Consider the following 115,343-nt stretch of genomic DNA (forward strand, 5'->3'; position numbering starts at 1 on the left):
GCTAATAGAAACCACTCGTTCTTCAACTTGATTTACCACTTCAGCTGACGCTGCAATATCGCCAGACAATGCTTGAATCTTAACAATCGTACCTTCTACAAACTCTTGACCAATCTTCGCTTGAGATTGAGCTTGTTCAGTTCCAATTGAAGCATTACGTGCATTCTCAGCCACATTTTGAACCGTTGAGTTCATTTCACTCATCGCTGTTGCTAGCTGGTCAATTTCTGCAAACTCCTCTTGAGCCGCTTCCTTTGTACCTTCCATACTAATAGTCATGATTTCAGTTAAACCCGCTAGCTCTTGAGAAGCTGATAACTGAGTCTCAACAACACTCTTTAGTTGTAATCGTGTTTTATTCAACTCTCTTGCTAAATCACCAAATTCATCTTTACAGTTCATCTCTACAGGCTCTGATAAATTTTGCTCCGCGATCTGCTTCATTGACGTATTCAAATATTTCATTTGTCTCAACATAATGCTTGAAGCACCAAGTAAAATAACCATGAATGACACAATCATTGCCAAGGTTTGCCAGATCACTTGTGTGAGATAATCTTGATAATATTGCTCTGCAACACTGGCTGATTGAGAGGCCACAACAACCCAGTTATGGTCTGGAACTTTAACGGCTGACTCATATCGAGTGTGATCAAGTAATGAATAGGTTTTATTAGAAGCGAGTTGTTCAAATACTTTTTGCAATGACCCACCGTCGTCTAGCGATTGAGTCAAAGATGACATTGATGTCGCTGATTGGTGCCCAAAGACTTTACCACTATCACGATCAATAACATAAATGTAGTTACCGTCTTTCCAGCCCTTAGCTTGAATTGTGATGGCTTCTGCAGCTAACTCTTTTCCTTCAGCGTTATAATTAAGTAGACGATTAACAAGTTCAGCATTCGCCATTGCTGATTCTTGTGCTCGCTCTTTCTGAATAGTAATAACGGATTGATAAAATGTGTTTGCATCCCATAACTGTTTCGTTACCAACAATATAGTACTAAATACCATTAACATGACCAACTTTGGTACCAGTTTAATATCGGTGACTAGCCTTTCCCATGGCTTAAACGTTATTACTGACATAGTTTCTCCCGCAACCTTTCAGAATTAAATTTTTTAGTGCATGATAAAAATGCTTCATGCAGATACACACATCACTTTTGTTTTTAACGGAAATGCATAAATAATTATGATGAATCATAACAAAGTTGACCTTAAACCGATGAGCTTAATGTCACTGATACTTTCCTTTTTATCGCTAATTGTGATCTCTAGCTTACTGTTTGTACCACTAGAACATAGTAGCCGCACAATACTGATCGCACTTGATACTATTATCTGCGCACTCTTTTTATTTCAACTATCTCTAGACTTATTCCGAACAAAACATAAAACACAATATTTAAAAGATCATTGGATAGATTTTGTTGCTAGCATTCCGATTATTGAACCTGTTCGTTATGCTCGTATTTTTCACATTCTGCGTGTTTTCCGCTTACTGCGTTCTAGCCAATCATTACTAAAACAAATCCGTTCAAATCGAAAAGAAGCCACGATTGCTTCTATTTTAGTATTAATGGTTAGCCTTATTTCGTTAGGCTCTGTCTTTATGTTGATGTTTGAAGGCCATAACCCTAACGCTAACATACAAACCGCAGGAGATGCTGTATGGTGGGCCTTTGTGACTATTTCAACGGTCGGATATGGAGATCATTATCCAATAACAGTGGCTGGAAAAATTTTAGCTGTAATGATTATTTTATCTGGTGTTGGCATTTTCGGCATGATCTCAGGCTTAATAACATCAATCATCACAGAGCCTGCGAAACTAGAACAAAGACGACATGAGCAACAAGAAAAGCGAGAAAGAGATGAAAAAATCAATTTACTCTTACAACAGCAAGCTGAAATTCTGAAAAAAATTGAGTTAATTGAAAATAAAAAAGAGAAGTAATCAACCCAATGTAGAGTGATGACTTCTCTTCTTTGTGAATCCTAACTCTTATTAACTAAGAGTTGGATAAATAGCTACCGCTCGCTATTGCCAATAAGGAGGATACTCAAGCCCTGCTCGACGAGTTTGCTCCATAGCATGCAAAATTGATCGCTCTTGACGCAACAACCAACGCTCAAGTTGCTCTTTCTCTTCTTCATCTTCCAGAAGCTGCACTCTTGAACGTAATGGCTCTAAACTCATCAAGTCACCAATACCTTGTAATAAATCTAACCAAGGTAATCGGAATCCTTTTCTTCGCTCTTCATCATAAATAAGAGCAAAACAAGTACCTGTCATTAAATTACGGCGTAAACGCATTTTCTGTTTAAAGTAATCAACAGGTAATAATTGATTTTCAGTAGAGAAAGCAGAATCTAACGCTTCCCAAGTACGATCAAGCAATATACCAGAATGACTATCAATAGATTCTTGTAACACTTGACGTTTTTTATCATCAAGGAAAGGCTGCCAATCACGAGTTAAAATCCAACGGCTTAGATCCAGCAGTAGCCCACAATAACGAGCCGACATCAGCAACTTCATCATTTCATCCGTCGTTGGTAACGCTTCCGCACTCTCTTTTAAGCTAGCAACTAAAAATTTACGTGCATCTAATTTTCTTAACACGTGGCCTTTTTCTTCTATTAAATACTCAAGGTGTTCAGACTCATCAAGCCAATGCAACTCTTCTTCTAACCATTTCAACTCTTGACGCAATAACTCACTGGCTCGCTTTGGTACCATTTCACCAAATACCAAGAAAATTTGTCGCAAGAATGCGATAGCAATGCGAATTTCTTGTAGTGCTAATTTATCCTGAGTATCGATATAAATTTGTTCATGATAATGCCAATGTGACAACGCATGTTCTAAAGAATTAACAAAACACGTTTCTACACTATCGCTTGATTCGGTTCTTACTAAGGTTAACGGTTTTACGCTATCCGCAGGCGTATCCATCGCTAAGCGATACCCTTTTGCCGCTTTACTTTGGTTACCCAATCGCATTCCACCAGAGCTACACAAATCACGAGCTAGAGTAAATAGAGCATCCGTTTGACCCGATTTCAGTTCTAATTCCACTTCACAAATCGGTGTAGTTTTATCACCCGAAATCACCTCACCTTGGTCAAATGCCAATTCAATTTCACTGCCATCAGGCATAGCAACTAACCATTGTTGACGAACAAAATTGGTAGAAAAAAGAGGAGAAAGTTGCTGCTGAAGATCTTCTAAAGCAATGTCATCAGGCCATGCATCGGAAGGATGTAAATAGACATTTGGAATATCAGAATCGTGATCTGCATTGTATTCTGGTCGTTGATGCAAACCAGCAACAACTCTTCCCGCTGTCTTTAATGTTTGGATGCGTTCATCATTAAATCGTCGGATTCTAAGTCCAGTATCATGCTTACGAAGATGCTGTTCAGGAGTATCAAAATAGATGTTTCCTAGGTTGAGACAGCTTTGTTCTATGACTTTCGCGCCTGAAATTTTGTCTATAATAGTGTCTACAAACTCAGGAAATACAAAAAATTTCAATTCTATTTCAGTTTCCATAATGACCTCATAACCGTTGTCTTTCCAAGGATATGGCTTAAACTGTTCGGTATCAAGCAAGAAATAATGCCCAAACCATGATCTAAAGTAGTTTTATTGAGTCTAGGATTGGGTTAACATTCGCGCCTTTATGGCCATCGTCTAACAAATCACCATTAGGTGCTTGTTTTATAGGTTAAGAAACCATGCCAGTAAATACTATTATGGGGTTATTCGCAAAGTCCCCTATGAAACCTTTGCAGCGTCACGTTGTTTGTGTCAATGAATGCTGCTCACTGCTTGTTCCGTTTTTCGAAACGTGTACAAAAGGTGATTGGGAAAAAGCGAATGAAATTCGTACGCAGATTTCTCATTTAGAGAAAGAAGCGGATGTATTAAAACGTGAAATCCGTTTGAAGCTTCCACGCGGTTTATTCATGCCAGTTGATCGTACCGATATGCTTGGTCTTTTAACTCAGCAAGATAAACTTGCTAACTTAGCTAAAGATATTGCTGGCCGCGTTGTTGGTCGCCAACTTGAAATTCCAAGCTCCATGCAGGATGCATTTTTAGCTTATGTTCAACGCTGTTTAGATGCTGCTAGTCAAGCACAAGAAGTAATCAGCGAATTGGACGAGCTATTGGAAACAGGCTTTAAAGGACGTGAAGTCACTTTGGTTGCAGAGATGATCAATAAATTAGATATCATTGAAGATGATACTGATGAATTGCAAATTAAACTGCGCCAACAACTCATGAGCATCGAACACAAGTACAATCCGATCGATGTTATGTTCCTTTATAAAATCCTTGAGTGGGTTGGCGGCATTGCCGACCAAGCACAACGTGTTGGTTCTCGTTTAGAACTAATGCTATCTCGCTCATAAGTTTGTGATTCAGTAACAGGTAATACAATGGATATTCTTGCTAACTACGGCACGACCCTTATTTTAATCGCAGCCTTCTTTGGCTTCCTTATGGCTATTGGTATTGGTGCAAATGATGTTGCCAATGCAATGGGCACATCTGTAGGGTCTAAAGCACTAACAGTAAAACAAGCAATCATCATTGCTATGATCTTCGAATTTGCAGGGGCATACCTTGCAGGTGGTGAGGTTACAGATACAATCCGCAAAGGGGTAATTGATACCTCTCTATTCGCTAGCCAACCTGAAGTTTTAGTTTACGGTATGATGTCAGCACTACTTGCTGCTGGTACTTGGCTATTACTTGCTTCTTACATGGGCTGGCCAGTATCAACAACTCACTCAATCATTGGTGCTATCATTGGTTTCGCGTGTGTTGCTGTTGGTACTGAAGCGGTTGATTGGAGCTCAGTTCAAGGTATCGTTGGTAGTTGGTTAATTACCCCGCTTATCTCTGGTATCTTTGCTTATATGATATTTATCAGTGCTCAACGACTGATATTCGATACAGATAAGCCACTGATGAATGCGAAACGTTTTGTTCCTGTTTACATGTTCATTACGACTATGGTTATTGCTCTTGTTACGATCAAAAAAGGTCTAAAACATGTTGGCTTACATCTAAGTAATGGTGAGGCATGGGTTGCTTCTGCAGGTATTTCTGCATTAGTAATGGTTGGTGGTTACATTTATATTTCTCGTAAGTTTGCAAACACGGTAAACGATGAGAAAGACAGCCGTGGTTTTACTGGCGTAGAAAGTATCTTCAGTACGCTTATGGTTATCACTGCGTGTGCGATGGCTTTCGCTCACGGTTCAAACGATGTTGCTAATGCGATCGGTCCTCTATCTGCTGTTGTTTCAACAGTTGAACACATGGGTGAAATCACAGCGAAAAGTACAATTGCTTGGTGGATCCTTCCTCTAGGTGGTATTGGTATCGTTGTTGGTCTTGCAACATTAGGTCACAAAGTGATGGCAACAGTTGGTACTGGTATTACAGAACTGACTCCTAGCCGTGGTTTTGCTGCTCAACTAGCAACAGCCTCAACGGTTGTATTAGCATCAGGTACTGGTCTTCCAATCTCTACAACCCAAACACTTGTTGGTGCGGTTCTAGGTGTTGGTTTTGCTCGTGGTATTGGCGCACTAAACTTAGGTGTTGTTCGTAACATTGTGGCATCTTGGGTTGTTACCCTACCTGCTGGTGCGTTATTAGCCGTTGTTTTCTACTACGGAATGCAAGCGCTCTTCGGTATCGGCGCATAAGCGTAATCAATTTTGCAACAATGGCACAAAGAGGAGAGTAATATCTCCTCTTTTCTTGCATCTGGGCCTAATTATTTTTAGTATCTATACCTTCGTTTGAATCAATCAGATATCAACACTTGATGATCTGAAAATGATTCAGGGCCCATTTTTCAAAGGAATATTATTGTGAAGCATTTTATTAGCCTGATTCTACTTGCTTGGGCTATTGCTGCGCCAGCACAAGCTCAAACTCGTTATATTTCTGATAACCTGTTTACTTACATGCATTCAGGTCCAAGTAACCAATATAAAATTATTGGTAGTGTTAATGCCGGTGATCGCATCACTCAATTAGCAAGTAACAGAAGTACTGGCTTTACGCAAATCGTAGACACTAAAGGTCGTAAAGGCTGGGTTGAAAGTAAGTTTGTTTCTCGTCAACCTGGTTTAGGTGAACGTCTACCGAAAGTTGAAGAAGAATTAGCTTCAGTTAAAACGCAACTTGCTAACGCACGTAAAGCAGCTAACAATGAAAAAGCTGGATTAGCAGATAGCTTAGAGCAACGTAATAAGCAAATTCAAGATTTAGAGCAAAGCTACAGCGATGTAAATAATCAGCTAATCAGCTCTCAAACAGAAGTTCGTGAACTACGAGCTAAGCTTGATACGCAAAAAGAAGACTTACTACTAAAATACTTTATGTACGGCGGTGGTGTAGCTGGTATTGGTCTACTGTTTGGCTTACTGCTACCACACATGATCCCAAGTCGTAAGAAGAAACCAAATGGTTGGTCTTAATCGATAAGTTTTATGACATAAAAAAGCTCAGATTATTCTGAGCTTTTTTGTATGTGTTACAAATTACCCTTTCCATTCATACAGAGCAGGAATTTCAATTTTCTGTCCTTTAAATTCAACAACCACGTTTCTTGGATTAATTTCTAACAAAGAAGTATTCGATGTAATGTGTCCACCAATATTCACTTCTTTCCCATTAACTTTTACCCAACGACGGCTTGGTTTCGATGTGTAGTTATGAGTTTGAAAATTCATTGCAGGTAGACGACCTATAAATTGACCTGCATTTTTATCTAATGCGACCACGCCAGACTTAATCTCGGACTCTTCTGTTTCTGGTTCAATATATTCCTGTTCCGGATCGCTCAATATCGATTCAAACCGAGCAGCTAATTCCGGAGACAACTCAGACAAGTCCAATTCATTCACATTGAAATCACCAGAATCCCCCATGCTTTTATTTTTTGCTACCACCTTTGTTTCGGGTTCTGAAACCAAAGGAGGTGAAGTCGTATTACCTTTATTTTTCGCTGACGACACTAATGCGAGCTTCGTTGCTTGAATAGGTAATTTTTGAGTATCTACCTCTGGAAATGAAAGCTCTGTATAGGTAGAAGGTGGAATAATGATCTCTTGCTGCTGAGCTTGATAATAAGGCCAAGCTATATAAGCACTAAGCGATAACGGAGGTAGAATAATAATCACACCAATGAGTACGGGAGATATCGATTTCGACAACATATTAATCTTCTCCTTGTAATAACGGAGCATTTGCATTGGTAACACTATCCAACCACATCAAAGTACTAGAACCAGCAATGCCGTCCTCTTTCAAACCAAAAATTTCCTGAAACTGCTTCACTTGTTGTTCCGTTTTTTCATCGAAGAAATCTGACTCAATCATAGGCTGCTCTAGCGCGGTTGAAAGTAGGTGATTTAATGCAAAAATAGCTTCACCTTCGTCTCCTTTTCGCATCGCACGCTCTGTAATTATTGGCTTTTGCCATAATTGCACGTATGCCCCATTCCAGTGGCGACTAAACCATTGGTGTGATACTTCCACACGCTTAGAAGGAAGCAACAACTCAATACCTTTAGAGCTCACACGATATACAATAGCTAGCAGACCTTCGCCAGAATATTCTTGTAACCAAACAACCGCAGGACGATTCACAGCAAGCAAATCATTTAACGTTCCGTTGTCATCTAAACAATATAATTGCGCACGTTTTGCATTGGTACAGTTAGCTTGGAATGAATTGACAGAGTAGCCCCATACGGAAAGTAACTGTTTAAATGCATCAGATTGATCATGAAACCCCACTAAAGGCGCTTCAACAACTGGTTCTTGTATTGGAAAATGCTTATCTAAATAACTAGGCAGCATAGAATAAATGCCAAAGCACAACAAAGCCGATACACGATAGCGGCTAACGGAATAAAGCGACGCGCTTGAATATTTATAGATGAATGTTCAGTAGTAGAAGCAACCTGCCAGTCAAGAACCAACTCACTTGCTTTTTTAAGCGCCGCTTGATCTATTTTTTGATTGCCATTTTGATAGCTCACCCACAATGCTTTATCACATAATAAGTTAACTAAACGAGGTATCCCATTTGAATACTGAGCAATTTTTTTAATTAATGATGAAGAAAATAACGAAGTATCTCCACCAGCTACGCCTAAACGGTGGACAATATAATGTTCAATCTCTTGTGGCGTTAATGGTAATAAGTGGTATCTCGCAGTAATTCGCTGCGCTAATTGTCGTAAATTTGTTTGCTGCAATTTTTGCTGCAGTTCAGGCTGACCAATTAATAAGACTTTTAATAGCTTATCGCTATCGGTTTCAAAGTTTGTTAATAAGCGCAGCTGCTCAAGAACATCAGGGCCAAGATGCTGAGCTTCATCGATAGCTACAATGGTCTGGTAGCCTTTTTCGTTTTCACTCTGTAAGTAGTGAACAATGTTATCGGTTAGCTGCTTTAATGAAGCAAGAGAAGAATACGCAATTTCAAATTCATCACAAATCGCTTCTAATAACTCTTGAGCACTAAACATAGGGTTTAAAATTAAAGCTAAATTCACCTTTTCATCTAACTGAGAAAATAACGCTCTTGAAACCGTTGTTTTACCTGTCCCTACTTCCCCTGTTAATAATGCAAAACCACCACCTTGCCCTAAACCAGATAATAGGTAATTCAATGCTTCTTTATGACGATCACTTAAATAAAGAAATCGTGCATTTGGTGTCATTGAAAATGGCAGCTCATCAAAGCCAAAAAAATCTTGGTACATAAGGTTAAATCTATCCTAATCGGCTCAACAAAAACAAAGCATGGGAATAAAAAGTCGAAAAACTCTACTTGCACGGTATCATTGGATGTAAGAAAGTAAAGAAAGTTCTCTTTATCTTGGCAGCGATTAGGACAAAACGTGAAAATTTATTTAGTTGGCGGTGCAGTTCGAGATTCACTTCTCAATATTGATGTAAAAGACAAAGACTGGGTTGTTGTTGGTTCGACTCCACAAAAAATGGATTCTCTCGGTTATCAAACCGTTGGACAAGATTTCCCTGTATTTCTACACCCGAAAACTAAAGAAGAATACGCACTCGCCCGAACGGAACGAAAAAGCGGTCAAGGTTATAAAGGATTTACTTGCTATGCAGAGCCAGATGTCACATTAGAAGAAGATTTATTACGCCGAGACCTAACAATTAATGCCATCGCTCAAGCTGATAATGGTGAGCTCATCGACCCTTATAATGGCCAACAAGACATTATAAACCGCACACTTCGCCATGTATCTGATGCATTTACTGAAGATCCCTTGCGAGTTCTGCGTGTCGCTCGTTTTGCTGCTCGTTTTCATCATTTAGGCTTTACGGTTGCCCCTGAAACCATGCATCTAATGAAAGTATTAGTGGATAGTGGTGAACTATCTCATTTAACTGCTGAGCGAGTGTGGCAAGAGTGGCAAAAATCATTATCTAGCCAGCATCCTGAAATCTTTCTTTCTACGCTAAAAGAATGTGGTGCTCTTGCTATTGTGCTACCTGAACTCAATGCTTTATTTGGTGTACCACAACCAGAAAAGTGGCACCCTGAAATTGATACAGGGATCCACACCCTAATGGTTGCTCAGCAAGCTGCTCTATTAAGCCAAGACTTACCGACTCGCTTTGCAGCACAAGTACATGACCTTGGGAAAGGTGTCACGCCAGAATCAGAATGGCCAAGCCATAAACTGCATTGCCATACAGGCATAAAACTGATTAAAAGATTGTGTGATCGTGTTCGTGTACCAAATGACTATCGAGATCTTGCTCTATTAGTATGTGAACATCACTCTAATATCCACAGAGCAGCAGAATTACGAGCACAAACCTTCATTAAAATATTCGATAAAATGGATGTGTGGCGTAAACCAGAACGCTTAGCTCCTATACTACTTTGCTGCCAAGCTGATCATGCAGGAAGATTGGGGTTAGAAACTCAACCTTACCCACAAAAAAAACGTTTTGAAGCGGCATTTGATGCTGCAAAAAATGTGGAAGTGAAAGATGTGGTTGCAGCAGGATTTAAAGGGCCGGAGATCAGAGAAGAGTTAAGCAAAAGACGAATTGAAGCGGTAAAGGATAAGTTGAATATCAAATAAGCTATACGCTACGCTGACTAGAAACTAGAACGCTTCGCTCTAGAGACGATAAAAGCCAAGGTTTCAGGTTTCAGGTTTCAGGTTTCAGGAAAATCAAATCGAATACACCCGAAACCTGCAAGCAAGTATCCTGAAGCCTAGAACATTGTCATTCCAGAAATACTTGCTCTTATCGTTTCTAGTTAGCGAAGCGTATAGTCTCTAGTCTCTAGTCTCTAGTCTCTAGTCTCTAGTCTCTAGTCTCTAGTCTCTAGTCTCTAGTCTCTAGTCTCTAGTCTCTAGTCTCTAGTCTCTAGTCTCTAGTGCAAAGCTAACCATACCAATAGGCTTGAACCTAATAAGATACGGTAGATAACAAACGGCATCATCCCCATACTTGAAATCAGCTTCAAAAAGAAATGAATACAGATATAGGCACTAATAAAAGAGACAATCACACCAGTACTTAATAAGCCTAAGTGAATTGAAATATCACTCATCGCTAATTTAAGACCAAGATAAGATCCAGCGAGTGTAATAATTGGAATGGACATTAGGAAAGAAAAACGTGCCGCTGCCTCACGAGTAAATCCAAGATACAACGCTGCAGTAATTGTGATTCCTGAACGAGAAGTACCAGGGATCATCGCCATTGCCTGAGCTATACCTAAAAATAACGCTTTTTTCCACGTCATTTGGTATTCATCTTTTGCTAACGTTGCATTTTTATCTACCCACCAAAGCAATAAACCAAAAACAATCGTTGTTGCAGCAATAACCCATGCACTACGTAAATATATTTCAATAAAATCTTTAAATAGTAAGCCAAATAAAGCCGCTGGAATCGTAGCTAACACGATTAACCAAGCCAAATTTGATTCCTTGTTATGCTCTTTTTTTACAATAGAACCGACCCAAGCTGTTAATAATGTCACCACTTCTTTTCTAAAGTAGATAACCACCGCAGCTAATGTTCCAACGTGAACGGCGACATCGAAAGCTAAACCTTGATCTGACCAGCCTAAAATTGCAGAGGGTAAAATTAAATGAGCTGAACTTGAGATAGGTAAAAACTCTGTGAATCCTTGCAGAAGAGCAAGAAAGAAAGCTTCAAAGTACGTCATGATATTCCATTAAAACCTTAAGTTAATTAACGCGGGTTTGAGTGATTGATTGTGAGTGAAATGATTCCATATCTCACTAATGGTTGTTTTTGTACCAGGTACAATTAAATCGGGGTTAAGCTCAACAAGAGGCAAAATAGCAAATGCAAACTTAAATAGATCCTCTCTTGGTAATTTAGGATCATTATTTGAGATCACATCACCATACAACAAGATATCCAGATCTAACGTACGATCTTGATTCTTTTGTGCATCAGGTAACCTTCCCCATTTTAGTTCAATCGCACGTAATTGAGCTGCAAGTTCACTTAATGAACACGTAACTTCTAATTCAGCGACTAAATTAAAAAAATTATTACTTGAAAAGCCTACAGGCTCAGCCTCATATACAGTTGATATTTGAGTAATGCTTCCTAACAGCTTTAACTCATCTATCGCAGCCTTTACATGCTTTTCTGGTTCAATATTGGAGCCAATGCCAATATAAGTTGTGATCATTTACTTCCTCGCTCAATCACAACACCGACGCTATGCGCATTTACAACTGCACCAGGTTTAGATAAATGAATTCGAACCCAAGGAACAGAAAAACGAGTCATGATTAGCTCGGCAATTTCTTCAGCTACACGTTCAACTAATAAAAATCGACCATTTTGAATATACTCTGTTACTGCTTCGCTCACTTCTGCATAATTTAAACAATGCTCAACATCGTCGGATTTTGCTGCTGGTTTGTTATCGTGAGCCATATCAATATCTAATACGAGCTTTTGTTTAATTCCCTGTTCCCATTCATAAACACCAATGGTGGTAATTACTTCAAGCTGTTTTATAAATACTAAATCCATCTTTGATCACACTTTTTATTAAGAGGTCGGATACCCATCAAAAGAAAAACAACGTAATATTGATATTACTTTGCTCAATGTGTCGAGCAATATACTATAAAAATGATTTCTGATCGCTCTCGATCGTTTAAATTAAGGCTCATTCATGACCCCTCTTGCACTAATTATGATCATCATCGCCTATCTGCTAGGATCGATCTCTAGTGCGGTTTTAATCTGCCGATTAAAAGGGTTACCTGATCCTCGAACTTCTGGCTCTCATAATCCAGGTGCCACTAATGTATTTAGAATTGGTGGAAGAAGTGCTGCAGGGTTAGTCCTCTTATGCGATATCCTAAAAGGAATGTTACCTGTATGGGGTGGTTATTTTCTTGAAATAAATCCTTTTATGCTTGGTATCATTGCGATCTCTGCTTGCTTAGGTCACATGTACCCGCTCTTTTTCCATTTTAAGGGTGGTAAAGGTGTTGCGACCGCTCTTGGAGCATTAGCCCCGATAGGATTAGATTTAACAGGTATGTTATTTGGTTGCTGGGTCGTCACTGTACTTGTAACTGGATACTCTTCATTAGCTTCAATGATCACCGCTTTACTTGCCCTCTATTTACTTGGCTTGTAAAACCTCAATATACCTTACCTGTTGCTATGCTCTCTTGCTTAATCGTTTTAAAGCATCATGAAAATATAAAACGTTTCTTTGAAGGCAAAGAGACAAAAATATGGCAAAGAAAAAGGGACTAAATAGCCCCTTTATATAGATAACGATCTTTTATGATCCAAACGGATCACTTTTTATTTAATTGGCGCTAACTGATCTATTGGCCAACGAGGTTTAGCTTGAACCGCTAAATCTGTCGTTTCGCCGTTTTTCAAACGTTGCATTCCAGCGTAAGCGATCATGGCACCATTATCGGTACAAAATTCAGTTCGAGGGTAATACACCTCACCACCAATTTTCTTCATCATCACTTCTAGTTCTTGGCGTAAATATTTATTCGCACTTACGCCACCAGCCATCACTAAACGTTTCATGCCTGTTTGCTTTAAAGCTCGGCGACATTTAATCGCTAATGTATCAACTACCGCTTCCTGAAAAGCAAAAGCAATATCAGCTCGTGTTTGTAGATCATCTTCATTGCCACGAATCGTATTTGCAGCAAATGTTTTCAAACCAGAAAAACTAAAATCCAAGCCAGGGCGATCGGTCATAGGGCGTGGGAATTTAAAACGCCCTTTTGTGCCACTCTCTGCTAATTTAGAAAGTAATGGACCACCAGGGTAATCTAATCCCATCAGTTTTGCTGTTTTATCAAATGCTTCACCAGCCGCATCATCCACAGATTCACCAAGGATCTGATATTCACCAATGCCTTTTACTTCAACCATCATGGTGTGACCACCAGAAACAAGTAAAGCAACAAATGGAAATGCTGGTGGCTCATCCTCAAGCATCGGAGCAAGTAAATGCCCTTCCATATGATGAACAGGAATTGCAGGAACATCCCATGCATAAGCAATGCTTCGACCAATAGTTGAACCAACAAGTAAGGCGCCCACTAGACCAGGGCCAGCAGTATACGCAATCCCATCGATATCATCTTTGGTTAAACCAGCATCATTTAGTGCTGCTTTAATCAACGGAATGGTCTTTTTAACATGATCACGAGAAGCCAATTCAGGCACTACACCGCCGTAATCAGCATGCAGTTTTACTTGGCTATACAGCTGATGAGCTAATAACCCTTTTTCATCATCATAAATCGCAACACCCGTTTCATCACACGAGGTTTCAATGCCTAAAATTCGCATATTTTTCTCAGCTACCTGTTAATTTATCGCCATATTACCTACATCCCTGAGCTACCTCAAGCAAGGAGATGCCTTAAGAAGGCAAAATAAACAAAGAAATTACTCAATTCTTAATCAAGAATGCTTTACAAAGAGACTAGATCGGATTAAAATTCGGCACCAATTTGAATAATAGCTGGTTAATTATAACTACCAGCGAATTGACTAACACCTGAGGTGAAAGGCATATGCCAGTAGTTAAAGTACGTGAAAACGAACCGTTCGACGTTGCACTACGTCGTTTCAAGCGCTCTTGCGAAAAAGCAGGTATTCTTTCTGAAGTTCGCCGTCGTGAACATTACGAAAAACCTACTACAGTACGTAAACGCGCTAAAGCAGCAGCTCAAAAGCGTCACGCTAAGAAGCTGTCTCGCGAAAACGCACGTCGCGTTCGCCTGTACTAATAACTTACCTAACTATTTAGGACTAAGTTATGGCTCTAATTGAACAACTCAAAGAAGAGCAAAAGTTAGCGATGAAAGCCAAGGATAAATTACGCCTTGGCACTATTCGTTTAGCTTTATCTGAAATTAAACAGCGTGAAGTTGATGGTCAAACAACTTTGTCTGACGATGAAATCATTGCTGTATTAACTAAGATGGTTAAACAACGTCGCGATTCAGTTTCGCAGTTTACTGCTGCTGGTCGTGATGATCTTGCTGAAAAAGAAAGTGCTGAAATTACAGTACTGGAAGATTTCATGCCACAAGCACTAACCGATGAAGAAGTTGCCGAGTTATTAGACAAAGCAATTGCTGAATCAGGTGCCGCTGGTATGCAGGATATGGGCAAGGTGATGGGCGTGTTAAAACCTCAAATCCAAGGCCGCGCTGACATGGGTAAAGTAAGCCAATTAGTTAAATCTAAACTGGCTTAATAATACTCTATTTATAAAACAAGCCGTGCTATCTTTGATTGCACGGCTTGTTTGTATCTACAGGAAAAGAAAAAATGGCTGGACATATCCCTCGCAGTTTTATTGATGAGCTTTTAAATCGACACGATATTGTCGATATTATTGACGCAAGAGTAAAACTGAAAAAACAAGGGAAAAACTATGGTGCCTGCTGTCCATTCCATAATGAAAAATCCCCTTCTTTCTCTGTAAGCCAAGAAAAACAATTTTATCACTGCTTCGGTTGTGGTGTTCATGGTAACGCCATTGACTTCCTTATGGAGTTTGACCGATTAGAATTCGTCGAAGCTATCGAAGAACTTGCATCTATGCTTGGTCTTGATGTGCCTCGCGAACAACGCAGTGGTTTTAATGCCCCATCATCAGGTCCAACTGCAAATTCAGAACAAAAACGCAGTTTATATGACTTAATGGGCGGCATTAGTCAGTTTTATCGCTCCCAATTAAAATCCGCAGCAAACATTCACGCAATCAACTATCTTAAAGATAGAGGTCTCTCTGGTGAGATTGTCCAAAAATTTGGTATTGGTTATATTGCTGATGAATGGGAGTTAGTTAAAAATAACTTTGGCCGCGATAAAGCATCACAAGATGCCCTTGTTAGCGGCGGGATGTTAATTGAAAGCGATAATGGGCGCCGTTACGATCGTTTCCGTGGCCGAGTCATGTTCCCGATCAGAGATCGTCGTGGTCGCGTTATTGGCTTCGGTGGACGCGTAATTGGTGAAGGTACTCCCAAATATTTAAATTCACCTGAAACGCCTATTTTCCATAAAGGCAAAGAGCTTTATGGTTTATATGAAGCATTACAAGCCTACAAAGACTTACCACAAGCCTTAGTTGTTGAAGGTTATATGGATGTAGTTGCCTTGGCTCAATATGGTGTCGACTATGCCGTTGCCTCTCTAGGAACAGCAACAACAGGCGATCATATGCAGCTTCTTTTCCGCCAAACCAGTACTGTTGTTTGTTGTTATGACGGTGACCGAGCTGGACGCGAAGCGGCATGGCGAGCGATGGAGCAAGCGCTTCCCTATTTAAATGATGGGCGCCAACTTAAATTTATGTTCTTACCTGATGGTGAAGATCCAGATACTTACATCCGTCAATATGGAAAAGAAGCATTCGAACAAGAAGTCGCTAACGCTGAATCACTAATCAACTTCATGTTTAGAACATTGGTTGACCAAATCGATACCAGTACACGTGAAGGGAAAGCAAAATTAACAACGCTTGCAGTGCCACTAATAGATAAAGTACCGGGTGGCACATTACGCCTTTATTTACGTGAGCAACTTGGCAAAACGCTTGGAATTCTCGATGAAAGTCAATTACAGCAACTAATATCTAAACAAGGTGCTGTAGAGCCCAAACGTATCGCACAACCAGAAATAAAACGCACGGCTATGCGAGAAGTAATAACTTTATTATTACAAAACCCTGAACTTGCTCAATTAGTACCAGATTTAGAAAGTGTTAAAGAAATTCCACTTCCTGGATTAAGTTTATTTCTTCAGCTACTTGAAAGTTGTCGACATAATCCCCATATCACCACAGGCCTGTTATTAGAACATTGGCGCGGTGATAAAAATGAAAAACTATTATCACGCTTGGCAGCATGGGAACTTCCTATAGACCAAGACAATATACAAGATGTATTTATGGATTCACTGGACAGTGTTTTAGCCCAGTGCATCAATCAACAAATTGAAAGTTTGCAGACGAAAGAAAGAACACTTGGCTTATCAGTCGAAGAAAAAAGGGAGCTGCTAGCCTTAATGCTAGAATTAAAAGCGTAGAACCCCAATTGTCGTCATCAATGAAAAAATTTGTTATTATTAGTGGTTTGCATATCGCATACTAATTCCGTCACACAGACCAGAAGTAGGATACCGTCTATGGATCAAAATCCGCAGTCACAGCTAAAATTACTTGTAATCAAAGGCAAGGAACAAGGCTACCTGACCTACGCAGAAGTTAACGATCACCTACCAGAAGAGATTGTCGATTCTGAGCAGGTTGAAGATATTATCCAAATGATCAATGACATGGGTATCAAAGTGGTAGAAACCGCTCCTGATGCTGATGACATGTCATTAAATGATGATGATGCCGTAACTGATGAAGATGCAGCAGAAGCCGCTGCAGCAGCACTATCAAGTGTAGAAAGTGAAATTGGCCGTACAACTGACCCAGTACGTATGTACATGCGTGAAATGGGCACAGTTGAACTTCTTACTCGTGAAGGCGAAATTGACATCGCTAAACGTATTGAAGAAGGTATCAACGAAGTTCAGTGTTCTGTTGCTGAATTCCCTGGCGCTATTTCATACTTACTAGAACAGTTTGACAAAGTACAAACTGAAGAAATTCGTTTAACTGACATTATTTCAGGATTTGTTGATCCAAATGATGACGGTTCGTCTGCACCAACAGCAACTCATATCGGTTCTGAATTAAGCGAATCTGAGCTTGATGATGAAGATGATGAAGATGCAGAAGGTGAAACGGAAGAAGAAGAAGATGCAGGTATCGACCCTGAACTTGCTCTAGAGAAATTCACAGAGCTTCGAACTTCTTACCACAACATGCAATTAGCATTTGAAGAATTTGGTCGCGATGATGCAAAATCACGCGAAGCGATTGGTGAATTAACGGATATTTTCCGTGAGTTTAAACTGATCCCTAAACAATTCGACTACCTAGTAAAAGAAATGCGTGATGGTATGGATCGTGTTCGTACACAAGAGCGCCTAATTATGCGTATGTGTGTTGAATACGGCAAAATGCCTAAGAAATCATTCATTGCACTGTTCACAGGTAATGAATCTTCTGATGAGTGGTTCAATGAAATTATGGCTTCAGATAAGCCATATGTTGAACGTCTACAACGTTACGAAGAAGATATTCGTCGCTCTATTGCAAAACTAGATAGCATCGAAAAAGAAACAGGTTTACCTGTAGAGAATATTAAAGACATCAGTCGTCGTATGTCTATCGGTGAAGCAAAAGCTCGCCGTGCGAAAAAAGAGATGGTTGAAGCAAACTTACGTCTTGTAATCTCTATTGCTAAAAAATACACAAACCGTGGTCTTCAATTCCTAGATCTTATCCAAGAAGGTAACATTGGTCTAATGAAGGCAGTAGATAAGTTTGAATACCGCCGTGGTTACAAATTCTCTACTTACGCTACATGGTGGATCCGTCAAGCTATCACTCGTTCGATTGCTGACCAAGCACGTACGATCCGTATTCCAGTACACATGATCGAAACGATCAACAAACTGAATCGTATCTCGCGTCAAATGCTACAAGAAATGGGCCGTGAACCACTACCTGAAGAGCTTGCTGAACGCATGCAAATGCCAGAAGACAAGATCCGTAAGGTTCTGAAGATCGCTAAAGAGCCTATCTCAATGGAAACACCAATCGGTGATGATGAAGATTCGCACCTAGGTGATTTCATCGAGGATAACACCCTTGAACTACCAGTGGACTCAGCTACATCAACTAGCTTGAAGTTCGCTACAAATGACGTTCTTGCAGGTTTGACTCCTCGTGAAGCAAAAGTGCTTCGTATGCGTTTTGGTATCGACATGAATACTGACCATACTCTAGAAGAAGTGGGTAAACAATTTGACGTAACACGTGAGCGTATTCGTCAAATCGAAGCAAAAGCGCTTCGTAAACTGCGTCACCCAAGTCGTTCTGAAGTATTACGTAGCTTCTTAGACGAATAATTAAACACGATTATTTGTTAATAGAATCAAAAAGGTGGGCTTAGGCTCACCTTTTTTCGATCTGAACGCATATTTTCAATCAACTGATTAAAAAGCAGACGCCTTATGTCTAGACACTGTTTTCATCTTCCCCTATAATCGACCACCTACAAAGGCCCCTTAGCTCAGTGGTTAGAGCGCACGACTCATAATCGTTCGGTCCCCAGTTCAAATCTGGGAGGGCCACCAAATTAAAAAAGGCTGATGAGTATTTTTACTTATCAGCCTTTTTACTTTTTATTTTATCTTCTTTTTTTTGACGATGAATAGGTAGCCCATCAAAAGTAAAAATATTGATAGTTCTATCGCCGCTCTCATTAAACCTGAAGTACATACTGCGACAATAATTAATATAGTAACAATCGCCAATAATCCTTTTTATTCATATACTCCATCCTAGAAATAACCAAAAGACTATTATTCAAGATCCTTTCAATAATGAAAAATAGCTAATCGCACTATCAAAGAACCAATTGCACTATCAATAGATCACAAAAAAGCATTAATAATTTGGATATCAAATAAAGCTACCTATACTGATTGATAATTACTTTGATTATGGAGCAATCAATGAAACGGATATTTCTCCCCCTCCTTATCTCAACCCTCTCTTTCCATACGTTTGCCAACGATAGTACGGATGTATCTCAACCTAAAATAAGCGGTTTTTATGCTGGGGTAGGTTTTGGATCATTTGGTTACTCTGAAGAAGATTCTTGGGGGTATAGCAATAACCCCATTTCAGCTGAAGCCGATGGCAACTCAACAAAAGTCTATTTAGGATATCAATTTAATAAGATTGTCGGTATTGAAGGAACCTATACAAACTATGGAGAAACGAAGGCAAAAGTAGGTAACTATTCAATGAAGCCAAGCTCTATTTCTTTAGCTGCAAACTTAGGGTATACCTTTAAAAACGGCATCAGACCCTTTGGACTCGTTGGTATGTCGAATTTAGATTTAAATCAAAGTGAAGAGTTACTCACTGATGATAACGGAGCCGCTTTTAAGTTTGGGTTTGGTGTTGAATACACCCCAAAAGCATTAGGTGGCGTTCAATTCAGAGCGGCTTATGAGATGGACATGTATGCCGTTGAGTACCTTGATTATCAAAGTGGTTCAGGATTAACAACAGAAACGAATTTATATGCCTTAGACTCTTTATATCTTGGTGCTTCTTATAAGTTCTAATCATTAAATAGAGCATTGGTACCTCATATCTTTGCTCTTATTCTTAATATAATCAATAAAATGTTTTTTTCCTCTCTGCTTTTATTTCTTTCTTGATATACACTTCCTTATATTCAATATTAACTAATAACAATAAAGGTTATCTATGTACAATTTAGCCAATAATCTTGAGCGTAATGCAACTTTTCGTCCAAACAACATCGCTTTGATCTTTCAAGAGCAGAAGATTACTTACCAAGAATTAAATCAAAAAGTAAATGCTATTGCAGATCACTTACATCAATTAAATATAAAACCAAATGAAAAAATCGCTCTGTCTTGCCCTAACACCCCTGAATTCGTTATTGCTTATTATGCTATTCAAAAAATAGGTGCGGTTGTTGTTCCTTTAAATGTCATGTTAAAAGGCGAGGAAGTTGCTTATCACTTAAAAGACTCAGATGCAGTCGCTCTAATTTCATATCAAGGTTCTGATGCGATGCCTATCGGTCAATTTGGCTACGAAGGCTACACTAAAGCTGATTTTTGTGAGCATTTTATTCTTATCGAAACCGCTCCTGTATCTAAAAAGCCAGCCGAAGCACACTCTTTTAATCAGTGGTTAGAAACGGGCAGAAAAACCTTCGAAACCGTTTATCGCTCAGCAGAAGATAGCTGCGTAATCCTGTACACATCAGGCACAACAGGTGCAGCAAAAGGAGCAGAGCTTAGCCAAAGTAATATGCTATGTAATGCACAAGCTTGCCAAGCACTAACCAATCAAAAAGGCACTGATGTCAGCATCGCTATACTTCCTCTGTTCCACACCTTTGGTCAATCCCTAATAATGAACACCTCTATCCTTGCAGGTAGTGCTTTAGTTCTGATTTCTCGCTTTGTACCAAAAACAGTAGTTCAACAAATACATGAACATAAGGTAACGCACTTAGCTGGTGTTCCAACTATGTTTATTGGTCTATTAGCGTACGCTGAAAAACACCCTGGCGCTTACCTTAAAGAAATAGCACAAACATTAAAAGTTGCTATCTCTGGTGGTGCTTCTATGCCTGTTGAGGTATTGAAACAATTTGAAGAGAAGCTACAAGTTCCTGTTATTGAAGGCTATGGCTTATCTGAATCATCTCCTGTTGCCGCATTTAACCACTTAGAATTTGAACGTAAACCAGGCAGTATTGGTCAACCGTTACCTGGCGTAACCATGAAAGTGGTAGATAAAAATGGACACGAAGTTCCGACAGGTCAAGAAGGTGAACTCGTCATTCGTGGTCATAACGTAATGAAAGGATATTATAAAAAACCACAAGAGACGGCAAAAACGATAATCAATGGTTGGCTTCATACTGGCGACATTGTTCGCTTTGATGATGAAGGGTATATCTATGTTGTTGACCGTTTAAAAGAGTTAATCATTAGTGGTGGTTACAATATTTATCCACGAGAAGTAGAAGAGGTATATATGAGTCACCCTTCTGTGCATCTTGTCGCGGTCATTGGCGTTGAACATCCTCGTTTTGGTGAAGAAGTGAAAGCTTTTGTCATTCTAAAAGAGGGTCACTCTATTTCAGAAAAAGAATTAATCAAATGGAGTCGTCAACATTTAGCGGATTATAAATGCCCTAAACATCTTGATATTGTTGAAGCTTTACCTATGACAGCGACAGGTAAAATTCTAAAAAGAATGCTGAAATAACCGCTACGACTTAGCAAGTATATTCCCATAATAAAAATAAGGTATATACTTGCTACATTCATTTCATTACTGGGCAAATATTATGTCAAAGAAAACAGATAATGGTATTTGGTTTGCTTATATTGCAAGCCTACTAACTCCAATCACTCTTATGGTTTCAGGAATTATTGCAATTATTTATGCGGGCTACCAAATGAATAAAGGCACTAATGATGAAGTCATCGATAGTCATTACTACGCGATCATTAAAAGCTTTTTCCTTTTTCTTACATTTTTCGTTGTTTTAGCAGTAACGGCTGCAACAATGAGTGGTATGGCTGCGGGTCTCGATTACTGGGTAGATAGCTCTATCCTTGATAAAGTTTATGCTGCTATTCCAGTTGTTGGTGCAGTAATCTCAGTTCTTGCTATTGGTACTTGGTTCGTTAAATTAGCGAAAGGTATGCAAAAACTTAAAGCATATCAACCAATTGAAAATCAATAATATAAAGGCACTCAATGTGCCTTTTTTATTTCGAGTTATAAAATAAATATTTGACGAAGATCATACTAACTAGAAAGTGATCTTCACGGATTTTACTGTTAGAATTTGCGTCAAAATAGATAGAAACTTACGAAAAAGACATGTTCGAAATTATGTCGAGTAATGTAAATTTGTTTTTAATATTGTGATTAAAGTACAAATTGTTTACCTGAATCAATAATCCATTACTCTTTTCGAGCTAAAATACAGGTAATTACTGAATTTCAATGCTTAGCTATCGTGTTATTTGAAGATAAAATTGTTGTAATTTTTCAACACTTCAAACATTAGCTGGGCATTACTGCGTTTATCATTTTAAATATACTCATCTGGAGAGATTTCTCACATGAAAAAGACCAAAATCGTTTGTACGATCGGCCCAAAAACTGAATCAGTTGAAAAACTAACTGAACTAGCAAATGCTGGTATGAACGTTATGCGCCTAAACTTCTCACACGGCGACTTCGCAGAACACGGCCAACGTATTGATAACGTACGTCAAGTAATGAAAAACACTGGCAAACAACTTGCTATTCTTCTTGATACTAAAGGTCCTGAAATCCGTACAATCAAACTAGAAAACGGCGACGATGTTGCTCTAGTTGCAGGTCAAGATTTCACATTCACAACAGATACTTCAGTTGTTGGTAATAAAGACGTTGTTGCTGTTACTTACCCAGGTTTTGCAAACGACCTTGAAGTTGGTAACACTATCCTTGTTGATGACGGCCTAATCGAAATGGAAGTTGTTGCGACAACTGAAACTGAAGTTAAGTGTAAAGTTCTTAACAATGGTGACCTAGGCGAAAACAAAGGTGTTAACCTTCCTGGCGTTTCTGTTCAACTTCCAGCTCTATCTGAAAAAGATAAAGCTGACCTTAAATTTGGTTGTGAGCAAGGCGTTGATTTCGTTGCTGCTTCTTTCATCCGTAAAGAAGAAGACGTTAAAGAAATCCGTGAACTACTTGTTGCTAACGGCGGCGAGAACATTCAAATCATCTCTAAGATTGAAAACCAAGAAGGTGTTGATAACTTCGATTCAATCCTAGAAGCTTCTGACGGTATCATGGTTGCTCGTGGTGACCTTGGTGTTGAAATCCCAGTTGAAGAAGTAATCTTCGCTCAGAAGATGATGATCGAGAAATGTAACCGTGCACGTAAAGTTGTAATCACTGCAACTCAAATGCTTGATTCTATGATCAAAAACCCACGTCCAACTCGTGCTGAAGCGGGTGACGTTGCGAACGCAATCATGGATGGTACTGATGCTGTAATGCTTTCAGGTGAATCTGCTAAAGGTAAATACCCAGTTGAAGCTGTAACTATCATGGCTCAAATCTGTGCTCGTACTGACGCAGCTCTTAAAGCAGAACTAGGTTCTCGTCTAGATAGCCCACGTCTACGTATCACTGAAGCGGTATGTAAAGGTGCAGTAGATACAGCTGAGAAACTAAACGCTCCTGTTATCGTTGTTGCAACTGAAGCTGGTAAATCAGCTCGTTCAATCCGTAAATACTTCCCAACAGCTAAAATCATCGCTGTAACTACTAATACTAAGACTGCTGCACAACTATGTCTTTCTAAAGGTATTACTCCAATGATCGTTGATTCAATCGATAGCACTGACGCATTCTACCTACGTGGTAAAGAGTTAGCTCTTGAATCAGGTATTGGCGCTAAAGGCGATATCGTTGTTATGGTTTCTGGTGCTCTAGTTCCATCTGGTACTACAAACACAGCTTCTGTACACGTTCTATAATTCATTGAATTTATAAACAAGTATAACGAGTTAATAAAAAGAGGGCTTTCGCCTCTTTTTTTATGAAATTTTCTTGCCCAAAACAAACAATACGCTATACTATCAACCAATATTAACCGCACGCCAAATTGTATATAAGATGTCTAGCTTAACTCTCACTGATAAAGTTTCAAAAATGATCCACCAAGATATTCTCTCTGGAAAATTAAAACCTGGTCAGAAACTGGTCGTTGCTGAATTAAAAGAACGCTATAACGTAGGAGCGTCCCCTATTCGTGAAGCTCTGGTTCAATTATCTTGGAATAAATACGTCAAACTTGAACCTCAAAAAGGATGTTGGGTTGCATCTATTTCCCTTAGTGAGCTTAAAGAATTATTTGAAAGTTTACGTACTATAGGCCAAGTTTTATTAGCAAAGGCCATCACTAACGGCAATGAGAATTGGGAATTAAACGTACTAACTAGTTTCCATAAATTAAACAAAATTAATCTACAAGATGCGAAAATAGAAGAGTTAAGAGAATGGGAAAATAGATACACTGATTTCCATAATTCACTTCTAGAAGGGGCTCAATCCCCTATTATGTATCAGTTCTATCAAGATATATCTCATCAAATCACACGCTACCGCCATTTAAATAATAACCCTCAAGTGATCAGTGAAACCTATGCTCAATATTTAGAAGAGCATGAAATTATGATGAAGCTCACTTTGTCACGTGATTCAGAACAAGCCATCAAATATTTAAATAATCATTACTCGAAAGCCAGTGATCTTATATCAACCTACTTTTCGGCTTAAGAGATAAAAAAAACCAGGCAAATGCCTGGTTTTTTTATTGAAAATTCACCACCCAAAAAACTCTTTATTATGGGTACTGATTAACAATACCATTAATAAAAAATAAATTGCGCTTAATTTAAAACCTAAAATGGCTAAACTACCTACCGTGAGTCTTACTAAAAAATCAGTAAACATATCCACCTCACTTCATTTTCAAGCCTTTAATGTTACTTAATCAAGTAATGTCTAATTAGACTTATGTATCGGTAATTGTAAGTATAGACAAGGTTAGACTTTAGTCTAATAACTCTTTTATCCCTCTATGCTAAGTCCTCTAAACTAGAGCAAATAGAGACTTGGTTTCGTCCATTCGTTTTTGATTCATATAGAGCCAGATCTGCACACTTATAAGCGTCTTTTTTTGAATGACCTAAATCGGTTAGGCCACCACTTATTGTTACGTGATATTCCTCTAATTGAGAGACAGCTACTCGCAATCTATTTATCACCATTTCGGCGTCCATCAACGTGGTATGAGGCATTATAATGGCAAACTCTTCCCCACCAATCCTAGCCACAAAATCCGTTTCTCGACTCCCATTATTTAAGATATCAGAAACTAAACGTATAACTTGGTCACCAACGTCATGTCCTTTTGTATCATTAATTCGTTTAAACAGATCAATATCTAATATAGCAAGACAACACTGATGCGCTGGGTAATAACGCTGAGTTAATAAAGTCTGATTTTCTAATTCAAATTCAAATTTTCTACGATTCCAACAACCAGAAAGTACATCTTTTTCGCTTAAATAGCGCAATTCCTTTTCTAGCTCTTTACGCTTAGTAATATCAATGTAAGAAATAATATAATACTGAGTCGCTTTTCTTTTACTTTTAACCGATTGAATACGAACCAATAGACTTAGCTTTCTCTTATTTTTACTCAGTACATCTAGTTCCCCTTGCCAGGCACCAAGCTCTTCAACTTGCTTCCATGTAGTTAAACGTTTATCAATATTTTCGCTCTCAGATAGCAATACATCGAAAGTATTTTTTCCGATGACTTCATTTGCAGAGAAACCACTAATTGAAGTAAATGCTGGGTTCACCTTTAAAATTCTTCTATGTCTATCAGTGATAACAACAGCAGACATACCCTCTAATGCAGATTTAGCTAACTGACTTTCTAAATTAGAGTTATCCCAAAAACTGAGTAGAATCCCAAAAGGAATAACAATAAGACTTAATAATAGAAAAATAATTGCCGCTTCTTCCATTATTTCAACACGAATTAATTCAAATAAAACATTCACTTCATAAGTGGGGTAATAGAGCAAAAAATACATTTTTTTATTTGGAATTTCTTTTTTCATATCAAAACGATAAAAAGAATAAATACCATCATCAAGTGATAAGCTTCCTTCTTTTTGCTTCGACATTACACTCCATAATGCAGGCTTTTGAATTTTTAGTGTTTTACCCACTCGTTCACTAACAAGGTGACCAAGCATGTTCTGATTATCATCCGATAAAAGATAATAGCCATCTTGATTGATCATGGCAGGTGAAATACTCAATGTAGGAGAGAACTTTACTACGTTAATAATGATGGATGCATTCAGCTCTGCAAGAATATATCCCTTTCTCTTCCCTGATATATCAATAGGAATAGCAACCTGCATTAGCGGCTCATAAATCCCAGAAACAGCTAATGCTTCATTTAATCTTACGCCTTCAGAGAAAGCTTGCCCTTTAGGTAATAGAGTTAACTTATCAAGCAAAGAATGATTAACAGAAAGAGAAGTGGGAAGTTGTTTCACTGCTTGCTTATTATCATTTGAATAAACAATAGAAAGTAAATAATTTCCTTCATCATCAATGAGCTCTAATCGGGAAAAAAACTTTTCCAATGCCACCAATTTCAACCATGATGATTCGACAGTATTTGTTACTCTTTCTGAAGGATGTATAAAATAATCATATAAAGGTCGACTATCAGCAAGAAGCTCTAATGTATTAGATATCCGGATCGATAACTCATTAAATTCATTATGTGTATAAGCTAATTGACGTGTTGATTCACTCTGAATTTGTTCAACGGCAACCAATTTCTTTTTTTGATAATCACTATATAGATATAAAAAATAAATAAGGAAAATATCATATATACAGCAGCTGAATAAGTTACAGCTTTCGTTTTTTATAATGCATACTTTACCTTATGATTTCATGAATAATCCACGGTACGAAATTCTATATAATCATTTTATATTACACAAGATAAAATAAAACCCTTCTGAGAAGGGCTTTATTTATAGGATAAAGACTCTTAGTTAAATACAATTATACCTTTAACGCTTTGTCTCCACGCGCAATACCAACCACGCCGCTTCGAGCAACTTCCACCACATCAGTCACTTCTGATACTGCTGAAATAAATGCATCTAACTTTTCAGACGTACCCGCTAATTGAATCGTATAAAGCGAGCTTGTTACATCTACAATTTGGCCTCGGAAAATATCAGCGGTACGTTTAACTTCCGCTCGAGCAAAACCACTTGCTTTTACTTTTACCAGTAATAATTCACGCTCGACATAATCAGCCTCTGTCACTTCTTGAACTTTGATGACATCGATTAATTTATGGAGTTGCTTTTGAATTTGCTCTAACTCCATAGCATCACTGGCTGTTGTAATATTTAATCGTGACAATGTCTGATCTTCAGTTGGAGATACCGTTAAAGATTCAATGTTGTATCCACGCTGAGAAAATAGGCCAACAACACGTGATAAAGAACCCGGCTCATTCTCTAATAATAGTGAAATAATATGTCTCATTAGGTTCTCTCCGTTTTACTTAGCCACATTTTATCCATTGCTTCCCCTTTAATTTGCATTGGGTAAACGTGCTCTGTTTCATCAACATTAATATCCACAAACACAAGGCGATCTTTTAAAGAAAGAGCCTTCTCTAGACCTGACTCCAGCTCATCAGGGTGATTAATACGAATTCCTACATGACCATATGCCTCAGCAATTGCGGCAAAATCAGGAACTGAACTCATATAAGAATTGGAATGGCGACCTTGGTAAATAATATCTTGCCACTGCTTCACCATTCCTAAGAAACGGTTATTCAAATTAATGATTTTCACAGGGATATCGTATTGCAATGCGGTAGATAGCTCCTGAATATTCATCTGAATACTGCCATCACCAGTCACACAAACCACCACTTCATCAGGATGAGTAAATTTAACCCCTAGAGCTGCTGGTAAACCGAACCCCATGGTTCCTAGTCCACCAGAATTAATCCAACGACGTGGCTTATTAAATGGGTAATACAAAGCAGCAAACATCTGATGTTGTCCAACATCGGAAGCGACATAAGCATCACCATTGGTTAATTTATGAAGCGTTTCGATAACCTGCTGTGGTTTAATACGATCAGGAGAGGTTTCATAAGCCAAGCAATTACGCTCTTGCCAAACTCCAATTTCTTCCCACCATGTTGCTAAGGCTGCCTCATCGTTTGTTCCTCCCTGCTCCACTAACAGCTTAAGCATAGAATCAAGAACAATCTCCGCAGAGCCAACAATTGGAACATCAACTCGAACATTCTTTGAAATCGACGAGGGATCAATGTCGATATGCATGATCGTGGCGTTCGGGCAGTATTTTTCTAAGTTATTGGTGGTTCTATCATCAAAACGAACCCCAACACCAAAAATAAGATCTGCGTTATGCATAGCCATATTAGCTTCATACTTACCATGCATACCTAACATGCCAAGTGCATTTTTATGAGTGCCAGGAAAAGCTCCTAATCCCATCAAGGTACTTACAACGGGTAAGTTAAGAGTCTCAGCTAATTTAAGTATTTGTTTTTCTGCAGAAGAAATTATCGCGCCACCGCCAACATACAAAACAGGCTTCTTAGCCTCTAATAATGTTTTTAATCCTTTTTTAATCTGTCCTTTATGACCAGATGTTGTTGGATTATACGAACGCATCTTCATGGATTCAGGGTATTGATATGAAAACTTAATAGCAGGGTTCATTACATCTTTCGGGATATCAATAACCACGGGACCTGGACGGCCAGTAGAAGCAATATAAAAGGCTTTTTTAAGGGTTTCAGGGATATCTTCGGCTTTCTTAACTAAGAAGCTGTGCTTGACTACAGGTCGAGAGACTCCAACCATGTCACACTCTTGGAAAGCATCGTTACCGATCATATTAGTAGGAACGTTACCAGAAAGAACAACCATTGGTATTGAGTCCATATAAGCGGTAGCGATACCCGTAATGGTATTGGTTGCACCAGGACCAGAACACACAAGAACGACACCTGGCTTTCCTGTTGCTCTTGCATAGCCGTCAGCCATATGTGTGGCTGCTTGCTCATGTCTTACAAGTACATGCTGAATCACATCACTTTTCATGTGCAACGCATCATATATATCCAACACAGAGCCACCAGGGTAGCCAAATATGTGTTCAACACCTTCATCAATCAGAGATTGTACGATCATCTCTGAACCAGATAACATTTCCATATCGTTCTCCAGACACTGAAAACCTTAAAGCAGTCGACGTGAATTATCGCTAAATTAACGGTTTTACATAGTTAGGGCTTATTTTTAGCCTAAACTGAAATTAATTAGATTAAATTCCTATGTAGGTGGCAAATATAGGTAACAAAACCACCTTTTACGAAACAACTTTAACCTTTTATTAGCACTCAGGTCTAGAGGAAATTTTAACCAAATAAAAAAAGCCAACTCTTTCGAGTTGGCTTTTATTGATTAAATCATATTTAGAGTTTGATATTACTTATCTTTCTTCTCTTTTTTCTCATCGTACATTTCTTCAATCTCATCTTGATAACGCTCATTGATTACTTTACGACGCAGTTTTTGTGTTGGTGTCAACTCACCTTTATCCATCGAGAACTCTTTGGATAAAAGGGTAAATTTCTTCACTTGCTCAAAACGCGCTAACTCTTTTTGTAGGTTAGCCACACGCTTTTCAAGCATTTCAACAATTTCACTGTGTTTAACCAGTTCCATGCGATCGTGGTAAGCAATATTTAGCTCTTTTGCATACTCTTCTAATGCGTCATAACAAGGAACAATTAACGCAGATACGAATTTACGCGTATCAGCAATAACAGCAATCTGTTCAATAAAGTGATCCTTACCAATTGCCCCTTCAATAACTTGAGGTGCAATGTATTTACCACCAGAGGTTTTCATTAACTCTTTAATACGGTCAGTAATGTATAAGTTGCCATCGGCATCAAACTCACCAGCATCACCGGTTTTTAAGAAACCATCTTCAGTGAAGTTGCTCTCTGTTTCTTCTGGCTTATTGTAATACCCTTTCATCACCATTGGGCCACGAACTAGGATTTCACTATTTTCACCAATCTTAACTTCAGCGCCCGGCATCAGCGTACCAATGGAATCAGGATGAAATTTACCATCTTCCCAACATGAAATCGTAGCGGTGGTTTCTGTCATGCCATAGCCTAACTTTACATTCACTCCAAGAGCATGGAAGAAACGACCAATAGTCACATCCAGCTTAGCGCCACCACATGGCATAAAGTTAATATTACCACCTAAGATCATGCGAAGTTTTGATAGAACTAACTTATCTGCAACCTTATACGATTGCTTCAATATCCATGATGGTTCTCGACCTTCTTGCTGGCAAGCTGACATCTTAGCGCCCATATTGACTGCCCAAGTAAACATCACTTTACGATGTGCAGGAGCTCTAGATACTTTTTCATGAACCGTTGAGAAAATCTTCTCATAGAAGCGTGGAACCGCACACATAACAGTAGGCTTAACCTCTGTTAAGGCTTCCTTAATTAGATTTGTATTTGGTAGGTAGCAGTTAGTTGCTCCTTTATACAAAACATAAAAAGTCCATGCACGTTCAAATACATGTGATAACGGTAAAAAACACAAAGAAACGTCTTTCTCTGTTAACGCTAAGCGAGTGTTATGTCCTTCTAATTGAGAAGCAATGTTTTCATAATCTAACATTACCCCTTTAGGCTCACCCGTGGTTCCTGATGTATAGATTAACGTTATAAGATCATCCATTTTGGCTTCATCAAGACGAGTTAATAGCTCGCTTTGATGCGCTTCATCAGCTTTAGCAATAAAGTCATTCCATGAAATACCTGCTTCATGATCGTTTAAATCGATATCATCACTTAAAGCAACAATATGAGTTAATTGCGGGCACTGTTCGAAAATAACAACAGCAGCATTATATTGTGCTTGTTCACCGACAAACAAAATACGAATATCCGCATCGTTAATAATGTATGCGGCTTGCGTTGGCGTATTTGTTGGATAAATAGGAACGGGTACTGAACGTAATTGCATTGAGGCAAAATCAGCAACTGTCCAACGAGGCATGTTATTAGAGAAAATTCCTACTTTTTCTTGTACTTTCAATCCATGGGCAAGTAAAGCTAATGATAGCTTATCCATTTGCTCACCAAATTCTCCCCACGTAATATCACTCCATGCAGAGCATTGCGTATCAATTAAAATACTGCATTGACGCTCACGCATTGCCGTGTCATTTGACTTATTTGCGATATGTTGGCGGATCTCTTTTACAATATGTAGGTTTTGAATAGTCATCTCGTATCACCTTTAGGCTTACAGGTGTAAGCTATAATCTGCACAAAGTGTACAATTGGTGACAAAAAAGGCAACTGTTTCTCAGTATAAAATGTAAGTATTGTTGTGTGAAACCCATTTCAGAGAACCACAATTAACAACTTTATTATTAATAATCTACATTTTCTTTATATCGAATAATGTGTTTAAAAAAAAAGGTTACGTAAAATACGCAACCTTTTTCCATTATCATGTCTATTTTAAAGGCTTAAAACATCATGCCTTTGCTTGATGCAACCACTTCTTCACCACAAATAAGCATCAATTGATCTCTCATCCAAATATGACCTTTGTCTTTTTGGTAAGAGTCGTGCCAGCTTAAATAGCCACTAATGCCTTTTGACTCAATTGGCAGTGGTAACACCATTAATTGATCACGATTTGGCATTGAGTTCACTAACCATTTTGGCGCTACAGTGATCAGTTCTGATTGAGAAACAACATACAAAATATTACTAATGCTTGCGCCTTTATAAGCTTGCTCATACAAAGAATCCACATACAAGTGATCTGCAAAACCTTTAGTATTTGCGATACGAGCTGGAACCGCATGTTTTTCGCTTGCTAATTGTTCTTTGTTGATACCGTTCTGAAGTCGAGGGTGATTAACAGAAGCAACCACAACTAACTCATCAGTAAATAACTCTGTACTCATAAAACCAGGTTCGTCGAATCGAACGTAATCGATAACAAAATCCACTTCTTGATAACGCAGCTTTTGAGCAATGTCTGGTTCATGTTCACCAGAAAGCTTTAAGCTAATATGCGGCGCTTTATTTTGAATATCTTTCATGATGCGTGGTGCAAAACGAATGTCTGATGGGCTGCAAATAGATAGCTTAAATTGTCTCATCGATGTTTCAGGTGAGAATGTTGAGCTTGGTAATTCGTTCTTAACCAATTGAAGCGCCTGACGCATCGGTGCAAATAGCTGACGAGCACGTTGTGTCGGTTGAATACCACGGCCATGGCGAATGAATAATTCATCATTAAACATTAATTTTAAACGTGATACCGCATTACTTACTGCTGGCTGTGACATACCTAAGTTTTGTGCAGCTCTTGTTATATTTTGTTCTTGCATTACCGCATCAAAAACAGTCAATAAGTTAAGATCAACACCACGTAGTATTTGTTCTGTACGTGCAACAGAAGATAAAGAAGTTTCAGGCGTATTCATGTATTACTCTCTCAGCAATTAATCATTATCATAAAGAAAACGATTACATACATTTTATTTTTGTTATAGATATTGAACAGACGTATGTTAATCGAACTTCAATTATCATTACTGAATAGATTTACAAAATCCATAGCATGTTAATTATTTTAATTTTAATTTATGCTTAATTGTTTTTAAGTGCTACATAAGCTTTTTTATTCAAACAGTTAACTAAAAATATAAATTAATCTAAATATTGAAAATATGCGTATTTCAAGACAGCAGATACAAAAAAGCCATACTATATGTATGGCTTAATAAATATACGTCAGGTTAAGTGATGTTAAAACAACGAAGCAATACGATTTAAATCCGATTGAATCGCTCCTGCAGTCACCTCTCGTCCAGCTCCTGGACCTCGAATCACTAGTGGATTATCTTTATACCATTTGCTCTCTATAGCAAAAATATTATCGCATGGTAATAGATTGGCTAATGCGTGATATTCAGGTAATGCCTCGATTCCAACCGTTGCGCTACCGTCTTTATTTAAACGAGCCACATAGCGTAATACTTTCTGTTCTTTCTGAGCTTTTGTTAATCGTTCAAGCAGTAATTCATTAATCACCTCACCTTGAGACAGAAAATCATCAAGACTGGTTTCTAATAATTCACTAGGAACAAGTGATTCAACTTTTACCTGATTTGGCTCAATATGAAGCCCAGCTTCACGAGCAAGGATCACCAATTTGCGCATGACATCTGAACCATCAAGATCGTGCCTTGGATCCGGTTCAGTCAATCCTTGTTGCCAAGCCAAATCGACTAATTCAGTAAAAGGAACATCGCCATTATATTGCTGAAACAGCCACGATAACGTACCAGAGAAAATGCCCGATAATGCGATGATTTCATCACCACTTTCACGAAGATCTCTTACGGTATGATTAATAGGTAAACCTGCTCCAACGGTTGCATTATATAACCAGTGACGCGATGTTTTAGCAAAGGCATCAATTACCGCTTGATAATCGGCACTTGGCGCTGAACCAGCAACTTTATTCGCAGAGATCAGATGCATTCCTTGTTCTGCAATTTTTGTATATCGATTAGCAAGATCAGCACTTGCCGTTACGTCTAAAACAACAACATCATCATAACCTTGAACGGCACCAACTTTTTCAATCCAATCAAAATCCGTATAATTTGTTGCTTCATCATCGAACTTAGCAACCACTTCAGTACTGTTTAAACCATCAAAATCAAGCCAACAACGCTCTCTATCAACAACACCAATGAGTGAAAACTGCATTCCATGACGCTTTTCAAGTTGACGTTTTTGTTGAGTAAATAGCGATAACCATTGAGAACCAATATTCCCATGTCCACACAGGATCAATCCCACTCGTTTTTGTGCTTGGAATAAACTGTTATGAATAGCATTAATGATCGATGAGGTATCAACTTTACGTAAAATAGCGACAAGGCTTAAACCCGATTCTGATGCGTACACAAATTCAAGAGGGCAATTTTTCAATTGATGATAAAAACCATGACTGTGAATGGCATTCGCGGTAACCCCCGCGCCAACAGCAGCAACCATTGAATAGCCTTCTTTTAGCTTAATTTCAGCATGTACCGCTGAGTTTTGTAGCACTTCTAACGCTTCATTCACGACTTCAGAAGTATAAGCGAGCAATAATGTAAACTGATCAGCTTGAGGCTCTAAGGCCAGTGGTTGCAGTTGAGAACGAGTAAGTAAAGAAAGAACCTCTTGTTGAGCGCGTTCAAAATCTTGTCCACGACCAAAGCCAAGCTGAATCAAATAGACATCTTCTAATGACGTAACAATTTTTGCACCTCGCCCAGAAGCCAATACACGCTCGATTCGAGTTGATCCAGATTCAGGCTGATAACTGCAACGTAAACTCAAATCTAATGCACTTTGAGCTACAGGTTGTAATGTTCTACTGTGCAATACAGGAGCGGCTAAACGAGCTAATTCACTCGCTTCATCCAATCTTAATAATGGCAGTAAGCACGCATCCTCCACTTTTCTAGGATCCGCACTGAACACGCCAGCAACATCACTCCAGATAGTAACGCATGACACCTCTCCAAGAGCACCAATCATGGTTGCCGAATAATCAGAACCATTTCGACCAAGAAGTACGGTTTCTCCTCTTTGATTACGGGCCATAAAACCAGTAATCACAATTCGCCCATGCGGATGCTGAGCGACCTGCTCTTTAAACAAAGGCCAAGACTGCACACGATCCACTTCAGGTTGTGCAGCTCGCTCTGCCCTTAGAAAGGTTCGAGAATCAAGGGAGCTGCTTGTAAATCAATTTGATTTAAATATGCAGAAAGTAACCTTGAAGACCACACTTCACCATGACCTAATACATCAGCTTGCTGTACCTCTGTTAACGGTGCATGCAGTTGCCCTATCGCAATCAATTCTTGGTGTAAAACGGCCAATAAGGGTTCTGCATTCTCAGCAGACAGTAATTCGGTTATCAACCCCTGCTGGTATGTACGTAAAGACTCTAATGTTTCATGAGCTAAGCGCCCATCTTTAGATAGATCATCAATCCATTCTAAAATACGGTTTGTTGTATTACCTGCAGCAGAAACAACAATCAAATCATGTTCATTTGAGTATTCTTTTAAGATGGTGGCAACTCGGCGATAGCATTCTGGGTCAGCCAAGCTGCTACCACCAAATTTATGTAATTGACGTGAACAAGGTATTGTCATTATTTCACCTCTGCAGCAATCGCAAATGCTTGTTGAAGATCAGCAATAAGATCTCGGCTATCTTCTAATCCAACAGATAATCTCAATAACGTTGGTGCTAATCCCGCTTCTTCTTGAGCTTCATCAGACATTGCTCTATGTGTCATGGTTCCTGGATGCGCAATCAAACTTTCAACACCACCTAGAGATTCAGCTAAAGAGAAATATTTCAATTCTTTAACGAATACTTTCAATTGCTCAAGTGAGCCATTTAATTCAAAACTGAGCATGGCACCAAAGCCTGCTTGTTGACGTTTTGCAATTTCATGACCTGGATGCTCAGGTAAACTCGGGTGATAAATCGTACCAACTAATGGCTGCTCTTGAAGACACTTGAGTACTTCTATCGCATTTTCTTCATGCACACGCATACGAGCACCAAGAGTTCGAATACCACGCAGTGTTAAATAACTATCGAAGGCGGTACCCGTCGCTCCAATGCAATTCCCCCACCATGCAAGATCATCCGCATGCGCTTTTGTTTTAGCGATAAGTACACCACCAACAACATCAGAGTGCCCATTAATGTATTTGGTTGTGGAGTGGATAACAAAGTCAGCACCTAAAGAAAGAGGTTGCTGTAATACAGGTGAAAGGAAAGTGTTATCTACTGCGACTAACGCACCAACTTGAGCCGCTTTTTGGCAAATTTCAGCAATATCCACCACACGTACTAATGGATTTGAAGGGGTTTCAAGTAGGATTAATTTTGGCTTTTTAGCAATTGCAGCATCTAAAGCCTCAGTATTAGATTGGTCTACAAATAAAGTTTGGAAGTCTCCTTTATTTGCTCGAGTATTAAACAATCGATAAGTTCCTCCATAACAATCATGAGGAGCAACAATTAAATCGTCAGGACCAAGTAATGCAGATACCATTAAATTAAGAGCGGATGTTCCACAATTAGTGACCACTGCACCAGCCCCACCTTCTAAATCTGAAAGTGTGGTTTCTAATTGAGTTCGAGTTGGATTTCCAGAACGAGCATAATCATACTTAGGTACATCCCCAAACTCTGGGAAACTATAGTTAGTTGATAAGTAGATAGGTGGCACAACAGCGTTATGTTGTGAGTCTGTTTCAATGCCGGTACGAACAGCAATAGTTGCAGGTTTTCTTTCGCTCATAATTTCCCTTCCGAACTGCGGTGCAGTAATGTAATACCAACGATATAAACTATCTAAACAGGCTTACAAGGGAATGTCTTTATCTTCACGTCTTAAATTTCGTAATTACACTAAATTAATTACTTCAATTTATTTTTGATTATAGATAATTTTCCTTCGCAATTTCCCGCTCATATAATTAATATGACTGATATACGTTAATCCATAAGTATATTTATCCTACTTTACCATCACAAAATAAGACGTCAACACTTCTAGACGTCTATATGTCTTTACTTTTAGCGGTAAATATCGCTAAAATCGCCTATTCTACTTATATACATCAATAATTCTGAACGAAGGTGAACAATGGCTGATTGGAATGGTGACTATTTAAGTCCTTATGCCGAACATGGTAAAAAAAGCGAACAAGTAAAAAAAATTACTGTTTCTATTCCAACAAAGGTACTTCAAATCCTTACTGACGAGCGTACTCGTCGCCAAGTAAGCAACCTACGTCATGCGACAAACAGTGAATTATTGTGTGAAGCATTCCTACACGCATACACTGGCCAGCCTTTACCAACAGATGAAGATCTACGTAAAGATCGTCCAGATGATATTCCAGCTGAAGCAAAAGCATTAATGACGGCAATGGGGATCGAATTCGAAGCGTTTGACGAAGAGTAAATACGTTTCATTCCTCCTCCTTTTGTCTCCTCCTTCTTTTAATAAAATTAGGAGGATTACATTCCCTCTTGGCTAATAAATAATCACAGTGCCCTACTTATAAATATAAAGGACTTACTGTGAAAAAACAGATCGCAAAAACGACAATAGCTCTCGCTATTACCTCACTTTTGAGCGCATGTAGCTCAACATCTAATGACGACATCTCTCCCTTAGCTTATCAATGTGATCCGCAAATGACGGCACAAAGCGATAACTTACGGATTTACCAAATCATGGTCGAAAGCTTTGTCGATGGTGATAACACAATCGGACATGGTACAGGCTATGGCCCGAGTCATCATAATGGCGACTTACAAGGAATTATTGATTCATTAGATTACATTCAATCGCTTGGTATAAATGCCATTTGGATGACTCCAGTCTTTGAGTCTGCCCTCTCGACAATCAAGATCATTGGGCAGATAAGCTCGATGCCACCGGATATTTTGCTACCGATTTTTTTAAAATAGATCCACGCTTTGGCACATTAGAGAAAGCCAAAGAATTAGTTGAAGAAGCTCATAAGCGCGGTATTTACGTATTATTTGATGGTGTGTTTGGCCACCATAAAAAAGGACTGATTAAGCCATCGCCAACAGGGTTACTTCCTGCTGGAGAGCACAACCCAGTTAGCTACCCTGAAAGTGAAGCTTTTTATAAAGAAGTCGCAGCCTACTGGATTAAAGAATTAAAAATCGACGGATGGCGATTAGACCAAGCTTACCAAGTGCCAACACAATCTTGGACAAACATTCGTAAAGCTGTTGACGCCGCATCAAAAGAAACCTTTTATACCAATAATAAAGGTGAACAAGTAAATCCACTCGGCTATATGGTTGCCGAAATCTGGAATAACGAAAACTACATAACAGAAACAGGTTATGGCAGCGAACAAAACCCTGCTCTTTGCTCAGCTTTTGACTTTCCTCTGCGTTTTCGCGTTGCTGAAACCTTTGCAGTTAATGAAAGTGGCGTAGGACATAAAGGAGGGGATTGGCTTAATCAAGGTATGCAAATGCACGAGCTTTATCCTCCTCATGCTGTACCTAATTTAATGCTAGGAAATCACGATGTTGTTCGCTTTGGTGACTTACTTCAACGTGGTGATATTGCTAATCCAAACGACAAAAACTATTGGACCCGACACAAAGCAGCCCTCTCTTTTCAAGCCGCTTATACAGGCCCAATAACCCTATACTATGGTGATGAAATTGGTGATCAAGTTGACGGATTTTCCAAAAAAGAGAATAAAGATACTTGTGCCATTAAAGGACTTTGTGATGATCACATTGCTCGATCATCTGCCAAAATTGATGGTCTTACCGCCAAGTTGACTCCAGAGCAAAAGGATTTAAAAAATTACGTTACCACATTAATGCAATTGCGTATTAAGCACCCAGCGCTATCTAAGGGTAAAAGAGTTAATCTAGTAGCTAATAAAGCAGTTTATATCGATCATAAACAATCTGAAAATGATGCAATTGTTTATATGGTAAGTACTCAAGAGGCAGATCAAACGCTCTCCTTAGATGCAAAACAGCTTGGGTCAAAAGGTAACTTAATTGATCTAATCACCGGGCAGATTTTTACTCCAATTAATGGAATATACACCATTCCATTATCCAACTTTGAAAATCGATTTTTAACAATAGAAGAGCCTAATAGTACAGGGCCTATCATAGAGCAAAAAGAAATAGCGCTATATGGCAGTGGTTTTATGGCGCGATGCGATAACCCTACTATCACAAACACCAACCCCCCTTTACAAAATACCTTATATTTAGTTGGCGATTTTTCTGATTCTCGTTGGAGCCATAAAGAAACCAGAGCGTATCAATATAAAGGAAACAGCATTTATCAAGTGGTCATCAATGAAAAACGAGGCCCTTATAAAATGCAATATGCAACAAAAGGTTGGAGCGCTCAATATACCGCTGAAGGACTATCACCCAAATTGGGACAATCAAATAAACTCATTACTGGTGGCTATGGCCAAGATACCGCCATCTATCTTCCTGAAGATGGTAACTACGTTTGGAGCTTAGAGTTCACTTCTCAAGGAGAGCCAAAATCAATGATGGTTTCTAAGTGTAAATAAGCCCTCCTTTACCTTAATTTAATGAATAAAATATGAACTATTTCTAACCAACAATGTCTATTGTTGGTTAGATCACATTTCTGATTATTTCTTAATTTCCCTCTTTTACGATTTTCTTCATTATTTCCAATTTCAAAATATCTTTCGACGTGAGCCTTATCTCATAAATATTTTCAATCACTCCTACTAAGTGTGATTATTATCAAAAGAAGACCTGCCATTCATTCTTCTCATCCTTAGTACTACGCCCTATCATCCTTAAAAAGAGGAGGAGGGCAAAATACCTATTTATTTTTAATCTGTGTCTCGTTCGATAACGACAGATGTTTACTTCACTTCCCTACACTGCCATGAGTTAAGTAAACGTTTTCAAATCAAAATATCCTGAAAAAAGGAAATAGGATTTTAAGATGAAAATGAATAAATACACATTGCTTGCCGCTGCTGTTTCTACAGCTCTATTTTCTGGCGCAACACTTGCTGAAACCGATGTTGCACTGGATGTCATCGCAGGTGACGAAGCTGCACCAAAAGTTGAAAAAGTAAATGGAACTGATGTTATTTCAGATGGTTGGGAAGTACACGGTTACGCGTCAATGAACTTCCGCATGGTAGATGGCGAAACGGTTGATACTGAGTTTGGTAAACCAGACTATAAAACAGCAGGTACTCACGGAAAAAGTACTAACCAAGTTGAATTTGTAATCAAAAAACATACTGAACACGCAAATGGCGTTTGGTCTGACTTTGTCGTTCGTTCTGAATACGGTAATGGTAACTCTTACGCTTACTCATCTCCTGGTAGCCAAAAAGCCAACACAACGGCACAATTTGAAATCAAAGAAACTTATGTTGAAATTGGTGGCTTATCTTACCTAGGTGAAGATACGTCTATCTGGGGTGGTCAACGTTACCTAAACCGTTCTGCAAGTGCACTATCGGGTGAATTCTGGAAACAATCATCAGGCGTTGGTGCAGGTATTCAAACTAAACTTGGTGGCAACACCGCAGGTTTTGCAATTGTTGCTGCAGATACAGACGGTGATATCAATAATGGTCCAGGTGCTGATGGTCGACAAACACTAACCTCACACGATTTATACTACTACGGTGTTGATGTTGGCTTTGGTAGCTTAGATTTTGATTTCAAATACATCACTCAAGCTAATGTTCAAGATGATGACGGTTTCGGCGCATCTATCACATTAAACTCTAGTTACTATGGCCTAGATGGTTGGTCACAAACAGCGATTGCTTACGGTAAAGGCGCAGCGCAAAACCGTGGTGTGAACTTTGGTAGCTGGTCAGGTGGCGATGACAATGCTGAATCTATCTTCTTCACTTCAGGCGGTGTGGTAAACATTTCTGAAAACTGGCAAATGGGTTCTGAGGTAACATACTTTGCTGGGTTGGATGAATTGTTTAGTGCCAAAGATCTAAAACGCTACATCGTTGCAGCGCGTCCATCATACAAAGTAAATGATAACCTTCGTCTTGAAGCGACAGGTTCTTACGCTCATGAAGAAGTTGAAGTTGGCGGAGTATGGGGTAAAAGTGCAGATGCCGCAGAAAGCGATATTGTTAACTTAGAGTTAGCAGCCGCATTTACGGTAAACGCGGACTACTTTGGTCGTCCACAAATCAAACCATACGTAAGTTATATCCTAGCTGATGATGAAGCAAGTGCTAAAGATATTGGCATTAAAAATGGTAAGTCAGAAACAATTATCGGTGTACACACTGAAATCTGGTTCTAACTGAGTTAAAGTGAAAGGCGGCCAAATGGCTGCCTTTTTGCGTTTATTATCACCTTAATAATGGAGTATCGTGATGAACACGAAAAAATTGTTACTTAGCTTATTTATCGGTCTCTCTTTGACTGCGTGTTCTTCAACCGAAGCCATACAACAACAGCCGATAGAACCGCTCGCAAACTCTCAAGTATGCTGTAGTGACTTTTCTCAATATCCTTGGATACAGCTAGCGACAACGGAAGATATCGATTTCAATTAGATAAAGATTCACCTATTGGTCATTTTTCTGATGGAAACAGCTATTTTAATGCCTTCAAATTCGCTGAACGTTCAGGAAAAGTACAACTTCGTCTCTCTAGTTTAATGGTTAATGACTCTGTTGCGGCACCAAAACTCATTGCTCTCGATCATGAGTTTAATGTTGTAAGTACAACAAGTTTAGACCAATTTGATATCAAACCATCCGATGCATTTACTCGAACTCAGTTTCAATTAAATTTCCAACTTGATGCAGCTAAAACCCCTTATTTTATTATCTATTCTTCTAATGAGTATTTAGGTCAGTCTATTAAGGTGAAGCACCCAGCAAGGATCAGAGCGGAAGAATTAGGTGAACCGATGCCAATGGTAACGGATCCAACTTATGCTTATGAGCGTTTTGGTAAACTAAAGCTATCGATAAAAACGCTTTCATTACAAGCACATAAACAAACATCTCAACAACCCAAAGTAGCAATAAAATCTGCACAATCAGAAACGCACACTTTCTATAAAGAAGCTATTGTTAAAGCAGTAAAAACAAACGACATACCTAAAGCATTAGCACTACTAGAAGAAGCAAAAACGTTAGGAATTAAAGATGCTCAAGATACATTTGTTCAAGCTTTAGAAAGTCAAAAATAATTTCTTACCTAAATAAAAAAAGGCTTCTAACTTAATTAGTTAGAAGCCTTTTCTACATAAAAGATAAAGCGAATTACGCTTCCATGTATCCTTCAGGCATTTCTATACGAGCGACACCTGAGTCAACAGCAGCTTGTGCTACCGCTTTAGCAACTCGTGGAAGTAGACGGGGATCCATTGGTTTTGGAATGATATAGTCAGAACCAAATGTCAGTGATTCAACGCCAGCGGCTTTTAATACCTCAACGGGTACTTCTTCTTTAGCTAATTGACGAATAGCCTCAACAGCAGCTAGCTTCATTTCATCATTAATTTCACTTGCACGCACATCTAGCGCACCACGGAAGATAAATGGGAAACAAAGCACATTATTTACTTGGTTTGGATAATCAGAACGGCCTGTACCCATGATTAAGTCAGAACGAACTTCATGAGCCAATTCAGGTTTAATTTCAGGATCTGGATTTGAACATGCAAACACAACTGGTTTATCAGCCATTAGCTTCAGATCTTCTGCATCTAATAAATTTGGACCAGATACACCCAAGAATAAATCGGCACCTTCAATAACATCTTGAAGCGTGCGCTTATCGGTATTGTTTGCAAAACGTTGTTTGTACTCATTAATATCGTCACGACGAGTATGAATCACACCTTTACGATCCAGCATGTAGATCTTCTCACGCATTGCGCCACACTTAATAAGTAGCTCCATACATGCTACCGCTGCAGCACCAGCACCTAAACATACGATTATTGCATCTTCTAGTTTCTTACCTTGCAGCTCAATCGCATTTAACATACCAGCAGCAGTCACGATTGCAGTACCATGTTGATCATCATGGAATACTGGCACATCACAAAGCTCAATAAGGCGACGTTCAATCTCAAAACAATCCGGTGCTTTAATATCTTCTAAGTTAATACCACCAAATGTATCTGCAATATTGGCAACCGTATCAACAAACTCATCAATCGTGCGGTGTTTTACTTCGATATCAATAGAGTCTAAACCTGCAAAACGTTTAAAAAGAAGCGACTTACCTTCCATTACTGGTTTTGATGCAAGAGGACCTAAATTACCTAAACCAAGAATTGCCGTACCATTTGAAATAACCGCAACCATATTGCCTTTTGATGTGTATTTATAAACATCATCAGGGTTCTTTGCAATTTCACGTACAGGCTCAGCCACACCAGGGCTGTAAGCCAAAGCAAGGTCTTCTACTGTGTCAGCAGGTTTAGTCAATGCAACTTCAATTTTACCTGGAGTTGGGTAAGCGTGATAATCTAGAGCTTGCTTGCGAAATTCTTCAGACATGATGGTTTCCTGATTTAAAAGGTAACGTCAAAATAGTAAACCTCTATATTAGTTGATCTAGCTCAAACTTCATAGCCTTTGCTTACAGATCGTACCAACAAAAATGCCGAGCTATCGTACAAATTTGAGTTAGTGATAATTCAACTAAATACAGAAGAAATAAAAGACACAATAAGAATAATCGAATACAAAAATGAAAAAATCGTAAATTGCAGATATAAAAAAAGGAGCCCTATTGGACTCCTCTTTTATCGGAAATTGGTAATTATTTCTTAGAACCAATTGCACCGAAACGTTTGTTGAAGCGATCAACACGGCCGCCTGTATCAACGATACGTTGCTTACCAGTGTAGAACGGGTGACATTTGTCACATACGTCTAGGTGGATTGAATCTTTGCCTAGTGCAGAGTTGAATTCGAACTCGTTGCCGCAAGAACAAGTAGCTTTAACAGCTGTGTATTCTGGGTGGATACCTACTTTCATGGGAAAACCTTAATAGTTTAGGCCGTGTCGCTATCCGATTCTAATGCCGGACACCACACGTAGTTTAACAAAAATAGTAAGCGTAAATGGATTACACTTACTTAAGGTCGCGTATAGTAATGAATCTGGAGCGATCAATCAACTGATCTGTTACTTTTTTCACCGATTTTTTTACCCATTTGCGATATTTCTATCTAAGGGTAGACTATTCTCATTCCAATTTCTTAATGATGTTAACCATGCCCTATTCAATCGCTCATGTTGCACTGCCTGTTCCACTTGATCGCACCTTTGATTATCTTATTAAATCAGAGCAAAAACCTGTGATCGGTGGACGAGTAAAAGTCCCTTTTGGACGTCAGCGTTTAATTGGTGTGGTAACAAAACTCAGCAATGAATCTGAGTTTGCTCGTGAGAAATTAAAAGCTATTGATGTTGTCATTGATGAACAAAGCTTATGGCCTACCAATTTATACAAATTATTAAATTGGAGCAGTACGTATTATCAGTATCCATTAGGAGATACCTTAGCGAATGCAATGCCTTCATGGCTTAGAAAAGGAAGAGAAGCCAATTTTGCTTCGTTAAAAGCTTGGCAAATTACCGAGCTAGGTAAAAATCAAGATTTAAATAAGTTAACCCGAGCGCCAAAACAAGCCAAAGCACTCAATTTAGTAAGGCATCAACAATGCAGCCATGAGCAAATGCTTGAAGAAGAAGTGACTGCAGCCACACTAAAAACGATTTCAGATAAAGGTTGGATTGAAGAGGTATCTCTCGCTCCGACACCAAGCTATTGGTATCGAAATGTTGAAGTCACTCAAGAAAAACCTCAACTCAATGAAGAGCAATCTATCGCTATTGCTACGGTCAATGCGAATCCTGAATTTGGTTGTTATCTATTGGAAGGGGTTACGGGCTCAGGAAAGACTGAAGTCTATTTACAACTTCTAGAACCGATTTTAAAAGCGGGGCGACAAGCGCTTATCTTGGTTCCTGAAATTGGTTTAACGCCACAAACTATTAATCGTTTTAAGCGTCGCTTTAATGTACCTGTTGATGTTATTCACTCAGGACTTAATGACACTGAGCGTTTAAATGCATGGCTAGCAGCAAGAGATAATCACGCCGGTATCATCATTGGTACTCGTTCGGCTCTGTTTACGCCTTTTCATGATTTAGGGATCATCATTGTTGATGAAGAACATGATGCCTCTTATAAGCAACAAGACAGCATGAGATATCATGCGCGCGATTTAGCCGTGATGAGAGCGAACTTAGATAACATCCCTATTATTCTAGGCTCGGCAACGCCAGCGTTAGAAACATTACACAATGCGAATGTTGGAAAATATCATCATCTAACATTAACTAAACGCGCAGGTACTGCCATTCCGGCTCGTCATGGTGTTCTTGATGTAAAAGGCTTATATCTTAATAGTGGTTTATCAGCACCATTAATTGCTCAGATGAGAAAACACTTATCTGAAGGCAATCAGGTGATGCTGTTTTTAAACCGCAGAGGCTTTTCACCAGCACTAATGTGTCATGAATGCGGTTGGATGGCTGAATGTAAACGTTGTGATGCTTTCTATACTTTCCATCAACACTCAAATGAAATTCGTTGTCACCACTGTGGTTCACAACAGCCAATTATCCATCAATGTCAGGGATGCGGATCGACACAACTGATTTCTGTCGGCGTAGGTACAGAACAACTAGAAACACAATTAACCAATCTATTTCCTGAATACAAAACGGTTCGTATTGATAGAGATAGCACCCGTCGTAAAGGTAGCTTAGAAGACTATTTAGAAGCGATTAAGAATAATGAATACCAAATTTTAATTGGTACTCAAATGCTAGCAAAAGGCCACCACTTTCCTAACGTAACTTTGGTTGGGTTAATCGACGTAGACAGCTCTCTGTTTAGTAGTGATTTTCGAGCCCCTGAACGATTAGCTCAATTATTTATTCAGGTCGCAGGACGTGCAGGACGTGCAAGTAAACCAGGTGAGGTAATTCTGCAAACTCACCATCCTGAACACTCTTTATTACAAAGTTTATTACACCATGGTTATGGGCATTTTGCAGAGCACGCTTTAAAAGAGCGTAAATTTGCTCAATTACCACCTTATACCCATTTGTCTCTTTTTAGAGCAGAAGCAAATAATAACGAAAACGTGGAACAATTCTTACGACAAGTGCGCGATATTTTAGAAAGCCACCCACAATTTCATGATGCAACACCAGTACTTGGGCCGATCCCTGCCCCATTAGCTCGTCGCGCCGGTAAATATCGTTGGCAGCTATTGTTCCAGGCTCCAAACCGGACAGTAATGCAATCAATGCTTCGCGGTGCAAAAACCGCCATCGAACTTTTACCCCTAGCAAAAAAAGTTCGATGGACTTTAGATATTGAGCCACAAGATTTAAGTTAATGTCGGTTTTATCAACAATTTTCCTGTTGAAAAAGTGAAACAATCGGCCTTCATGTGAGAGAAATCACAATACAGATGTAATTTTTGTTAAACGAGCCGTATTTAAATCTTTATTTTATGAATAAAATATCTTCTTATTCAAATAGAGCAATCGTTTACTTTAAGATAAAAGTATTAGGGAGAAGATAATTATGGCGACAATGAAGGACGTTGCTTTATCGGCAGGAGTGTCAACAGCAACGGTATCACGAGCACTAATGACACCAGAAAAAGTATCATTATCCACTCGTAAGCGCGTTGAAGATGCAGTATTAGAAACGGGTTACTCACCAACTACGTTAACTCGAACATTACGACGCAATGAGTCAAAAACCATTGTGACGATTGTTCCTGATATTTGCGATCCTTACTTTAGTGACATTATTCGCGGTATTGAAGATGCTGCCGTTGAAAATGGTTATGTCATTTTAGTAGGCGATAGCAGTCAGCAAAAAAAACGTGAACACTCCTTTGTAAACCTTGTGTATACCAAGCAAGTTGATGGCATGGTATTACTTGGTTCAGATCTCCCTTTTAACGTTAGTCGCCAAGAACAAAAAAATTTACCGCCTCTTGTAATGGCGTGTGAATATGCACCAGAATTAGAACTACCAACCGTTCATATCGATAACCTTACAGCCGCCTATGAAGCAGTTAACTACCTAACTAAACTAGGGCATAAAAACATCGCAGAATTATCTGGCCCTGAGAGCTCCGCTCTCTGTCAGTTCAGACATCAAGGTTACCAACAAGCACTTCGCCGAGCGGGTATCACCATGAATGCCTCTTATGTGCAATATGGTGATTTCACTTTCGAAGCAGGGGCAAAAGCAATAACTCAACTTCTTTCTCTTTCAACACCACCGACTGCTGTCTTTTGTCATAACGATATTATGGCAATCGGAGCGATTCAAAAAGCGAAACAAATGGGTTTTAGAGTGCCTCAAGACATTTCTATCATGGGATTTGATGATATTGAATTCTCTCAATATTGTGATCCTGCATTAACCACGATTTCCCAGCCTCGTTATGAAATAGGTCGTCAATCTATGTTAATGCTACTTGACCTATTAAAAGGCCATGATGTTCGTTCTGGTTCACGATTACTCGAATCCTCATTGATTGTTAGAGAGAGTACGGCGTCCCCAAAAAACAAATAAAACGTCTCGATTCATTCTTTAAGCCACGTTAACGCCAAAAAGTCATAACTCTAGACAATCAATTTGTCTAAATAGTGACTTTTTGCGTACTTTTTTACACAAATACTGGTATGAGTTCACACAACTGATTACCATAAACGACCATCAGTGAATTTGTGTAAAGTAAAGATTGTGGCCAATAAAGATTATGTAAAACGCGGACGCTCTCCTAAGAAAGCGACAAAAAAAACAACTAAGAAAAAAGGCGCTAAACAACCTATGTCTAATGGCTCTACGCCATGGAAAGCGGTTGCCGTTGCGGCTCTTTTAGTTATGGTTTTTGGCTACGCACTCTATTTTCTTAATGACTCACCAGAGCCAGAAGTAAAAGCACCAGTAACCGAAGTTGTTCCTGTTAAACCAAAGAAAACAACATCCACAGAAGACATTCCACCACTGCCGGAAGAGCAATGGAGCTACATGGATGAACTGCCAAATAAAGAAATAACAGTTGAACAAAAAGAATTAAAAGTATCTGAGATCCCTTACATTATGCAGTGTGGTGCTTATAAAAACCGCTCACAAGCTGAAGAACGTAAGATGAATATCGCTTTCCAAGGCATAACTTCTACCGTTCGTCATGCTGAAGGAAGTAGCTGGTATAAAGTGGTTCTTGGTCCATATAAATTCAAACGTGATGCAGAGAAAGATCGTCATAAGCTGCAACGCGCAAAAATCGAACCTTGTGCGATTTGGAAAGATCAATAAAACCATCACCCGAAATCAATAACACATCACATATTTAATAAAAGGAGCGCATTGAGTGCTCCTTTTTTCTATCTATTCATCTTGAAAAGCGTCTTACCTTCCCCCATTACAATAGTAATAATCATGAAGATGGTCGTCTTGCTTTCATTTACTGGCGCCATCGAAAAAGAGGTTTTACTCGTGACTACAATTGTTTCTGTACGCCGTGAAGGCAAAGTCGTGGTTGCTGGCGATGGCCAAGCATCTCAAGGCGATATGATCGCAAAAGGCAACGTAAAAAAAGTACGTCGCTTATACAATGACTCAGTATTAGTTGGTTTTGCTGGTAGCACAGCTGATGCATTTATTCTGTTCGACCTGTGTGAACGTAAGCTAGAAATGCATCAAGGTAATCTAACAAAAGCCGCAGTAGAACTAGCAAAAGAATGGCGTAGTGACCGTGCATTACGTCGTCTTGAAGCAATGTTAATTGTTGCAGATAAAACAACGTCATTAATCATCAGTGGTACAGGTGATCTAATCAATGCTGATAATGACTTACTAACTATTGGTTCTGGTGGTTACTTTGCTCGTTCTGCAGCAACAGCGCTGTTAGAAAATACCGATTTAGACGCTCGCGAAATTGCAACTAAAGCACTGACTATTGCTGGCGATATCGATGTATACACCAACCACAACCACACAGTTGAAGAACTGAACGCTTAACCAAGAATAAGGAATTACCATGTCTGAGATGACTCCTCGTGAAATTGTACACGAATTAGATAGCCATATTATTGGTCAAGATAAAGCAAAACGTTCAGTTGCTATTGCTCTTCGTAACCGCTGGCGCCGTATGCAACTTGCTCCTGAGTTGCGCACAGAAGTAACACCAAAAAACATTCTGATGATTGGCCCAACAGGTGTGGGTAAAACTGAAATCGCTCGCCGTTTAGCAAAACTTGCAAACGCACCTTTCATCAAAGTTGAAGCAACTAAATTCACTGAAGTGGGCTACGTTGGTAAAGAAGTAGAAAGCATCATCCGTGATTTGACCGATGTTGCTATCAAAATGACGCATCAACAAGCTGTTGAAAAAGTAAAATTCCGTGCTGAAGAGCACGCAGAAGATCGCATTCTAGATATCTTACTGCCACCTGCTCGCGATGCATGGGGAAATAATGAAGAAGGCAATAACGATTCTGGCACTCGTCAATCTTTCCGTAAAAAACTACGTGAAGGTAAATTAGACGATAAAGAAATCGAAGTTGATGTTGCTGCACCTCAAGTTGGCGTGGAAATCATGGCTCCTCCTGGTATGGAAGAGATGACAAACCAGCTTCAAGGTATGTTCCAAAACCTTTCTGGTGGCAATACAACCAAAAAACGCAAAATGAAAATCGTTGATGCACTTAAAGCACTAACAGAAGAAGAAGGTGCGAAGCTGGTTAATCCTGAAGAGCTAAAAGAACAAGCGATCTTCAATGTAGAAAACCACGGTATCGTGTTTATCGATGAAATTGATAAAATCTGTAAAGGTTCAAACTCTCACTCTGGTGATGTATCTCGTGAAGGTGTTCAACGTGATTTACTTCCATTAGTAGAAGGCAGCACGGTTAGCACTAAACATGGCATGGTGAAAACCGACCATATGCTATTCATCACGTCAGGTGCATTCCAAATGGCAAAACCATCGGACTTGATCCCTGAATTACAAGGTCGTTTACCAATCCGTGTTGAACTTGAAGCACTAACAGCAAATGATTTCAAACGCATTTTAACTGAGCCTAATGCATCATTAACTGAACAATACATTGCTCTATTAGCGACCGAAAATGTAAAAGTTGAGTTTACGGAAGATGGCATCAGTCGTATTGCTGAATCTGCATTCCAAGTAAATGAAACCACTGAAAACATCGGTGCTCGTCGTCTACACACAGTGATGGAACGACTAATGGAAGAGATTTCTTATGATGCTTCTGAAAAAAATGGCGAAAGCTTAATTGTTGATGCTGAGTATGTAAGTTCACGCCTAGGTGAGCTTGTTGCTGATGAAGACCTAAGCCGCTTCATTCTGTAATCTCTCATAACTTAAAAATAAAGCCTCGCAAGCATTAACTTGCGAGGCTTTTTTCTAATCTTTGTTGCCTACAGTTTAAGCTGAAACAATCTCCCATGAGTGCGTCATTTTTATGCCCTCACCAAGCATTAAACACACTGAGCAATATTTCTGTAATGAATCCGCGGTGACTTTCTCGACAATCGTTGAGTCTAGGTTGTTACCTGTTACTTCAAAATGAATATTAATGTAAGTAAACAACTTTGGTGCAGTTTCACGACGCTCACTAGATAGCTTAGCAACACAAGCTGTGACTTCTTGATTTGCCGATTTAAGTCCATCAACAACATCAACAGAACTGCATCCTCCAGCAGCCATTAAGACCATTTCCATCGGGCTTGGTGCTTTTTCTCCTCCATTGCCATCCATAACAATAGAGTGACCTGATTGAGATTGACCTAGAAAAGACAATCCCTCAATCCATTTAACTTCAGCGTTCATAAAAGCCTCTTTACTACTTAAAAGGAAAACTCGTGATCCATTTCACGAAACTGTGCCCTTGGTCGCACAATTCATACGATCAAAGTCAAGAAATCAATTGCGAAACAAGGTATGATTTTGTTAATTATCTCAACGAACATGCAGCCTTGTTCCGATAACCATATTGTATAGGCCAAACTGATATTTGGCTCAGTTATTTTAAAATGGACATCGCCTACTTGGCAAACGCAGAGGAAGTATAAAGTATGGTTCTAGGTAAACCTCAAACAGATCCAACATTAGAGTGGTTCTTGTCTCACTGTCACATTCATAAGTACCCTTCAAAGAGCACGCTAATTCACGCGGGTGAAAAAGCTGAAACTCTTTACTACATTGTAAAAGGTTCTGTTGCTGTACTTATCAAAGATGAAGAAGGTAAAGAAATGATCCTTTCTTACCTAAACCAAGGTGACTTCATTGGTGAGCTTGGCTTATTTGAAGAAGGTCAAGAGCGTTCAGCGTGGGTTCGTGCGAAAAGCCCTTGTGAAGTAGCAGAAATTTCATTCAAGAAATTCCGCCAACTTATCCAAGTTAACCCAGATATCCTAATGCGTCTTTCTGCGCAAATGGCAACTCGTTTACAAATCACTAGCCAAAAAGTAGGTGACTTAGCATTCCTAGACGTAACAGGCCGTATCGCTCAAACGCTACTAAACCTTGCTAAACAACCTGATGCAATGACTCACCCAGACGGCATGCAAATTAAGATCACTCGTCAAGAGATCGGTCAAATTGTTGGTTGTTCACGTGAAACTGTTGGCCGTATCTTGAAGATGCTTGAAGAGCAAAACCTAATTTCAGCGCACGGTAAAACAATTGTAGTTTACGGTACTCGTTAATTTAACGTCGTTACCATAAGCAAATAAAAACGCAGCTCAATGGCTGCGTTTTTTTATGTTCAAAGACAACAGCTTTACCCATCAGTACTTTCAAAGATTTTATCCGCAGAAGCCGCAACAAACCCTGTGTATAGTTCACCATTTGGTAACTCATAGCGTTTAGCAAATTCGTAAAATCCACCGGGGATCTCAAACTCACCATCACTAAATTTAACGATGACTTTATCCGCCATCGTAGATGATTGCTCTAAACAAACCTCTGGAGAGCCTTTTACTTCTCCACCAACCTCATTAATGCTAAATCCAGCATTACGTAAGTGCTGATTAACATCAACCACTTCATCAAAGCCATCAAGTTGATTTACGTAAACGGTAAAATGATTGGCTCCATATCCATGGGCAGCCAACCAAGAAGCGTACTCACTCTCTTTTGCTAACACCTTATATTGCTCAAAACTTAAAGACCACGGTCTGCCTGAAGACAAAAAGTCACGAGTTGCAAAATAATGAGCTGGAACTTGTTCTACTAATGATTTAATTATGGTTTGAGCATCATCAGATAATTTTTCAACCAATAGCTCACTGATAAACACAAGTGGTGCATTAGGATCTGGATGTTCAAAATGTTGCGCTTTCAATTTTTTGGCAATAAATTCATATTCATCACACGGTTTATACCCAATAGCTAAAAAGGGCGCGGCTAGTGTGGATAAACCAACCTTAGGCAAATTAAACGTCCGCAAGGCAATATGATCATTTACAATATCACCACCACTGGATAGCAATTGATGCACTTGGTCTGCCGATGGCGACAAACGTGTAATATAGTCTTGCCATAATGATGAAAAAAGTGTGTTTACATTATTCATTTTCAGCACTCCTACAAAGTTAACCCCGGAGATAATTGCTCAGGAATCTCACATGCATCACCTTCCATTGATGCCATCGGATAAGCACAATAATCTGCCGCATAATAAGCACTTGGTTTTAAGTTGCCTGATGCACCCGGCCCACCAAATGGCGCATCACCACTTGCTCCTGTTAATTGACGATTTCGATTCACAATCCCTGCTCGAATATGCTCAACGAAATAATCCCATTCACTATCATCGGTTGAAACTAATCCCGCAGATAATCCATAACGAGTGTCATTAGCAAGCTCCACAGCTTGCGCTAATGTTGCGTAACGTACCACTTGCAATAGTGGGCCAAAGTATTCTTCATCAGGTAATTCCGCGACATTTGTTGCATCTATTATCCCTGGAGATACAAACGCATGACCCAAACTTCTCGCTTCCAGTAACGATTCACCGCCTAATGCTTGTAACTTTTTCTGAGCATTTAAGATAAATTCAGCCGCAGCAATCGATATTTGTGGCCCCATGAATGGCGTCGTTTCAGAAAAAGGCTGATCAACATGAATATTTTTCGTGACGTCAACTAAACGTGCTAATAAGGCATCACCCTGTTTCCCCTCAGGAACATACAAGCGTCGAGCACAAGTACAACGTTGCCCTGCACTAATAAACGCAGATTGCACTATGGTATATACCGTTGCATCTAAATCACCAAATGCTTTTGATATCACCATTGGGTTATTCCCACCCATTTCAAGAGCCAACATTTTACCCGTATCACCTGCAAATTGGCGGTGTAGGATATGGCCGGTATTCGCGCTGCCAGTAAATAAAAGGCCATCAATACCTTTAGCATTTGCTAGCGCCTCACCCGTTGCTCTCGCTCCCTGAACAAGATTAATGACCCCTTTAGGTAACCCTGCCTTCTGCCAAAGCTTCATGATCACTTCACTTGTCCATGGTGTTTGCTCTGATGGCTTTAATACAACCGTATTGCCCGCAAGTAACGCAGGAACAATATGACCGTTAGGTAGGTGCCCAGGGAAGTTATACGGGCCAAAGACAGCCATAACACCTAATGGACGATGTCTAAGTACAATTTTATTTCCTGCAGCTTCACACTCTTTATAGGGGGTTCTTTCATGGTAGGCTCGAATCGATATCGCTATCTTCCCGACCATTGCACCTGCTTCTGTTTTGGTTTCCCAAAATGGCTTACCCGTTTCTTTTGCTATTACTTCTGCAATCGAATCCGCATTCTCTTTCACTAACTCAGCAAAACGTTCCACAATGGCTTGACGATTTTCAAGTGGCAATTTCTTCCACTCAATAAAAGCATTACGAGCAGCATTCACAGCCGACTCAACCTGAGCCTCAGTAGCACTTTCACCTTTCCACACCACCTCACTGTTATAAGGGCTTAACGATTGTATCGTTTCACCTTCGCCTAAAACCCAATCACCTGCAATCCAATGTGTCATATTCTTTGTCCCCTATTGAGCTAATAAACGTACGTAATCATCAACGTCAACTTGCAATGCTTCTGCTGCTTCTGGTGTTAAATGAACAGTATCAGTGGCTTTATCATAAGCAGCCGTTGTTGCGGTTGCTCTAAAATTTTCAAATGACGTATTTGCAATCAAATACTGTTGTGAACTACTGTGCTCTGTAATAATTACTTTAGCTTTAAACGAATTACGAACTGACTCTATACTGCGTAAATCACATTCAACTGTTGGGCCTGCATCAAAAATATCTACGTAGCCACGACAACGGAACCCTTCATTCTCTAAAAGTTTTAAAGCAGGTTTTGTATTATCATGAACTTTACCGATTACAGCCTGAGCTTCTTTACTTAATAAGCTGACATAAATTGGTAATTTCGGCATTAAATCAGCAATAAATCCCTTGTATCCAATGCCAGTTAAGTAATCAGCTTCAGTAAAATCGATAGAGAAAAAATGCTTTTGTAGCCACTTCCAAAATGGCGATTCACCTTCTTTATCTGAAACACCGCGCATTTCAGCAAAAATGGTATCGGAGAAGCGGTGAGGGTGTTCTGCCATCATCAAAAATCGAGCTTTTGACATTAAACGTCCATTCAGCCCTTCACGATATTCGGGACGAAGAAATAAGGTACATATCTCGGTACTTCCTGTGTAATTGCTGCCAAATGTCAGCACTTTCACGACATTATGCACATCTAATTTGCGAGAAAAATGCACGACTTTACTAATATGATAATTATAGAATGGCGAATCTAAACCGACAGCTGCTTCAATACCGGTTGTGCCAGTCACCTCTCCTGTAACCGAATCTTGACCAACCATGAGGTAGCCTTCAACACCTGGCTCTGTCACGTCTTTCTGAAAGCTATCTATCGAGTGATCGATTCGATTTCTTAATTGTTCTTCATTAACAGGAAGTGAAGTGAACCCATGTCCAGATTCAACTGCACATTGATGAAGGGCTGGATAATCTTCTTGAGTAATAGGACGGATAACAAGCATCAATATTCCCTCCGATGCCAAAAACAAAGGCAACTCGACCATGAGTTGCCTAATATTCTTTAAAGCGTTATTTCGTTAGAGAAGCAAGCGCCTTATCTAAGCGCTCAAAACCTAACTCAACTTCTTCTTTTGTAATCACTAATGATGGGGTAAATCGAACCACATTAACGCCAGCAACCAACACCATCAAACCTTGCTCTCCTGCTGCCACTAATATGTCACGAGCTCGACCTTGCCACTCTTCATTTAGAGCAGCACCAAGCAATAAACCTTTGCCACGGATCTCTGAAAACATATGGTATTTGGCATTTAATGCCTCTAGACCAGAACGGAACCATTGCTCACGCTCTTTAACGCCATTTAAAACTTCAGGTTTTGATACTTCTTCAACCACCGCTTCCGCAATAGCACAAGCAAGTGGATTACCACCATAAGTCGAACCATGGGTTCCTACTTTTAAATGCTGAGCCAGTTCAGTCGTAGTGAGCATAGCTCCGATAGGGAAACCACCACCAAGTGATTTAGCAGTACTGAGAATATCAGGTGTAACACCTAAGCCTTGATAGGCATAAAAATCACCAGTTCGGCCATTACCTGTTTGAACTTCATCAAAAATCAGCAGTGCATTGTACTTTTCACATAATGCTTTTACGCCTTTTACAAATTCAGAAGTAGGCGAAACTATCCCCCCTTCTCCCTGTAATGGCTCCATCATTACCGCACACGTTTTATCAGACATGTGTGCATCAAGTTCAGCAAGGTTATTGTATTCTAAATGAGTAATATCACCCGGTTTAGGACCAAAACCATCAGAATACGCAGCTTGACCGCCAACGGTTACAGTAAAGAAAGTTCGACCATGGAAGCCTTGTTTAAAAGCAATTATTTCACTCTTTTCTTCGCTATGAACATCCACTGCCCAACGACGCGCTAACTTCAACGCCGCTTCATTCGCTTCAGCACCTGAGTTAGCAAAAAATACTTTTTCAGCAAAAGAGACTTCAGTTAACTTTTTAGCGAGTCGAATAGCTGGCTCATTGGTCATAACATTACTTAAATGCCACAACTTTTGTGACTGCTCTTGTAGTGCATTAACCATAATAGGATGACAGTGGCCTAAACAGCTCACTGCAATACCTCCAGCAAAATCAATGTAATCCTTACCCGTTTGGTCCCATACTCGAGCTCCCTCGCCTTTTACAGGGATCACTTCCATTGGGTTATAACAAGGTACCATTACATCATTAAAATCTTTACGTTCAACTTGTGAATTGGTCGTCATCACACTTTCCTTCTGCGTATGCCGTTATCCTGCATAATATTTACAAACCATTAACCTTTTCAATAGCACAAAATTCTTTTTTTGAACTAAAAAAGCATTAACCGATACAATTCAATGACTGATAAATCAGTTTTTTAGAATAGTTATGAACTCAAGCTATCGCAGCTTGCTTGATATGTAAACGATTTTATAAGAACAGAAACGCATCACCCTATGCATAAAGTTGCACAAAAAATAAAAACGTTATAAAAGTAAAGAAAAAGTAAGAAGGGTGAGCTAGATCGCTCATTATTATGAGGTAATAATTATTTTTGATAAAGTTACGTAAGATCTCATGACCTTGTTCAGTCAAAATAGACTCAGGGTGAAACTGTACGCCTTCAATAGGTAAACTTTTATGACAAAATCCCATGATCTCATCCATGCCACCAGATTCAGTTTCTGTCCATGCAGTCACTTCAAAGCACTCTGGTAGCGTCTCTTTTTTCACAATCAATGAGTGGTAACGTGTCACCGTAAGCGGGTTATTTACCCCTTTGAAAACGCTACGACTAGTGTGAGTAATTGCAGAAGTTTTACCGTGCATGACTTTTTTAGCTCGAACCACATCCCCACCAAATACTTGAGCAATGGATTGATGGCCTAAGCATACGCCAAGAATCGGTAATTTACCGGCGAAATACTTAATGGCTTCTAATGAAATACCAGCTTCATTTGGTGTACATGGACCTGGGGAGATAACTAAATGAGAAGGGTTTAGTGCTTCAATACCTACAATATCGATTTCATCATTACGAACGACTTTTACTTCAACACCCAATTCACAGAAATACTGATATAGGTTGTAAGTAAACGAATCATAATTGTCGATCATTAATAGCATAAAAGAACTACTTTATAAGATGGATAAAATAAAAATTGCTCGCAGGTCAGCCTACGAGCAATTGATGGAGCTTAAATACAATAAGGCGCTATGGGCGAGTAACAAAACCTACTGCTTCATACGCTTTTTTCAATGTCACAGCTGCACGCTCAGACGCTTTCTCAGCACCCGCTTTCATTACTGCATCCATATAAGCACGATCTTCACGAATACGCTTGTATTCTTCTTGGATCGGCTCAAGCATAGTAACAATCGCTTCACCCACATCTTTCTTGAAAGGACCATACATTTCAACACCTTGGTATTGTGCTTCGATCTCTTCAAACGTTTTGCCAGTCGCAGCAGAGTACAGGCCCATAAGGTTTGAAATACCCGCCTTATTTTCCCAATCATGAGCAATACGTGGTGGCATTTCTGCATCCGTTTGTGCTTTATTGATCTTCTTAAGAATTGACTTAGGCTCTTCTAACAGCGTGATTACGTTCTTACGGTTATCATCTGATTTAGACATTTTCTTCGTCGCATCTTGTAGGCTCATAACACGAGCATTCACTTGTGGAATGTAAGGTTCTGGCACAGTAAAGATTGGCGCTTCTGGGCTATAAATATTATTAAAGCGTGTTGCGATATCTCGCGCTAATTCTAAGTGTTGTTTCTGATCACTACCTACAGGCACTTGATGTGCACCATAAAGTAGAATATCCGCTGCCATTAGCACTGGGTAATCAAATAAGCCAACATTTACATCATTTGAATGACGTGCTGATTTATCTTTAAATTGAGTCATACGGCTCAACTCACCCATTTGAGTGTAACAGTTAAGAAGCCAACCAAGCTGAGCATGCTCTGGAACGTGTGACTGAACAAATAGCGTGCTCTTCTTTGGATCAACACCAACTGCTAGACAAATTGCCAACGCATCTAGTGTCGCTTCATGCAGTGCTTTAGGATCTTGACGAACCGTAATTGCATGCAAATCTACCACACAGTACTGACAATCATAATCGTCTTGCATCTGTTGCCATTGACGTAGAGCACCCAAGTAGTTACCGATACTTAGTTCACCTGATGGTTGAACGCCACTTAATACGATGGGCTTGCTCATGGTTATGATTCCTTGTTTAACTGTAAAAATTAAATGATCCACTGTGGGATCATTTAATGGTTATTCTATATAGTTTGATAAGCCTGAACATTAATAGTTACTGTACTTATCAATGAATACTATCTTGCCATACTCAACACGGCTAATAAATACTTAAATTCATCGCTAACTACATCAGGTTGGCTATCTGAGATAGGTTCACCATGATTATAGCCATAAGTAAGTGCAAAGCTATGACATCCGGCAGCTTGAGCCGCTTGAATATCATTTTTAGAATCCCCGACCATTAGCATTTGAGGCGCCATTAAACCATGTTTATCAAGCAGCCAATTTAGCGCAAAAGGATTCGGTTTCTTCTCGGCGAACGTATCACCACCAATCACATCACTAAATAAGTGAGTAAGCTGATGCTGCTCAAGAAGTTCAGGTACAAATTGAGACGGTTTGTTCGTCACCAATGCCAAGGTATAACCTTGCTGATGCAATCGTTCTAACGTGTCTTTGACATCAGGATAGAGGTGACTAAGTTGATGACCGCCGTCATGATAATGTTGATCTAATCTTGCACGAGCTTGCTTTATTAATTCAGCATCAAGATCGTCTTTCACGATATAGTTTTGACTTAACGCGCGAGAAACGAGTACATCTGCACCATTACCAATCCAATGAGATGCTTGCTCTAATGTAACGCGAGGGTATCCCATGTCTTGCATTGCAAGATCCACCGCTCGAGCTAAATCAGGAACACTATCAAGTAGCGTCCCATCTAAATCAAAAGCGATCAGTTTGATATCTTCAAACATGAATCTTAGTTACCTTTTACTTTTGCTAATTCAGCACGCATTTCATCAATCACTTCTTTGTAGTTTGGTTGATTAAAGATAGCTGAACCTGCAACAAACATATCTGCACCCGCTTCTGCGATTTCACGGATGTTATCCACTTTTACGCCACCATCAATTTCAAGACGAATATCACGACCTGACTCGTCAATCATTTTGCGTACTGCACGTAGCTTATCAAGTGTATTTGGAATGAAAGATTGACCGCCAAAGCCTGGGTTTACAGACATTAGTAAGATCATATCCACTTTGTCCATGATGTATTCAAGGTATGATAATGGTGTTGCTGGGTTTAAAACTACACCAGCCTGACAACCGTGCTCTTTGATTAATTGAAGTGTACGATCAATATGCTCTGAAGCTTCTACATGGAAAGTGATCATTGTTGCACCCGCTTTTGCAAACTCAGGAACAATACTATCAACAGGCTTAACCATTAAATGAACATCAATAGGAGCTGTGATGCCGTAATCACGTAATGCTTTACAGATTGGAGCACCAAAAGTTAGATTTGGAACATAGTGGTTATCCATTACATCGAAGTGAACCACATCAGCACCTGACGCTAGTACTTTTTCAACGTCTTCGCCTAGACGAGCGAAATCAGCAGAGAGAATAGATGGTGCGATCAAAAAATCTTTCATGTTGAGCCTCAGGTTAGTAATTATTTAGATACCGCTAAATTGATATAGCGCAATCGATTAAATCGACGGCGCAATTCTACCTGATATTTTGGGGGCTGTCTTATGTGAATAAAGGGACACAAATCACATAAATCTGGCGTTCGAAGAAAAAAGAGTCTTAAGTTAACTTATTCTGTGCATTTAGGTGCATGAAACAAAGCCATAAGCTCATCCACTTTATTTCGCCCAGCACCATTTCGACTAATGGTTCTTTTCACTTTAATCGTATTAAGTGTCGCGCCATGATATAAGCGTCGAGTCAGTGTTGTGTCGTGATTTGAAATCAATACTGGGATATCACGCTCAAATGCAGCTTTCTCTGCAATATCAGCTAATGCCGCTTGATCATCCAACGAAAAACCATTTCCTGCATAAGAGGTAAAATTAGCCGTCGTTGATAATGGTGCATAAGGAGGATCACAATAAACAACCGCACCTTTACGAGCACGTTTAAAAGTATCCATATACCCTTCACAAACAAACGTCGCTTTTTTCGCTTTTTCAGCAAAAAACACCATTTCTTTCTCTGGGAAATACGGTTTTTTATACGAACCAAATGGCACATTAAAGCCACCTTTCTTGTTATAACGGCATAAACCATTAAAACCATGACGATTCATGTATAAAAACAATAACGAACGACGATAAGTATCAGTACACTGATTAAACTCAACACGTAACGCTAAATACACTTCTTTTTTATTGTATTCAGGTTGAAATAACGCGCGAGCGTCTTCAATAAAACGCTGCGGTTCATCTTTAAGGTGATTATAAAGATTGATAAGATCTGGATTAATATCCGCTAATAGATAATGATCATAATCTGTATTCAAAAATACAGAACCAGCCCCAACAAAAGGCTCTATCAATTTTCTAGCATCAGGGAGATGACGTTGAATTTCTTCTACTAGGCTATATTTACCGCCAGCCCACTTGAGAAATGCGCGATGCTTTTTCATACGTCTTTTACGCCTTTTTACCTTAATCCAGAAAGCGGGGGATTGTACCCTATTTTTTAGCTAGGATCTGTTTATCTTATGGTTATTTTACAGAATCAATCTCGCGATGGACTTGTACTAACGATTTAGCCCAAGGACCCAAGCTTTGAACTGACGCTGGCAAAGTTTTTACTGCCCCACGAGCGGATGAAATTGATTCATAATCACCATAACTAACAATATACCAAATAGAACCATTTCTTAATGCTTGATAAATACGAGCAGAACCTTCTATTTTATGGTCATCTAAAAATTCTTGCACCGCCTCTTCATTAGTCAAAGCCGCTAATTGCAATATATAACGCTTACTTGAAATCGCTTTTAGCTCTTTATCCGCTAAAGTAAATGTAATTTTAGAGTCCGCTTTGTCAGGCGTTACTGTAGAAACCGATGTTTTTTCATCTTTTTTCTTACTTTCAGATGTTGTTTTTGGTTTATCCGCTTTTTCTTGTGTTGCTGTAGGTACTTTTTCAACCGGTGGTGACTTTTCTTCTGGTTTAACTGGTTCAACGTCCAGTGTTGGTTTCTCTTGTACTTCTTTATCTTCAGTAACTAAAGAGTCAACTAACTCTGAAGGAACAACCACACGCTTACCTTCTTCTTCCGTTGTCTCGGCAATGACCGGAGTATCAATTACATCTGGTGGAATAGAATGCGTATCATCTTCAGGTTGATTTGTTTTATCTACTTCAGAATCAATTGACGTTGGATTTCCATCTAAATCTAATGCAACTCGGGTATCTTGCTCTAATGTGTTATCGACAATAGATGAAATTGGCATCGTTGATGATTGATTTAACCACCAATATGCTCCAGCAGAACCAAGTAATAAAACAGACGCTAGCCCTAAAATACCAACAGGTGATCGAGTCACAGAACGAATAATAACGCGACGCTCTGTTTTCTTCTCCCCAAGAGCAACTAGCTCAGCGGGTAGACGATTACATTTACGAGCCAAAGTACGAAGACGCGATTTTTCGTCTTTATCGACAGCAAAGCGAACCACTAACATTTCAGCAAAGGTAACGGCTTCTTCTTCTGTTAACGGATTAATATCAATATCAACAGGCTTATTATCCTGTACATAAGACATTTGAGATAATGTTTGAGTTAGCTTTCCTTTTTCAGCAAATAATAAAATATTAATTTGCCAATTTGGTGCCGATTGCGCTTTTTGAACCAATAGCCATAACTCACTTAGAAGCTCAGATGAAAGCAAATGCGCATCATCAATCGCTAATACTAAGTTACACTTTTCACCAGCAAGCATTCGACCAACACTATCAACAACAGAATCAGACTCATTAAACAACGGATCTCGAACCACTTGCTTTAAAATAATGCCACGCTGTTGTTGAATAGATTGATTTGGGTGACACATCAATAGCACTTGATCTGCATCATCACACCATTTTTCAAGATAACGCTGAGCTAGCCACGATTTACCAGAGCCTTTGACTCCTTCTATGTGAACTAAATTAGAACCAAAACGAGAAACAAACTGAATGCGGGATAACACATCAATTTGGCTTTCTAATTCCAAAACAGTTAAATCATGACCAATACTCATATCTTTTTCTATGCCTTACATTGCTCAATTACTTCAGCAAGTACGCTCTCAGAAACACCTGTAACTACTTCAGAGCTACCAATGGAAGTTGGTAGAACCAAACGTAATTTACCTGATAAGACCTTCTTATCACGCATCATGTGCTTCATAAACGCATCTACTGTCATTTCTTTTGGTGCTTTTAATGGTAACTTCGCTTTTTCTAAGATAGAACAAATACGCTCTACATCAGACTGGGAAATTAATCCCTCTTTTTGTGCGGTTACCGCTGCCATAACAGTTCCGGCAGAAACAGCTTCACCATGAAGCCAATTACCGTAACCCATTTCAGCTTCAATCGCATGACCAAAAGTATGACCTAGGTTCAAGAGTGCACGCATTCCTGATTCTTTTTCATCTTTAGCAACGACATCCGCTTTGATTTGACAACAACGTGAAATCGCATAAATCAACGCATCATGATCCAACGCGTATAATTTATCCATATTCTCATCAAGCCAATCAAAAAACTCTCTATCAACAATGATGCCATATTTAATCACCTCAGCCATTCCTGCAGCAAATTCACGCTCAGGTAATGTTTTAAGGCAGTTTATATCAATAATAACGGCTTTTGGTTGATAGAAAGCACCAACCATATTCTTACCAAGGGGGTGATTAATGGCCGTCTTGCCGCCAACAGATGAATCAACCTGAGAAAGAAGCGTGGTAGGTATTTGAATAAAGTCGACACCTCGTTGATAGCAAGCAGAAGCAAAACCAACAACATCACCAACAACACCACCACCTAAAGCAACAATCGTCACATCACGACTGTGATTTTCTTCAAGTAAGAAAGTAAGTATTTGGTTAAAAGTATCTAAATTTTTATATTGTTCACCATCGTCTAATTCAAGCAGTGATACTTGGCATTCAAAGGTGTTTAAAGTGTCAATAATTTGTTGGGCATACAGAGGCGCAACCGTCACATTACTGATAACGACAACACGTTTTTTGGCAGGTATTACAGATGAAAAATGCGCCGGGTTGCAAAACAACTCGGCGCCGATAGAGATGGGATAGCTACGTTCTGCTAAATCTACATGAATCGTTTCCATGATTCGTTCCCACTTTATGTCTATTAATTGCTTAAATTAACGCTCTTCAAGCATTTGAATGATTTGGTTTGCAACTACTTTTGCACTTTGATCATCGGTACGAACAACGTAATCAGACACTTCTTCATAAAGTGCGTTACGTTCTTTCGCTAGTGCTTCTAACACTTCACGAGGCTCATCAGTTTGAAGCAGTGGACGTTTTTTATCACGTTGTGTGCGTGCTAACTGCTTCTCAATTGTAGTTTCAAGATATACAACAACACCACGAGCAGATAAACGATTACGACTCTCTTTACTAATTACAGAGCCACCACCCGTCGCAAGAACAATACCTTGCTCTTGAGTAAGATCGTTAATCACACCTTCTTCACGTTTGCGGAAACCTTCTTCACCTTCAACATCGAAAACCCAAGCAATATCTGCGCCTGTGCGTTCTTCGATTACCGTATCAGAATCAAGAAACTCCATATGAAGTTGTTGAGCTAAGTGTCTACCAATTGTGCTTTTGCCGGCGCCCATTGGGCCAACAAGGAAAATATTTCGTTTTTCAGCCATTTTTCAGAAATTATGCAAAGTTCATTAACGACATTGCCAACAGTTGTCTCTTTAATAGACGCTCGCCTGTGGCACCATATTCCTCACAGATATTTCGTGATCAGACCGAAAATTATCTCAGCTAACTAGTAGTGATTGCAATAGCTAGATGAAAAGTTCAGCATAATTATTTTTTTTTACCGCTTTTTTTCCAATAAATCATGCTGAATTTGAATACTATCTCATTACTGTATAACAACTTTTGGCGTAACGAATATCAATAATTCTTTTTTACCTATATTTTCAGAGCTTCGACGAAATAACGCCCCAAGCAGAGGTAAGTCACCAAGAACAGGCACTTTCTCAACGCTATTTGATAACGAGTGTTGATAAATACCACCTAAAACAACCGTTTCCCCATTATCCACCAAAACTTGGGTTCCAATACGTTGTGTATCAATCGCTACGGCTTCACCGGTACCTGTTTTAACCACTTGCCCCGGTCTATCTTGTGTCACCGTTAAGTCTAAAACTAATCGATTATCAGGCGTAATTTGTGGCGTCACCATTAAGCTTAATACCGCTTTTTTAAATGAAACGGATGTTGCCCCACTGGATGAAGCCTCTAAGTAAGGGATCTCTGTACCTTGTTCAATATACGCAGGTTTCTTATTGGTGGTAATCAAACGTGGACTAGAGATAATCTCAGCCTTAGATTCAGCTTGAAGTGCCGAAAGTTCTAAATCAAGCAATAAATCAGAGCCTAATTTCGCTACCTGAAAAGCAATACTTGAAGCGGCAGGATTCGCTAATCCTAGATTCACATTTAAGAAATCATCGACAGGAAGACTATTATTGCCACTCTTCTTATCATCACTTCCACCACCATCATACAACCCCACAGCGGCTAAATTGCTCTCTATAGAACCACCAACCGTTGTACTGCCATTGGTATTCGTTATCCCCAACGAACCCCTAACTCATCTAAGTTACCTTCATTGACCGTTACAATACGAGCTTCAATTTGAACCTGTTTAATTGGAATATCTAACGTATCAATGATGTCTTTAATTACCGTAATGTTCTCTGGAAGATCTCTTAACAATAAAGAGTTTGTACGCTCATCTACCGTGATACTGCCACGGCTAGATAACATGGTAATTTCACCTTCACCAACAAGCAGCTCTGCAATATCTGACGCTTTAGCGTATTTAATAGAAAGGATCTCAGATGATAGCGCAGCCAGCTCAGATGCCATTTGAGCTTGCTCTAATACTTGCTGCTCTTGTGCATCAAGCTCTGTTTTGGGTGCGATCAAAACAACATTACCCTCGACACGTTTATCTAACCCTTTAACTTGAAGAATAATATCAAGCACTTGCTGCCATGGCACACCATCCAGACGTAAGGTTAAATTCCCCGTAACAGAGTCAGCAACAACCAAGTTAAAATCATTATAATCCGCGATCAGCTGCAATACATGACGAACTGGAATATCTTGGAAGTTAATCGAAATAGGCTTACTTTTATCTTCACTATTGGAGCTAATCGGCGATTTTTTCTCACTCTCTGGCAATTGAGATACCACCACTTGTAAGGAAGGTCCTTTCAGGAAGTAGTCATATTGATAGTCACCTTTAACATCAACAGATAAAACGGTACTACTTGGCTCTCTAAATGTTTCAATACGAGAAACAAGAGTGGCAAAATCTTCAACATCTAAGATAACCAATTTATCATCGCTGACTTTGGTGTCATGCAATTCAATAATCAACTTATCTTTTTCTTTACGTAAATCCACCGTCGCAGCAGCAGAAGCTAGCTCTACTGTTATGACACCTTCTTTTTTCTTACTTAGTTGAAAATCTACTTCAACAAGTTGATTCATCACTGACTCTTCAGCAATGGCATTCAAATGAACGAAACTGAACATAATAAATGCACATAACCGAATACAATATGAATTGATGAGTTTATTGCGTCCTAGCGACATGAGAGATTCCTAATCCTTTATTTCAATTAATGTTTCAACGCCAGTTTTACATATCTTTGTTGCCAGCATCCCATTCCATCTGGCAGGGTTTCTTTCAACGTAATTTGTTTTGATTTAATCGCAACCACTTGACCATTGTTGGTCCCCATGTACTGCCCTTTGCGAACTTTAATCACACTCCCTTTAGGTGTTTGTATCAGAGCGGTAATGTCTTGGTCTGCTCCCATCACGCCTTTTAAACGTAACTTACGCAATGAATATCGCTCTAATGCTCCCGTTTTTTTTCTGTATTTCGGCTGCCAACACGTTTTTTTCTTTTTCGGTTGGGTTACCCGCTCAGGTTGCTTAGGAAGAACAAAGGGGGAACGTGCTTCTGATTGGGCATACACTTCCACCTCAAAAGGTACAACGTTAGCTAATACTTCCACCTCTTTATGTCCCGATCGTTTAGCATCAGTATAAAAAGTATCAAGAGAGTCCTTATTCGCTTTACACCCAACCATCAACGTCAAGGTTATGACTGAAACAAACATCCGACTATTCATGATCCCCCCTAAACTGGTAGGTATAAGCCATTACACGAAAGTGCAATGTACTACTCTCCTTACTTACCCTTTGAATATCTATATTTTCCAAACTAACAATACGCGGTAAATCAGCCATGGCTTCAGAGAACGAGCCGATGTCGTGGTATTGCCCTGTCAGCTCAATATTCAGAGGTAACTTATATAAAAAGGTTTTATTTTGCTTCTCTCCCCAGTCAATCCGAGTAAAAGTCAGCTTATTTTGGATACCAACTTGGTTGATACCCGAAAGCATGCTTGCTAACTCTTTTTGAGCGGGTAGCTGCTGCGATAAAAACTCATATCGTAGATTCAATTCATTCAATTGATCTTTCATTTTAGGCATAGCAGCAACTTGGTTATATTTATATTTCACCGTTGTTTTTAAGCTTATTTCATCCAATTTTGACTGCTCGATACTTTCTTGTATTGGTTGTAACCAAAACCAGTATCCAGCCCCTTGAATACATAAACACAACAACAAAATCACTAACAGCTGCGGAATAATCGGCCATTCCGTAATTTCATCTAGATCTAATTCACGCCAATCCATTACGACGGTTCCTTTTTCACTGGAGGAAGTAATTTAAACGAGACTTCAAAACTACTGACATCATGACCAAATATTTTTTGCCCTGAGATAATCGAGTGCATTTCTACTGAAGTAATTTGAGAGGAACGCTCTAATTTATCCAACATGCTTGCTAGCCGAGAGTTACTATCACTGAACCCCTTAATCTCAACTTCCCTTTCATGCATGCGTACTTTATTTAAATAAATACCTTCAGTAATGATGTCGGGTAAAATGTTCAATAACTGAGTGGTTTTGTTTCGGTTCTGCTGTAATTGTTCGACAACATCAAGACGAGTTAATATCGCTTCATGCTCCTTTCCAACTTCGTTAAGATCTTTTAATTCATTGTTTAACCAAGAGATATGTTTTTCTAACGATTGCTTACGTTGTGTCTGAATCGAAACTTGTTGTTCTAAATATTGCGCAATCCCCATTGAATACCGACAGATAGCGTCACCCCAGCACAAAGTAATGCAATAAAACGTTGCTTATATCTTGCTCTCTGCTTTTCTCGCCAAGGTAATAGGTTTATTTGGTAAGCCATTCAATCCCTCTCAATGCCAATCCAAGAGCTGATGCGTATTGATTTTTTTGTTCATGAAACGAACCCACTCTTTTCTTTGGTGTTTGAAACAAAGAAAGTAGATTTAAATCCACCGTTGGTAACGATAGTTCGTAGCTTAACGAATCCGATAACCCTGGTAGCATTGAGCCACCACCAGTAATCCATACGCCTTCAACCTTATGTTGATTAACCGATGAATAAAGAGTCACTTGACGATGAATATGTTCAGATAACTGCTTAATAAAAAGCGTCCCAGCGGACAGATCAATTGAGTTATCTTCGTTAGTTGAATTTGTCTCTTTCTCTTGAGCTACAGCACCAAATGAAATGTGCTTGCTATATAAATGTTGACTCGGAGAAGCAATGCAAAAAACAGTTTGCATATAACCAATATCAATTAGCATCCAATTTTTTTTATCGGGATAAACCGCTATCGCTCTCTGCCATAAGGTTAAAAGTGCATTTGAATGAGCATCTGCCAGCACAGGTTTAAGTCCAGCAGATTCAAAACAACGCTGACGAGAGTTAACTAAATCTTTTCGGGTCGCAAAAACTTGGTAAGTGATCGTCTGTAAACTGCCTGTTCCTCTATGTTCAGAGGCTACATAATCAATATTCAGATCATCTGATGAAAAAGAAGAGTGCTGTTCAAAATTATGAGCAATAGCAAACTCGGTTTCTCGCTCATCGAGTTGACTATCAATTTGCACAACTTTGCTTGTAATACTGCTATCAGGGATAGAGAACGCGACTTGCTTTTGATTTAGCTTTAATTGTTTCTTTATTCGAGATAAGTAAGGCTTTAATTCTTCGACATTTAAATTATTAGTATCCACAAATACAGATTCAGGCAATAAAACTTCGAAAGAACTAACGAGATCTAATTGACCTTTCTTTAACCTTACAGATACGGCTTTAATGCTATGATGCCCTACATCTAAACCTGTAATAGTGGGGTAGATCATCCTGATTTAACTCCAAGTAATAAATAAATATCTCAAAATTAAGCGTTTATTTGCGTTATTTTTTGTTGTGTTATATTTATACTACTCAGTTATGGGTCAGAAACGATAATACAGATTAAAGTAAACGGGAAATATCAGGTGAAGTTCATAAAGGCACTACTAATAGTTACATTGGTTTGCATAATTCTTGGGTCACAACAATTTTTGGTTTCTACCAATATGTGAAGCCAGAATTACCAGATGTGGCAACATTAAAAGATGTTCAACTGCAAACACCAATGCAGGTATATAGCCGCGATGGTAAGTTAATCGCACAGTTTGGTGAAAAGCGCCGTATTCCATTAAAACTGGAAGAAATGCCGCCTCATCTACTTGAAGCCGTCATTGCCACAGAAGATAGCCGCTTTTATAGCCACTATGGTTTTGACCCTATCGGTATCACTCGTGCCGCCTTTGCTGTGTTAGCTTCTGGCTCTGCAAAGCAAGGGCGAGTACCATTACCCAACAACTTGCGCGTAACTTCTTTTTATCTAATGAAAAGAAAATCATGCGTAAAATTAAAGAGATCTTCATTGCCGTTCACATTGAACAGCTATTAACAAAGCAAGAGATCTTAGAACTCTACTTAAATAAAATTTACTTAGGTTATCGTTCTTATGGTGTTGGTGCTGCTGCTCATGTTTACTTTGGTAAAGAAGTGAGTCAACTGACCTTAGGTGAAGTTGCTATTATTGCAGGTTTACCAAAAGCCCCATCAACAATGAACCCAATTTATTCTGTTGATCGTGCAACAACACGTCGTAATGTTGTTCTTGCTCGTATGCTTGATGAAGGCTACATAACAAAACAAGAATTTGATGATGCAAAGGCCGAGGTGGTTATCTCTAAATACCACGGTGCAGAAATCGAATTACAAGCACCATATATTGCTGAAATTGCTCGTGCTTGGATGGTAAACAAATACGGTGAAGAAGCGGCTTATACTTCGGGTATGAACATCTACACAACCGTAGATTCAAAAATGCAAGCGGCTGCTAATAAGGCATCAATTGATAACCTATTAGCTTATGACGAGCGTCATGGTTACCGTGGTGCGGTTAAAACCGTATGGGAACCAAAAGCGACACCTCTTGATGAAGAAGCAATTACGAAGCACCTTAAAAACGAACCTTCATACGGTGAGTTAATGCCTGCTGTTGTTACTTCAATTAAAGGAAAAACAGCAACGGTTGATATTAAAAATAATGGCGTCGCAACTATTCCTTGGGATGGTCTAAAGTGGGCTCGTCGCTTTAAAACAGACAAGCGTCAAGGACCTGCGCCACGTCGTGCTTCTGATATCTTAGCGGTTGGTGAACAAATTTATGTTCGTCCATTAAGCCAAGAAACCAAAGATGATGTAACAACAACCGTATGGAAGCTAAGCCAAGTACCTGCAGCGAATACGGCATTTGTTGCTATGGACCCAAGAGATGGTGCAATCACCTCTTTAGTTGGTGGTTTTAACTTTGTTCATAACAAGTTTAATCGTGCAACTCAATCTGTTCGTCAGGTCGGTTCAAGTATCAAGCCATTCATTTATTCAGCGGCACTTTACCACGGTAAAACATTAGCTAGTTTAATCAACGATGCGCCAATTAATACATGGGATGAGAGTCAAGGTACAGCATGGAGACCTAAAAACTCACCACCAACTTATGTTGGCCCTGCTCGTTTACGCATTGGTTTAGCTCAATCTAAAAACGTAATGGCGGTTCGTGTTTTACGTGATGTAGGTTTAGATGAAACTATCGATTACCTAACACGTTTTGGCTTTAAGAAAGATGAACTTCCACGCTCTGAAACCATCGCTCTTGGTGCTGGTAGTTTAACACCAGTTCAAATGGCACAAGGTTTCGCAGTATTCGCTAACAATGGTTATTACGTAGAACCTTACTATATTGACCACATTACAGGTCCATTTGGTGATGAAGCTTACAAAGCAACACCAAAAACCATTTGCCAGCGTGATTGTTCTCATCAAAATGATGAAGATTCACCTTATGCGAAAAAAGTAATTTCGGCACAAAATGCTTTCTTAACTAAACAAATGATGTATAGCAACATTTGGGGTGGTGGTAGTTGGCGTAAAGGTACAGGTTGGAATGGTACTGGTTGGCGTGCACAAGTATTAAAACGTCGTGATATCGGTGGTAAAACAGGTACAACTAACGACTCTGTTGATGCTTGGTACAATGGCTATGGCCCGAATGTAGTAGCAACAGCATGGGTTGGTTTTGATAACCCGTCGCACCGACTAGGCTACACAACGAAAAACGACAACATGACCAAAGAAGAGATGTCTTTTGGTGGTGAAGCGGGTGGTAAAACGGCTATTTACGCTTGGGTTAATTTCATGAAGGTCGCACTAGAAGGTGTTCCTGAAGAGAAACTACAACTTCCGGCAAACATCATTAAAGTGAAGATAGATCGCGAAACTGGTCTACTAACCAACAAAAATGATGAAACCAGTATGTGGGAATATTTTGCTGGTGGAACTGAACCAAAAGAGTATGTAGAACAAGATTTCCAAGACACTATTTATTCATCACACGATGCAGATGGTGACGGAATGGAAGACGAAAGTCTGTTCTAATCCTTTAAAAGCACTTTAATAAAAAGGCACGCTACATATCTAGCGTGCCTTTTTTATAAGCTTAATTTAGCCACGAATAACATTCGACATTTTATTCTCAATCTCTTTAGCTAGTGACTCATATCGCGCTCTTAGTGGTGAACCAGGGCGATAAGCTAAAACGATCTGACGATGAGGGACAGGATCTTGAGCAGGTAAATAACATACACCATCACGCTCTTTTTCTTTTGGTACCGACAAGTATGGCATTAATGTAATCCCCCCGCCGGCAGCGACCATATTACGTAACGTTTCTAAACTGGTTGCTTTAAAATGATCATCATCTTTAGCCCCTGCAGCAAAACAAAAACCTAAGGCTTGATCTCGTAAGCAGTGACCATCTCCTAACATAAGAACCGATTCACCACTCAACCGAGACATATCAATCGACACTTCTGTTGCCCATTTATGATCTTTAGGTACAGCCAGTACCATAGGCTCATCGTAAACAGGAACCTCGATAAACATATTAGTCTCTTCAACAGAAGCCAAAATCATGCAGTCAATTTTCCCCTCTTCTAGCATCTTCACTAATTGATGTGTCTGCGCTTCATGAAGGTATAAATTTAAATCTGGGAACTGTGCTTTCAATGTTGGAACAATCCATGGCAACATATAAGGTCCGACGGTAGGTATAAACCCTAAATGCAACGGACCTGTCATTTCCTTACCTTGTTGATTGGCAAGTTCAGAAAAGCGTTTTACTTCAAGTAAAATCTTTTTCGCTTGCTCGACTAGCTGTAACCCAGCCTCAGTGAACAAGACTTTGCGACTGGTTCTCTCTAATAAAGCCAAACCAACTTCATCTTCTAACTTCTTGATTTGTCCACTTAATGTAGGCTGACTAACAAAACAAGATTCTGCCGCTTTACGAAAGTGTTTATGCTCAGCAAGTGCGACCAAGTACTCAAAATCTCGGATATTCATGTATTAAACTCCCGTAAGCTTTATCACTTTATTATCAAATATTGATTGATAGATTTTAACGATTGAAACGATAACACCAAACGATTAGAACTATCAAGTCAGCTTTTGCATAATAGCTACATCAAACGGGCAGACCCCGAAAAAGAAATTCAAAATTATTTAAATTAAAGGACATCATTATGTTTACATCTAAAGAAGGTCAATCAGTTCCTCAAGTAACTTTCCCTACTCGTCAAGGTGATGCTTGGGTTAACGTAACAACAGAAGAACTATTTAAAGACAAAACAGTTATCGTATTCAGTCTTCCAGGTGCTTTTACACCAACATGTTCTTCAAGCCACCTACCTCGCTACAACGAGTTACACTCTGTATTTAAAGAGAACGGCGTTGATGACATCCTATGTGTATCAGTAAACGATACTTTCGTAATGAACGCATGGAAAGCAGACCAAGAAGCAGAAAACATCACTTTCATCCCTGATGGTAATGGTGAATTCACAGACGGCATGGGTATGCTAGTTGAGAAAAACGACCTTGGTTTTGGTAAACGTTCATGGCGTTACAGCATGCTAGTTAAAAATGGCGTAGTTGAAAAAATGTTCATCGAAGAAGACGTACCAGGCGACCCGTTCAAAGTATCTGATGCAGATACTATGCTGAACTACCTTGCTCCTGAACATAAAGAACAAGAGTCAATTACAGTATTCACAAAACCAGGTTGTCCTTTCTGTATGAAAGCGAAACAAAACCTAATCGACAAAGGCCTAAACTACGAAGAAGTGGTACTAGGTAAAGATGCAACTACAGTAAGTCTACGAGCTATCACTGGTCGCACTACGGTTCCTCAAGTATTCATCGGTGGTAAACACATCGGTGGTAGCGAAGAACTAGAAGCTTTCCTAGCTTAATCGTTAACTTAACCGTTAATGAAAAGTAGCCCACAAACCGTGGGCTACCATTTCAAACTCTTCTTCTAAAATAAATCTACGTGAGATATGAATTATGAAACAAGTCAATGTTGATGTAGCTGTTATCGGTGGTGGTACAGCAGGTTTAGGCTCTTACCGTGCAGCAAAAGCACATACTGACAGTGTTGTCATGATCGAAGGCGGCCCTTATGGTACCACTTGTGCTCGCGTTGGTTGTATGCCATCTAAGCTATTAATTGCTGCTGCAGAAAGCGTTCACCAAATTGAAAAAGCACCTAAATTTGGTATCCACCCTCAAGGTGAAATCGTAATTAATGGCCGTGAAGTAATGGAACGCGTTAAGTTTGAGCGTGACCGTTTTGTTGGGTTTGTTTTAGAAGGCGTTGATGAAATTCCGGCTGAAGATAAAATCTCTGGCTATGCAAAATTTTTAGATGACAATACGCTTCAAGTTGATGATCACACGATCATTAATGCAAAACGCATTGTTATCGCTACTGGTTCTCGCCCTGCTTATCCAGCGGTTTGGAATGAACTTGGTGATCGTTTAATCATTAATGATGACGTATTTAACTGGGATGACCTTCCAAAATCAGTTGCCGTATTTGGCCCTGGTGTTATTGGTCTTGAACTTGGTCAAGCTCTTCACCGTTTAGGTGTTGAAACCAAACTGTTTGGCTTAGGTGGTCAAGTAGGTCCTGTTACTGACCCAGAAGTAATGGCGTATGCAAACAAAGCGTTCAATGAAGAGTTTTATCTTGATGCAGACGTAAAAGTTGAAAGCATGAAGCGTATTACCACCGAATCAGGTGAAGATCGCGTTGAAATTCAATTCATCAACAAACAAGGTGAGCTAGAAACTAATATTGTTGAGTATGTATTAGCAGCAACAGGACGTCGTCCAAATACCGATAAACTGGGCTTAGAAAATACATCAATTGAATTAGATGAACGTGGTGTACCAACAGCAGATTTCTATACCCTACAAACATCACTACCAACGGTATTTATTGCTGGTGATGCAAGTAACCAATTGCCGTTATTACACGAAGCTGCAGACCAAGCTCGTATTGCTGGTGATAATGCAGGTCGCTTCCCTGAGATCCGTGCAGGCCTTCGTCGCTCAAAAATCTCAGCGGTATTCTCTGACCCACAAATTGCAATGGTTGGTGAAACTTATAAAGAGATCACAACACGCTTAGGTACTTGTGGTTGTTTCGCGACGGGTGAAGTGTCTTTTGAAAACCAAGGCCGCTCACGAGTAATGCTACGTAATAAAGGCATTCTTCATGTATACGGTGAGCAAGGTACAGGTCGCTTCCTTGGTGCTGAAATGATGGGACCAAATGCAGAACATTTAGCTCACTTGTTAGCTTGGGCACACCAAAACAAGATGACAGTGTCAGAAATGCTAGATATGCCTTTCTATCACCCAGTAATCGAAGAAGGGGTTCGTACTGCTCTTCGTGATTTAAATGCGAAATTACATTTAGGCCCTGAAATGATCAAACACTGCATGGATTGTGGTCCGGGCTGTTAATCAGATTAAAAAGTCACAAAAAATAAAAAGACCAATGTTTGCGCATTGGTCTTTTTGCATTTAAAGTTCTCTCCACTCGCTTACCAATCAAAGAACTCAATACATGACATGTAAAACTTGTCGCTCAGACATTTTCAAACAAAAACTAGGTCGCTGTACGCGTTGTATGAAACAACTGACATTTCTTTCTATTGGGGGATGGTTGACTTGGTTGGAGTTCTTTCAAATGACGCCATATAAAATAGAAGCTATCGCCATATTTATGGTGAGTTCAGCCTTTACTGGCTTACTTGTTTTACATCTTATCGCTATGGCTTATTACCGTTTGAATAATACCAATAACAACAAGTGAGCAGATAAAATAAAGCCCCAATACCATATAAGTATTGGGCCTCTTAGAATCTTTCTAAGAAAAAGCAGTATTAATAAGACTAATACTTAATTAAAAAGTTCACCACTTTTTCTTTTTTATTACGCTTATTTAGTTAACTCAATCGCATAAATATTTGCAATATAAACTAAGCTACACTGCTTTTAATGATCACTTGCTCTTGTAGATTCACTTCTAGTGCAACCTCATCACACGCATGTTGACGTGGACATTGATCACAGTCTTTCAGCACCTTTTCTGGCAACAATGAACGAGAGGTAGGAATAAAGTCTTGTTTCATAAAGAACTCTGGAACACGAGTTAATACAAAAACTTTCTTAATCGCCATCTCACGTGCTTTTTCAACTAAATGCTGAACAATGGCTTTACCTTGACCTTGACTCTGCCACCCAGCTTCAACACCTAATGAACGAATTTCTGCAAGTCCTGAGTCATACACATACAAAGAGGCACAGCCTGTCACTTCTCCATGATGCTCTGCCACAGCAAATGAGCCAATATCACGTACTAATTCATTACGATTACGCGGTAAGTTTTCACCAAGCCCAGCCCAGTATGCAACCATACCTTCCAGTGCATCTAAATCAGTTAAACGAGCTGGACGAACCTTCACACCAGCATTATCACGCTCTTGTAGACGTTTACCTGCTTGCTCAACGGCATACGCAACTTGCTCAGGAGCAACGCCACCTAATGCACAACGTTTTGCAAGGCAAGATTCAATGGTGAGGATTTCATACACATCGTCTTCAATCACTTCAGAGAACGCTTTCAGTTCAGCAAGAGAAAGTTCTTCTAATGCACAGCCTTTTTCAATCGCACCGACAACGGCAACACCAACAATATGGTGAGCTTCACGGAATGGAATGCCTTTCGCTACCAAGTAATCAGCCAGTTCTGTTGAGTTTGCATACCCTTGTTTTGCTGCTTCAAGCGTACGTTCCCCATTAATCTTAATACCTTCAAAGCACAACGCAGCCATTTCAATACAATCAGACCAGCTATCCAAGGCATCAAATAAGCCTTCTTTGTCTTCTTGCATGTCTTTGTTGTAAGCCAGTGGCAATGCCTTCACAGTCATCATCATGCCAGCCATTGCACCATATACACGTCCACACTTACCACGGATCAACTCCAATGCATCTGGGTTTTTCTTCTGCGGCATAAGTGATGAGCCTGACGTCACGGTATCAGCCAATTCGATGAAATTAGATTCACCTGAATTGTAGAAAATCATGTCTTCAGCAAGACGAGAAAGATGCAACATTGAAATGGAAGCGATCGACATGAGTTCCATGACATGATCACGATCAGATACCGAATCTAAACTATTACGTGTTGCACGTTGGAATCCAAGGTTACGAGCCAGCTTTTCACGATCCATAGGATAAGCAGTACCAGCAAGAGCTCCAGAGCCTAACGGACAAGTATCTAAACGATTAATTGCATCTTCAAGACGAGAATAATCACGCTCAATCATCTCAACATAAGCTAAACACCAATGAGCAAAAGTCACAGGCTGTGCTCGTTGTAAGTGCGTATAACCCGGAAGCACTGTCGCTTGATGCTCACTTGCTACGTTTACTAATTGATTAAGAAGTTGATCAAGTGTACGCAGTAGTTGATGCCCTTGTTGGCGACACCAAAGCTTTAAATCTGTTGCTACTTGGTCATTACGAGAACGGCCAGTATGGAGTTTTTTACCTAAGTCACCGACTTTACCAATCAATTGAGTTTCTACCCAACTGTGAATATCTTCAGCATCAGACAATAAGATCTGTTCAGGATCTTCCATTACTTCTAATTTTAATTCATTCAGTGCTAATTCAAGCTTTTGCTGCTCAAGTTCGGTAATAACACCTACTGAAAGCAATGCTTTAGACCATGCAATCGAACCAACAATATCTTGTTCTGCAAGGCGGTAATCAATACGAAGTGAATCGTTAAACTGTTTGAATCTGGTGTCTGCTGCTTGACTAAAACGTCCGCCCCATAATGCCATGCTGTCTCTCCTAAATGCACAATGCTCACTGCTTTTGTTCTGATTAAACTCAGTATTTTTCTTGATGGTTTTAACTTACGGTAATTACAGATAAAAATAAAGAAAAAATTCATTATTTTTACATATTTATTCAAACCAATCCCATTAAAGTCGAATTACATTAATCAATATAATTGGTTATTGGCTTGATATTCACCGTTACATACAAAAAATCGAAGCCCGTTTATATAAAACGAGCTTCGACATAGTGTAAAACAAATTGTTTAAATCTTATTCTTAATAAGTAATACGCATTACTTATTTGCTATTTAGCGCACGAATACGACTTGATAACGAGTAAAGACGAATAAAGCCTTCTGCATGACTTTGGTCATACACTTCATCAGCACCAAAAGTAGCAAACTCTTCTGAATATAAACTGTTATCAGAACGCTTTTGAATTACCGTCGCATGGCCTTTATACAACTTAATAACGACCTCGCCATTCACGTCTTTTGCCAGCTCTTCAGATGCCGCTAAGATAGACTTACATAACGGTGTAAACCAACGACCATCATAAACAAGATGAGAGGCTTTAATGCCTAGCTCTTCGCGGAATTCAAATGACGTTTTATCTAAAACAAGTTGTTCAACTGCACGCAATGCTTCGTTAATGATTGTGCCCCCTGGAGTTTCATAACAACCACGAGACTTCATTCCTACCAAACGGTTTTCAACGATATCAATACGACCAACACCATGTTTTGCCCCTTTCTCATTTAGGTATACAACTACTTCATAAGGTGTCATCGCTTTACCATCAACCGCAACAACCGCACCCTTTTCTACTTTTAATGAGATCGTTTCTGATTCATTTGGTGCTTGCTCAGGATCAACAGTCCATGCCCAACAATCGTCATTTGGTGCATTCCATGTTTCTTCTAAAACACCACCTTCAGTTGAGATATGCCATGCATTAGCATCACGAGAATAGATCTTAGTAAGAGAAGCGGTACAAGGGATATTACGCTCAGCCAAATAATCTAAGCACTCTTCACGACTCACAAGATCCCACTCACGCCATGGAGCAATAACATGAAGATCTGGAGCTAGCGCAGCAAACGCACCTTCAAAACGAATCTGGTCATTACCTTTACCAGTACAACCATGACAAAGCGCATCTGCACCCACATTACGAGCCACTTCAACTTGTGCTTTAGCAATGATAGGACGTGCCATTGACGTTCCTAGTAAATATTTACCTTCATACAACGCGCCTGTTTTTAGCGTTGGGAAAATATACTCAGAAACCATTTCTTCTTTTAAATCAGCGATGTAACACTCAGTCGCCCCCGATGCAATTGCCTTCGCTTCAATACCTTCAAGTTCTTCTTCGCCTTGACCAACATCCGCAACAAAAGCAATCACTTCACAGTTATAATTCTCTTTTAACCATGGGATGATCACAGAGGTATCTAAGCCACCAGAGTATGCGACAACAACCTTGTTTACTTCTACTTTCTTACTCATTCTATTCTCCTTGAACCGCACAACTCGCGGCGACTATATTCTTAAAATTACATTGCCTATTGAGGCTGAAATTGTGTGCCAATGCTGTTTCCAATAAACAACTCAGCTAATTTTTCTGGTGAGCGCCATGAAGCCACTTCTATTGCTCGCCCTAATTCTTGAGCAGCATCCAACGCTGCACGCACTTTAACTATCATGCCATCGGTAATAACAGCTTGGTGAATTAACATTTCAGCTTGCGCTGAGTCCAAACTCTTAATCAACTGTTTTTCTGCATCTAGCACTCCGGGAACGTCTGACAATAGAACCAAATCAGCATCCAATGCTGTTGCTACTGCAACCGCAGCTTGATCAGCATTTACATTCATTAATTCACCATCATTCGTAATACCGATAGAGCTAATAATGGGCGTTACTTGAGTCGCTAAAATCGCCTCTAATACCTTTGCATCACCAGCCGTTGCTAAGCCTACATTACCTAATTCAGGGTTTAATTGAGTGATCTGACACAAACCACCATCAGCCAAACTTAAGCCCATTGCCTTAACGTTATTTTTCATGGCTTGGCCCTGTAGCATTTTATTTGCCGTTCCAGCCAACGCACCTGTGATATAGCCAATCTGATCTTTTGGAGTAACTCGTAACCCCTCTTTTTTTATTGTTTCTAATTGAAGCTTTGCCATAAGCTCATCAACAAGATAGCCACCACCATGAACAATAATAAGAGAACGCTTGGCTTGCTGTTGATAATTTGAAATTGTTTTAAATAACAGCGTGAGCGTATCGATTGAAGACAATACTGCTCCACCAAGCTTTATAACCAATGGACGTTGATTCATATTTATTATTCTTCCTTAAATCAATGCAGTTAATACCGGAAAACCAAAACGAATATTAATGCATTGCATTGCTTGACTTGATGCACCTTTCAACAAGTTATCAATCGCAGAAACAACGATTAAATGCTCTCCTTGCACTTTCCATCCAATATCGCAAAAAGGAGTTTTCTCTACCGAAAGAATCTTTGGCATTTCATTACCTAATAAACGCACCGCTGGCGTTTGGGTATAAGCCGTTTCAAACGCCTCTTGGATTTCTTTTTCTGTCACGCCTTTCGCTAATTTAGTCGTAATCGTCGCTAAAATACCACGCTTAAAATTACCTAGATGAGGAGTGAAAATTACATCACAACCTAAATGAGCTGCAATTTCGGGTTGATGGCGATGATTGAACACTCCGTAAGGCTGTAAGCTCACTTCACAGAAAGAACTGGTTAAACTTGCCTTACGTCCTGCCCCTGTTACCCCACTGGTTGCATTTATAACAGGCCATTGATTCTTATCTAATAATTCAGATTTAACTAACGGTTTTAGTGCTAATTGTGACGCAGTCGGATAACAGCCAGGAACAGCAACCAATTGTGCTTTTGCTATGGCTTCAGCATTCCACTCAGCTAAACCATAAACGGCTTTATCTAGCCACGCTTCATATTGATGCTCAAAACCATAGAACTCACTGTAAAAGCCTTCTTTTTTCACACGAAAGGCACCAGATAAATCAAACACTACACAACCATTTTCTAAAAATGTTGTGGCTAAGTTATGACTAACTTCATGAGCAGTCGCTAATAAAACAACATCACACTCTTTAGCAACTTGATTCACATTAACTAATGGCTGTAATGCTTCATCAACAATTCCTTTTAATGAACCATGCAATTCACTGATCGCCTTTCCTTTATCTAGACTGTTTTCTGAAACATATAAACCCGATAAAGAAAGGTGTGGATGCTTAAATACCATCAGAGCTAATTCCGCTCCTGTGTATCCACTCGCTCCAATAATGGCTGTTTTCAACATAATTAGTCCCTTTTATCTCTTAAATCTTATTGAAGGGAAAAGCCATTCAGGGTAACGTGAGTGTTGCCCATATTGAAGGTATCCTTTCCTTCTCTCAATTTAGTTATTCACTCAAACTCAACTAAATTGTATTTTTATTCACTTAATGTGATTTAATATGTGTTTTACAGAATTCTCTCTTTTGTGTCAACAGTGGATGTATGAATAAATGAAATTTCCGGAATTTAAAGATTATTATCAACAGCTCATTTCAACCTCTTCAATAAGCTCGACCGACTCAAGTTGGGATGAAGGCAATGCAGAAGTCATAAATAAACTTGCACAATGGTGCGAAGATCTTGGGTGTGAAGTTGAGATTGAAGAAATTGAAAAAGGTAAACTCAATCTATTGGCAAAATTAGGGTCTGGTGAAGGTGGGTTATTATTAGCAGGTCATACCGATACAGTCCCATACGATGAAGGCCGTTGGAATTATGAACCACACGCTTTAACTGAAGCTAACGATCGATTTTATGGATTAGGCACCGCAGACATGAAAGGTTTCTTTGCTTTTATTCTAGAAGCCATTAAAAACATTAATTGGAAAGATCAGTCTAAACCTCTCTATATTCTGGCAACTTGTGATGAAGAAACCACCATGCTTGGTGCTCGTCACTTTGCATCAAATACTAAAATTCAACCTGATTATTGCATTATCGGTGAGCCAACCAGCCTAAAACCGATCCGTGGACATAAAGGACATGTCGCTAATGCCATTCGAGTAACAGGTAAATCTGGACACTCTTCCGATCCCGCTCATGGTGTAAATGCCTTAGAGATCATGAACGAGATCATGTTCGCACTCATGACATTAAAAAATAAATTAGTTAAGGAATATCATAACCCTGGTTTCTCTATTCCTTACCCGACACTTAATCTTGGTCATATTCATGGAGGGGACAGCCCAAACCGTATTTGTGGCTGTTGTGAACTGCATTATGATGTTCGTCCATTGCCGGGGATCAGCTTAGATGGTCTTGATAATATGCTTCGTGATGCTCTAAAAGAGGTTGAAGCAAAATGGCCTGGACGTATTGATATTACCCCACTTCATGAACCTATTCCTGGTTATGAATGTAGCGCCGATAGTCCGATAGTAACGAGCACTGCTGACATTTGTGGGCAAGATGTAGAAACCGTGAACTACTGTACTGAAGCGCCTTTTTTACAAGATCTTTGTCCTACATTAGTACTTGGCCCCGGCTCTATTGAACAAGCTCACCAACCTGATGAGTATTTAGCTTTTTCTTTTATAGACCCAACCATCAGTGTATTAAGCAAATTAATGTACAAACACTGTTTTTAAGCTGAAATAAATTTACAAAATTCGTCAATATGAAAAGTAAGGTTCGATGATCTACGGCAAATTAGCGTTCAAAAAACCAACAAATATTCACCAATATTTGACGAGTAGCCTTAAATTCGGATAGATTGAAGGCAGTAAAAAATCAGGATGTAACAAAATTACAAGTATAGGAAGTATGTATGAATGAAAAGTACGCTGCTTTAAAAAGCAATGTCAGCATGTTGGGTCACCTGCTTGGTAACACGATTCGAGACGCACATGGTGAAGAGCTATTAGCAAAAGTTGAAACCATTCGTAAGCTGTCTAAAACAGCGCGCGCAGGAAGCGACGAAGACCGCAATGCACTGATTGAAGAAATTAAAAGCCTTCCAGACGATCAACTAACACCTGTTGCTCGAGCATTCAGCCAATTTCTAAACCTTACCAATATGGCAGAACAATATCATACTATCTCACGCCATTGTGAAGCACATGTATGTGAACCTGATGCTATTAGTACCTTATTCTCAAAACTAAGCCAAAGTAACGTAAGTAAGCTAGATACAGCACAAGCCGTTCGTGAATTAAATATCGAATTGGTTCTTACTGCACACCCTACTGAAATCGCACGTCGCACCATGATCAACAAGTTGGTTAAAATCAACGAATGTTTATCAAAACTTGAGCTTGGTGATATCTCTTTTTCAGAACGAGATAAAACAGAACGTCGTCTAGAGCAACTGATTGCTCAAGCATGGCACTCAGATGTTATTCGTCAAGAACGTCCAACACCATTAGATGAAGCTAAATGGGGCTTTGCTGTTGTTGAAAACTCTCTATGGCAAGGTATTCCAGAGTTTTTACGTGAATTCGACCAACGCCTAGAAGGCCACTTAGGTGAAGGACTTCCAATCGATGCGCGTCCAGTCCACATGTCATCTTGGATGGGTGGAGACCGTGATGGTAACCCATTTGTAACGCACAAAATTACTCGTGAAGTGATGCTCCTTTCTCGTTGGAAAGCAGCCGATCTTTACTTAAAAGACATTAATGAGCTAATCAGCGAACTTTCAATGGTCAAATGTACTGATGAAGTTCGTGAGTTGGCGGGCGACCAACACGAACCTTATCGAGCTATTCTAAAACAGCTTCGTACACTGTTAGGCGATACTCTTGAAAGCCTAGATGCGCAAATGAAAGGTGAGCTAGCACCAAACAAAGTAATCCTGACCGATGCAGATCAACTTTGGAACCCGCTGTATGCATGTTACCAATCACTGCATGCTTGTGGTATGGGGATCATTGCTGATGGTTCATTACTCGATACATTACGTCGAGTAAAAGCATTTGGTGCTCACTTAGTTCGTTTGGATATCCGCCAAGAAAGTACCCGTCACTCGGATGTATTGTCTGAACTGACTCGTTACTTAGGCATTGGTGATTATGACCAATGGAGCGAACAAGATAAAATTTCATTCCTTGTTAATGAGCTAAGCTCAAAACGTCCTCTTCTTCCACGCAAATGGGAACCGTCTCCAGAAGTTCAAGAAGTTATTGATACTTGTAAAGTAGTTGCAGAACAATCTAAAGAAGCATTAGGCTCTTATGTCATTTCAATGGCTCGTACTGCATCAGACGTACTGGCTGTTCATCTGTTACTTCAAGAAGCTGGTTGTCCATTCCGTATGGATGTGTGTCCATTATTCGAAACTTTAGACGATTTAAATCGCTCTAAAGAAGTAATGGAACAACTATTCTCTATTGATTGGTATCGTGGATTTATCCAAAACCATCAAATGGTAATGATCGGTTATTCAGATTCAGCTAAAGACGCTGGTGTAATGTCTGCTGGTTGGGCTCAGTACAGTGCAATGGAAGCGCTTGTTGAAGTCTGTGAGAAAGAAAGCATCGAACTGACACTTTTCCATGGTCGTGGCGGTACTATCGGTCGTGGCGGTGCACCAGCGCACGCTGCACTCTTATCTCAACCACCTAAGAGCTTAAAAGGTGGCCTACGAGTAACAGAGCAAGGTGAGATGATCCGATTCAAACTTGGTCTTCCTGAAGTGGCTGTAAACAGCTTTAACTTATATGCAAGTGCAATTCTTGAGGCGAACCTTCTTCCACCACCAGAACCAAAACAAGAATGGCGCGACCTAATGGAAGTGCTATCAGAAGTATCGTGTGAAGCTTACCGTAACGTCGTTCGTGGCGAAAAAGACTTTGTCCCTTACTTCCGTGCAGCAACACCAGAATTAGAGCTAGGTAAACTTCCCCTCGGTTCTCGCCCAGCAAAACGTAACCCAAATGGTGGCGTTGAAAGTTTACGTGCTATTCCATGGATTTTCTCATGGAGTCAAAACCGCTTAGTACTTCCTGCATGGTTAGGTGCTGGTGAAGCCATTCAATATTCAATTGATAAAGGTCACCAAGCATTATTAGAAGAGATGTGTCGTGAATGGCCATTCTTCTCAACACGCCTTGGTATGTTGGAGATGGTTTACACTAAATGTAACCCTCAAATGTCAGAATACTACGATCAACGCTTAACTGATAAGTCACTATGGCCATTAGGCGAGCGTCTGCGTAATCAACTACAAGCTGATATCAAAGCGGTACTAAACGTAGAAAACAATGATCACTTAATGGAGCGTGACCCATGGGGTTCTGAATCCATTCGTTTACGCAATATCTATGTTGACCCATTGAACATGCTGCAAGCAGAGCTTCTGTTCCGTACTCGTCAACAAGAAGAGACGTCACCAGAGCTTGAAGAAGCGCTAATGGTAACTATAGCGGGTATTGCTGCAGGTATGCGCAACACAGGTTAATCCATTTTAGATTAATAGCATCCTTCCTAATTAAAGGTCACTTCGGTGGCCTTTTTTATTTTTACTTTCTCTTTGTATCTCAAGATATCGACATCAAAAACAAAAAAAGCCGCTACCATGAGCGACTTTGATATGATTAATTTTAGAAACTATTTTGGACGAACGCCTAATGTATGACAGAGAGCGTAAGTATGCTCGGCACGGTTAAGCGTATAGAAATGGAAATCTTTCACACCTTCACGGCTCAAAATACGAGTCATATCAATCGCATGACTTGCTCCAACCATTTGACGAGTCACAGGGTCATCATCTAGTCCTTCAAACTGTTGTGCCATCCAACCAGGAATCTTCACATTGTTCATTTTGGCAAAACGGGAAGCTTGCTTAAAGTTCGATACTGGTAAGATCCCTGGAATGATTTCCACATCAATACCAGCAGATACGCAACGATCACGAAAACGTAAATAGCTCTCTACATCAAAAAAGAACTGAGTAATCGCACGGCTTGCACCAGCATCTACTTTGCGTTTTAAATTCAGTAAATCAGCTTGAGCACTTTTCGCTTCTGGGTGTACTTCTGGGAAAGCTGCAACAGAAATATCAAAATCATGTTGAGACTTAAGTAACTCTACTAAATCTGAAGCATACATTTCAGGAGCCCCACCACCCGGTGGAATATCACCACGTAAAGCCACAATGTCTTTAATACCATTTGCCCAATAATCGTTAGCAATATCAATTAGCTCTGAGCGGCTCGCATCAATACACGTTAGATGAGGCGCGGCAATAAGACCGGTTTGCTCTTTAATTTCTTTAATAATTGAGTGGGTACGATCACGTTCACCTGAGTTTGCACCATAAGTTACCGATACAAATTTAGGTTTTAGTGTTTTCAAACGGTGAATAGAGTTCCATAGTGTTTCTTCCATTTTCTCTGAACTTGGCGGAAAAAACTCAAAAGATACGTTGATATTGCCGTCTAATTCAGCAATATTTTGATTCAGTGACTCTAAGTGGCTTGCGTGTGAATATGCCATGTCTTGCTCTCCCTGCCGCAGTATCAAAAGGGGATACTACAAAATTCCATCATCCATGAGACATCATTTAGACGTCTATATGTCTACAGAATGTATGCAATAGAGTTCAAAGTCAAGGTTCTGATTATGAATTTTTCTCAAGTTGTAATTGAGCTTTTTTCAAGATAGAAAAAATAAGATGAGGAAGTAGAAACTGTGGGAGATATTTAAAAATAAAAAAAACGCCAGTCCGAGGACTAGCGTTTTAAATCATAAGTTGGCTATTGATTACTCAGCAGCAACAACTTCTAATTTCAATGTAGCAAATACTTCAGAGTGAAGTTGGATGCTAACTTCGAAAGAACCAGTTGTACGTAGAGCGCCTTCAGGAAGACGAACTTCGCTTTTCGCGATTTCAACGCCAGCAGCTGTAGCAGCTTCAGCGATGTCACGAGTACCGATTGAACCGAATAGTTTACCTTCGTCACCAGATTTTGATGCGATTGTAACTTCTAGAGCGTTAACTTTCTCAGCGCGAGCTTCAGCAGCAGCTAGTTGCTTAGCAACGTTAGCTTCTAGTTCAGCACGACGAGTTTCAAACATCTCTACGTTAGCTTTAGTTGCCATAACAGCCTTACCTTGTGGGATAAGGAAGTTACGTGCGTAACCAGCTTTAACGTTAACTTGGTCGCCAAGGCTACCTAGGTTACCGATTTTATCAAGTAGAATAACTTGCATTATCTTAGTCCTCTATAAACTTAATTAAACAACTAACGACTTACAGATGCTTATCTGTGTACGGTAGAAGTGCAAGGTAACGAGAACGCTTGATAGCGCGAGCTAGCTGACGTTGGTATTTAGCACGAGTACCAGTGATACGGCTAGGTACGATTTTACCAGCTTCAGTGATGTAGTTTTTTAGAGTTGCTACGTCTTTGTAGTCAATCTCTTGTACGCCTTCTGCAGTAAAACGGCAGAATTTACGACGACGGAAGAAACGAGCCATGGGCTATCTCCAGATCTAAATTAGTTTAATATGCTCAGCATGTAACACTACTCTCGACACACCATTTCGGCCTGTCTGGTATGTGATAAAACCACCTACCGTAACGTTACTGCCTTGAGCTAAATTTGCAGTTAAAGCTTGTGACCCTTGTCCACTCACTACCACGTTCATTCTGCAATAGACTTGTCGTGATAAGTCAGCTTCCTGTTTAATCGAACGATGCTCAATGACAAAATGACAATGAGGTATGCCCGCAGGACTTAGACTTCGAACCGGAGCCTTTGCGATAACACCGCTTAACTCCAATCGATTGGTCATCAAATCAATTACTCAGCAGCAGCTTCTTCAGCGCGTGGTGCAGCGTCTTCACGCTTAGCAGAACGCTCTTCTTTAGCTTTCATCATTACTGATGGCTCAGTGATCGCAGCTTTTGTACGCATGATCATGTTACGTAGAACAGCATCGTTGTAACGGAATGCAGTTTCTAGTTCATCAATAACAGCTTGCTCAGACTCAACGTTCATAAGAACGTAGTGTGCTTTGTGCAGCTTGTTGATTGGGTAAGCCATTTGACGACGACCCCAATCTTCTAGACGGTGGATAGTACCGCCAGCTTCAGTGATTGAACCAGTGTAACGCTCGATCATGCCAGCAACTTGCTCGCTTTGATCAGGATGCACCATGAATACGATTTCATAATGACGCATTGGTTGCTCCTTACGGATTATTCAGCTTCCACGAACGGCTCGGTCATCCAAGGGAAGCAAGGAACTAAAAAAAAGACCGAGAATTAAGGACGGCAGATAGTATATAAAAACAGCGCTAGTAGCAAGAAAAAGATACTTAAATCACAAAAATATTTTCGTCTTTACCAAGAAAAAAAGAGAATGAAAAAACATCCTCTTTTTTGAGCTTATTTCATAATGCCAATCAGACAATTAGCACCTAAATACCGACTTATTTAGCCTTGTAACGCACGTTGGCGTACTGCTTCAAATAAACAGATACCAGACGCTACAGAAACATTTAAACTTGATACAGAGCCAGCCATTGGGATTTTAATTAGGTCATCACACGTTTCACGTGTTAAGCGACGCATACCATCCCCTTCAGCACCCATAACTATTGCTAAAGGACCAGTTAATTTAGACTGGAATACATCGTGAGTTGCCTCACCAGCAGTCCCAACAAACCATACGCCCTTTTCTTGTAATGCTCGCATTGTACGAGCTAGGTTAGTTACACGAACTAAAGGAACCGTTTCAGCCGCACCACACGCAACTTTACTTACGGTTGCTGTCATTGATGCAGATTTATCTTTTGGTACGATAACCGCAGCTACACCTGCCGCATCGGCATTACGTAAACATGCACCTAGATTGTGAGGATCAGTCACACCATCAAGAACAAGCAGTAATGGGTTCTCTGTTTGAGATACAATATCATCAAGATCATGTTCATTCAGTTGCTTAGCTGGCGTTACACGAGCAATAATTCCTTGGTGATTGGCACCTTTCGCTTTGTCATCCAACGTTTTACGTGGCAGTTCTTGAATCTTAAAACCCAACTGCGTTAATTCATTCAAGATTGGTAATAAGCGATCGTCTTGACGACCTTTTAATACAAATACTTCAATAAAACGGGCAGGATCACGCTCTAGTACTGCTTTGGCTGCGTGGATACCAAAAATATAATCATTACTCATGCTGTCGCTTCTTTCTCTTTACTTATTTGTTTATCTAAATGGGGCTATAACCGCCCCATTATCGAAATTACTTATTTGCCTTTGGCTTTCTTGCTCTAACTTTTTTCTTGTGCTTCGGCTTTTTCTTAGCTTTCACACCTTCTGTTGAGCCGTCAGGGCGCTTTGTTGGTTCAACCATCGCTTGCGCTTTTGATTTTACCTTGCCTTTTTTACCCTTAGATTTTCGTTCGCCAAGTTGACCTAAACCTTTAGGTTCAGACTTATCACCTTTTTTCTTTGGCTTGAAATTAGGATCACGACGTGGCTCTTTTGCACCACGTTTTTTCGCATTTTCTTTTGCTGTTTTACCATGTCCACGAGCTTTACGCATTGAGCTAGTGCACTCGAAATCGATATTACGATCATCAAGGTTTACCGCAACAACTTTAACCGTAACTTGATCGCCAAGACGGAAAATTTGACCAGAACTTTCACCTGTCAAACGCTGACCAGCTGGATCAAACTGGTAGTAGTCATTAGCTAGTGATGAAATATGAACTAAACCATCAATATGAAGATCGTTTAATCGAACAAAGAAACCAAAGCCTGTGACATTAGCAATCACACCTTCAAGCTCTTCACCGATATGATCTTGCATGTATTCACATTTCAGCCAATCAGATACATCACGTGTCGCATCGTCAGCACGGCGCTCTGTCATTGAACATTGCTCACCAAATACATCCATATCATCGAATGAATAATGGTAACCACCTGTTGGTGTCCAACGATCGTTATTCTGACCTTTTTCTTTTGCAATAAGATACTTAATTGCACGGTGCAGTAATAAGTCTGGGTAACGACGAATTGGTGACGTAAAGTGTGCGTAACGTTTCAATGCCAAACCAAAATGCCCAGCATTATCTGCGTTATATACCGCCTGCTTCATTGAGCGTAGCAGCATAGTTTGAATCAATTCTTTATCTGGGCGATCAGCAATCACATGCACCAATTGCCCGTAATCCGTTGGTGATGGTGTTAATCCACCAGATAGGCTTAAACCTAGCTCTCCTAAGAAGTCACGGAACCCTTGCAGGCGTTCTTCACCCGGAGATTCATGCACACGATACAAAGCTGGCTCTTTGGCTTTTTCAACAAAAGTAGCCGATGCAATGTTAGCTAAAATCATACACTCTTCGATGATCTTATGTGCATCATTACGGATCACTGGCTCAATGCTGTCAATCTTACGATCCGCATTGAAGATAAATTTAGTTTCAATGGTTTCAAACTCAATTGCTCCACGCGCTTCACGTGCTGTTTTTAGCACCTGATACATATTGTGAAGCTCTTTTAAGTGTGGAACTAAAGGCTCATAACGCTGAGTCAGTTCTTCATCACCATCAAGAATATCACTTACTTTATTGTAAGTAAGACGAGCGTGTGAATTCATCACCGCTTCATAATGTTTGTAGCCAGAAAGTTTACCTGATGCAGAGATAGTCATCTCACACACCATACATAAACGGTCAACTTGTGGGTTCAATGAACATAGTCCATTAGAGAGAACCTCTGGCAACATTGGAACCACTTGCGCAGGGAAGTAAACCGAATTACCACGTTGAATCGCTTCTTTATCTAATGCGTTATCAGGGCGAACGTAGTAACTTACATCAGCAATCGCCACCCATAAACGCCAACCACCAGAAGCTTTAGCTTGACAGAATACGGCATCATCAAAATCTCGTGCATCTTCACCATCAATCGTAACCAATGGTAATTCACGTAAATCGACACGGCCTTCTTTTGCTTCTTCTGGCACTTCCTCACCTAGCCCTTCAACTTGTTTTTCAACCGCTGCTGGCCATACGTGTGGAATATTATGTGTACGAAGTGCAATATCAATTTCCATTCCTGGCGCCATATTTTCACCAAGAACTTCTGTAATTTTACCTGTCATACCTCGAGCACGGCTACCACGATCTGTGATATCCATAACAACAACGTTACCCATTCGGGCACCCATTTTATGCTCTTTAGGAATGAAGATATCTTGACTAATACGAGAATCGTCAGGAACAACAAACCCCATACCGTCTTCAATAAAGAATCGACCAACAATACCTTCGTTACGAGGCTCTAATACACGAACCACTCGGCCTTCTTTTCGGCCTCGTTTATCCGTTCCTGTTGGTTGCACTAATACCACATCACCATGAATCACTTTCTTCATTTGGTGGAAAGGAAGCAGTACATCGTTATCTTTACCTAGGCTACCTTCTGGACGAATCCAACCGAAACCATCACGATGACCTAATACCACACCTTTTAACATTTCGATGCGTTCAGGCAGTGCATAACATTGACGACGAGTAAATACTAACTGACCGTCACGCTCCATTGCACGTAAACGACGACGTAAACCTTCATAGCTATCTTCACCAGATAAACCTAGGGCTTCGAATAAGTCATTACGATTTAACGGTGCATCGGCTTTTTCAAAAAATTCCAGAATAAATTCACGGCTTGGAATTGGATTCTCGTATTTTTCAGCTTCTCGATCTTGAAAAGGATCGTTTTGAATAATCTTAGACATAGGCTGACCTGCTTAGTCGGAGAGACAAGAAATATAGTTATATTGTACCTGAGTATGCCTATAACAGATAGGAAAGGATCTGGAATTCAAGTCTTAAATTCGCTTCAAAAGAATGAGTAACTCACTGTTATCGGTAAGCATGTCTTGAATCGTATGTTTATCAAGCTCATCTAAAAACGCTTGCTTTGCTTTCGCTAATGCACCTTTTAAACGACATGCAGGTGTAATATGGCAAAACTCAGGAGCACAGTTAACCACCTGTAATGGTTCAATAGCTCGAATGACATCACCAATAATAATTTGATCCGCAGGTTTTCCTAAGCAGATCCCGCCATTTTTACCTCGAATGGTTTTGACATACCCTTCTTGGCCTAATTTGTTAATTATTTTCACCATGTGATTACGTGATACATCAAAAGTTTCAGTAACCACAGTAATGCTAGTCAATTCACCTTCTGGTAATGACCCTAAATAAATCAAGGCTCTTAAGCCAAAATCAGTGAAATTTGTTAATTGCATATCCTCTCCTTCTCTTTTTTCATTGTAATTCTTCTCTTGACTAAAAGATATATTTTAGATACAACTTATAACATACATTATAAATACACCTTTAAAGGTAAACAATATGCTCAACAAAAACACCATTGATATCGTTAAATCAACAATTCCATTACTTGCTGAAACTGGCCCAGCTTTAACTGCGCATTTTTACGATCGCATGTTTACACATAACCCCGAGTTAAAAGATATTTTTAACATGAGCAATCAACGCAATGGCGACCAACGTGAAGCATTATTTAATGCTATTTGCGCCTATGCAGGGAATATTGAAAATCTTGAAGTGCTATTACCAGCGGTTGAAAAGATTGCTCATAAGCATACGAGCTTTATGATCACAGCTGAGCAGTACAATATTGTTGGTGGTCACTTACTTGCCACTCTTGATGAAATGTTTTCCCCTGGACAAGAAGTGTTAGATGCTTGGGGTGAAGCTTATGGCGTTCTCGCAAATGTATTTATTCAACGTGAAGAACAAATATATCAAGAGAATAACAACCAAGAAGGCGGCTGGCGTGGTCTACGTGAGTTTGAGCTTATTGCAAAAGAAAAAGAGAGTGAGCTAATCACAAGCTTTACCTTTATACCTACAGATGACCAACCTGTCTCTCGCTTTAAACCAGGTCAATATTTAGGGATTTACTTAACTCCTGAAGAGTTTGAAAACCAAGAAATTCGTCAGTACAGTTTATCTTCTGCCCCACAAGAAAAAACATATCGTATATCAGTAAAACGAGAAGATGGCGGTAAAGCATCAAACTATTTACATGACCAATTGAATATTGGTGATAAGGTCAATCTTGCTGCCCCTGCTGGTGACTTTTTCTTAGATGTTGAGGCATCAACACCAGTAACACTTATTTCAGCTGGTGTAGGGTTAACACCTACTCTTTCTATGCTTGAAACATTAACAGAGCATAACGCAAACGTGAACTGGTTACATGCTACAGAAAATGGTACTCAACATGCCTTTAGAGAACATGTAAATACGTTAGCAGAAGCCTACTCACATATCTCGACTTACACTTGGTATAACCAACCGCAAGAAGTAGATAAGCTAAATCAACATTTTGATTTCTCAGGTTTTATGAATTTATCTGAAGTTAAAAATGAAATCATTACAGACAATGGCCACTACTATTTCTGTGGACCGGTTGGCTTTATGCAACACGTCGTAAAACAATTAGTTGAGCTAGGTGTTTCCGAAGACCGTATCCATTACGAATGCTTTGGACCACATAAAGTGCTTTAATTTTTATAAAGTAGAAATGCAAAAACGCCCAATGACATAATCATTGGGCGTTTTTTCGAGTTGATGAAACTCAATCGACTAAAATGAATCTTTTTTCAGGTTTACCAGAAAGTGTCGCGGCGCTTAGCCCTAGCGATCACATTGCCAGGCATACGCATTTCTAATCCACTTCTTAAATTAGCAATTCGCTTATGTTTACGCCCATCTGCAGTAACAGAATTATACAGCCAACGATACGCATCTTCGTAATCTAATGGACTACCATAATCGCTAAGTAGCAATTCAGCTAAATGAATACGCGCATTAATGTTTCCCATGCCTGCAGCTTCACGCAAGTATGGAATTGCTCGCTCTCTATCCTGCTGAACTAATGTACCTTTGGCATAATAACGGCCAATTTGCTCTAACGCAGCTGGTAAGCCTTGTCTCGCAGCATTTTCCATATAATACAGGCCAAGTTCGACATCACGATCAACACATACACCCCATGCAAGCATATCTCCGTAAAGGAACTCATAAGCAGGTGAATCGATTTTAGTTGCTCGCGCAACGATATCTTGAACTAACTGACAATTATCAACGTTCTTCACCTGATTTAAGTGTGAATTGGTATCAAACAGTCGAAATAATTGGTTTTCGGTATAAATTGGGATCGGCTCTCCGATCTCTTCGCTAGCTGCATACATTGGCGCAAATGCCACCAAACATGCCGCTACGAGGTGTCGTAGTTTCATAATTCATCAACTCTTTATAACTGTATTTATTATATCGACGTTGGCGGCAACATCTTTAGACAAAATTTGCCCTAAGTGGCAATTTTTTGCCCACTAGATATAAGTGATTGATTCAACGATATTTGAGTATTTGATGGGGGCAGAGATAGGGGCTAGGGATCAGAAACTAGGGACTAGAAACTGGAATACCAGACATAAAAAAACCAGCTACATGAGCTGGTTTTTCTTTCATTCACTAAGCGATTAAGCTTGGAATGGGTGTACTTTGATGATTGTCTCGTTACGGTCAGGACCTGTAGAGATGATATCAATTGGCACGCCTGTTAGATCTTCAATACGCTTGATGTAGTTTAGAGCTGCTTGTGGAAGCTCTTCTAATGTTTTCGCACCAAATGTGTTTTCAGACCAACCTGGCATTGTTTCGTATACTGGAGTTGCTTCTTCAAACGCTTCAGCAGCCATTGGAGAAACTTCTAGTAAAGAACCATCTTTCATCTGGTAACCAGTACAGATTTTTAGTTCTTCTAAGCCATCTAATACGTCTAGTTTAGTTAGACACATACCAGATAGTGAGTTGATTTGGATTGCACGACGCATCGCAACAGCATCAAACCAACCAGTACGACGTAGACGACCAGTTGTTGCGCCAAACTCGTGGCCAACAGTGCCTAGGTGTTTACCAATTGGATCTTGCTTCTCTAAACCATCGTATAACTCAGTAGGGAATGGACCTGAACCTACACGAGTACAGTATGCTTTAGTAATACCTAGGATGTAACCTAAGTGACGAGGACCAAAACCAGAACCTGCAGCAACGCCACCAGCGGTAGTGTTAGAAGATGTTACGTAAGGGTAAGTACCGTGGTCGATATCTAGAAGAGTACCTTGAGCACCTTCAAACATGATCTTGTCGCCGCGCTTACGTGCTGCATCAAGAGTATCAGTTACATCGATAACCATTGAAGTTAGTAGATCAGCATAGCTCATTGCTTGCTCAAGAACTTCTTCGTAGCTTACTGGTTCTACTTTGTAGTAGTTAACTAATGCGAAGTTATGGAATTCCATTACTTCTTTTAGTTTTTCAGCGAAAGCAACTTTATCAAATAGGTCGCCAACACGTAGACCACGACGAGATACTTTATCTTCGTACGCTGGACCGATACCACGACCTGTTGTACCAATTGCTTTGTTACCACGTGCGATTTCACGCGCTTGGTCTAGCGCTACGTGATAAGGAAGAATTAGAGGACAAGCTTCAGAAATGAATAGGCGTTCACGAACTGGAATACCACGCGCTTCAAGTGGCGCCATTTCTTTTAGTAAAGCATCAGGTGAAAGCACTACGCCATTACCGATAATGCATTCAACATTATCACGTAAAATACCTGATGGAATTAAGTGTAGAACGGTTTTTTCACCGTCGATAACTAGAGTGTGGCCTGCATTGTGACCGCCTTGATAGCGAACTACATACTTTGCATCTTCAGTTAAAAGGTCTACGATTTTACCTTTACCTTCGTCACCCCATTGGGTGCCCAGAACGACAACGTTATTTCCCATCTTTCCAAGTCTGCTTGTTAGTTAAAAATGGATTCTAGCATTGATAGAAAAATCTTTCAGTTATTTTTAACCGAAATCTCACTTTCACTATAAAGCGCTATTAATATTCCGTTATTTATTATTTCTTTTTCTAATAAAATCAGAAATTAGCCTGTGATTTTATATTTAAGAAAAAAATCAAAGCATCACACTACAGATTACAAGCCCTGCAACCACTAAACACCCACCAATTCGACGCAGCGTATTATCCGGTTGCTCACTCAATTGAGCGACCATATTACGCCAACCATTAGGGGCAATTAATGGTCCCAACCCCTCAACAATTAACACCATACCAATCGCTAGCCAAATTGCGTTACTCATTGCCAATCCTTAATTCGATTTAATTTCTATACGCTAAATACAAAACAAGGCCCCGAAGGACCTTGTTATTTTATACGTTAATTAAACAAGTGAATGTTTACTTTCCGCCTTTTGAATCATTCATGTACTTAAAGAAGTCAGTCTTAGGATCAAGTACTAAGATATCGCTCTTACTGTTGAATGATTTTTCATACGCTCTTAATGAACGAATGAAGCTAAAGAACTCAGGCTCTTTATTAAATGCATCTGCATACAATTTAGCAACTTTTGCGTCCGCATTACCACGAGTAATACGGGCTGTTTTATCTGCTTCAGCAATAATTGTCGCTACTTCAAGTTCTGATTGAGCACGAATTACTTCGGCTTTCTCACGACCTTGAGAACGTAGTTTACGAGCAACGGCTTCACGCTCTGCACGCATACGACGGTAAATAGATTCAGAGATTTCTTCTGGTAAGTTGATTTTCTTAATTCGTAAATCAATTACCTCAATCCCTAAATCGCCCGTTCCATCTTGCGAGTCTAGAAGTACGGTACTCATTACTTCTTCACGTTTTTCAGAAACAAGCTCTTTTACTGTCGTACTACCAATCTCAGCACGTAAACCATCAGATACACGGCGTTGTAATAACGCTTCCGCCGTTAGGATGTTACCACCACCTGTTGCTAAGTAGAATTGACCAAAGTCTTTAATCTTCCACTTAACATATGAGTCGATGATAACGTCTTTTTTCTCTGACGTTACGAAACGGTCTGATTGATCATCCATTGTTTGAATACGAGCATCTAACGTGTTTACACGATCGAACAGTGGCATTTTAAAGTGCAAACCAGGTTCGTAAATACGTGTAATGTTGTTATCTTCTTTAATCAAACGACCAAAACGAGTAACAATACCGCGCTCACCTTCTGGGATCACAAACAGTGACATCAGGAAAATAGCAACAACAACGATAAGTGTTGGGATCATTAACTTACGCATGATTAATATCTCCCTTCACGTGTTGAGTTACGGCCAGTAGAGTTCGTAGTAGTTGGTTGGTTCTTTTTCTCTAATTCAATCGTATAATCTTTTGAAGACGATGTTGACGTCTTAGGAGATACGTTTGTCGCTCCTTGTTGATTACCCGTAATTTTATCTAATGGAAGGTATAAAAGATTTCCATTTGATTCTGAATCGATCAAAACCTTACTTGTATTGCTGTATACACGTTCCATAGTATCAAGGTACAAACGAGTACGAGTTACTTCTGGCGCTTTATTGTATTCAGGCAATAGTTTTTCAAACTGTGCAATTTGACCAATTGCTTCGTTAACTTTACGTTCAGTATAACCTTGAGCTTCTTTCTTCAAACGTTCAGCACGACCTGTCGCTTTTGGAAGAATGTCATTACTGTACGCTTCAGCTTCACGAATGAAACGCTCTTCATCTTCTCGAGCTGCAATTGCATCATCAAATGACGCTTTTACTTGTTCAGGTGGACGAGCTGATTGGAAGTTCACATCAACGACAATTAAACCCATGTCGTATTTATCAATAATACGATTCAGTGTTTCTTGAGTACGTTGACGGATCTCTTGACGACCACTGGTCAAGATGTCATCCATTTTTGCATCACCAATAACAGCACGTAATGCAGAATCTGTCGCTTGACGTAAGCTGTCATCAGCATTCGTTACGGTATAAAGATATTTATGAGCATCAGCAACACGGTATTGAACACCCATTTCAACAGTAACTACGTTTTCATCTTTCGTTAGCATTAAACCTTTTGAGTTTAAAGAACGAATAGACTGAATGTTTACTGGTGTCACTTGATCAATAAAGGTTGGTTTCCAGTTTAGACCTGGATCAACCATACGATCGTATTGGCCAAAACGTAATACAACGCCTCGATCACTTTCACCAATAGTATAGAAACCAGAGAATACCCAAATCGCAATAGCGACAACTGCAATTAGTCCTAAACCAACTGCGCCACCATTACCAAATGAAGGTAAACCACTGCCACCTTTATTGTTTCCACCGTTATTACCACCACCAAACTTACCGCTTAGCTTCTGGCTTAACTTGTTAAACACCTCATCAAGATCTGGTGGACCTTGATCACGGCCACCGCGATTTTTATTACCCCAAGGGTCTTTATCGCCGCCGTTATTGTTGTTATTTCCAGGCTCATTCCACGCCATTAGAAAACTCCATGATAATTATGAAGATAAAGAATTCTATGCACTCTCTTTAGTAATAATAAAATCACTTAAGGGAGCATCTTCACGTTTTTCCAACTTAGACCAATCAACTTGCTGCATACGTACATCAACCAGCAAACTGCCATCATCTTGATATTCTTCGTTAAGAATACATTGCATTTGAAAGAATTTACTTCGAAGACGTCCAACCCAATCAGGCGGTAAAAGCAAAGAATGCTCAACCATCTGTCCAGATAAGCGCTCAGTTAATGCTTGGAATAATAACTCTATGCCTTTGCCTTCCATCGCGGAAACCCAAACACATCGAGGTATACCTTCCTCATCACGCTCAATTCGTGGTTGTTGATCTTCTAAGTTATCAATCTTATTCATTACAAGAAGAGTCGGTACCTCATTGGCATCTATCTCTTCAAGAACAATATCTACTGCTTCAATATTCTCACGAAAACGTTCATCACTCGCATCTACAACATGTAACAAGATATTAGCTTCTTGTGTTTCTTGTAATGTCGCTTTAAAAGCGGCAACCAAATCATGTGGTAAATGACGAATAAAACCTACCGTATCAGCAAGAATTGAGGTTCCTACATCGGCAACTTCTATTTTTCGTAATGTTGGATCCAAAGTCGCAAACAATTGGTCAGCAGCATAAACCCCAGCCTCTGTAATTCGATTAAACAACGTAGATTTACCTGCGTTGGTGTAACCGACTAAAGAAATGGTTGGAATTTCTGCACGGTGTCGAGCTCGACGCCCTTGCTCACGTTGTTTAGCTACTTTGCCTAACCTACGAAGAATCGCTTTAATACGTTCACGCAACAATCGTCTATCAGTCTCTAACTGAGTCTCACCTGGACCACGTAAACCTATACCGCCTTTTTGACGTTCAAGGTGAGTCCAACCACGGATTAATCGCGTAGAGATATGACGTAATTGTGCTAACTCAACTTGCAACTTACCTTCGTAAGTTCGTGCTCGTTGAGCAAATATATCCAGTATTAGACCCGTACGATCTATTACTCGACACTGACATAATTGTTCTAAATTTCGTTCTTGAGCCGGAGATAATGCGTGATTAAAAATCACGATATCTGCGTTATTAGCTCGAACAGCATCGGCAATTTCTTGTGCCTTGCCTTCACCAACATAATATTTAGGGAGTGGAGATTGACGGGTTCCCGTCACAACACCTACTGTGTTTACCCCCGCAGAAGAAATTAACATTTTACATTCGTTAAGATCTTCAATCTCCCCTTGATAGGTAAAGTCAATGTGCACAAGAATAGCCTGTTCACCGGATTCATAACGGTCAAACAAGCGTTAACTCCTTAACTGATTAACTATTCTAGAATAGTATTACTCTTCAGTTTTTTCTTGTGGACGCTCGCCTTGTGGACGATCACTCGCTGAGTGATGGCTTACAGCACGAGCCGGAACAACAGTAGAAATCGCATGCTTGTATACCATTTGGTTTACTGTGTTCTTAAGTAGGATAACAAATTGGTCAAATGACTCGATTTGTCCCTGTAGTTTGATCCCGTTAACTAAATAGATAGATACTGGAATCCTTTCACGACGCAGCGCATTCAAAAATGGGTCTTGCAAAGATTGCCCTTTAGCCATTTTTATTTTCCTTTTTGGTTTGTAATTGTAATTTTATTTAGCTATGAGCCTTTAGCTTATGACTAAACGCACTTAAGTTAAACAACATTGAAGCATTTTTGTGCTTATTTTTTCTCTAATTGAGTCGAAATCAACTCTAAAGCGCCGTCAATGTCATCACTATCAAGCCAAGTTAACTCTTTCCAGCTACGTAGCCAGGTAATTTGTCGCTTGGCTAATTGACGAGTAGCACAGATACCACGGAAAACCGCCTCATCCAATGTCCCCTCCCCGTCAAAATAGTCCCACATTTGTCGATAACCAACACATCGAATTGATGGTAAATCAGCATGAAGATCATCACGTTCATACAATGCTCGTGCTTCTGCTTCAAACCCTTCTTCCATCATATTCGCAAAGCGAAGTTCAATACGACGATGAATTTCTGCTCTCTCTTTCGGTGCAATCGCAAATTGATGCACCTCATAAGGCAAAGCATCACCTTTAATCTGGGTTAATTCTGTTAATGTTTTACCCGAAATTCGAAATACTTCCAACGCTCGGGAAAGTCGTTGTGGATCATTTGGATGAATTCTTTCAGCTGAGACAGGATCAATCGTTTTTAATTGATCATGCATCGCTTCCCATCCAAATTGTTCCGCTTCTTGCTCAATTTGAGCTCTAATGTCAGCATCCGCTGCTGGTAATGGCGAAAGACCTTCAAGTAATGCTTTGTAGTACAACATCGTACCACCCACTAACAATGGGATCTTTCCTTGAGCAACGATATCATCCATCTCTTTAAGAGCATCACGACGAAAATCCGCTGCCGAATAACTCTCTGTTGGATCAAGAATATCAATAAGACGATGAGGAGCCTGTAAAAGTTCCTCTGCATTTGGTTTTGCCGTACCAATATCCATACCCTTATAGATAAGGGCGGAGTCTACGCTAATCAACTCCACAGGAAAACGTTTTCGCAATTCAATTGCTAAGTTTGTTTTCCCTGACGCTGTTGGTCCCATCAAAAAGATGGCTTTTGGTAATGGTTTATTCATGACTAAATGCTTGTATCACTTGTGTAATATCGATGTCTTTTAATAATTTAGGGTAGAAATTATTCAATTCATCCCCCATAATTGCTCTAATTCCATCACTAATTGGATAGCTTGAGCAGTAGTATAACTTACTTCATCATGTTGAATTTGATGAGAAAGCCATTTTATTACTTGCTCTAACGATGGATTAATTTGTTCTAGATACCTTAACAGATTCGGGATCAATTGTTGTAAGTTCTGCTGTCTGATTGGTTGACAAACAGCCATTACGATAATATTTGTTCTATTTTTAACTTTAAGATCAATACCTAAAGATTTCAACAAAGAGGCGTAATTAGATAAATTGTTACAAATTGACTCATCAATACCAACAGAAAGCGGTATCAATAAAGGTTGAGGTTTCAACGGCTCAGCATTAACCGAACTTAACTGACCGTAGATTTTGACAAACTCGGCATAGCGTAAGTTCAATAACTGAAGTTGCTTTCCTTGTTGCAACAATGCAAAAGACGATTCAACAACACTTAATACTTTGCCTAATGTGATGTCATTTTTAGACACGTGAGTAACTTGAGGTGCAACTCGCTCAATTTGTTGAGTGGTTCTGAATGTATGTGATTGCTCATTCACCTGAGAGGTACTTTCTCTCTGCTCTCTATTTTGGGTGGTAAGCAGTTCATTGTAATTAGAAAGTGCTTTTTTCGTTGGTTTATCAGTATGGAATGAACGAGATGGTGCAGTGGAATTTGAAGATGAACTCCCAACGTTTCCTTTCGGTATCCATGAATCTAATGGCGCCTTATTTGGATAACTTGGCGTAGATTCTACCGCAGCTCTTAATTGTTCAGATTTAGGATAATGTGTTTGTTGAGGCTGTCGTACATATTCTTTCATTGGTGGAAAATACGATTCTTTGCTCTCAAGTTGTTGCTCTTCAGCCTCAGACTGAATATGACCAACCACATCAGGTAATGATGCGCCTTGCTGTAATGCACCAAAAATGGCTTGGTAAATAAAATCATGCACTAATCGTGCTTGATGAAAACGTACCTCGTGTTTTGCAGGGTGTACGTTAACATCAACATCATGTGGATTGATCTCAATAAATAAAATATACGCTGCATATTGGTTTGCAGGCAAAGATGATTCATAACCTTGACGGATAGCATGATTGATTAGCTTATCTTTCATCATACGCCCGTTCACATAACAGTATTGAATATCACCCTGTGCTCTTGCTCCTTCTGGAGACGATATCCAACCGTGAAACTTCAACTCTCCATGCTCTAACTCGACTTCTAATGCATGTTGCAAGAAATTTGCACCACATACGGCCGCTAAACGTTTTTCTATTTGAGGTTTAGTTTGTGCTGCTCGATATTGACGAACCATCTTACCGTTATGACGTAAATTAATCGTCACATCCAATCGGCTTAATGCAATACGCTTTAATAGTTCATCAATATGAGTAAATTCTGTTTTATCTGCTCGCAGGAACTTACGACGTGCTGGAGTATTAAAAAACAGATCAACCACATCAATAGTCGTTCCAATGGGATGAGCAGCCGGCTTTAATTTCACATTCATTTCTCGACCTTCAGCATAAGCAGACCATGCCTCTTCTTGGGCAACAGTACGAGAAGTTAGTGTTAAACGTGAAACGGAACTAATAGAAGCAAGAGCTTCACCTCGAAACCCCAAACTAACAATGGCTTCAAGATCATCTAATGAAGTGATTTTTGATGTGGCATGACGACTTAAGGCTAAGGTAAGTTCATCTTTTGGGATCCCCGATCCATTATCGCGAATTCGGATTAACTTGCTGCCACCTTTTTCGATATCAATATCGATGCGAGTTGCTCCCGCATCGATACTGTTTTCTACCAATTCTTTAACAACAGAAGCCGGACGCTCCACAACCTCACCCGCCGCAATTTGGTTGGCTAATCGTGCTGGTAAGATTTGAATTGGCATGACCTTGTTCCTTAACTGGTTGGAATAATGAGCACCTGCCCTATAGCAAGCTCATCTGAACGTAACTTGTTTGCTTTTCTTAAGCTGGAAACAGATACGCCATATTTACTTGCAATTTTACCTAAGAATTCACCGCGTTTCACCGTGTGTTTCTTAACGGGAGCTACAATACTCACTTTCAATTTTTGTCCAACAAACAAAGTATCTGACTTCAATTTATTTAATGAACGAATACTGCTTGTTGTTACTTTATATTTCGATGCAATCTTTCCTAAATACTCACCAGAACGTACTTTATGAGTAATAATAGTACGAGCCTGACTTGATGATGTATTCGCAGAAGAAACCGTATTCTTCGGTGCAACATACACAGGTTTATTGCTTGGGATAACTAAAACTTGTCCAATCTTTAAGCTCGTGCTTTTAAGATTATTTTCACTTTTAATTTTCGCCATCGTCGTTCCATATTTCTTTGCAATTAAAGACAAAGACTCACCAGAACGTACTTTATGTTTTGTTTGACCATCTTGTGCAGCAAGTAGTGTACCTTGCGGCGGGTTATCATGAAGATAACGAATGATTGCTTTTGAAATAGAACGTGCAATTTTATCTTGATGAGCTCGTTGGAATAATTGCTTTTCTTCCGTTGGGTTCGAAATAAACCCGGTTTCAATCAAAATAGATGGAATATCTGGTGACTTTAATACTGCCAAGCTCGCATTCACAGGCTCTTTTTTATGCAGTCGAATCACTTTACCCATTTCTGATAACACGTTCTTTGCTAATTTATACCCTTCTTTTTGAGAATGACTAAATTGCAGATCCAATAGCGTTTGACTTACGTTTCTATCGTTACTGTTTTTCGCTAGTACGTCTCCTGCACCACCCAATAACTCTGATTGTTTCTCGTGTTTTTCCACCCAACGACCAATTTCAGTATTTGCTCTACGTGTATTCAAAACGAACACAGAACCACCTCTTGGCTGTGGTGAGCGGAAGCTATCAGCGTGAATAGAAACTAATAAATGCGATTTATTTTTTCGAGCTATCTCTGTACGTTTATTTAAATTCACAAAATAATCGCCACTACGAGTCATTACTGCTCGCATGCCTGGCTGAGCATTAATTTGAGCAACCACTTTTTTCGAAATCGCTAATGTCGCATGCTTTTCGTACTTTCGTGTTGGACCAATAGAACCAGGGTCTTCACCACCATGGCCAGCATCAATAGCAACAACAATTTCACCATTACCAATAATATGACTATTATTTGAATTAATTACAGGTTTAGAAGGTGTACTTGGTTTGCTCGGTGTTGGCGTTGAATTAGTTGTTCCTGAATGAGGTAAGTCCATCACCAAACGATGGCCATACTGCCCACCTGGAGTTGGTGCTAACTTAAACACCTCAGCCGTAACAGAGTGCTTTAATTCAAAAACCAAACGTGTAGTGTTTTTTGATGGTGGTGAACTCTTTCTTATCTTAGTCAGTACCTTGCTGTCTTTAACATTTAAAGGCAACTTAGCTTTTACATTCGTATTCTTAAGATCAACAACCAAACGGTATGGGCTACTTAATGTAAAGTAGCTGTAATTTGCTTCTGAATTTAAGTCAATAACAATACGAGTTTCATCAGGCGAAGGCCAAACTCGTATTCCCTCTAACGTGTTTGCAGATACAAAAAAGCTACTTGTTGAAAGAACAACAAATAGCGTATACCAAATAATTCGAAAATATTTACCGATTAACACAAATCCAACCGCTGTACTAAACTACATCCATACTCATTATTACCTGTGATCACAACATGACGAGCTTCACCATCGTAGCGAATATCAATATCAAGATCTGGTGCTGGTAATAACCCTTCCCCTTTCTCAGGCCATTCAACTAAACAAATTGCATCATCAGTAAAATAATCACGGATCCCCATAAACTCAAGTTCTTCAGGATCAGCTAAACGATATAGATCAAAATGATATACCTGCCACTTATCAAGTTCATATGGTTCAACTAATGTATAAGTTGGGCTTTTTACATTACCAGTATGACCTAATGAACGAATGAATCCGCGGCTAAACGTCGTTTTACCTGCGCCAAGATCACCATGTAGGAAAATTGTTGTTTGTTGAGTACAAGCTTGAGAAAGCTGTCTACCGAATTCAACCGTATCGTCTTCAGTAGCTAAATTAAATTCAAAGCGTTCCATTATTCACTAATTTCACTATTTTAATTGTCTAAATTGATGGACTTGGTATCAAATTCACAATTTAATGTGATGAATGTTTATACACAAGTTATCTTATCGGTTTGTTAATCTCATTGAGTAGAACTTTTATAATCAGTATCTAATTACGAGTTATCTTGTCTATATGATAAACTTTTACTCATTATACTGTAATAAAAAAATGTAATCTCCCTGTGAAAATTAACTATCAAGAACTCTCAAATAACATCAAACTTTGGGCAAAAGAACTTGGCTTTCAAAAAGTCGGGATCTGTGATGTCGATTTATCTCAACATGAAGTGGCATTAGAACAATGGTTAGAGGCTGGTTATCACGGTTCAATGGACTGGATGGCTCGACATGGTGTCATGCGAGCAAGACCTGATGAGCTTCATCCAGGGACAATTCGAGTGATCAGTGCTCGAATGGATTACCTTCCTCCTGAAGCCAATTTTGCCAGTAACCTAAAAGATCCAAACCAAGCTTATATTAGTCGTTACGCTCTCGGGCGTGATTACCATAAACTGATCCGTAACCAATTAAAAAAGCTAGGACAAAAAATTGAAAAAGAAGTCGAACAATTAGGTTATCGACCATTTGTGGACTCTGCTCCAATTTTAGAACGCCCATTAGCAGAAAAAGCAGGATTAGGCTGGACAGGAAAGCACTCACTTCTTCTTGATAAACATACAGGTTCTTGGTTCTTTCTTGGTGAACTATTAGTTGATATCCCACTACCAGTCGACACACCAGTTGAAAATCAATGTGGAAAATGTACCGCCTGTGTTTCTTCTTGTCCTACCAACGCTATTCTTGAAAATGGTGTAATTGATGCTCGTCGCTGTATTTCTTACTTAACCATAGAAAACAGTGGTGTCATTCCTGAAGAGTTTCGTTCATTAATGGGAAATCGTATTTACGGTTGCGATGACTGCCAACTTGTTTGTCCTTGGAACCGAGAAGCTGAAATTACTCAACAAGCGGACTTTCATCGTAGAAGCTCATTAGGTGACTCTGATCTTATTTCACTTTTCTCTTGGGATGAAAGTACCTTCTTAAAAAATATGGAAGGCTCTGCGATTCGCCGCATAGGACATACCCAATGGCTACGTAATCTTTCCATCGCAATGGGAAATGCACCTCATTCCGAAGCAATAATATCTGCACTACGAGATCGATTAGGCTTAGATGAGAATTTAGATATCCATATTCAATGGGCGATAAAACAACAATCGCTCGTCATCACTTCAAATAGAAAAGAACAACGCTTAATCCGTATCATTGAAAAAGGGCTTCCAAGAGATGCCTAACCAATATTATCTCAATGACGTTATTCTCTGTTGATAACCATTTAAGATTGCATATAGCGTATGTGGAAAAGATTTCTATCTTTAGCAAACAACGTGAATATTAAAAAAGTTAAACACAAGACAGGAATATGATTAGGATCAAAGAAGTCAAGCAAAAAGATCTTTAAAAATCTTGCAAATAATGTATAAAAAAACAAAAAGCCTTACTTTTCAATCACATAGAAAATATAGGTAAATTTAACGATCAAAAAACAAAAGCAAGATCCTTGATAAAACTCATTTCTTTCAGTTTTTTCATAAACAACTAACAGAGTTATCCACAGAAAGAGACATGTGGATAAGTTTGTTGATTATATGGTAATTAACAAACATAACTAACCCTCTGCGCTTACTCTTTATATGGAAAAGAGACCAGATGCAGATAGATTATTCGATTCTTTCATTGGTTATGAATCTGAGTATTCTAAAGAGCAGGATTTGTAGTGGGGTTAATGCTTCACAGCATTAATTTTAAAGAAAATAAAAGCGCTGAATATGATTCAGCGCTTTTATTTTGTTTGGAGCGACACACGAGGTTCGAACTCGTGACCTCAACCTTGGCAAGGTTGCGCTCTACCAGCTGAGCTAGTGTCGCATGATCAATCGCTAATGCGTTTAATCTAAATGTGGTTGCGGGAGCAGGATTTGAACCTACGACCTTCGGGTTATGAGCCCGACGAGCTACCAAGCTGCTCCATCCCGCGTCCGGATGCATTGTTTAAGACAATGAGACTATAAACCATTTTTCTCTTCGAGAAAGAAAATGGAGCGACACACGAGGTTCGAACTCGTGACCTCAACCTTGGCAAGGTTGCGCTCTACCAGCTGAGCTAGTGTCGCATGATCAACCGCTAATGCGTTCAATCTAAATGTGGTTGCGGGAGCAGGATTTGAACCTACGACCTTCGGGTTATGAGCCCGACGAGCTACCAAGCTGCTCCATCCCGCGTCCGGATGCATTGTTTAAGACAATGAGACTATAAACCATTTTTCTCTTCGAGAAAGAAAATGGAGCGACACACGAGGTTCGAACTCGTGACCTCAACCTTGGCAAGGTTGCGCTCTACCAGCTGAGCTAGTGTCGCATGATCAACCGCTAATGCGTTCAATCTAAATGTGGTTGCGGGAGCAGGATTTGAACCTACGACCTTCGGGTTATGAGCCCGACGAGCTACCAAGCTGCTCCATCCCGCGTCCGGATGCATTGTTTAAGACAATGAGACTATAAACCATTTTTCTCTTCGAGAAAGAAAATGGAGCGACACACGAGGTTCGAACTCGTGACCTCAACCTTGGCAAGGTTGCGCTCTACCAGCTGAGCTAGTGTCGCATGATTAACCGCTAATGCGTTTAATCTAAATGTGGTTGCGGGAGCAGGATTTGAACCTACGACCTTCGGGTTATGAGCCCGACGAGCTACCAAGCTGCTCCATCCCGCGTCCGGATGCATTGTTAAGTACAATGAAACTTTATCTTATCATTCAATTACTTGAACAAGAAGCTTTTAATTTGGAGCGACACACGAGGTTCGAACTCGTGACCTCAACCTTGGCAAGGTTGCGCTCTACCAGCTGAGCTAGTGTCGCATTCTGATAAGGAGTAGCTCCTCGTTCAGAGGCTGCGAATTATACGAGTAAACTGTGATGATGCAAGCGTATTTTGAAAAAAAATGCGATTTTTTTTCAAAATCGCGTTTTTCCGCTCAACAAATCATCAAATGAAATTAAATTGTGAAAATATGTTGGCGATAATACTTCAATTCTGCAATAGATTCGCGAATATCATCTAACGCTAAATGTGTGCCTGCTTTGGTAAAACCATCTAAAACTTCAGGTTTCCATCGACGAGCTAGCTCTTTAATTGTACTTACATCAACATAGCGGTAATGAAAATACTCTTCTAATGTTGGCATGTGCTTATATAAAAAACGACGATCTTGTCCAATACTATTACCACAAATTGGTGATACGCCTTTTGGAACCCATTGCTCAAGGAAAGCAATAGTTTCTGCAATTGCCGCTTCTTCATCGTATTTACTTTCTTGTACTCGAGCGACTAATCCGCTATTTGTATGAGTATTGGTACACCAATCGTCCATTTTAGCCAACTCTTCTTCTGGCTGATGGATCGCAATTACTGGACCTTCTGCTAAAATATTCAGTTGTGCATCTGTCACAATAGATGCAATTTCGATGATTTTATGAGTTTCAGGATCCAATCCTGTCATCTCTAAATCCACCCAAATCAGGTTTTGATCATTAATTGCCATAGAGAGTTGCCTATTTTGTAACTAAAAAGGGTATGATACTCGGGCCGATTTATCTTTCAACATAAAACTGAAAGCCAACCAACAAGTGAATTAATTTCGTGGCAAAGAAGAAAAAGCTAACCAAAGGCCAAGTTCGCCGAGTACGCTCAAATCAAAAAAAGCGTATTGAAAAAATTGAAGACAGTGTGCAATGGGATGAAACCCTACTAGAAGCTGCTAAAGAAGGCCTAGTCATTACACGCTTTGGTCAACATGCTGATATTGAAGACCCTGATACTAAAGAAATCCATCGTTGTAATTTACGCCGAGGTATTGAAAGTTTAGTTTCGGGTGATCGTGTTATTTGGCGTCCAGGGACTGAAGTCCTTGCTGGTATTTCAGGTGTTGTTGAAGCTGTAAAACCAAGAACATCAATGTTAACCCGTCCAGACTATTATGATGGTATTAAGCCAGTAGCAGCTAACGTTGATCAAATGGTAATCGTGTCTTCAATTCTTCCTGAGTTGTCTCTGAATATTATTGATCGATACCTTATTGCTTCTGAAACTCTACATATCAAACCATTAATTGTATTAAACAAAGTGGATTTACTGTCTGAAGAAGAGTTTATCAAAGTACAGCAACTGCTTAGCTTATATGAAGATATTGGTTATAAAGTTCGATATGTAAGTAAAGAATCAGGCTACGGTGTAGAAGAACTTGAAGCTGAATTACGAAATCACATTAATATTTTCGTTGGTCAATCAGGCGTAGGTAAATCAAGCCTTGTAAATGCACTGATGCCTGAACTTGAGATTGAGGTGGAAGAAGGGGCAGTATCTGAAAACTCAGGTCTTGGTCAACATACAACAACTGCAGCACGCCTGTATCACTTCCCACACGGTGGTGATTTAATTGACTCTCCAGGAGTTCGTGAATTTGGTTTGTGGCACTTAGAAGCTGAACAAGTCACAGACTCTTTTATTGAATTTAAAGACTTTTTAGGTGGCTGTAAGTTTAGAGACTGTAAACACAAAGATGACCCAGGATGCTTACTTCAAGAAGCCGTTGCAGAAGGTAAAATCAATAAGCTACGATTTGAAAGCTATCATCGTATAATTGAAAGCATGTCTGAGAATAAAGCAAATCGCCAATTCTCACGAAACAAAAAAGCCGATTTATAACCACAATAAACCTTGGGTTTAGCGACAATGTAAATATGTGGTAATATCCACAGCAAATGATAACTATTAGGCAAACAACGTGTCAGATAATTTAAAGATTGGGTTACAATATCTAACTCCAAAACATGCACTTACTCGTTTGGCTGGCAAATTAGCATCAGCAAAAATGGGATGGTTAACAACTGCTGTTATTAAGTGGTTTATCAAACAATACAACGTAAATATGGATGAGGCTAAAAACCCAGATCCTGAAGCGTATTCAACATTTAATAACTTCTTCGTTCGTGAATTAGAAGATGGCGCTCGTCCTATTAATGAGGATGATTCTCTTATTTCTCACCCTGCAGATGCTTGCGTTAGTCAATTTGGTCCAATTATGGACGGTAAATTAGTACAAGCAAAAGGCCACGTATATTCTGCACAAGAATTACTTGGTGGTGATGAAGCACTTGCTGCTGAATTTATGGGTGGTGAGTTTGCAACGCTGTATTTATCACCAAGCGATTACCATCGTGTTCATATGCCTTGTGATGCAACGCTACGTAAAATGATTTATGTTCCTGGTGACTTATTTTCAGTTAACCCATTAACGGCAGAAAACGTACCGAACTTATTTGCACGCAATGAACGTGTTGTTTGTATTTTTGATACCGAGTTTGGTCCTATGGCTCAAATTCTGGTTGGTGCAACGATCGTTGGTAGTATTGAAACTACATGGGCTGAAACCGTAACACCACCAACAGGTCCTGCGGTTAAAACATGGCACTACCCTCTTTCTGGTGACGACATGATTTGCTTTAAGAAAGGTGAAGAAATGGGTCGCTTTAAGTTAGGTTCTACTGTAATTAACTTGTTTGCTCCTAACTCAATTAAATTTGATGATTCAATGGAAAATGGTACTCCTACTCGTATGGGTACACCATTTGCTCATATCGTAAAATAATCAAATTTTATTAAGAAATAATAAATAGCGAACAATATGTTCGCTATTTTTTTATCTTTAGATAATCAGAATCAATTACTCAATGGAATGAATGATGGGATATGAATGGTTAGCGTTGGCTGCTGCTTGTTTATGGGCGCTATCAAGTATGATTTCTGTAACCCCTGCAAGGCACCTTGGTGCATTCGCTTATAGTCGTTGGCGTATGGGGTGCGTAACTATCATGCTCTCTAGTCTTGCTTGGTTTACTGGTGGTTGGCTCTCTATTGAATCTTCTCACTTATATCCAATGATCCTCTCAGGACTCATTGGTATTTTTATTGGCGATACGGCTCTATTTGCGTGTTTTAATCGCATGGGACCACGCCAAGCCGGTTTACTCTTTTCTTGTCATGCTCTATTTTCTGCCATTCTTGGTTACTGGTTATTTAATGAAACCCTACAAGGTTGGGAACTCGTCGGTGCCATCTCTGTTTTTTCTGGTGTTTCTATTGCTATTTTCTTTGGTAAAAAAACAGATAATCAAGGAACGTGGGATGAAGTAAGAGGTAATATCTGGATAGCAATCTTCTTAGGGTTGCTTGCTGCTTTTTGCCAAGCACTTGGTGGTGTTATCGCAAAACCTGTAATGCTTACCAATGCAGACCCAATTGCAGCCTCAGCAATACGAATGGCTTCAGCTTTTGCAGCTCACAGCTTATTAAGATTAATGAACGTTCCAATATCTCGCCCTATTACGCCAATTAATTTTCGCATTCTTGGAATTGTGGCGTTAAATGGTTTTCTAGCAATGACTGTGGGTATGACACTCATTTTATATGCATTGCAAAAAGGAAACGTAGGGATGGTTGCTCTACTCTCTTCTACAACCCCTATTATGATCTTGCCTTTATTATGGTTATATACAAAAAAGCACCGAACCGCTTTGCATGGCTTGGTGCTTTTTTAGCTGTAATGGGTACGGGATTAATAGTCAGTTAATCTTACCATTAGATTCATAACCTTTAATCTGGGAAGTTATGCCCTATCAAAAGGAAATGCTGTAACTTGATCAATGTGCTTCTCACCCATCGCAAGCATGATTAAACGATCAATACCTAAAGCAACACCAGAACAATTAGGCAAACCCGCTTCTAGCGCAGCGATCAAATGATAATCAATGGGTTGTTCAATTAGCCCCATTGATTTACGTTTTGCATTATCTTCTTCAAAACGCATGAGCTGCTCTTTTGCATTATCTAACTCATGAAAGCCATTCGCTAACTCAATTCCCTTAAAATACACCTCAAATCGTTCAGCTACTCGTGGATCGCTTGGATTAATTTTAGCTAACGCAGCTTGAGAAGCAGGAAAATCATAAACAAAAGCAGGTACATCTTGCCCAATTTTCACTTCAACTCCCATACTAAATAAAAGCTGCAATAAAGTGTCACGATCTTCTTCAATATCTGCAATATCAGATAAACCTAATGGCGCAGCAACCGCTCTTAATTCATCCATACTCGCTTCTAAAGGGCAAACACCAAGTACTTGAATAAAAGCTTCTTGATAAGTCATACGTTCAGCATTGTCACATTTCAACACTAACGTTAATAACTCATTCATTTCATCCATTAGGTCATGATGATCAAAACCTAAACGATACCACTCTAACATAGTGAATTCAGGGTTATGGTAACGGCCAGCTTCTTCATTTCGAAACGCTTTATTTATTTGGTAAATACACCCACTTCCAGCGGCTAATAAGCGCTTCATATGAAACTCTGGACTAGTCATGAAATAAAGATGAGTGCCATCTGCATATCCCGGTCCAATAAAGTCTGTTTGGAAAGTATGTAAATGCACATCCGTTACTGTCGCATGACTCATTGCCGGCGTATCCACTTCCATTACTTTTCGCTTAAAAAAGAATGAACGAATCGCCGCTAAAATATCAGCACGCTGCTGTAATTGCTCAATTGATGCGCTAGGCATCCAGTTTTGACTAGTCATAATCTTACACATTAGAAAAACTTATGCGAAATAATACCTTATCTCACAATTTTACGTTACCTATTTTTTAACTTTATAAATACCCTTAAGCATCAAAGGGATACCGAACCAATAAGAATCATTATCACTTATAAAGCAACAACTTAACTACAATTTGCCGCCAAAATTAACAGCTTTAACTAGTTGACGGAGATCACACTATAAGCAACAAACTGCCCCATTAGTGGTACTTGCTCTACAAAACTTTATCCATATCAATTTTTATTACAAAAGCTCACATAGAATAGAGAACAGAATTTTTAAGTTATTATTTGCTCTTTTTTGTCATATGAGCAGGTTGGATTCTCATAATTAGTCACAATTGAGTGATTAGTTTAATTTTTTATCTTTTATCCCGGAGGATAACTGTGAAGACTATAACCACAGATATCGCAGTAATCGGCGCGGGCGGTGCAGGTTTACGTACTGCCATTGCAGCTGCAGAAGCTAACCCAGAGCTGGAGATTGCTCTGATTTCAAAAGTATACCCAATGCGTTCACATACAGTGGCTGCAGAAGGTGGTTCCGCTGCCGTGACCAAGGAAGAAGATACACTAGACAATCACTTCAACGATACTGTTGGTGGTGGTGATTGGCTGTGTGAACAGGATGTTGTTGAGTACTTTGTAGAAAATGCATACCGTGAAATGACCCAATTAGAACAATGGGGTTGTCCATGGAGCCGTAAAGAAAATGGTGAAGTTAACGTTCGCCGTTTTGGTGGTATGAAAGTTGAACGTACATGGTTTGCTGCGGATAAAACCGGCTTCCACATGCTTCACACTCTATTCCAAACATCAATGAAATACCCTCAAATCAACCGTTTTGATGAGTACTTCGTTGTTGACCTTCTTGTGGAAGAAGGCCAAGTTCAAGGTCTGATTGCTATTCATATGGCAGAAGGCGAACTTATCTGTATTAAAGCAAAATCTGTTGTTCTTGCAACAGGTGGTGCAGGTCGTGTTTACCACTGTAACACCAATGGCGGTATCGTTACTGGTGATGGTATGGCGATGGCATTCCGTCACGGTGTTCCACTACGTGATATGGAATTCGTACAATACCACCCAACAGGTCTACCAGGCACTGGTATTCTTATGACTGAAGGTTGTCGTGGTGAAGGCGGTATCATCGTAAACAAAAACGGTTACCGTTACCTACAAGATTACGGCATGGGTCCTGAGACTCCTGTTGGCGAGCCTAAGAACAAATACATGGAACTGGGTCCTCGTGACAAAGTATCTCAAGCGTTCTGGCATGAACTACAAAAAGGTAACACAATTAAGCACCCTCTAGGTGATGTTGTGCATCTAGATCTTCGTCACCTTGGTGAAGAATATCTACATGAGCGCCTACCATTTATCTGTGAATTAGCAAAAGCATACGTAAACGTTGACCCAGCTAAAGAGCCTATCCCAATCCGTCCAACGGTTCACTACACTATGGGTGGTATCGAAACGGATAAGAACAATGAAACAAGCATCAAAGGTCTATTTGCTGTTGGTGAATGTTCTTCTGTTGGTCTTCACGGTGCAAACCGTCTAGGTTCAAACTCTCTAGCTGAGCTAGTTGTATTCGGTCGCCTTGCTGGTGAAAAAGCCGCGGAACGTGCTGCTGAATTCACGTCTTGGAATGAAGAATCAATCCAAAAACAAATTACTGAAGTTCAAGCTCGCATTGATGCGCTAATGGCGCAAGAAGGCGACGAAAACTGGGCAACTATCCGTACTGAAATGGGTCACTCTATGGAAGCGGGTTGTGGTATCTATCGTAAAGAGCATGAAATGCAAGATACGATTGATAAACTGGCTGAACTAAAAGAGCGTTACAAGAAAATCAGCATCAAAGATAAAGGTAAAGTGTTCAACACTGACCTTCTATACGCAATCGAAGTTGGTTACGGTCTTGAAGTTGCAGAAGCAATGGCTCACTCAGCGATTCTACGTAAAGAATCTCGTGGTGCACACCAACGTCTAGATGACGGTTGTACAGAGCGTGATGATGAGAACTTCCTAAAACACTCATTAGCGTTCTACAACAAAGATGCAGCGCCTACTATCAAGTACAGCGATGTAACGATCACTAAATCACAACCAAAAGCTCGCCTATATGGTGAAGCAGCTGAAAAAGCAGCAGCAGAAGAAGCGGCGAAGAACGCAGAGGAGCACGCATAATGACGGGTGGCAATCGAATCCAAAAAGTAAGCATCCTGCGTTACGACCCAATGAAAGATGAGAAGCCTTATCTTCAAACGTTTGATGTTCCTTGTGATGAAACAACGTCTGTATTAGACGCTATTGGTTACATCAAAGATAACCTAGATAAAGACCTATCTTACCGTTGGTCTTGTCGTATGGCGATCTGTGGTTCTTGTGGCATGATGGTAAACAATGTGCCAAAACTGGCTTGTAAAGCGTTCTTACGTGATTACCCAGATGGTTTAACATTAGAGCCATTAGCAAACTTCCCAATTGAAAAAGATTTAATTGTTGATATGACGCCATTCATTGAGCGTTTAGAAGCAATCAAACCTTACATTTTAGGAAATGACCGTACACCAGAACAAGGTCCAAACACTCAGACTCCTGAGCAAATGGCGAAATACAAACAATTCGCTGGTTGTATCAACTGTGGTTTATGTTACGCAGCATGTCCTCAATTTGGTCTAAACCCTGAGTTCATCGGTCCTGCAGCACTGACTCTTGCACACCGTTATAACCTTGATAGCCGTGACAACGGCTCAGCTGAGCGTATGAAGCTAATCAATGGTGACAACGGCGCATGGGGCTGTACATTTGTTGGTTACTGTTCTGAAGTGTGTCCAAAACACGTTGACCCAGCAGCAGCTGTAAACCAAGGTAAGATCGCATCGTCTCAAGACTTTGTTATCGCAATGCTTAAACCTCAGGAGGCATAAGGATGAGCAATCGTAAACCTTACGTTCGCGAAATGACACGTACTTGGTGGAAAGATCACCCTTTCTACCGCTTCTACATGGTTCGTGAAGCAACGGTTCTACCACTAATTTTCTTTACTATCTGTCTGCTTGTTGGTCTAGGTAGCTTAGTTAAGGGTCCACTAGCTTGGGCTTCTTGGTTAGATTTCATGGCAAACCCTATTGTGGTTGCTCTGAACATTGTTGCTTTAGCTGGTAGCTTATTCCATGCTCAAACCTTCTTTAGCATGATGCCGCAAGTAATGCCGATTCGTCTTGGTGGTAAAACACTGGATAAGAAAGTGGTTG

Annotated in this window: 92 protein-coding genes, 10 tRNA genes and 9 pseudogenes (2 of these 111 cut by a window edge); 40 read left to right on the forward strand and 71 right to left on the reverse strand. The window is 39.7% G+C overall.

The features are described from left to right. Nucleotides 1–1,092, reverse strand: partial view of a methyl-accepting chemotaxis protein gene (locus tag AAFX60_012140; protein ID XDF77394.1) — the 5' portion only. It extends 510 nt beyond the left edge of the window; 1,092 of the gene's 1,602 nt are visible here — the first part of the coding sequence; its start codon is at nt 1,090–1,092; its stop codon lies beyond the left edge, outside the window. A 106-nt stretch (nt 1,093–1,198) separates the two neighbouring features. Between AAFX60_012140 and AAFX60_012145 the strand changes: the two genes are divergently transcribed. After that, nucleotides 1,199–1,963 carry an ion transporter gene (locus AAFX60_012145; protein ID XDF77395.1) on the forward strand — a complete coding sequence of 255 codons (765 nt, stop codon included), beginning with the start codon at nt 1,199–1,201 and terminating at the stop codon, nt 1,961–1,963. An 84-nt stretch (nt 1,964–2,047) separates the two neighbouring features. Here the strand turns inward: AAFX60_012145 and AAFX60_012150 are convergent, their stop codons facing one another. Then, on the reverse strand, nt 2,048–3,565 hold the full coding sequence (locus tag AAFX60_012150) for an inorganic triphosphatase (protein XDF77396.1): 1,518 nt from the start codon (nt 3,563–3,565) through the stop codon (nt 2,048–2,050). Between the two features lie 185 nt (nt 3,566–3,750). Here AAFX60_012150 and AAFX60_012155 point away from each other — a divergent pair, with 185 nt between their 5' ends. The 3 genes from AAFX60_012155 (at nt 3,751) to AAFX60_012165 (ending at nt 6,519) form a co-directional block, all read left to right on the forward strand. Beyond that, nucleotides 3,751–4,431 carry a TIGR00153 family protein gene (locus AAFX60_012155; protein XDF77397.1) on the forward strand — a complete coding sequence of 227 codons (681 nt, stop codon included), beginning with the start codon at nt 3,751–3,753 and terminating at the stop codon, nt 4,429–4,431. Between the two features lie 27 nt (nt 4,432–4,458). Continuing rightward, a complete protein-coding gene (locus tag AAFX60_012160; GenBank protein XDF77398.1) occupies nt 4,459–5,739 on the forward strand; it encodes an inorganic phosphate transporter in 1,281 nt (426 codons plus the stop codon). 168 nt (nt 5,740–5,907) lie between these two features. Further along, nucleotides 5,908–6,519 carry a TIGR04211 family SH3 domain-containing protein gene (locus tag AAFX60_012165; GenBank protein XDF77399.1) on the forward strand — a complete coding sequence of 204 codons (612 nt, stop codon included), beginning with the start codon at nt 5,908–5,910 and terminating at the stop codon, nt 6,517–6,519. Nucleotides 6,520–6,582: 63 nt separating this feature from the next. On the opposite strand, the gene AAFX60_012170 is transcribed toward AAFX60_012165, so the two are convergent. Continuing rightward, nucleotides 6,583–7,260 (reverse strand): general secretion pathway protein GspB, encoded by a 678-nt coding sequence (locus tag AAFX60_012170; GenBank protein XDF77400.1) that lies wholly within the window; start codon nt 7,258–7,260, stop codon nt 6,583–6,585. A 1-nt stretch (nt 7,261) separates the two neighbouring features. Further along, a pseudogene (locus AAFX60_012175) lies at nt 7,262–8,817 on the reverse strand (AAA family ATPase). A gap of 138 nt (nt 8,818–8,955) precedes the next feature. Here AAFX60_012175 and AAFX60_012180 point away from each other — a divergent pair. Then, nucleotides 8,956–10,179 carry a multifunctional CCA addition/repair protein gene (locus AAFX60_012180; protein XDF77401.1) on the forward strand — a complete coding sequence of 408 codons (1,224 nt, stop codon included), beginning with the start codon at nt 8,956–8,958 and terminating at the stop codon, nt 10,177–10,179. Between the two features lie 299 nt (nt 10,180–10,478). On the opposite strand, the gene AAFX60_012185 is transcribed toward AAFX60_012180, so the two are convergent. The 3 genes from AAFX60_012185 to folB are packed head-to-tail and all read right to left on the reverse strand — an operon-like array spanning nt 10,479 to nt 12,130. Further along, complete coding sequence (locus AAFX60_012185; protein ID XDF77402.1) at nt 10,479–11,282, reverse strand: undecaprenyl-diphosphate phosphatase; 804 nt, start codon at nt 11,280–11,282, stop codon at nt 10,479–10,481. Between the two features lie 9 nt (nt 11,283–11,291). Further along, on the reverse strand, nt 11,292–11,780 hold the full coding sequence (folK, locus tag AAFX60_012190; protein ID XDF77403.1) for a 2-amino-4-hydroxy-6-hydroxymethyldihydropteridine diphosphokinase: 489 nt from the start codon (nt 11,778–11,780) through the stop codon (nt 11,292–11,294). Further along, the gene (gene folB / locus AAFX60_012195) at nt 11,777–12,130 is read right to left on the reverse strand and encodes a bifunctional dihydroneopterin aldolase/7,8-dihydroneopterin epimerase (protein XDF77404.1); all 354 of its coding nucleotides are present in this window, start codon (nt 12,128–12,130) and stop codon (nt 11,777–11,779) included. Before folB ends, folK begins: the two co-directional genes overlap by 4 nt. Nucleotides 12,131–12,275: 145 nt before the next feature. Between folB and plsY the strand changes: the two are divergent. After that, nucleotides 12,276–12,871: pseudogene (gene plsY, locus AAFX60_012200) on the forward strand (glycerol-3-phosphate 1-O-acyltransferase PlsY). Between the two features lie 51 nt (nt 12,872–12,922). On the opposite strand, the gene tsaD reads toward plsY, so the two are convergent. Next, nucleotides 12,923–13,939: a tRNA (adenosine(37)-N6)-threonylcarbamoyltransferase complex transferase subunit TsaD gene (gene tsaD / locus AAFX60_012205; protein XDF77405.1), complete on the reverse strand. Its 1,017-nt coding sequence runs from the start codon at nt 13,937–13,939 to the stop codon at nt 12,923–12,925. 227 nt (nt 13,940–14,166) lie between these two features. On the opposite strand from tsaD, the gene rpsU reads away from it, so the two are divergent. The 10 genes from rpsU to AAFX60_012255 all read left to right on the forward strand — a co-directional run bounded on the left by rpsU (nt 14,167) and on the right by AAFX60_012255 (nt 24,638). After that, the gene (gene rpsU / locus AAFX60_012210) at nt 14,167–14,382 is read left to right on the forward strand and encodes a 30S ribosomal protein S21 (GenBank protein ID XDF77406.1); all 216 of its coding nucleotides are present in this window, start codon (nt 14,167–14,169) and stop codon (nt 14,380–14,382) included. A gap of 29 nt (nt 14,383–14,411) precedes the next feature. Continuing rightward, nucleotides 14,412–14,855: a GatB/YqeY domain-containing protein gene (locus tag AAFX60_012215; GenBank protein ID XDF77407.1), complete on the forward strand. Its 444-nt coding sequence runs from the start codon at nt 14,412–14,414 to the stop codon at nt 14,853–14,855. A 74-nt stretch (nt 14,856–14,929) separates the two neighbouring features. Then, nucleotides 14,930–16,693 (forward strand): DNA primase, encoded by a 1,764-nt coding sequence (gene dnaG / locus AAFX60_012220; GenBank protein ID XDF77408.1) that lies wholly within the window; start codon nt 14,930–14,932, stop codon nt 16,691–16,693. 51 nt (nt 16,694–16,744) lie between these two features. Continuing rightward, nucleotides 16,745–18,634 (forward strand): RNA polymerase sigma factor RpoD, encoded by a 1,890-nt coding sequence (rpoD, locus tag AAFX60_012225; GenBank protein XDF78944.1) that lies wholly within the window; start codon nt 16,745–16,747, stop codon nt 18,632–18,634. Nucleotides 18,635–18,787: 153 nt separating this feature from the next. Further along, nucleotides 18,788–18,862, forward strand: a tRNA-Ile gene (locus AAFX60_012230). Between the two features lie 381 nt (nt 18,863–19,243). Next, a complete protein-coding gene (locus tag AAFX60_012235; GenBank protein ID XDF77409.1) occupies nt 19,244–19,864 on the forward strand; it encodes an outer membrane beta-barrel protein in 621 nt (206 codons plus the stop codon). Between the two features lie 145 nt (nt 19,865–20,009). Beyond that, nucleotides 20,010–21,554 carry a long-chain fatty acid--CoA ligase gene (locus tag AAFX60_012240; protein XDF77410.1) on the forward strand — a complete coding sequence of 515 codons (1,545 nt, stop codon included), beginning with the start codon at nt 20,010–20,012 and terminating at the stop codon, nt 21,552–21,554. 82 nt (nt 21,555–21,636) lie between these two features. Beyond that, nucleotides 21,637–22,038, forward strand: coding sequence for a hypothetical protein (locus AAFX60_012245; protein ID XDF77411.1), 402 nt, complete (start codon nt 21,637–21,639; stop codon nt 22,036–22,038). Between the two features lie 385 nt (nt 22,039–22,423). Then, entirely contained in the window at nt 22,424–23,836 is a 1,413-nt protein-coding gene (pykF, locus tag AAFX60_012250; GenBank protein XDF77412.1) for a pyruvate kinase PykF, read from the forward strand. Between the two features lie 139 nt (nt 23,837–23,975). Beyond that, on the forward strand, nt 23,976–24,638 hold the full coding sequence (locus tag AAFX60_012255) for a GntR family transcriptional regulator (GenBank protein ID XDF77413.1): 663 nt from the start codon (nt 23,976–23,978) through the stop codon (nt 24,636–24,638). Between the two features lie 302 nt (nt 24,639–24,940). Here the strand turns inward: AAFX60_012255 and AAFX60_012260 are convergent, their stop codons facing one another. The 7 genes and pseudogenes from AAFX60_012260 to AAFX60_012290 all read right to left on the reverse strand — a co-directional run bounded on the left by AAFX60_012260 (nt 24,941) and on the right by AAFX60_012290 (nt 36,421). Next, nucleotides 24,941–26,731: a diguanylate cyclase gene (locus AAFX60_012260; protein ID XDF77414.1), complete on the reverse strand. Its 1,791-nt coding sequence runs from the start codon at nt 26,729–26,731 to the stop codon at nt 24,941–24,943. Between the two features lie 235 nt (nt 26,732–26,966). After that, the gene (gene ilvN / locus AAFX60_012265; protein ID XDF77415.1) at nt 26,967–27,461 is read right to left on the reverse strand and encodes an acetolactate synthase small subunit; all 495 of its coding nucleotides are present in this window, start codon (nt 27,459–27,461) and stop codon (nt 26,967–26,969) included. Further along, the gene (locus AAFX60_012270; GenBank protein XDF77416.1) at nt 27,461–29,182 is read right to left on the reverse strand and encodes an acetolactate synthase 3 large subunit; all 1,722 of its coding nucleotides are present in this window, start codon (nt 29,180–29,182) and stop codon (nt 27,461–27,463) included. The genes ilvN and AAFX60_012270 overlap by 1 nt, the downstream gene beginning before the upstream one ends. Nucleotides 29,183–29,455: 273 nt before the next feature. Next, nucleotides 29,456–31,294, reverse strand: coding sequence for a long-chain fatty acid--CoA ligase (locus AAFX60_012275; protein ID XDF77417.1), 1,839 nt, complete (start codon nt 31,292–31,294; stop codon nt 29,456–29,458). 247 nt (nt 31,295–31,541) lie between these two features. Next, nucleotides 31,542–32,513, reverse strand: a complete 972-nt coding sequence (gene leuO, locus AAFX60_012280) for a transcriptional regulator LeuO (GenBank protein ID XDF77418.1) — start codon at nt 32,511–32,513, stop codon at nt 31,542–31,544. Between the two features lie 325 nt (nt 32,514–32,838). Further along, nucleotides 32,839–35,255, reverse strand: a pseudogene (locus AAFX60_012285) (bifunctional aspartate kinase/homoserine dehydrogenase II). After that, a complete protein-coding gene (locus tag AAFX60_012290) occupies nt 35,255–36,421 on the reverse strand; it encodes an O-succinylhomoserine (thiol)-lyase (GenBank protein XDF77419.1) in 1,167 nt (388 codons plus the stop codon). The pseudogene AAFX60_012285 and the gene AAFX60_012290 overlap by 1 nt, the downstream one beginning before the upstream one ends. Before the next feature lie 348 nt (nt 36,422–36,769). On the opposite strand from AAFX60_012290, the gene metJ reads away from it, so the two are divergent. The 4 genes and pseudogenes from metJ (at nt 36,770) to AAFX60_012310 (ending at nt 41,887) form a co-directional block, all read left to right on the forward strand. Beyond that, a complete protein-coding gene (gene metJ, locus AAFX60_012295; GenBank protein ID XDF77420.1) occupies nt 36,770–37,090 on the forward strand; it encodes a met regulon transcriptional regulator MetJ in 321 nt (106 codons plus the stop codon). A gap of 236 nt (nt 37,091–37,326) precedes the next feature. After that, nucleotides 37,327–39,230, forward strand: a pseudogene (locus AAFX60_012300) (alpha-amylase family glycosyl hydrolase). A 416-nt stretch (nt 39,231–39,646) separates the two neighbouring features. Next, entirely contained in the window at nt 39,647–40,987 is a 1,341-nt protein-coding gene (locus AAFX60_012305) for a carbohydrate porin (protein ID XDF78945.1), read from the forward strand. A gap of 73 nt (nt 40,988–41,060) precedes the next feature. Continuing rightward, a pseudogene (locus tag AAFX60_012310) lies at nt 41,061–41,887 on the forward strand (MalM family protein). Nucleotides 41,888–41,960: 73 nt separating this feature from the next. Here the strand turns inward: AAFX60_012310 and AAFX60_012315 are convergent. After that, nucleotides 41,961–43,208 (reverse strand): malic enzyme-like NAD(P)-binding protein, encoded by a 1,248-nt coding sequence (locus AAFX60_012315; GenBank protein XDF77421.1) that lies wholly within the window; start codon nt 43,206–43,208, stop codon nt 41,961–41,963. A 265-nt stretch (nt 43,209–43,473) separates the two neighbouring features. Then, nucleotides 43,474–43,692 carry a 50S ribosomal protein L31 gene (gene rpmE, locus AAFX60_012320; GenBank protein ID XDF77422.1) on the reverse strand — a complete coding sequence of 73 codons (219 nt, stop codon included), beginning with the start codon at nt 43,690–43,692 and terminating at the stop codon, nt 43,474–43,476. A 239-nt stretch (nt 43,693–43,931) separates the two neighbouring features. On the opposite strand from rpmE, the gene priA reads away from it, so the two are divergent. The 5 genes from priA to hslU all read left to right on the forward strand — a co-directional run bounded on the left by priA (nt 43,932) and on the right by hslU (nt 50,138). After that, on the forward strand, nt 43,932–46,133 hold the full coding sequence (gene priA, locus AAFX60_012325) for a primosomal protein N' (protein ID XDF77423.1): 2,202 nt from the start codon (nt 43,932–43,934) through the stop codon (nt 46,131–46,133). A gap of 191 nt (nt 46,134–46,324) precedes the next feature. Next, complete coding sequence (cytR, locus tag AAFX60_012330; GenBank protein ID XDF77424.1) at nt 46,325–47,332, forward strand: DNA-binding transcriptional regulator CytR; 1,008 nt, start codon at nt 46,325–46,327, stop codon at nt 47,330–47,332. A 171-nt stretch (nt 47,333–47,503) separates the two neighbouring features. After that, a complete protein-coding gene (locus AAFX60_012335; GenBank protein XDF77425.1) occupies nt 47,504–48,079 on the forward strand; it encodes an SPOR domain-containing protein in 576 nt (191 codons plus the stop codon). Nucleotides 48,080–48,259: 180 nt separating this feature from the next. After that, the gene (gene hslV / locus AAFX60_012340; GenBank protein XDF77426.1) at nt 48,260–48,784 is read left to right on the forward strand and encodes an ATP-dependent protease subunit HslV; all 525 of its coding nucleotides are present in this window, start codon (nt 48,260–48,262) and stop codon (nt 48,782–48,784) included. Nucleotides 48,785–48,803: 19 nt separating this feature from the next. Continuing rightward, nucleotides 48,804–50,138 (forward strand): HslU--HslV peptidase ATPase subunit, encoded by a 1,335-nt coding sequence (gene hslU / locus AAFX60_012345; protein XDF77427.1) that lies wholly within the window; start codon nt 48,804–48,806, stop codon nt 50,136–50,138. A gap of 75 nt (nt 50,139–50,213) precedes the next feature. Here the strand turns inward: hslU and AAFX60_012350 are convergent, their stop codons facing one another. Continuing rightward, nucleotides 50,214–50,618 (reverse strand): OsmC family protein, encoded by a 405-nt coding sequence (locus AAFX60_012350; protein ID XDF77428.1) that lies wholly within the window; start codon nt 50,616–50,618, stop codon nt 50,214–50,216. A gap of 245 nt (nt 50,619–50,863) precedes the next feature. Between AAFX60_012350 and crp the strand changes: the two genes are divergently transcribed. Continuing rightward, a complete protein-coding gene (crp, locus tag AAFX60_012355) occupies nt 50,864–51,496 on the forward strand; it encodes a cAMP-activated global transcriptional regulator CRP (GenBank protein ID XDF77429.1) in 633 nt (210 codons plus the stop codon). A gap of 74 nt (nt 51,497–51,570) precedes the next feature. Here crp and AAFX60_012360 read toward each other — a convergent pair whose 3' ends face one another. From AAFX60_012360 to pilM, 18 genes and pseudogenes are all read right to left on the reverse strand, one after another. Beyond that, nucleotides 51,571–52,365 (reverse strand): DUF1338 domain-containing protein, encoded by a 795-nt coding sequence (locus AAFX60_012360; protein ID XDF77430.1) that lies wholly within the window; start codon nt 52,363–52,365, stop codon nt 51,571–51,573. A gap of 11 nt (nt 52,366–52,376) precedes the next feature. Beyond that, nucleotides 52,377–53,834, reverse strand: a complete 1,458-nt coding sequence (gene astD, locus AAFX60_012365) for a succinylglutamate-semialdehyde dehydrogenase (protein ID XDF77431.1) — start codon at nt 53,832–53,834, stop codon at nt 52,377–52,379. 12 nt (nt 53,835–53,846) lie between these two features. Next, entirely contained in the window at nt 53,847–54,863 is a 1,017-nt protein-coding gene (gene astA / locus AAFX60_012370; GenBank protein ID XDF77432.1) for an arginine N-succinyltransferase, read from the reverse strand. Between the two features lie 67 nt (nt 54,864–54,930). After that, complete coding sequence (locus AAFX60_012375) at nt 54,931–56,145, reverse strand: aspartate aminotransferase family protein (protein XDF77433.1); 1,215 nt, start codon at nt 56,143–56,145, stop codon at nt 54,931–54,933. 211 nt (nt 56,146–56,356) lie between these two features. Next, nucleotides 56,357–57,028 (reverse strand): aminodeoxychorismate/anthranilate synthase component II, encoded by a 672-nt coding sequence (locus AAFX60_012380; protein ID XDF77434.1) that lies wholly within the window; start codon nt 57,026–57,028, stop codon nt 56,357–56,359. 88 nt (nt 57,029–57,116) lie between these two features. Next, nucleotides 57,117–58,133, reverse strand: a complete 1,017-nt coding sequence (trpS, locus tag AAFX60_012385) for a tryptophan--tRNA ligase (protein XDF77435.1) — start codon at nt 58,131–58,133, stop codon at nt 57,117–57,119. Between the two features lie 119 nt (nt 58,134–58,252). Further along, nucleotides 58,253–58,936 carry a phosphoglycolate phosphatase gene (locus tag AAFX60_012390; protein XDF77436.1) on the reverse strand — a complete coding sequence of 228 codons (684 nt, stop codon included), beginning with the start codon at nt 58,934–58,936 and terminating at the stop codon, nt 58,253–58,255. Between the two features lie 5 nt (nt 58,937–58,941). Further along, nucleotides 58,942–59,619 carry a ribulose-phosphate 3-epimerase gene (rpe, locus tag AAFX60_012395; GenBank protein XDF77437.1) on the reverse strand — a complete coding sequence of 226 codons (678 nt, stop codon included), beginning with the start codon at nt 59,617–59,619 and terminating at the stop codon, nt 58,942–58,944. A gap of 167 nt (nt 59,620–59,786) precedes the next feature. Next, entirely contained in the window at nt 59,787–60,617 is an 831-nt protein-coding gene (gene dam / locus AAFX60_012400; GenBank protein ID XDF77438.1) for an adenine-specific DNA-methyltransferase, read from the reverse strand. An 82-nt stretch (nt 60,618–60,699) separates the two neighbouring features. Then, entirely contained in the window at nt 60,700–62,226 is a 1,527-nt protein-coding gene (locus AAFX60_012405) for an SPOR domain-containing protein (protein XDF77439.1), read from the reverse strand. Nucleotides 62,227–62,234: 8 nt separating this feature from the next. After that, complete coding sequence (gene aroB / locus AAFX60_012410; protein ID XDF77440.1) at nt 62,235–63,323, reverse strand: 3-dehydroquinate synthase; 1,089 nt, start codon at nt 63,321–63,323, stop codon at nt 62,235–62,237. A 36-nt stretch (nt 63,324–63,359) separates the two neighbouring features. After that, entirely contained in the window at nt 63,360–63,878 is a 519-nt protein-coding gene (gene aroK / locus AAFX60_012415; protein ID XDF77441.1) for a shikimate kinase AroK, read from the reverse strand. Nucleotides 63,879–64,102: 224 nt separating this feature from the next. Next, nucleotides 64,103–65,790, reverse strand: a pseudogene (locus tag AAFX60_012420) (type IV pilus secretin PilQ family protein). Nucleotides 65,791–65,876: 86 nt separating this feature from the next. Beyond that, nucleotides 65,877–66,395 carry a pilus assembly protein PilP gene (locus AAFX60_012425; GenBank protein XDF77442.1) on the reverse strand — a complete coding sequence of 173 codons (519 nt, stop codon included), beginning with the start codon at nt 66,393–66,395 and terminating at the stop codon, nt 65,877–65,879. Beyond that, nucleotides 66,388–66,966: a type 4a pilus biogenesis protein PilO gene (locus tag AAFX60_012430; GenBank protein ID XDF77443.1), complete on the reverse strand. Its 579-nt coding sequence runs from the start codon at nt 66,964–66,966 to the stop codon at nt 66,388–66,390. The genes AAFX60_012425 and AAFX60_012430 overlap by 8 nt, the downstream gene beginning before the upstream one ends. Next, nucleotides 66,966–67,421, reverse strand: coding sequence for a PilN domain-containing protein (locus AAFX60_012435; protein ID XDF77444.1), 456 nt, complete (start codon nt 67,419–67,421; stop codon nt 66,966–66,968). The genes AAFX60_012430 and AAFX60_012435 overlap by 1 nt, the downstream gene beginning before the upstream one ends. Beyond that, nucleotides 67,400–67,531 (reverse strand): hypothetical protein, encoded by a 132-nt coding sequence (locus AAFX60_012440; GenBank protein XDF77445.1) that lies wholly within the window; start codon nt 67,529–67,531, stop codon nt 67,400–67,402. The genes AAFX60_012435 and AAFX60_012440 overlap by 22 nt, the downstream gene beginning before the upstream one ends. Continuing rightward, nucleotides 67,516–68,517, reverse strand: coding sequence for a type IV pilus assembly protein PilM (gene pilM, locus AAFX60_012445; GenBank protein XDF77446.1), 1,002 nt, complete (start codon nt 68,515–68,517; stop codon nt 67,516–67,518). The genes AAFX60_012440 and pilM overlap by 16 nt, the downstream gene beginning before the upstream one ends. Nucleotides 68,518–68,655: 138 nt before the next feature. On the opposite strand from pilM, the pseudogene AAFX60_012450 reads away from it, so the two are divergent. Then, a pseudogene (locus tag AAFX60_012450) lies at nt 68,656–71,152 on the forward strand (penicillin-binding protein 1A). 66 nt (nt 71,153–71,218) lie between these two features. Here the strand turns inward: AAFX60_012450 and oxyR are convergent. After that, nucleotides 71,219–72,118: a DNA-binding transcriptional regulator OxyR gene (oxyR, locus tag AAFX60_012455; GenBank protein ID XDF77447.1), complete on the reverse strand. Its 900-nt coding sequence runs from the start codon at nt 72,116–72,118 to the stop codon at nt 71,219–71,221. Nucleotides 72,119–72,297: 179 nt separating this feature from the next. On the opposite strand from oxyR, the gene AAFX60_012460 reads away from it, so the two are divergent. The 3 genes from AAFX60_012460 (at nt 72,298) to AAFX60_012470 (ending at nt 74,939) form a co-directional block, all read left to right on the forward strand. Further along, nucleotides 72,298–73,026, forward strand: a complete 729-nt coding sequence (locus AAFX60_012460) for a redoxin family protein (protein ID XDF77448.1) — start codon at nt 72,298–72,300, stop codon at nt 73,024–73,026. A 94-nt stretch (nt 73,027–73,120) separates the two neighbouring features. Then, the gene (locus AAFX60_012465) at nt 73,121–74,587 is read left to right on the forward strand and encodes a dihydrolipoyl dehydrogenase (GenBank protein XDF77449.1); all 1,467 of its coding nucleotides are present in this window, start codon (nt 73,121–73,123) and stop codon (nt 74,585–74,587) included. A gap of 103 nt (nt 74,588–74,690) precedes the next feature. Then, nucleotides 74,691–74,939, forward strand: a complete 249-nt coding sequence (locus tag AAFX60_012470) for a DUF3624 domain-containing protein (GenBank protein ID XDF77450.1) — start codon at nt 74,691–74,693, stop codon at nt 74,937–74,939. A 166-nt stretch (nt 74,940–75,105) separates the two neighbouring features. On the opposite strand, the gene argH is transcribed toward AAFX60_012470, so the two are convergent. The 4 genes from argH to argC form a co-directional block, all read right to left on the reverse strand. Continuing rightward, entirely contained in the window at nt 75,106–76,980 is a 1,875-nt protein-coding gene (argH, locus tag AAFX60_012475) for an argininosuccinate lyase (protein ID XDF77451.1), read from the reverse strand. A 297-nt stretch (nt 76,981–77,277) separates the two neighbouring features. Further along, nucleotides 77,278–78,489: an argininosuccinate synthase gene (locus AAFX60_012480; GenBank protein ID XDF77452.1), complete on the reverse strand. Its 1,212-nt coding sequence runs from the start codon at nt 78,487–78,489 to the stop codon at nt 77,278–77,280. Between the two features lie 56 nt (nt 78,490–78,545). Next, nucleotides 78,546–79,328, reverse strand: coding sequence for an acetylglutamate kinase (gene argB / locus AAFX60_012485; GenBank protein ID XDF77453.1), 783 nt, complete (start codon nt 79,326–79,328; stop codon nt 78,546–78,548). 15 nt (nt 79,329–79,343) lie between these two features. Continuing rightward, nucleotides 79,344–80,348 (reverse strand): N-acetyl-gamma-glutamyl-phosphate reductase, encoded by a 1,005-nt coding sequence (argC, locus tag AAFX60_012490; protein XDF77454.1) that lies wholly within the window; start codon nt 80,346–80,348, stop codon nt 79,344–79,346. 208 nt (nt 80,349–80,556) lie between these two features. On the opposite strand from argC, the gene argE reads away from it, so the two are divergent. Next, a complete protein-coding gene (gene argE, locus AAFX60_012495) occupies nt 80,557–81,693 on the forward strand; it encodes an acetylornithine deacetylase (protein ID XDF77455.1) in 1,137 nt (378 codons plus the stop codon). Between the two features lie 179 nt (nt 81,694–81,872). Next, nucleotides 81,873–84,503 carry a phosphoenolpyruvate carboxylase gene (gene ppc, locus AAFX60_012500; GenBank protein XDF77456.1) on the forward strand — a complete coding sequence of 877 codons (2,631 nt, stop codon included), beginning with the start codon at nt 81,873–81,875 and terminating at the stop codon, nt 84,501–84,503. Nucleotides 84,504–84,652: 149 nt separating this feature from the next. Here ppc and metF read toward each other — a convergent pair whose 3' ends face one another. The 8 genes from metF to nsrR all read right to left on the reverse strand — a co-directional run bounded on the left by metF (nt 84,653) and on the right by nsrR (nt 91,324). Next, nucleotides 84,653–85,540 (reverse strand): methylenetetrahydrofolate reductase, encoded by an 888-nt coding sequence (gene metF / locus AAFX60_012505; protein XDF77457.1) that lies wholly within the window; start codon nt 85,538–85,540, stop codon nt 84,653–84,655. A gap of 267 nt (nt 85,541–85,807) precedes the next feature. Continuing rightward, nucleotides 85,808–86,257, reverse strand: coding sequence for a 50S ribosomal protein L9 (gene rplI / locus AAFX60_012510; GenBank protein XDF77458.1), 450 nt, complete (start codon nt 86,255–86,257; stop codon nt 85,808–85,810). Between the two features lie 40 nt (nt 86,258–86,297). Further along, on the reverse strand, nt 86,298–86,525 hold the full coding sequence (gene rpsR, locus AAFX60_012515) for a 30S ribosomal protein S18 (protein XDF77459.1): 228 nt from the start codon (nt 86,523–86,525) through the stop codon (nt 86,298–86,300). 15 nt (nt 86,526–86,540) lie between these two features. Then, nucleotides 86,541–86,843: a primosomal replication protein N gene (gene priB, locus AAFX60_012520; GenBank protein XDF77460.1), complete on the reverse strand. Its 303-nt coding sequence runs from the start codon at nt 86,841–86,843 to the stop codon at nt 86,541–86,543. A gap of 8 nt (nt 86,844–86,851) precedes the next feature. After that, nucleotides 86,852–87,232 carry a 30S ribosomal protein S6 gene (gene rpsF / locus AAFX60_012525; GenBank protein ID XDF77461.1) on the reverse strand — a complete coding sequence of 127 codons (381 nt, stop codon included), beginning with the start codon at nt 87,230–87,232 and terminating at the stop codon, nt 86,852–86,854. 254 nt (nt 87,233–87,486) lie between these two features. Beyond that, nucleotides 87,487–88,230, reverse strand: coding sequence for a 23S rRNA (guanosine(2251)-2'-O)-methyltransferase RlmB (gene rlmB / locus AAFX60_012530; GenBank protein ID XDF77462.1), 744 nt, complete (start codon nt 88,228–88,230; stop codon nt 87,487–87,489). A gap of 67 nt (nt 88,231–88,297) precedes the next feature. Next, the gene (rnr, locus tag AAFX60_012535; protein XDF77463.1) at nt 88,298–90,805 is read right to left on the reverse strand and encodes a ribonuclease R; all 2,508 of its coding nucleotides are present in this window, start codon (nt 90,803–90,805) and stop codon (nt 88,298–88,300) included. A 93-nt stretch (nt 90,806–90,898) separates the two neighbouring features. Continuing rightward, a complete protein-coding gene (nsrR, locus tag AAFX60_012540) occupies nt 90,899–91,324 on the reverse strand; it encodes a nitric oxide-sensing transcriptional repressor NsrR (protein XDF77464.1) in 426 nt (141 codons plus the stop codon). Between the two features lie 106 nt (nt 91,325–91,430). Here nsrR and hmpA point away from each other — a divergent pair, with 106 nt between their 5' ends. Further along, nucleotides 91,431–92,615: an NO-inducible flavohemoprotein gene (gene hmpA, locus AAFX60_012545; protein XDF77465.1), complete on the forward strand. Its 1,185-nt coding sequence runs from the start codon at nt 91,431–91,433 to the stop codon at nt 92,613–92,615. A 101-nt stretch (nt 92,616–92,716) separates the two neighbouring features. Here hmpA and AAFX60_012550 read toward each other — a convergent pair whose 3' ends face one another. The 11 genes and pseudogenes from AAFX60_012550 to tsaE all read right to left on the reverse strand — a co-directional run bounded on the left by AAFX60_012550 (nt 92,717) and on the right by tsaE (nt 104,326). Continuing rightward, nucleotides 92,717–93,349: a tetratricopeptide repeat protein gene (locus tag AAFX60_012550; protein XDF77466.1), complete on the reverse strand. Its 633-nt coding sequence runs from the start codon at nt 93,347–93,349 to the stop codon at nt 92,717–92,719. Nucleotides 93,350–93,592: 243 nt separating this feature from the next. After that, nucleotides 93,593–94,909, reverse strand: a complete 1,317-nt coding sequence (locus AAFX60_012555) for an adenylosuccinate synthase (GenBank protein ID XDF77467.1) — start codon at nt 94,907–94,909, stop codon at nt 93,593–93,595. A 177-nt stretch (nt 94,910–95,086) separates the two neighbouring features. Further along, nucleotides 95,087–95,272: a DUF2065 domain-containing protein gene (locus AAFX60_012560; protein ID XDF77468.1), complete on the reverse strand. Its 186-nt coding sequence runs from the start codon at nt 95,270–95,272 to the stop codon at nt 95,087–95,089. A 97-nt stretch (nt 95,273–95,369) separates the two neighbouring features. Continuing rightward, entirely contained in the window at nt 95,370–96,254 is an 885-nt protein-coding gene (gene hflC / locus AAFX60_012565) for a protease modulator HflC (GenBank protein ID XDF77469.1), read from the reverse strand. Nucleotides 96,255–96,256: 2 nt separating this feature from the next. Then, on the reverse strand, nt 96,257–97,462 hold the full coding sequence (hflK, locus tag AAFX60_012570; GenBank protein ID XDF77470.1) for an FtsH protease activity modulator HflK: 1,206 nt from the start codon (nt 97,460–97,462) through the stop codon (nt 96,257–96,259). A 36-nt stretch (nt 97,463–97,498) separates the two neighbouring features. Continuing rightward, nucleotides 97,499–98,800: a ribosome rescue GTPase HflX gene (hflX, locus tag AAFX60_012575; protein XDF77471.1), complete on the reverse strand. Its 1,302-nt coding sequence runs from the start codon at nt 98,798–98,800 to the stop codon at nt 97,499–97,501. A gap of 39 nt (nt 98,801–98,839) precedes the next feature. Next, on the reverse strand, nt 98,840–99,106 hold the full coding sequence (hfq, locus tag AAFX60_012580; GenBank protein XDF77472.1) for an RNA chaperone Hfq: 267 nt from the start codon (nt 99,104–99,106) through the stop codon (nt 98,840–98,842). A 104-nt stretch (nt 99,107–99,210) separates the two neighbouring features. Continuing rightward, nucleotides 99,211–100,143 carry a tRNA (adenosine(37)-N6)-dimethylallyltransferase MiaA gene (gene miaA / locus AAFX60_012585; GenBank protein ID XDF77473.1) on the reverse strand — a complete coding sequence of 311 codons (933 nt, stop codon included), beginning with the start codon at nt 100,141–100,143 and terminating at the stop codon, nt 99,211–99,213. Further along, nucleotides 100,136–102,117 (reverse strand): annotated as a pseudogene (gene mutL, locus AAFX60_012590) (DNA mismatch repair endonuclease MutL). The gene miaA and the pseudogene mutL overlap by 8 nt, the downstream one beginning before the upstream one ends. 11 nt (nt 102,118–102,128) lie before the next feature. Further along, on the reverse strand, nt 102,129–103,868 hold the full coding sequence (locus AAFX60_012595) for a LysM peptidoglycan-binding domain-containing protein (GenBank protein ID XDF77474.1): 1,740 nt from the start codon (nt 103,866–103,868) through the stop codon (nt 102,129–102,131). Next, on the reverse strand, nt 103,862–104,326 hold the full coding sequence (gene tsaE / locus AAFX60_012600; GenBank protein XDF77475.1) for a tRNA (adenosine(37)-N6)-threonylcarbamoyltransferase complex ATPase subunit type 1 TsaE: 465 nt from the start codon (nt 104,324–104,326) through the stop codon (nt 103,862–103,864). The genes AAFX60_012595 and tsaE overlap by 7 nt, the downstream gene beginning before the upstream one ends. A 218-nt stretch (nt 104,327–104,544) precedes the next feature. Between tsaE and queG the strand changes: the two genes are divergently transcribed. Next, nucleotides 104,545–105,654, forward strand: a complete 1,110-nt coding sequence (queG, locus tag AAFX60_012605; protein XDF78946.1) for a tRNA epoxyqueuosine(34) reductase QueG — start codon at nt 104,545–104,547, stop codon at nt 105,652–105,654. Nucleotides 105,655–106,212: 558 nt separating this feature from the next. Here queG and AAFX60_012610 read toward each other — a convergent pair. From AAFX60_012610 to orn, 10 genes are all read right to left on the reverse strand, one after another. Next, nucleotides 106,213–106,288, reverse strand: a tRNA-Gly gene (locus tag AAFX60_012610). 32 nt (nt 106,289–106,320) lie between these two features. Then, nucleotides 106,321–106,397, reverse strand: a tRNA-Met gene (locus AAFX60_012615). A gap of 60 nt (nt 106,398–106,457) precedes the next feature. Next, nucleotides 106,458–106,533: transfer RNA gene (locus AAFX60_012620), tRNA-Gly, on the reverse strand. A gap of 32 nt (nt 106,534–106,565) precedes the next feature. Then, nucleotides 106,566–106,642 (reverse strand) — tRNA-Met (locus AAFX60_012625). A 60-nt stretch (nt 106,643–106,702) separates the two neighbouring features. After that, nucleotides 106,703–106,778, reverse strand: a tRNA-Gly gene (locus AAFX60_012630). A 32-nt stretch (nt 106,779–106,810) separates the two neighbouring features. After that, nucleotides 106,811–106,887, reverse strand: a tRNA-Met gene (locus tag AAFX60_012635). A gap of 60 nt (nt 106,888–106,947) precedes the next feature. Beyond that, nucleotides 106,948–107,023: transfer RNA gene (locus AAFX60_012640), tRNA-Gly, on the reverse strand. Nucleotides 107,024–107,055: 32 nt separating this feature from the next. Continuing rightward, nucleotides 107,056–107,132: transfer RNA gene (locus AAFX60_012645), tRNA-Met, on the reverse strand. A 71-nt stretch (nt 107,133–107,203) separates the two neighbouring features. Then, nucleotides 107,204–107,279: transfer RNA gene (locus AAFX60_012650), tRNA-Gly, on the reverse strand. 137 nt (nt 107,280–107,416) lie between these two features. Next, nucleotides 107,417–107,962 (reverse strand): oligoribonuclease, encoded by a 546-nt coding sequence (gene orn, locus AAFX60_012655; GenBank protein XDF77476.1) that lies wholly within the window; start codon nt 107,960–107,962, stop codon nt 107,417–107,419. A gap of 98 nt (nt 107,963–108,060) precedes the next feature. Here orn and rsgA point away from each other — a divergent pair, with 98 nt between their 5' ends. The 3 genes and pseudogenes from rsgA to AAFX60_012670 all read left to right on the forward strand — a co-directional run bounded on the left by rsgA (nt 108,061) and on the right by AAFX60_012670 (nt 111,049). Further along, nucleotides 108,061–109,125 (forward strand): small ribosomal subunit biogenesis GTPase RsgA, encoded by a 1,065-nt coding sequence (rsgA, locus tag AAFX60_012660; GenBank protein XDF77477.1) that lies wholly within the window; start codon nt 108,061–108,063, stop codon nt 109,123–109,125. Nucleotides 109,126–109,204: 79 nt separating this feature from the next. Continuing rightward, nucleotides 109,205–110,068 carry an archaetidylserine decarboxylase gene (gene asd / locus AAFX60_012665; protein XDF77478.1) on the forward strand — a complete coding sequence of 288 codons (864 nt, stop codon included), beginning with the start codon at nt 109,205–109,207 and terminating at the stop codon, nt 110,066–110,068. Between the two features lie 94 nt (nt 110,069–110,162). Next, nucleotides 110,163–111,049: pseudogene (locus AAFX60_012670) on the forward strand (DMT family transporter). Between the two features lie 36 nt (nt 111,050–111,085). Here the strand turns inward: AAFX60_012670 and epmA are convergent. After that, complete coding sequence (gene epmA, locus AAFX60_012675; protein XDF77479.1) at nt 111,086–112,060, reverse strand: elongation factor P--(R)-beta-lysine ligase; 975 nt, start codon at nt 112,058–112,060, stop codon at nt 111,086–111,088. Nucleotides 112,061–112,467: 407 nt separating this feature from the next. On the opposite strand from epmA, the gene frdA reads away from it, so the two are divergent. The 3 genes in view from frdA to frdC are tightly spaced (at most 2 nt apart) and all read left to right on the forward strand, a layout consistent with a single transcriptional unit that may run on beyond the window. Next, complete coding sequence (gene frdA / locus AAFX60_012680; GenBank protein XDF77480.1) at nt 112,468–114,273, forward strand: fumarate reductase (quinol) flavoprotein subunit; 1,806 nt, start codon at nt 112,468–112,470, stop codon at nt 114,271–114,273. Further along, nucleotides 114,273–115,016 carry a succinate dehydrogenase/fumarate reductase iron-sulfur subunit gene (locus AAFX60_012685; protein ID XDF77481.1) on the forward strand — a complete coding sequence of 248 codons (744 nt, stop codon included), beginning with the start codon at nt 114,273–114,275 and terminating at the stop codon, nt 115,014–115,016. Before frdA ends, AAFX60_012685 begins: the two co-directional genes overlap by 1 nt. Before the next feature lie 2 nt (nt 115,017–115,018). Next, nucleotides 115,019–115,343 carry the 5' portion of a fumarate reductase subunit FrdC gene (frdC, locus tag AAFX60_012690; protein XDF77482.1) on the forward strand. 59 nt of this gene lie beyond the right edge of the window, so the window shows 325 of its 384 coding nt (coding positions 1–325); its start codon is at nt 115,019–115,021; its stop codon lies off the right edge, out of view.

The organism is Aliivibrio fischeri (genome assembly GCA_038993745.2).
GTDB classification, from domain to species: Bacteria; Pseudomonadota; Gammaproteobacteria; order Enterobacterales; family Vibrionaceae; genus Aliivibrio; species Aliivibrio fischeri_B.

Bases quoted from the DNA above. Each gene is read 5' to 3' on its own strand.
- AAFX60_012380 (XDF77434.1), bottom strand. From the start codon at position 57,028: ATGCTATTAATGATCGACAATTATGATTCGTTTACTTACAACCTATAT.
- AAFX60_012275 (XDF77417.1), bottom strand. From the start codon at position 31,294: ATGACTATTCAAAACCTACATATTGTAAAAGAGATCCGCCAACATATC.
- priA (XDF77423.1), top strand. From the start codon at position 43,932: ATGCCCTATTCAATCGCTCATGTTGCACTGCCTGTTCCACTTGATCGC.
- AAFX60_012440 (XDF77445.1), bottom strand. From the start codon at position 67,531: ATGGCTTACCAAATAAACCTATTACCTTGGCGAGAAAAGCAGAGAGCA.
- AAFX60_012460 (XDF77448.1), top strand. From the start codon at position 72,298: ATGTTTACATCTAAAGAAGGTCAATCAGTTCCTCAAGTAACTTTCCCT.
- AAFX60_012375 (XDF77433.1), bottom strand. From the start codon at position 56,145: ATGACGACCAATTCACAAGTTGAACGTAAAGATTTTAATGATGTAATG.
- AAFX60_012160 (XDF77398.1), top strand. From the start codon at position 4,459: ATGGATATTCTTGCTAACTACGGCACGACCCTTATTTTAATCGCAGCC.
- cytR (XDF77424.1), top strand. From the start codon at position 46,325: ATGGCGACAATGAAGGACGTTGCTTTATCGGCAGGAGTGTCAACAGCA.
- AAFX60_012435 (XDF77444.1), bottom strand. From the start codon at position 67,421: ATGGGGATTGCGCAATATTTAGAACAACAAGTTTCGATTCAGACACAA.
- AAFX60_012405 (XDF77439.1), bottom strand. From the start codon at position 62,226: ATGAGTATTGGTCATGATTTAACTGTTTTGGAATTAGAAAGCCAAATT.
- AAFX60_012170 (XDF77400.1), bottom strand. From the start codon at position 7,260: ATGTTGTCGAAATCGATATCTCCCGTACTCATTGGTGTGATTATTATT.
- rpmE (XDF77422.1), bottom strand. From the start codon at position 43,692: ATGAAAGTAGGTATCCACCCAGAATACACAGCTGTTAAAGCTACTTGT.
- folK (XDF77403.1), bottom strand. From the start codon at position 11,780: ATGATCACAACTTATATTGGCATTGGCTCCAATATTGAACCAGAAAAG.
- AAFX60_012255 (XDF77413.1), top strand. From the start codon at position 23,976: ATGTCTAGCTTAACTCTCACTGATAAAGTTTCAAAAATGATCCACCAA.
- pilM (XDF77446.1), bottom strand. From the start codon at position 68,517: ATGATCTACCCCACTATTACAGGTTTAGATGTAGGGCATCATAGCATT.
- tsaE (XDF77475.1), bottom strand. From the start codon at position 104,326: ATGGAACGCTTTGAATTTAATTTAGCTACTGAAGACGATACGGTTGAA.
- pykF (XDF77412.1), top strand. From the start codon at position 22,424: ATGAAAAAGACCAAAATCGTTTGTACGATCGGCCCAAAAACTGAATCA.
- rnr (XDF77463.1), bottom strand. From the start codon at position 90,805: ATGTCTAAGATTATTCAAAACGATCCTTTTCAAGATCGAGAAGCTGAA.
- rlmB (XDF77462.1), bottom strand. From the start codon at position 88,230: ATGAGTAATGATTATATTTTTGGTATCCACGCAGCCAAAGCAGTACTA.
- argH (XDF77451.1), bottom strand. From the start codon at position 76,980: ATGGCATTATGGGGCGGACGTTTTAGTCAAGCAGCAGACACCAGATTC.
- AAFX60_012150 (XDF77396.1), bottom strand. From the start codon at position 3,565: ATGGAAACTGAAATAGAATTGAAATTTTTTGTATTTCCTGAGTTTGTA.
- orn (XDF77476.1), bottom strand. From the start codon at position 107,962: ATGGCAATTAATGATCAAAACCTGATTTGGGTGGATTTAGAGATGACA.
- AAFX60_012315 (XDF77421.1), bottom strand. From the start codon at position 43,208: ATGTCTGAAGAATTTCGCAAGCAAGCTCTAGATTATCACGCTTACCCA.
- oxyR (XDF77447.1), bottom strand. From the start codon at position 72,118: ATGAATATCCGAGATTTTGAGTACTTGGTCGCACTTGCTGAGCATAAA.
- AAFX60_012270 (XDF77416.1), bottom strand. From the start codon at position 29,182: ATGGAAATGTTATCTGGTTCAGAGATGATCGTACAATCTCTGATTGAT.
- hmpA (XDF77465.1), top strand. From the start codon at position 91,431: ATGCTCAACAAAAACACCATTGATATCGTTAAATCAACAATTCCATTA.
- folB (XDF77404.1), bottom strand. From the start codon at position 12,130: ATGGATTTAGTATTTATAAAACAGCTTGAAGTAATTACCACCATTGGT.
- AAFX60_012390 (XDF77436.1), bottom strand. From the start codon at position 58,936: ATGTTTGAAGATATCAAACTGATCGCTTTTGATTTAGATGGGACGCTA.
- AAFX60_012465 (XDF77449.1), top strand. From the start codon at position 73,121: ATGAAACAAGTCAATGTTGATGTAGCTGTTATCGGTGGTGGTACAGCA.
- rpe (XDF77437.1), bottom strand. From the start codon at position 59,619: ATGAAAGATTTTTTGATCGCACCATCTATTCTCTCTGCTGATTTCGCT.
- ppc (XDF77456.1), top strand. From the start codon at position 81,873: ATGAATGAAAAGTACGCTGCTTTAAAAAGCAATGTCAGCATGTTGGGT.
- AAFX60_012430 (XDF77443.1), bottom strand. From the start codon at position 66,966: ATGGATTGGCGTGAATTAGATCTAGATGAAATTACGGAATGGCCGATT.
- rpsR (XDF77459.1), bottom strand. From the start codon at position 86,525: ATGGCTCGTTTCTTCCGTCGTCGTAAATTCTGCCGTTTTACTGCAGAA.
- AAFX60_012470 (XDF77450.1), top strand. From the start codon at position 74,691: ATGACATGTAAAACTTGTCGCTCAGACATTTTCAAACAAAAACTAGGT.
- rplI (XDF77458.1), bottom strand. From the start codon at position 86,257: ATGCAAGTTATTCTACTTGATAAAATCGGTAACCTAGGTAGCCTTGGC.
- argB (XDF77453.1), bottom strand. From the start codon at position 79,328: ATGAATCAACGTCCATTGGTTATAAAGCTTGGTGGAGCAGTATTGTCT.
- metJ (XDF77420.1), top strand. From the start codon at position 36,770: ATGGCTGATTGGAATGGTGACTATTTAAGTCCTTATGCCGAACATGGT.
- AAFX60_012350 (XDF77428.1), bottom strand. From the start codon at position 50,618: ATGAACGCTGAAGTTAAATGGATTGAGGGATTGTCTTTTCTAGGTCAA.
- metF (XDF77457.1), bottom strand. From the start codon at position 85,540: ATGGCATATTCACACGCAAGCCACTTAGAGTCACTGAATCAAAATATT.
- aroK (XDF77441.1), bottom strand. From the start codon at position 63,878: ATGGCTGAAAAACGAAATATTTTCCTTGTTGGCCCAATGGGCGCCGGC.
- AAFX60_012145 (XDF77395.1), top strand. From the start codon at position 1,199: ATGATGAATCATAACAAAGTTGACCTTAAACCGATGAGCTTAATGTCA.
- hfq (XDF77472.1), bottom strand. From the start codon at position 99,106: ATGGCTAAAGGGCAATCTTTGCAAGACCCATTTTTGAATGCGCTGCGT.
- leuO (XDF77418.1), bottom strand. From the start codon at position 32,513: ATGAATACGCCTGAAACTTCTTTATCTTCTGTTGCACGTACAGAACAA.
- AAFX60_012245 (XDF77411.1), top strand. From the start codon at position 21,637: ATGTCAAAGAAAACAGATAATGGTATTTGGTTTGCTTATATTGCAAGC.
- astA (XDF77432.1), bottom strand. From the start codon at position 54,863: ATGCTTGTTATCCGTCCTATTACTCAAGAAGATTATCCAGCCCTTCAT.
- AAFX60_012185 (XDF77402.1), bottom strand. From the start codon at position 11,282: ATGACGTACTTTGAAGCTTTCTTTCTTGCTCTTCTGCAAGGATTCACA.
- hslU (XDF77427.1), top strand. From the start codon at position 48,804: ATGTCTGAGATGACTCCTCGTGAAATTGTACACGAATTAGATAGCCAT.
- AAFX60_012555 (XDF77467.1), bottom strand. From the start codon at position 94,909: ATGGGAAATAACGTTGTCGTTCTGGGCACCCAATGGGGTGACGAAGGT.
- astD (XDF77431.1), bottom strand. From the start codon at position 53,834: ATGACACATTGGATTGCAGGTGATTGGGTTTTAGGCGAAGGTGAAACG.
- ilvN (XDF77415.1), bottom strand. From the start codon at position 27,461: ATGAGACATATTATTTCACTATTATTAGAGAATGAGCCGGGTTCTTTA.
- miaA (XDF77473.1), bottom strand. From the start codon at position 100,143: ATGAATAAACCATTACCAAAAGCCATCTTTTTGATGGGACCAACAGCG.
- dnaG (XDF77408.1), top strand. From the start codon at position 14,930: ATGGCTGGACATATCCCTCGCAGTTTTATTGATGAGCTTTTAAATCGA.
- AAFX60_012215 (XDF77407.1), top strand. From the start codon at position 14,412: ATGGCTCTAATTGAACAACTCAAAGAAGAGCAAAAGTTAGCGATGAAA.
- AAFX60_012235 (XDF77409.1), top strand. From the start codon at position 19,244: ATGAAACGGATATTTCTCCCCCTCCTTATCTCAACCCTCTCTTTCCAT.
- AAFX60_012685 (XDF77481.1), top strand. From the start codon at position 114,273: ATGACGGGTGGCAATCGAATCCAAAAAGTAAGCATCCTGCGTTACGAC.
- hflK (XDF77470.1), bottom strand. From the start codon at position 97,462: ATGGCGTGGAATGAGCCTGGAAATAACAACAATAACGGCGGCGATAAA.
- AAFX60_012360 (XDF77430.1), bottom strand. From the start codon at position 52,365: ATGAATAATGTAAACACACTTTTTTCATCATTATGGCAAGACTATATT.
- nsrR (XDF77464.1), bottom strand. From the start codon at position 91,324: ATGCAATTAACAAATTTCACTGATTTTGGCTTAAGAGCCTTGATTTAT.
- argC (XDF77454.1), bottom strand. From the start codon at position 80,348: ATGTTGAAAACAGCCATTATTGGAGCGAGTGGATACACAGGAGCGGAA.
- AAFX60_012155 (XDF77397.1), top strand. From the start codon at position 3,751: ATGCCAGTAAATACTATTATGGGGTTATTCGCAAAGTCCCCTATGAAA.
- AAFX60_012305 (XDF78945.1), top strand. From the start codon at position 39,647: ATGAATAAATACACATTGCTTGCCGCTGCTGTTTCTACAGCTCTATTT.
- argE (XDF77455.1), top strand. From the start codon at position 80,557: ATGAAATTTCCGGAATTTAAAGATTATTATCAACAGCTCATTTCAACC.
- rpsF (XDF77461.1), bottom strand. From the start codon at position 87,232: ATGCGTCATTATGAAATCGTATTCATGGTGCATCCTGATCAAAGCGAG.
- AAFX60_012560 (XDF77468.1), bottom strand. From the start codon at position 95,272: ATGAGTAACGCAATTTGGCTAGCGATTGGTATGGTGTTAATTGTTGAG.
- trpS (XDF77435.1), bottom strand. From the start codon at position 58,133: ATGAGCAAGCCCATCGTATTAAGTGGCGTTCAACCATCAGGTGAACTA.
- dam (XDF77438.1), bottom strand. From the start codon at position 60,617: ATGAAAAAGCATCGCGCATTTCTCAAGTGGGCTGGCGGTAAATATAGC.
- AAFX60_012550 (XDF77466.1), bottom strand. From the start codon at position 93,349: ATGAAACTACGACACCTCGTAGCGGCATGTTTGGTGGCATTTGCGCCA.
- crp (XDF77429.1), top strand. From the start codon at position 50,864: ATGGTTCTAGGTAAACCTCAAACAGATCCAACATTAGAGTGGTTCTTG.
- AAFX60_012240 (XDF77410.1), top strand. From the start codon at position 20,010: ATGTACAATTTAGCCAATAATCTTGAGCGTAATGCAACTTTTCGTCCA.
- epmA (XDF77479.1), bottom strand. From the start codon at position 112,060: ATGACTAGTCAAAACTGGATGCCTAGCGCATCAATTGAGCAATTACAG.
- aroB (XDF77440.1), bottom strand. From the start codon at position 63,323: ATGGAAACGATTCATGTAGATTTAGCAGAACGTAGCTATCCCATCTCT.
- AAFX60_012480 (XDF77452.1), bottom strand. From the start codon at position 78,489: ATGAGTAAGAAAGTAGAAGTAAACAAGGTTGTTGTCGCATACTCTGGT.
- priB (XDF77460.1), bottom strand. From the start codon at position 86,843: ATGACCAATCGATTGGAGTTAAGCGGTGTTATCGCAAAGGCTCCGGTT.
- AAFX60_012290 (XDF77419.1), bottom strand. From the start codon at position 36,421: ATGAGCGAAAGAAAACCTGCAACTATTGCTGTTCGTACCGGCATTGAA.
- AAFX60_012425 (XDF77442.1), bottom strand. From the start codon at position 66,395: ATGAATAGTCGGATGTTTGTTTCAGTCATAACCTTGACGTTGATGGTT.
- hflC (XDF77469.1), bottom strand. From the start codon at position 96,254: ATGCGTAAGTTAATGATCCCAACACTTATCGTTGTTGTTGCTATTTTC.
- rpsU (XDF77406.1), top strand. From the start codon at position 14,167: ATGCCAGTAGTTAAAGTACGTGAAAACGAACCGTTCGACGTTGCACTA.
- tsaD (XDF77405.1), bottom strand. From the start codon at position 13,939: ATGCGAATTTTAGGCATTGAAACCTCGTGTGATGAAACGGGTGTTGCG.